The 112,981-nt window shown below is 70.2% G+C and carries 111 protein-coding genes and 1 riboswitch (2 of these 112 running past the window's edge); of the genes, 52 read left to right on the plus strand and 59 right to left on the minus strand.

The genetic code is table 11. From position 1 onward, the window contains the following. The 3 genes in view from QSK25_RS24015 to QSK25_RS24025 are tightly spaced (at most 38 nt apart) and all read left to right on the plus strand, a layout consistent with a single transcriptional unit that may run on beyond the window. Nucleotides 1-301: the end of a nucleoside/nucleotide kinase family protein gene (locus QSK25_RS24015; protein WP_285641436.1), read on the plus strand. Its footprint begins 329 nt before the window's first position; 301 of the gene's 630 nt are visible here — the last part of the coding sequence; its start codon lies beyond the left edge, outside the window; it ends in the stop codon at nt 299-301. 38 nt (nt 302-339) lie between these two features. Continuing rightward, a complete protein-coding gene (locus tag QSK25_RS24020; RefSeq protein ID WP_285641437.1) occupies nt 340-1,044 on the plus strand; it encodes a hypothetical protein in 705 nt (234 codons plus the stop codon). Nucleotides 1,045-1,057: 13 nt separating this feature from the next. Further along, nucleotides 1,058-2,581, plus strand: a complete 1,524-nt coding sequence (locus QSK25_RS24025; protein WP_285641439.1) for a tetratricopeptide repeat protein — start codon at nt 1,058-1,060, stop codon at nt 2,579-2,581. Here the strand turns inward: QSK25_RS24025 and QSK25_RS24030 are convergent. The 3 genes from QSK25_RS24030 to QSK25_RS24040 all read right to left on the minus strand — a co-directional run bounded on the left by QSK25_RS24030 (nt 2,563) and on the right by QSK25_RS24040 (nt 6,719). Beyond that, nucleotides 2,563-3,525, minus strand: coding sequence for a zinc metalloprotease (locus QSK25_RS24030; RefSeq protein ID WP_285641441.1), 963 nt, complete (start codon nt 3,523-3,525; stop codon nt 2,563-2,565). The two genes, QSK25_RS24025 and QSK25_RS24030, sit on opposite strands and share 19 nt — an antisense overlap. 101 nt (nt 3,526-3,626) lie before the next feature. After that, nucleotides 3,627-4,730, minus strand: a complete 1,104-nt coding sequence (locus QSK25_RS24035; RefSeq protein ID WP_285641443.1) for a winged helix DNA-binding domain-containing protein — start codon at nt 4,728-4,730, stop codon at nt 3,627-3,629. Between the two features lie 15 nt (nt 4,731-4,745). Continuing rightward, the gene (locus QSK25_RS24040; protein WP_285641445.1) at nt 4,746-6,719 is read right to left on the minus strand and encodes an MMPL family transporter; all 1,974 of its coding nucleotides are present in this window, start codon (nt 6,717-6,719) and stop codon (nt 4,746-4,748) included. Between the two features lie 55 nt (nt 6,720-6,774). Here QSK25_RS24040 and QSK25_RS24045 point away from each other — a divergent pair, with 55 nt between their 5' ends. After that, a complete protein-coding gene (locus tag QSK25_RS24045) occupies nt 6,775-7,218 on the plus strand; it encodes a MarR family winged helix-turn-helix transcriptional regulator (protein WP_352236282.1) in 444 nt (147 codons plus the stop codon). Here QSK25_RS24045 and QSK25_RS24050 read toward each other — a convergent pair. Continuing rightward, nucleotides 7,211-7,789 carry a maleylpyruvate isomerase family mycothiol-dependent enzyme gene (locus QSK25_RS24050; protein ID WP_285641446.1) on the minus strand — a complete coding sequence of 193 codons (579 nt, stop codon included), beginning with the start codon at nt 7,787-7,789 and terminating at the stop codon, nt 7,211-7,213. The genes QSK25_RS24045 and QSK25_RS24050 overlap by 8 nt on opposite strands. Before the next feature lie 79 nt (nt 7,790-7,868). Here QSK25_RS24050 and QSK25_RS24055 point away from each other — a divergent pair, with 79 nt between their 5' ends. The 5 genes from QSK25_RS24055 to QSK25_RS24075 all read left to right on the plus strand — a co-directional run bounded on the left by QSK25_RS24055 (nt 7,869) and on the right by QSK25_RS24075 (nt 11,296). Then, nucleotides 7,869-8,324, plus strand: coding sequence for a peroxiredoxin (locus QSK25_RS24055; protein WP_285641448.1), 456 nt, complete (start codon nt 7,869-7,871; stop codon nt 8,322-8,324). 88 nt (nt 8,325-8,412) lie between these two features. Then, nucleotides 8,413-8,907 carry a methyltransferase family protein gene (locus QSK25_RS24060; RefSeq protein ID WP_285641449.1) on the plus strand — a complete coding sequence of 165 codons (495 nt, stop codon included), beginning with the start codon at nt 8,413-8,415 and terminating at the stop codon, nt 8,905-8,907. 81 nt (nt 8,908-8,988) lie between these two features. After that, nucleotides 8,989-9,891, plus strand: coding sequence for an RNA polymerase subunit sigma-70 (locus QSK25_RS24065; RefSeq protein WP_285641451.1), 903 nt, complete (start codon nt 8,989-8,991; stop codon nt 9,889-9,891). Beyond that, the gene (locus QSK25_RS24070) at nt 9,888-10,475 is read left to right on the plus strand and encodes a GNAT family N-acetyltransferase (protein ID WP_285641453.1); all 588 of its coding nucleotides are present in this window, start codon (nt 9,888-9,890) and stop codon (nt 10,473-10,475) included. Before QSK25_RS24065 ends, QSK25_RS24070 begins: the two co-directional genes overlap by 4 nt. Next, nucleotides 10,457-11,296 (plus strand): alpha/beta fold hydrolase, encoded by an 840-nt coding sequence (locus tag QSK25_RS24075; protein WP_285641455.1) that lies wholly within the window; start codon nt 10,457-10,459, stop codon nt 11,294-11,296. The genes QSK25_RS24070 and QSK25_RS24075 overlap by 19 nt, the downstream gene beginning before the upstream one ends. A 606-nt stretch (nt 11,297-11,902) precedes the next feature. Here QSK25_RS24075 and QSK25_RS24080 read toward each other — a convergent pair. The 5 genes from QSK25_RS24080 to QSK25_RS24100 all read right to left on the minus strand — a co-directional run bounded on the left by QSK25_RS24080 (nt 11,903) and on the right by QSK25_RS24100 (nt 17,197). Further along, the gene (locus QSK25_RS24080; protein WP_285641457.1) at nt 11,903-12,550 is read right to left on the minus strand and encodes a response regulator; all 648 of its coding nucleotides are present in this window, start codon (nt 12,548-12,550) and stop codon (nt 11,903-11,905) included. Continuing rightward, nucleotides 12,547-13,812 (minus strand): sensor histidine kinase, encoded by a 1,266-nt coding sequence (locus QSK25_RS24085; protein WP_285641459.1) that lies wholly within the window; start codon nt 13,810-13,812, stop codon nt 12,547-12,549. The genes QSK25_RS24080 and QSK25_RS24085 overlap by 4 nt, the downstream gene beginning before the upstream one ends. Nucleotides 13,813-13,975: 163 nt before the next feature. Continuing rightward, a complete protein-coding gene (locus QSK25_RS24090) occupies nt 13,976-14,398 on the minus strand; it encodes a VOC family protein (RefSeq protein WP_285641461.1) in 423 nt (140 codons plus the stop codon). A 9-nt stretch (nt 14,399-14,407) separates the two neighbouring features. Then, nucleotides 14,408-14,842 (minus strand): helix-turn-helix transcriptional regulator, encoded by a 435-nt coding sequence (locus tag QSK25_RS24095; protein ID WP_285641462.1) that lies wholly within the window; start codon nt 14,840-14,842, stop codon nt 14,408-14,410. 39 nt (nt 14,843-14,881) lie between these two features. Beyond that, the gene (locus tag QSK25_RS24100; RefSeq protein WP_502881896.1) at nt 14,882-17,197 is read right to left on the minus strand and encodes a glycosyl hydrolase family 18 protein; all 2,316 of its coding nucleotides are present in this window, start codon (nt 17,195-17,197) and stop codon (nt 14,882-14,884) included. A gap of 253 nt (nt 17,198-17,450) precedes the next feature. On the opposite strand from QSK25_RS24100, the gene QSK25_RS24105 reads away from it, so the two are divergent. Then, on the plus strand, nt 17,451-17,897 hold the full coding sequence (locus tag QSK25_RS24105; RefSeq protein ID WP_285641464.1) for a hypothetical protein: 447 nt from the start codon (nt 17,451-17,453) through the stop codon (nt 17,895-17,897). A 7-nt stretch (nt 17,898-17,904) separates the two neighbouring features. Here QSK25_RS24105 and QSK25_RS24110 read toward each other — a convergent pair whose 3' ends face one another. Next, nucleotides 17,905-18,360, minus strand: coding sequence for a DUF4396 domain-containing protein (locus QSK25_RS24110; RefSeq protein ID WP_285641465.1), 456 nt, complete (start codon nt 18,358-18,360; stop codon nt 17,905-17,907). A gap of 85 nt (nt 18,361-18,445) precedes the next feature. On the opposite strand from QSK25_RS24110, the gene QSK25_RS24115 reads away from it, so the two are divergent. Both QSK25_RS24115 and QSK25_RS24120 read left to right on the plus strand, forming a co-directional pair. Further along, nucleotides 18,446-18,787, plus strand: coding sequence for a hypothetical protein (locus QSK25_RS24115; protein WP_285641466.1), 342 nt, complete (start codon nt 18,446-18,448; stop codon nt 18,785-18,787). A gap of 54 nt (nt 18,788-18,841) precedes the next feature. After that, nucleotides 18,842-19,372 (plus strand): DUF305 domain-containing protein, encoded by a 531-nt coding sequence (locus QSK25_RS24120; RefSeq protein ID WP_502881894.1) that lies wholly within the window; start codon nt 18,842-18,844, stop codon nt 19,370-19,372. Here QSK25_RS24120 and QSK25_RS24125 read toward each other — a convergent pair whose 3' ends face one another. The 4 genes from QSK25_RS24125 to QSK25_RS24140 are packed head-to-tail and all read right to left on the minus strand — an operon-like array spanning nt 19,373 to nt 21,496. After that, nucleotides 19,373-20,368, minus strand: coding sequence for a YdcF family protein (locus QSK25_RS24125; RefSeq protein WP_285641467.1), 996 nt, complete (start codon nt 20,366-20,368; stop codon nt 19,373-19,375). 22 nt (nt 20,369-20,390) lie between these two features. Then, nucleotides 20,391-20,567 carry a hypothetical protein gene (locus tag QSK25_RS24130; protein WP_285641468.1) on the minus strand — a complete coding sequence of 59 codons (177 nt, stop codon included), beginning with the start codon at nt 20,565-20,567 and terminating at the stop codon, nt 20,391-20,393. Between the two features lie 16 nt (nt 20,568-20,583). Next, the gene (locus QSK25_RS24135) at nt 20,584-20,736 is read right to left on the minus strand and encodes a hypothetical protein (RefSeq protein WP_285641469.1); all 153 of its coding nucleotides are present in this window, start codon (nt 20,734-20,736) and stop codon (nt 20,584-20,586) included. Between the two features lie 37 nt (nt 20,737-20,773). Further along, nucleotides 20,774-21,496 (minus strand): phosphotransferase, encoded by a 723-nt coding sequence (locus QSK25_RS24140; RefSeq protein WP_285641470.1) that lies wholly within the window; start codon nt 21,494-21,496, stop codon nt 20,774-20,776. Between the two features lie 601 nt (nt 21,497-22,097). On the opposite strand from QSK25_RS24140, the gene QSK25_RS24145 reads away from it, so the two are divergent. Both QSK25_RS24145 and QSK25_RS24150 read left to right on the plus strand, forming a co-directional pair. After that, nucleotides 22,098-22,859, plus strand: coding sequence for an IclR family transcriptional regulator (locus QSK25_RS24145; protein WP_285641472.1), 762 nt, complete (start codon nt 22,098-22,100; stop codon nt 22,857-22,859). A gap of 29 nt (nt 22,860-22,888) precedes the next feature. Beyond that, nucleotides 22,889-24,334 carry an aldehyde dehydrogenase family protein gene (locus QSK25_RS24150; RefSeq protein ID WP_285641473.1) on the plus strand — a complete coding sequence of 482 codons (1,446 nt, stop codon included), beginning with the start codon at nt 22,889-22,891 and terminating at the stop codon, nt 24,332-24,334. Nucleotides 24,335-24,373: 39 nt separating this feature from the next. Here the strand turns inward: QSK25_RS24150 and QSK25_RS24155 are convergent, their stop codons facing one another. From QSK25_RS24155 to QSK25_RS24165, 3 genes are read right to left on the minus strand one after another with little or no spacing between them, the layout of a single operon-like run. Beyond that, nucleotides 24,374-25,009: a response regulator gene (locus tag QSK25_RS24155; RefSeq protein ID WP_285641474.1), complete on the minus strand. Its 636-nt coding sequence runs from the start codon at nt 25,007-25,009 to the stop codon at nt 24,374-24,376. Beyond that, entirely contained in the window at nt 25,006-25,869 is an 864-nt protein-coding gene (locus QSK25_RS24160) for a sensor histidine kinase (RefSeq protein ID WP_285641475.1), read from the minus strand. Before QSK25_RS24160 ends, QSK25_RS24155 begins: the two co-directional genes overlap by 4 nt. Further along, complete coding sequence (locus tag QSK25_RS24165; protein WP_285641476.1) at nt 25,866-27,074, minus strand: serine hydrolase domain-containing protein; 1,209 nt, start codon at nt 27,072-27,074, stop codon at nt 25,866-25,868. The genes QSK25_RS24160 and QSK25_RS24165 overlap by 4 nt, the downstream gene beginning before the upstream one ends. An 87-nt stretch (nt 27,075-27,161) precedes the next feature. Here QSK25_RS24165 and QSK25_RS24170 point away from each other — a divergent pair, with 87 nt between their 5' ends. Next, complete coding sequence (locus QSK25_RS24170) at nt 27,162-27,641, plus strand: ferredoxin family protein (protein WP_285641477.1); 480 nt, start codon at nt 27,162-27,164, stop codon at nt 27,639-27,641. Between the two features lie 51 nt (nt 27,642-27,692). Here the strand turns inward: QSK25_RS24170 and QSK25_RS24175 are convergent, their stop codons facing one another. The 4 genes from QSK25_RS24175 to QSK25_RS24190 all read right to left on the minus strand — a co-directional run bounded on the left by QSK25_RS24175 (nt 27,693) and on the right by QSK25_RS24190 (nt 31,665). Next, nucleotides 27,693-29,243: an MDR family MFS transporter gene (locus tag QSK25_RS24175; protein ID WP_285641479.1), complete on the minus strand. Its 1,551-nt coding sequence runs from the start codon at nt 29,241-29,243 to the stop codon at nt 27,693-27,695. Between the two features lie 12 nt (nt 29,244-29,255). Further along, nucleotides 29,256-29,864 carry a TetR/AcrR family transcriptional regulator gene (locus tag QSK25_RS24180; protein ID WP_285641481.1) on the minus strand — a complete coding sequence of 203 codons (609 nt, stop codon included), beginning with the start codon at nt 29,862-29,864 and terminating at the stop codon, nt 29,256-29,258. Between the two features lie 73 nt (nt 29,865-29,937). After that, nucleotides 29,938-30,642, minus strand: a complete 705-nt coding sequence (locus QSK25_RS24185) for a DUF427 domain-containing protein (protein WP_285641483.1) — start codon at nt 30,640-30,642, stop codon at nt 29,938-29,940. Nucleotides 30,643-30,681: 39 nt separating this feature from the next. Further along, nucleotides 30,682-31,665: a ribose-phosphate diphosphokinase gene (locus tag QSK25_RS24190; RefSeq protein ID WP_285641881.1), complete on the minus strand. Its 984-nt coding sequence runs from the start codon at nt 31,663-31,665 to the stop codon at nt 30,682-30,684. A gap of 270 nt (nt 31,666-31,935) precedes the next feature. Between QSK25_RS24190 and QSK25_RS24195 the strand changes: the two genes are divergently transcribed. Both QSK25_RS24195 and QSK25_RS24200 read left to right on the plus strand, forming a co-directional pair. Further along, on the plus strand, nt 31,936-32,070 hold the full coding sequence (locus tag QSK25_RS24195) for a hypothetical protein (protein WP_285641485.1): 135 nt from the start codon (nt 31,936-31,938) through the stop codon (nt 32,068-32,070). Nucleotides 32,071-32,164: 94 nt separating this feature from the next. Continuing rightward, a complete protein-coding gene (locus QSK25_RS24200; protein ID WP_285641486.1) occupies nt 32,165-33,652 on the plus strand; it encodes an alpha/beta hydrolase in 1,488 nt (495 codons plus the stop codon). 105 nt (nt 33,653-33,757) lie between these two features. Here the strand turns inward: QSK25_RS24200 and QSK25_RS24205 are convergent, their stop codons facing one another. Next, entirely contained in the window at nt 33,758-36,532 is a 2,775-nt protein-coding gene (locus QSK25_RS24205; RefSeq protein ID WP_285641487.1) for an AAA domain-containing protein, read from the minus strand. A gap of 40 nt (nt 36,533-36,572) precedes the next feature. On the opposite strand from QSK25_RS24205, the gene QSK25_RS24210 reads away from it, so the two are divergent. Further along, nucleotides 36,573-37,400, plus strand: coding sequence for a phosphotransferase (locus tag QSK25_RS24210; protein WP_285641488.1), 828 nt, complete (start codon nt 36,573-36,575; stop codon nt 37,398-37,400). A gap of 158 nt (nt 37,401-37,558) precedes the next feature. Here the strand turns inward: QSK25_RS24210 and QSK25_RS24215 are convergent, their stop codons facing one another. From QSK25_RS24215 to QSK25_RS24225, 3 genes are all read right to left on the minus strand, one after another. After that, nucleotides 37,559-39,397, minus strand: a complete 1,839-nt coding sequence (locus QSK25_RS24215; RefSeq protein ID WP_285641489.1) for a S8 family peptidase — start codon at nt 39,395-39,397, stop codon at nt 37,559-37,561. Nucleotides 39,398-39,561: 164 nt separating this feature from the next. Further along, nucleotides 39,562-40,503 carry a sigma-70 family RNA polymerase sigma factor gene (locus QSK25_RS24220; protein WP_285641490.1) on the minus strand — a complete coding sequence of 314 codons (942 nt, stop codon included), beginning with the start codon at nt 40,501-40,503 and terminating at the stop codon, nt 39,562-39,564. A 203-nt stretch (nt 40,504-40,706) separates the two neighbouring features. Further along, nucleotides 40,707-42,002 carry a hemolysin family protein gene (locus QSK25_RS24225; RefSeq protein WP_285641491.1) on the minus strand — a complete coding sequence of 432 codons (1,296 nt, stop codon included), beginning with the start codon at nt 42,000-42,002 and terminating at the stop codon, nt 40,707-40,709. Between the two features lie 92 nt (nt 42,003-42,094). Between QSK25_RS24225 and QSK25_RS24230 the strand changes: the two genes are divergently transcribed. The 4 genes from QSK25_RS24230 (at nt 42,095) to QSK25_RS24245 (ending at nt 44,987) form a co-directional block, all read left to right on the plus strand. Further along, nucleotides 42,095-42,499 carry an ATP-binding protein gene (locus QSK25_RS24230; protein ID WP_285641492.1) on the plus strand — a complete coding sequence of 135 codons (405 nt, stop codon included), beginning with the start codon at nt 42,095-42,097 and terminating at the stop codon, nt 42,497-42,499. A gap of 70 nt (nt 42,500-42,569) precedes the next feature. Next, on the plus strand, nt 42,570-43,313 hold the full coding sequence (locus tag QSK25_RS24235) for a hypothetical protein (RefSeq protein ID WP_285641493.1): 744 nt from the start codon (nt 42,570-42,572) through the stop codon (nt 43,311-43,313). 10 nt (nt 43,314-43,323) lie between these two features. Then, entirely contained in the window at nt 43,324-44,385 is a 1,062-nt protein-coding gene (locus QSK25_RS24240) for a sensor histidine kinase (RefSeq protein WP_285641494.1), read from the plus strand. Beyond that, nucleotides 44,382-44,987: a response regulator transcription factor gene (locus QSK25_RS24245; protein WP_285641495.1), complete on the plus strand. Its 606-nt coding sequence runs from the start codon at nt 44,382-44,384 to the stop codon at nt 44,985-44,987. Before QSK25_RS24240 ends, QSK25_RS24245 begins: the two co-directional genes overlap by 4 nt. 172 nt (nt 44,988-45,159) lie before the next feature. On the opposite strand, the gene QSK25_RS24250 is transcribed toward QSK25_RS24245, so the two are convergent. Then, nucleotides 45,160-45,801 (minus strand): GntR family transcriptional regulator, encoded by a 642-nt coding sequence (locus QSK25_RS24250; protein WP_285641496.1) that lies wholly within the window; start codon nt 45,799-45,801, stop codon nt 45,160-45,162. A gap of 71 nt (nt 45,802-45,872) precedes the next feature. Here QSK25_RS24250 and QSK25_RS24255 point away from each other — a divergent pair, with 71 nt between their 5' ends. Next, entirely contained in the window at nt 45,873-46,289 is a 417-nt protein-coding gene (locus QSK25_RS24255) for a VOC family protein (RefSeq protein WP_285641497.1), read from the plus strand. 151 nt (nt 46,290-46,440) lie between these two features. Further along, complete coding sequence (locus QSK25_RS24260; protein WP_285641498.1) at nt 46,441-47,682, plus strand: cytochrome P450; 1,242 nt, start codon at nt 46,441-46,443, stop codon at nt 47,680-47,682. Here QSK25_RS24260 and QSK25_RS24265 read toward each other — a convergent pair. Beyond that, nucleotides 47,672-48,262, minus strand: a complete 591-nt coding sequence (locus QSK25_RS24265) for a TetR family transcriptional regulator (protein WP_285641499.1) — start codon at nt 48,260-48,262, stop codon at nt 47,672-47,674. The genes QSK25_RS24260 and QSK25_RS24265 overlap by 11 nt on opposite strands. Before the next feature lie 106 nt (nt 48,263-48,368). On the opposite strand from QSK25_RS24265, the gene QSK25_RS24270 reads away from it, so the two are divergent. From QSK25_RS24270 to QSK25_RS24300, 7 genes are all read left to right on the plus strand, one after another. Next, entirely contained in the window at nt 48,369-51,467 is a 3,099-nt protein-coding gene (locus QSK25_RS24270) for a S8 family peptidase (protein ID WP_285641500.1), read from the plus strand. A 113-nt stretch (nt 51,468-51,580) separates the two neighbouring features. Continuing rightward, nucleotides 51,581-52,882, plus strand: a complete 1,302-nt coding sequence (locus QSK25_RS24275; protein ID WP_285641501.1) for an alpha/beta hydrolase family protein — start codon at nt 51,581-51,583, stop codon at nt 52,880-52,882. 365 nt (nt 52,883-53,247) lie between these two features. After that, nucleotides 53,248-57,009, plus strand: coding sequence for a discoidin domain-containing protein (locus tag QSK25_RS24280; protein ID WP_285641502.1), 3,762 nt, complete (start codon nt 53,248-53,250; stop codon nt 57,007-57,009). Between the two features lie 116 nt (nt 57,010-57,125). Next, nucleotides 57,126-60,365 (plus strand): CARDB domain-containing protein, encoded by a 3,240-nt coding sequence (locus QSK25_RS24285; RefSeq protein ID WP_285641503.1) that lies wholly within the window; start codon nt 57,126-57,128, stop codon nt 60,363-60,365. Between the two features lie 67 nt (nt 60,366-60,432). Beyond that, nucleotides 60,433-61,284 carry a universal stress protein gene (locus QSK25_RS24290; protein WP_285641504.1) on the plus strand — a complete coding sequence of 284 codons (852 nt, stop codon included), beginning with the start codon at nt 60,433-60,435 and terminating at the stop codon, nt 61,282-61,284. Nucleotides 61,285-61,290: 6 nt separating this feature from the next. Continuing rightward, nucleotides 61,291-61,719, plus strand: coding sequence for a hypothetical protein (locus QSK25_RS24295; RefSeq protein WP_285641505.1), 429 nt, complete (start codon nt 61,291-61,293; stop codon nt 61,717-61,719). 51 nt (nt 61,720-61,770) lie between these two features. Beyond that, on the plus strand, nt 61,771-61,983 hold the full coding sequence (locus QSK25_RS24300; protein ID WP_285641506.1) for a hypothetical protein: 213 nt from the start codon (nt 61,771-61,773) through the stop codon (nt 61,981-61,983). Here the strand turns inward: QSK25_RS24300 and QSK25_RS24305 are convergent. The 3 genes from QSK25_RS24305 to QSK25_RS24315 form a co-directional block, all read right to left on the minus strand. Continuing rightward, nucleotides 61,973-62,908: an alpha/beta hydrolase gene (locus QSK25_RS24305; protein WP_285641507.1), complete on the minus strand. Its 936-nt coding sequence runs from the start codon at nt 62,906-62,908 to the stop codon at nt 61,973-61,975. The two genes, QSK25_RS24300 and QSK25_RS24305, sit on opposite strands and share 11 nt — an antisense overlap. A gap of 140 nt (nt 62,909-63,048) precedes the next feature. Continuing rightward, nucleotides 63,049-65,049, minus strand: coding sequence for a neutral/alkaline ceramidase (locus tag QSK25_RS24310; RefSeq protein WP_285641508.1), 2,001 nt, complete (start codon nt 65,047-65,049; stop codon nt 63,049-63,051). Between the two features lie 25 nt (nt 65,050-65,074). Then, complete coding sequence (locus tag QSK25_RS24315) at nt 65,075-65,935, minus strand: EamA family transporter (RefSeq protein ID WP_285641509.1); 861 nt, start codon at nt 65,933-65,935, stop codon at nt 65,075-65,077. Between the two features lie 91 nt (nt 65,936-66,026). Here QSK25_RS24315 and QSK25_RS24320 point away from each other — a divergent pair, with 91 nt between their 5' ends. Together QSK25_RS24320 and QSK25_RS24325 are read left to right on the plus strand one after the other, a co-directional pair. Next, nucleotides 66,027-66,875, plus strand: a complete 849-nt coding sequence (locus QSK25_RS24320) for a LysR family transcriptional regulator (protein ID WP_285641510.1) — start codon at nt 66,027-66,029, stop codon at nt 66,873-66,875. 80 nt (nt 66,876-66,955) lie between these two features. Next, nucleotides 66,956-68,557 carry a long-chain fatty acid--CoA ligase gene (locus QSK25_RS24325; protein WP_285641511.1) on the plus strand — a complete coding sequence of 534 codons (1,602 nt, stop codon included), beginning with the start codon at nt 66,956-66,958 and terminating at the stop codon, nt 68,555-68,557. On the opposite strand, the gene QSK25_RS24330 is transcribed toward QSK25_RS24325, so the two are convergent. Beyond that, nucleotides 68,540-70,204 (minus strand): helix-turn-helix domain-containing protein, encoded by a 1,665-nt coding sequence (locus QSK25_RS24330; RefSeq protein ID WP_285641512.1) that lies wholly within the window; start codon nt 70,202-70,204, stop codon nt 68,540-68,542. The two genes, QSK25_RS24325 and QSK25_RS24330, sit on opposite strands and share 18 nt — an antisense overlap. Before the next feature lie 144 nt (nt 70,205-70,348). Between QSK25_RS24330 and QSK25_RS24335 the strand changes: the two genes are divergently transcribed. Both QSK25_RS24335 and QSK25_RS24340 read left to right on the plus strand, forming a co-directional pair. After that, complete coding sequence (locus QSK25_RS24335; RefSeq protein WP_285641513.1) at nt 70,349-71,704, plus strand: MFS transporter; 1,356 nt, start codon at nt 70,349-70,351, stop codon at nt 71,702-71,704. Nucleotides 71,705-71,717: 13 nt separating this feature from the next. Beyond that, nucleotides 71,718-73,304, plus strand: coding sequence for a tannase/feruloyl esterase family alpha/beta hydrolase (locus QSK25_RS24340; RefSeq protein WP_285641514.1), 1,587 nt, complete (start codon nt 71,718-71,720; stop codon nt 73,302-73,304). Here the strand turns inward: QSK25_RS24340 and QSK25_RS24345 are convergent. Then, a complete protein-coding gene (locus tag QSK25_RS24345) occupies nt 73,291-74,181 on the minus strand; it encodes a LysR family transcriptional regulator (RefSeq protein ID WP_285641515.1) in 891 nt (296 codons plus the stop codon). The two genes, QSK25_RS24340 and QSK25_RS24345, sit on opposite strands and share 14 nt — an antisense overlap. 82 nt (nt 74,182-74,263) lie before the next feature. On the opposite strand from QSK25_RS24345, the gene QSK25_RS24350 reads away from it, so the two are divergent. Further along, nucleotides 74,264-75,484: an MFS transporter gene (locus QSK25_RS24350; RefSeq protein WP_285641516.1), complete on the plus strand. Its 1,221-nt coding sequence runs from the start codon at nt 74,264-74,266 to the stop codon at nt 75,482-75,484. Here QSK25_RS24350 and QSK25_RS24355 read toward each other — a convergent pair. Beyond that, entirely contained in the window at nt 75,465-76,253 is a 789-nt protein-coding gene (locus QSK25_RS24355) for a hypothetical protein (RefSeq protein ID WP_285641517.1), read from the minus strand. The two genes, QSK25_RS24350 and QSK25_RS24355, sit on opposite strands and share 20 nt — an antisense overlap. Then, a complete protein-coding gene (locus tag QSK25_RS24360) occupies nt 76,246-76,899 on the minus strand; it encodes a hypothetical protein (protein WP_285641518.1) in 654 nt (217 codons plus the stop codon). Before QSK25_RS24360 ends, QSK25_RS24355 begins: the two co-directional genes overlap by 8 nt. Before the next feature lie 54 nt (nt 76,900-76,953). On the opposite strand from QSK25_RS24360, the gene QSK25_RS24365 reads away from it, so the two are divergent. Next, a complete protein-coding gene (locus QSK25_RS24365) occupies nt 76,954-77,418 on the plus strand; it encodes a hypothetical protein (protein WP_285641519.1) in 465 nt (154 codons plus the stop codon). A gap of 46 nt (nt 77,419-77,464) precedes the next feature. Here QSK25_RS24365 and argG read toward each other — a convergent pair whose 3' ends face one another. Together argG and QSK25_RS24375 are read right to left on the minus strand one after the other, a co-directional pair. Further along, nucleotides 77,465-78,910, minus strand: coding sequence for an argininosuccinate synthase (gene argG, locus QSK25_RS24370; protein ID WP_285641521.1), 1,446 nt, complete (start codon nt 78,908-78,910; stop codon nt 77,465-77,467). A gap of 91 nt (nt 78,911-79,001) precedes the next feature. Continuing rightward, a complete protein-coding gene (locus QSK25_RS24375; protein ID WP_285641523.1) occupies nt 79,002-79,481 on the minus strand; it encodes a hypothetical protein in 480 nt (159 codons plus the stop codon). 76 nt (nt 79,482-79,557) lie between these two features. On the opposite strand from QSK25_RS24375, the gene QSK25_RS24380 reads away from it, so the two are divergent. Beyond that, nucleotides 79,558-80,379, plus strand: coding sequence for a siderophore-interacting protein (locus QSK25_RS24380; RefSeq protein ID WP_285641525.1), 822 nt, complete (start codon nt 79,558-79,560; stop codon nt 80,377-80,379). Here QSK25_RS24380 and QSK25_RS24385 read toward each other — a convergent pair. From QSK25_RS24385 to QSK25_RS24395, 3 genes are read right to left on the minus strand one after another with little or no spacing between them, the layout of a single operon-like run. Then, entirely contained in the window at nt 80,365-82,317 is a 1,953-nt protein-coding gene (locus QSK25_RS24385) for a hypothetical protein (protein WP_285641527.1), read from the minus strand. The two genes, QSK25_RS24380 and QSK25_RS24385, sit on opposite strands and share 15 nt — an antisense overlap. Then, on the minus strand, nt 82,314-83,393 hold the full coding sequence (locus tag QSK25_RS24390) for a 5'-methylthioadenosine/S-adenosylhomocysteine nucleosidase family protein (protein ID WP_285641528.1): 1,080 nt from the start codon (nt 83,391-83,393) through the stop codon (nt 82,314-82,316). Before QSK25_RS24390 ends, QSK25_RS24385 begins: the two co-directional genes overlap by 4 nt. A 9-nt stretch (nt 83,394-83,402) precedes the next feature. Further along, nucleotides 83,403-84,101 (minus strand): NUDIX hydrolase, encoded by a 699-nt coding sequence (locus QSK25_RS24395; protein ID WP_285641529.1) that lies wholly within the window; start codon nt 84,099-84,101, stop codon nt 83,403-83,405. Between the two features lie 153 nt (nt 84,102-84,254). On the opposite strand from QSK25_RS24395, the gene QSK25_RS24400 reads away from it, so the two are divergent. Genes QSK25_RS24400 through QSK25_RS24410 form a run of 3 tightly spaced genes read left to right on the plus strand, consistent with a single transcriptional unit; the run spans nt 84,255 to nt 86,626 of the window. After that, the gene (locus tag QSK25_RS24400) at nt 84,255-84,722 is read left to right on the plus strand and encodes a hypothetical protein (protein WP_285641530.1); all 468 of its coding nucleotides are present in this window, start codon (nt 84,255-84,257) and stop codon (nt 84,720-84,722) included. A gap of 2 nt (nt 84,723-84,724) precedes the next feature. Continuing rightward, nucleotides 84,725-85,744, plus strand: a complete 1,020-nt coding sequence (locus tag QSK25_RS24405) for a hypothetical protein (RefSeq protein WP_285641531.1) — start codon at nt 84,725-84,727, stop codon at nt 85,742-85,744. A 33-nt stretch (nt 85,745-85,777) separates the two neighbouring features. Further along, nucleotides 85,778-86,626, plus strand: coding sequence for a pentapeptide repeat-containing protein (locus QSK25_RS24410; protein WP_285641532.1), 849 nt, complete (start codon nt 85,778-85,780; stop codon nt 86,624-86,626). A gap of 1 nt (nt 86,627) precedes the next feature. Here the strand turns inward: QSK25_RS24410 and QSK25_RS24415 are convergent, their stop codons facing one another. From QSK25_RS24415 to QSK25_RS24435, 5 genes are read right to left on the minus strand one after another with little or no spacing between them, the layout of a single operon-like run. After that, a complete protein-coding gene (locus QSK25_RS24415) occupies nt 86,628-87,224 on the minus strand; it encodes a GNAT family N-acetyltransferase (RefSeq protein ID WP_285641533.1) in 597 nt (198 codons plus the stop codon). Beyond that, nucleotides 87,212-88,777: an amidohydrolase gene (locus tag QSK25_RS24420; RefSeq protein ID WP_285641535.1), complete on the minus strand. Its 1,566-nt coding sequence runs from the start codon at nt 88,775-88,777 to the stop codon at nt 87,212-87,214. The genes QSK25_RS24415 and QSK25_RS24420 overlap by 13 nt, the downstream gene beginning before the upstream one ends. Continuing rightward, nucleotides 88,774-89,163 (minus strand): acyl-CoA thioesterase, encoded by a 390-nt coding sequence (locus tag QSK25_RS24425; RefSeq protein ID WP_285641537.1) that lies wholly within the window; start codon nt 89,161-89,163, stop codon nt 88,774-88,776. Before QSK25_RS24425 ends, QSK25_RS24420 begins: the two co-directional genes overlap by 4 nt. Further along, nucleotides 89,160-90,536 carry an AMP-binding protein gene (locus tag QSK25_RS24430; RefSeq protein WP_285641539.1) on the minus strand — a complete coding sequence of 459 codons (1,377 nt, stop codon included), beginning with the start codon at nt 90,534-90,536 and terminating at the stop codon, nt 89,160-89,162. The genes QSK25_RS24425 and QSK25_RS24430 overlap by 4 nt, the downstream gene beginning before the upstream one ends. Then, nucleotides 90,529-91,266, minus strand: a complete 738-nt coding sequence (locus tag QSK25_RS24435) for an enoyl-CoA hydratase/isomerase family protein (protein ID WP_285641541.1) — start codon at nt 91,264-91,266, stop codon at nt 90,529-90,531. The genes QSK25_RS24430 and QSK25_RS24435 overlap by 8 nt, the downstream gene beginning before the upstream one ends. 77 nt (nt 91,267-91,343) lie before the next feature. Between QSK25_RS24435 and QSK25_RS24440 the strand changes: the two genes are divergently transcribed. The 3 genes from QSK25_RS24440 to QSK25_RS24450 all read left to right on the plus strand — a co-directional run bounded on the left by QSK25_RS24440 (nt 91,344) and on the right by QSK25_RS24450 (nt 95,367). Continuing rightward, entirely contained in the window at nt 91,344-91,913 is a 570-nt protein-coding gene (locus QSK25_RS24440; RefSeq protein WP_285641543.1) for a TetR/AcrR family transcriptional regulator, read from the plus strand. Continuing rightward, a riboswitch (cobalamin riboswitch) is annotated at nt 91,912-92,120 on the plus strand. It overlaps the preceding gene by 2 nt. Nucleotides 92,121-92,231: 111 nt before the next feature. Then, a complete protein-coding gene (gene metE / locus QSK25_RS24445) occupies nt 92,232-94,457 on the plus strand; it encodes a 5-methyltetrahydropteroyltriglutamate--homocysteine S-methyltransferase (RefSeq protein ID WP_285641545.1) in 2,226 nt (741 codons plus the stop codon). Nucleotides 94,458-94,617: 160 nt separating this feature from the next. Beyond that, entirely contained in the window at nt 94,618-95,367 is a 750-nt protein-coding gene (locus QSK25_RS24450; protein WP_285641547.1) for an NPP1 family protein, read from the plus strand. Nucleotides 95,368-95,382: 15 nt separating this feature from the next. On the opposite strand, the gene QSK25_RS24455 is transcribed toward QSK25_RS24450, so the two are convergent. After that, nucleotides 95,383-96,054 carry a TetR/AcrR family transcriptional regulator gene (locus tag QSK25_RS24455; RefSeq protein ID WP_285641549.1) on the minus strand — a complete coding sequence of 224 codons (672 nt, stop codon included), beginning with the start codon at nt 96,052-96,054 and terminating at the stop codon, nt 95,383-95,385. A 93-nt stretch (nt 96,055-96,147) separates the two neighbouring features. Between QSK25_RS24455 and QSK25_RS24460 the strand changes: the two genes are divergently transcribed. Next, nucleotides 96,148-96,873 (plus strand): SDR family oxidoreductase, encoded by a 726-nt coding sequence (locus QSK25_RS24460; RefSeq protein ID WP_285641551.1) that lies wholly within the window; start codon nt 96,148-96,150, stop codon nt 96,871-96,873. Beyond that, a complete protein-coding gene (locus tag QSK25_RS24465) occupies nt 96,873-97,745 on the plus strand; it encodes an SDR family oxidoreductase (RefSeq protein WP_285641553.1) in 873 nt (290 codons plus the stop codon). The genes QSK25_RS24460 and QSK25_RS24465 overlap by 1 nt, the downstream gene beginning before the upstream one ends. Here QSK25_RS24465 and QSK25_RS24470 read toward each other — a convergent pair. Genes QSK25_RS24470 through QSK25_RS24490 form a run of 5 tightly spaced genes read right to left on the minus strand, consistent with a single transcriptional unit; the run spans nt 97,742 to nt 101,044 of the window. Further along, the gene (locus QSK25_RS24470; protein ID WP_285641556.1) at nt 97,742-98,461 is read right to left on the minus strand and encodes a polysaccharide deacetylase family protein; all 720 of its coding nucleotides are present in this window, start codon (nt 98,459-98,461) and stop codon (nt 97,742-97,744) included. The two genes, QSK25_RS24465 and QSK25_RS24470, sit on opposite strands and share 4 nt — an antisense overlap. Continuing rightward, on the minus strand, nt 98,458-98,907 hold the full coding sequence (locus tag QSK25_RS24475; protein ID WP_285641558.1) for an MOSC domain-containing protein: 450 nt from the start codon (nt 98,905-98,907) through the stop codon (nt 98,458-98,460). The genes QSK25_RS24470 and QSK25_RS24475 overlap by 4 nt, the downstream gene beginning before the upstream one ends. A gap of 26 nt (nt 98,908-98,933) precedes the next feature. After that, entirely contained in the window at nt 98,934-99,431 is a 498-nt protein-coding gene (gene msrA, locus QSK25_RS24480) for a peptide-methionine (S)-S-oxide reductase MsrA (protein WP_285641559.1), read from the minus strand. Between the two features lie 25 nt (nt 99,432-99,456). Next, nucleotides 99,457-100,596 (minus strand): AI-2E family transporter, encoded by a 1,140-nt coding sequence (locus tag QSK25_RS24485; protein ID WP_285641561.1) that lies wholly within the window; start codon nt 100,594-100,596, stop codon nt 99,457-99,459. A 52-nt stretch (nt 100,597-100,648) separates the two neighbouring features. Beyond that, complete coding sequence (locus QSK25_RS24490; RefSeq protein WP_285641563.1) at nt 100,649-101,044, minus strand: nuclear transport factor 2 family protein; 396 nt, start codon at nt 101,042-101,044, stop codon at nt 100,649-100,651. Nucleotides 101,045-101,129: 85 nt separating this feature from the next. Between QSK25_RS24490 and QSK25_RS24495 the strand changes: the two genes are divergently transcribed. Continuing rightward, on the plus strand, nt 101,130-101,498 hold the full coding sequence (locus tag QSK25_RS24495; RefSeq protein ID WP_285641564.1) for a winged helix-turn-helix transcriptional regulator: 369 nt from the start codon (nt 101,130-101,132) through the stop codon (nt 101,496-101,498). Between the two features lie 175 nt (nt 101,499-101,673). Here QSK25_RS24495 and QSK25_RS24500 read toward each other — a convergent pair whose 3' ends face one another. Together QSK25_RS24500 and QSK25_RS24505 are read right to left on the minus strand one after the other, a co-directional pair. Then, nucleotides 101,674-102,852, minus strand: a complete 1,179-nt coding sequence (locus QSK25_RS24500) for an FAD-dependent oxidoreductase (RefSeq protein WP_285641566.1) — start codon at nt 102,850-102,852, stop codon at nt 101,674-101,676. A 15-nt stretch (nt 102,853-102,867) separates the two neighbouring features. Beyond that, nucleotides 102,868-103,635 carry a DUF4142 domain-containing protein gene (locus QSK25_RS24505; protein WP_285641568.1) on the minus strand — a complete coding sequence of 256 codons (768 nt, stop codon included), beginning with the start codon at nt 103,633-103,635 and terminating at the stop codon, nt 102,868-102,870. 95 nt (nt 103,636-103,730) lie between these two features. Here QSK25_RS24505 and QSK25_RS24510 point away from each other — a divergent pair, with 95 nt between their 5' ends. Next, on the plus strand, nt 103,731-104,219 hold the full coding sequence (locus QSK25_RS24510) for a MarR family winged helix-turn-helix transcriptional regulator (protein ID WP_285641570.1): 489 nt from the start codon (nt 103,731-103,733) through the stop codon (nt 104,217-104,219). Here the strand turns inward: QSK25_RS24510 and QSK25_RS24515 are convergent. The 4 genes from QSK25_RS24515 to QSK25_RS24530 form a co-directional block, all read right to left on the minus strand. Beyond that, complete coding sequence (locus QSK25_RS24515) at nt 104,166-104,723, minus strand: TetR/AcrR family transcriptional regulator (RefSeq protein WP_285641572.1); 558 nt, start codon at nt 104,721-104,723, stop codon at nt 104,166-104,168. The genes QSK25_RS24510 and QSK25_RS24515 overlap by 54 nt on opposite strands. Nucleotides 104,724-104,823: 100 nt before the next feature. Next, nucleotides 104,824-105,858, minus strand: a complete 1,035-nt coding sequence (locus QSK25_RS24520; RefSeq protein WP_285641573.1) for a CU044_5270 family protein — start codon at nt 105,856-105,858, stop codon at nt 104,824-104,826. After that, nucleotides 105,851-106,420 (minus strand): RNA polymerase sigma factor, encoded by a 570-nt coding sequence (locus tag QSK25_RS24525; RefSeq protein WP_285641574.1) that lies wholly within the window; start codon nt 106,418-106,420, stop codon nt 105,851-105,853. Before QSK25_RS24525 ends, QSK25_RS24520 begins: the two co-directional genes overlap by 8 nt. A gap of 88 nt (nt 106,421-106,508) precedes the next feature. Then, nucleotides 106,509-107,075 carry a GNAT family N-acetyltransferase gene (locus QSK25_RS24530; RefSeq protein ID WP_285641576.1) on the minus strand — a complete coding sequence of 189 codons (567 nt, stop codon included), beginning with the start codon at nt 107,073-107,075 and terminating at the stop codon, nt 106,509-106,511. Nucleotides 107,076-107,133: 58 nt separating this feature from the next. Between QSK25_RS24530 and lexA the strand changes: the two genes are divergently transcribed. Continuing rightward, nucleotides 107,134-107,793 carry a transcriptional repressor LexA gene (lexA, locus tag QSK25_RS24535; RefSeq protein ID WP_285641578.1) on the plus strand — a complete coding sequence of 220 codons (660 nt, stop codon included), beginning with the start codon at nt 107,134-107,136 and terminating at the stop codon, nt 107,791-107,793. Here lexA and QSK25_RS24540 read toward each other — a convergent pair. Continuing rightward, entirely contained in the window at nt 107,773-108,576 is an 804-nt protein-coding gene (locus tag QSK25_RS24540) for a serine hydrolase (protein WP_285641580.1), read from the minus strand. The genes lexA and QSK25_RS24540 overlap by 21 nt on opposite strands. Before the next feature lie 134 nt (nt 108,577-108,710). Between QSK25_RS24540 and QSK25_RS24545 the strand changes: the two genes are divergently transcribed. Both QSK25_RS24545 and QSK25_RS24550 read left to right on the plus strand, forming a co-directional pair. Continuing rightward, complete coding sequence (locus tag QSK25_RS24545; RefSeq protein ID WP_285641582.1) at nt 108,711-109,388, plus strand: response regulator transcription factor; 678 nt, start codon at nt 108,711-108,713, stop codon at nt 109,386-109,388. Beyond that, nucleotides 109,385-110,914 carry a sensor histidine kinase gene (locus QSK25_RS24550; RefSeq protein ID WP_285641583.1) on the plus strand — a complete coding sequence of 510 codons (1,530 nt, stop codon included), beginning with the start codon at nt 109,385-109,387 and terminating at the stop codon, nt 110,912-110,914. The genes QSK25_RS24545 and QSK25_RS24550 overlap by 4 nt, the downstream gene beginning before the upstream one ends. On the opposite strand, the gene QSK25_RS24555 is transcribed toward QSK25_RS24550, so the two are convergent. Then, nucleotides 110,891-111,784 (minus strand): LysR family transcriptional regulator, encoded by an 894-nt coding sequence (locus tag QSK25_RS24555; RefSeq protein WP_285641584.1) that lies wholly within the window; start codon nt 111,782-111,784, stop codon nt 110,891-110,893. The genes QSK25_RS24550 and QSK25_RS24555 overlap by 24 nt on opposite strands. Nucleotides 111,785-111,840: 56 nt before the next feature. Here QSK25_RS24555 and QSK25_RS24560 point away from each other — a divergent pair, with 56 nt between their 5' ends. Then, nucleotides 111,841-112,497: a type 1 glutamine amidotransferase domain-containing protein gene (locus QSK25_RS24560; protein ID WP_285641586.1), complete on the plus strand. Its 657-nt coding sequence runs from the start codon at nt 111,841-111,843 to the stop codon at nt 112,495-112,497. A gap of 63 nt (nt 112,498-112,560) precedes the next feature. Here QSK25_RS24560 and QSK25_RS24565 read toward each other — a convergent pair whose 3' ends face one another. Then, nucleotides 112,561-112,981, minus strand: partial view of a DUF6297 family protein gene (locus tag QSK25_RS24565; protein WP_285641588.1) — the 3' end only. It continues 971 nt past the right edge of the window; only the last 421 of its 1,392 coding nucleotides appear in the window; its start codon lies beyond the right edge, outside the window — the gene reads right to left on this strand; its stop codon occupies nt 112,561-112,563.

Raw genomic sequence — 112,981 nt, forward strand, 5'->3', positions numbered from 1 at the left:
AGAGGCACCGGACGCGCTCCTGCTGGTGGACGGGATCTTCCTGCACCGCGACGAGGTCGTGCACCACTGGGACTACTCGATCTTCCTGGACGTGGAGTTCGCCGTGTCCGTGGGGCGGATGGCCGGGCGCGACGGGAGCCCTCCCGATCCGGACGACCCGCGCAACCGCCGGTACGTCGAGGGGCAGCGCCTCTACTTCGCCACGTGCGAACCGCGGAAGCGGGCGAGCCTCGTGCTCGACCACAACACCCCCAAAACGTTACCTAGCGTGATAACGCCAGGTCGACTCGCGACGACGTAAGAGCCACAGCGTCCGAACGGCGTAACGAGGAGGCCGTCATGGCGACCACGTTCTGGGCTTGGATCGTCTCCGCTCTCGTCATCGTGCTGCTCGCGGTGGTGGTCCCCAGCCGTCTCGGCACGCAGAACGTGCTGCGGGACGCGCGCGGCCGCTACAGCCTGTCGCGCGTGCAGGTGATGGTGTGGACGGTCGTGCTGCTCTCGCTGATCAGCGGCATGGCGTACGGCAGGTTCGCGGCGGGGCAGGTCGACGTCGCCGGGTTCGTGATCCCGCAGCAGGCCCTGTGGCTGCTCGGCGTCTCGCTCGGGTCCGGCGTGGTGGCCGCCGCGATCAAGGTCGCGAAGAGCACGAGCAGGCCCGACTCGGTGGCCGCCTACCCGCTCGGCCAGGAGACCGGCCGGTTCTGGGAGATGCTGACCGTCGAGGAGGGCGCGTCGGCGGGCAGGTCCGTCGACCTCACCAAGTTCCAGAACTTCGTGATCACCGTGCTGCTGGTGCTGCTCTACGTCGCGCAGGCGGTCTCGGCGTTCAAGGCCGTGGACGACCCCGCCGGCATCGCGGGGATGCCGGTGTTCTCCGACGCGTTGCTGGTGCTGCTCGCGGTGAGCCACGCCGGGTACCTGCTGGGCAAGATCCCGTCACCCGCGGGCACCCCGGAGGGCGGCACGATGAGCGCGCGGCTCGCCGCCGTCGCATCGGAAACCGATGTGGCGAAGGCGATCCCGGAGGCGCGACCCGCGTGATATCAACTCGCGGGTGATCAATCCCGTGACGCGCGGCGAGACGTGGCACCGGCCCGCCAGGACCGGCTACCCGGACCCGGTGAAGATGCTGGGGTACGTGTGGCCGGTCGTGGAGGACCTGCGCGCCACTCCCCGTGCGGAGTGGCCCTCGCCGGACGCCCTGGCGGAGGCCCTTGCCGAGCAGGCCGAGTACTTCGAAGAGGCGGGCTGGGACGACTTCGCGTTGCGCACCCACCTCGAGGTGCTGGAGTTCCGCCGCGAGTCCGGGGACGCCGGGAAGCTGCGCGAGGTGCTGACCCCGTTGCGCGCCAACCTGATGCGGCAGCAGCGCTACGAGGAGGCGTTGCCGGTCGCGGTCGAGGAGCTGGAGGTCGCCTGGCAGGTGGCGGTGCCGGGTGACTACAGCACCGAACGCGCGAACGTGGCCCGCTACTGGGTGACCGACCTGCTGGGCAAGCTCGGCCGGCACGAGGAGGCAGCGCGCAACGCCGCGGCGGCCATCGAGGAACTGCGCGACCAGGGCCCGATCGAGCACGCCTCCCCGCCCGGTTACCGGCTCGCGCACGCCCACAGCGAGCACGCGGACCGGCTGGAGGTGCTCGGCGAGTTCGAGCGGGCGGCGGACGCGCGCGCCGAGTCGGTGACGATCTGGCGGCTGCACGCGGCCGACTCACCGCTGAACTGCTACCTGGAGCTGGAGGAGCTGAGCCGTCTCCAGCTGCGCCTCGGGAGGTTCGAGGAGTCGCGTGCGACCGCCGTGGAGTCGGTGGAGGTCCTGCGCCGGGGGGCGGAGGGCGACGACTGGCACCTGAAGACCCTGCACGCCGGCGCGGTGCACAACCACGGCAACCGCCTGCACGCCTTGGGGTTGGACGAGGAGGCGGTCGCGGCGGCCCAGGACGCGGTCACCTGCTACCGCACGCTCGCCGCGCAGGCCGAACGCCGGGCGGTGGCGATGAAGATGGAACTGCACGTGTCGCTCGCGCTCGTCAGCCTCGGCAGCCGCCTGCACGACGTCCGCCGGCTGGACGAGGCACTCGCCGCCAGCGACGAGGCCCTGGAGATCGCCTCGCGCTACGACGACCGCGAACTCGGTCGCAAGGAACTCGCGCGGGCGTGGCACAACAGAGCGAGTCTCCTGCTCAGCTTCGGGTCCTGGCCGGACGCCGTGGAGGCGGCCGCGAAGGGCGTAGAGCTGTACCAGCGGACCGAGGACAAAGCCATGGCGCGCAACACCTTCGCGCTGGCGTCGGCCCGGTGCGGCGCGCTCGACGAGGCGTTGGAGGCGTCGCTGAGCTCGGTCGCGGACTACCGGGAGTGGGCCGCGCGCGACCCGTACACGTACACCCGGCTGCTCGCCGACGCGCTGACCGACCACGCGATCATCCGGTCGCTGCGGTCCGAGCGCGCCGAAGCCGAGGGGGCGATCGGCGAATCCCTGGTGCTGCACCAGGAACTCGCCGCCGCCCACCCCGGCCGTTGTCAGCGGGAACTGGACCGTGCCCGCTCAGTCGCGGATCACTTGCCGGCGCGGTAGGCCGTCCAGGCGCTCTGCATCCGGGTGTTCTGGCCCGGCGTGAACTGGTTGTAGCAATCGTCGTACGAGTAGTCCATGTAGTTGTGGATCGGGTCGAGACCCGTGCGCGAGCACGAGTCGCGGCCCTCCGGGCAGCCCGAGGTGGAGCTGGTCTGCGCCGGGGTGTCGGCGACCTCGTCGTTGGTCGCGGTGCAGCCGCCCTGGAAGGTGTGCCAGAGGCCCATCCAGTGGCCGACCTCGTGCGTGACCGTCTTGCCGAGGTTGAAGTTCACCTCGGAGCCGCCGGGGACGGTGGCGTAGTCGACGACGACGCCGTCCATCTTCGGGTCGCCCCTGTACCAGGACGGGAAGGTGGCGAAGCCGAAGCCGTCGATGTCGGTGAACCAGACGTTGAGCGTCGCGGCCGTGCCGACGCGGGTCTGGGTCTTCATCTGGCGCTCGGTGCCGGCGTTGTCCGCGCCGCCGTTGAACCAGGTGTTGTTGGTGTAGCGCTTGGTCTGCTGGGTCACGAACGTGAAGCCGGTCTTCGCCGCGACGCTCGACTCGGCGCCCGCGAACCCGTCGTTCAGGACCTTGAGCTGCTTCGCGATGGTGGCGTCGGAGATCGCGCCCTTGCCCGCCGTCGTGGTGACGACGTGCCAGACGACGTTGATCGTGCCGCCCGCGGCCAGTGCGGCGACACCGCCGCGCTGGTTGGCCTCCACGACCTTCGCGCGCAGGTCGGCGTTCATCTGCGCGGCCTGGGCGTCGGAGATCTCGTTGCGGTCGTGGCCCGAGCTGCCGGGCCTGCCGCGCGCCGCCGAGTGCTCGTCGGCGTGGGTGTCGGCGCATTCGACGGAGCCGACGGCGGTCGCGGCGGGCGAACCGCCGAGCAGGGTGATCGCGCCGGCCGCGAGCAGACCGGCGGCGAACGCCGGCAGCACGCGCTTTCTCTTGAGAGACATTGGACTTTCCTCCATGCAGGGTGGAGGAATAGTGACTCACGCATGGGTCCTTTGTGGATCTTGACGTTTTCACACAGTACGAACGGCGTGGGCCGGAAGGTTCACACCGTACGAACGGCGTGGGCCGGAAGGCCGCTCCACCACCGGGAATAACGCCGGTACACCTGCGGCTCGCGCTCGCCGAGCAGCTTGCGCAACGCCTCCGCTTCTCGAGCGATTCCGGCCCACTGTTCCTCGTCCAGGGCGTGGAACGCCGTCACCTCGACGTCTCCGGCCTCGGTCGGGCGCCACACCCCGGCCACGTACCCGTCGACGAGAAGTGTCGGCAGCGTGTCGCCGTTGTTGCGGATGACCAACTTGCGGTATTCGTCCGGGATGATCCGGCTCCGGTCCGCGTAGGCGAGCAACGTGCTGTCCCACATGGCCATCAGCCGGGGCGGCGCGGGCGTGTCCTCGTCCGGAACCGTCCGGTTCGGAACGTCGTAGTGGTCGCCGACCTGGACGAGGTCCAGCAGCCGCAGGGCTTCCCGGACCGTCGTGCGCGGCAGCATGCTGAACTGGTTCATGTCGAGCACGGTCGCCGGGCCGAACCCGGTGAGGTAGCGCCGCAGCATCTCGGCGACGGCCGCCATCCGTTCGCGGGGTTCGGTGGTCACGGACCGGTAGGCGGGTCGCAGCCCGAACGCCCACGGCCCGCCCGTCGGCGCGTGCACGAGCCCGCCGTAGGTCCGCAGCGCCCACCAGACGCCGGGCTCGCCGACGTCACCGACGTGAGAGTGCAGGAGCGCCTCGATCTCGGCCTTCTGTCGTGGCGTCGAGGCGAACTCCAGCAGGTGCTCCAGCACCGCGTCGGCCTGCTCGACCGTGACGTTCATGGCCTTGAACCGCTTGTCGTACAGCCGCGACGCCCGCAGCGCGGGCAGCATCGCGTGGTGGAACGCCTCGTGGTCCGCGGCCGTGACGGCGTGCAGGGTGATCCGCATCAGCGACGCCTTGCGGACCGCCCCGGTCGCGAACGCCTCGTCGAGGCCGGCCGGGTCGAAGTCCTCGACCCGGTTCCACAGCGCGAGGTACGGCGAGGCGGGTTCCTGCGCCTGGATCGCGACGATCCGGTCCACGGCCGTCAGCACGTCCACTGGTTCCCTCTCCAGCAGCATCTGCCGGTCGAGCGTGGCGCGGTTGAGCTGACGGGCCGTGTAGGTCATGACCGGAATCCTCACTCACCGCAGCTTCGACGGCCACCAGATTCGGCCACCGATGTCCACCGACAGCGCGGGCACGAGCAACGACCGCACCAGCAACGTGTCGAGCAGCACGCCGAACGCCACGATGAACGCGATCTGGGTGAGGAACAGGATCGGCAGCACCGCGAGCGCCGCGAACGTCGCCGCCAGCACCACACCCGCCGACGTGATCACGCCACCGGTGAGGCTGAGCCCGCGCAACGTCCCCTCGACCGTGCCGAGTTCCCGGGTCTCCTCGCGGACGCGGGTCATCAGGAAGATGTTGTAGTCGATGCCCAGCGCCACCAGGAACACGAACCCGAACAACGGCACCACGGGATCGGCGCCCGGGAAGTCGAACACGTGGTTGAACACCAGCGCGGACACGCCCATCGTGGCGGCGAACGACAGCACGACGGTCGCGATCAGCAGCAACGGCGCCAGCAACGACCGCAGCAGCAGCGCGAGGATCAGGAAGATCACGACCAGCACGATCGGGATGATCAGCATCCGGTCGTGCTCGGACGTCGTCCTGGTGTCGAGCAACGTCGCCGTCGGCCCGCCGACCTTGGCGTCGAGCGGGTGCACGGCGTCCCGGATCCGGTGCACCGTCTCGACAGCGGCGTCGGAGTCGGGTGCGTCCTGCAGCGTGGCCTCGATGCGCACGAGCCCGTCGGTGGTCCCGGACGGCCGCACGTCGGCGACACCGTCCACTTTGGCCTTGGTGACGACGTCGGAGGCGTTGCCCTCGTTCGCGATGATCACGGTCGGCGATCCGGTGCCGCCGGGGAAGTGCCGCGACAGGAGTTCCTGCCCCGCCACGGACTCGACCTCGGTGAGGAACACGTCGGACTGCGCCGTGCCGGACGCCTTGAGCTGCGGCAGGAAGGCGGCCCCCACGAGCAGCACGATGGTCGTGACGATCCAGATCGCGCGCGGCCTGGTGTGCACGAACTTCGCGACCCGGCCCCACAACCCGCTCGTCTCGGGGTGCGCGGAGCCGAACTTCGGCGCGAACGGCCAGAACGCAGCACGTCCGAGCAGCGCGAGCACCGCCGGCAGAAAGGTCATGGTGGTCAGCAGCGCCGCGCCGATGCCGATGGCCGCGACGGGCCCGAGACCCTTGTTGGAGTCGAGGTCGCTGAACAACAGGCACAGCACACCGAGGATGACCGTGCCGGCCGAGGCCGCGATGGGTTCGATCGTGCCGCGCCAGGCCGTGCGGATGGACGCGAACTTGTCCTGGGTGTCCCGCAGTTCCTCGCGGAACCTCGACACGAGCAGCAACGCGTAGTCCGTGGCGGCGCCGAACACGAGGATCGACAGGATGCCCTGGCTCTGCCCGTTCAACGCGAGGATGTCGTTGTCCGCCAGGAAGTAGACGACGAAACTGGCGAGTCCGAGCGCGAACACCGCCGACACCAGCACCACGACCGGCAGCAGCGGACTGCGGTAGACCACCAGCAGGATCAACGCCACAACGGCGCCCGCGACGACCAGCAGCAGCCCGTCGATCCCGCCGAACGCCTCCACGAGGTCCGCGACCTGCGCCGCCGGGCCCGTGACCAGCACCGTCAGCCCCTGCGGCGCCCCGCGCGTCCCGTCGCGCAGCTGGAACACCGAGTCCTTGACGTCCTTGGCCGGGTCCAGCAGCAGCACGACCTGCGCGGCGTCGTTGCCCTGCGGCGAGGGGATGACCGGCGAGGCCTGGAACCCCTTCGTCTGCTCGGCGAGGTACTTCCGGTCGTCGTCGGTCAGTCCCCCTGCCCGTTCGGCCACGACGATCGCCGGGATGGCGTTCTCCCGCTGGAACTTCTTCTGCAGCTCGGCGACCTGGGTGGACTCGGCGGAGTTCGGCAGGAACGCGCTGCTGTCGTTCTCCGCCACCTCCGACAGCTTGCCCGCGTACGGCCCGGTGAAGCCGCCGAGGGCCAGCCAGACGACGAGCAGTAGCCCGGCGAGGACTCGCATCAGTTAATCCTTCGATCGTCGAACGTTTCGATGGTCGAAACAGTAAGCTGTGATCGTGAACGATGCAACCGACTACGACCTGAGCATGATGCTGCGCGAACTGGTGATGGAGTCGAACCGGTTCCTGGAGATCTTCAGCGCGGCCCACGAGTTGCATCCCACCGACATGACAGCGCTGAACCTCATCATGACCGCACCCATGACTCCCGGCACGCTGGCCAAGGCGCTGAACATGAGCGCCTCGGCCACCACGTCCGTGCTCGACCGCCTCGAACGGGCGGGTCACGTGGTCCGCGAGCGCGCGCCGGACGACCGTCGCCGCGTCGAGCTGCGCGTGCTCACCGCGGCGACGGAACTGGCCGCGACCTTCTTCGCTCCCCTGGCCCGCGGGTACGCCGCCGCCTGGGGCTCGATGACCGCCGAGGAACGGGCCGTCGTCGCCCGCTTCCTGGCGGCCACCATCGAGGCGACCTCGCAGGTGCGTGCCTCGGTCAGTTGAGTTTCCGCCCGCAGATCAGCAGCAACAGCTCCTGCGCGGGCGCCTTGACGATGTCCGGGCCGTCACCGAACGCCCAGTCCAGGTCGGTCGCCTCCAGCCGCTTGCCGTCGAGGTCGGCGCCGAAGTACTCGACGTTGGCGGGCTTCATGGCGTCGAGCACGATCCGGAGCCGGTCGTGCGGCACCACCCGGCCGAGGCCCAGTGCGACCGTGATGTCGAGGCCGTGGATGACGTCGTGGCTGAGCGCGCCCGCCGGACCACCTCCGGGTGGCGTCCACGGGTGGTCGGCGTTGTTCCTCAGCAGGTCCAGCAGTTCGCTCGCCGGGCGCAGGGCGTCGGCGCGGGCCATGCGGTCGGAGGCGTGGTTGAAGCGACCGGCCGACTTGACCACCTCCCACAGCACCCGCCTGCCCGACGAGTGGAACGGCAGCGTCGTGTGCGCGACGACGTGCTTCACCGTCCAGCCCGCGCACAGGCTCGGTGCCCGCCACTGCTCCTCGGTGAGCCCTGCGAACAGTTCTGCCTGGTCACGACGTTCCGCGGCGATCGCGGCACGGATTTCTTCGGTCATGCCCGTACGTACGGATCGGACGACGGGAACTCATCGGTCCGCCACCAATCCGCGCGGTCGCGAGCTCCGAACCGCCTTCATGAAACGAGGAGACACCGCCCCGGACTTCACGCTGCCCGACCACCACGGCGACCCCCGCACGCTGTCCGAGTTCCTGGCGACCGGCCCGGTGGTGCTGTTCTTCTACCCGATGGCCTCCTCCGGCGGCTGCACCCAGGAGAGCTGCCACTTCCGCGACCTCGCGGAGGAGTTCGCCGAGGTCGGCGCGCACCGGATCGGCATCAGCCCGGACTCGGTCGGCAAGCAGCGGGCGTTCGCCACCGCCAACGGCTTCGACTACCCGCTGCTGTCCGACGTGGACGGTGCCGTGGCGAAGCAGTTCGACGTCTGGCGCCGCTTCAGCCCGTTGCACGCGAAGCGGCGCACGTTCGTCATCGACACCGACCGCCGGATCCTCGACGTGGTCACGGGCGAACTGAAGTTCGACGTCCACGCCGACCAGGCGCTCACCGTGCTGCGGCAGCGCGCAGCGTAGCCCGTCCGTTCGGCCGTCCAGGTGAGAGTCGCGCCGGAACCACCGCCAGGCCTACCGGCGGTGGTGTCCGCGGGGTAAGCCATGCGGCATGCAGACCAAGAAGGCGGCATTGGGCTCGGTGGCGTTCTTCGTGATCGCCCCGGGCGGTGTGGCCGGGCTCGTCCCCTGGCTGCTCACGCGCTGGCGGTTCGAGCCGTTCTGGCCCCCGTTGCGCGTGGCCGGCGCGGTGCTGCTGGTGGCGGCGCTCGGCGTGCTGGTCTCGGCGTTCGCCCGGTTCGTGTCCGAGGGCTTCGGCACGCCCGCGCCGGTCGCCCCGCCGGACCGGCTGGTGGTCGGCGGCCTCTACCGGTACGTGCGCAACCCCATGTACCTGGCGGTGCTGTCGCTGATCCTGGGGCAGGCCCTGCTGTTCGGCCAGTGGGTTCTGCTGCCCTACGCGGCGGTGGTGGCCCTCGCGTTCGCCTCGATGGTCCGCTGGCACGAGGAACCCGTGCTGCTGCGGGACTTCGGCACCCAGTACGAACGTTATCGGGCCGCCGTCCCCGGCTGGTGGCCGCGGCTGCGCCCGTGGTCCGCCGGTTGAGCCTCGCGCGTGACGAGGCCGCGGCGCGCCCCTTCGAGATCGCCACGGCCCTGGGCGGCGTCGCCGCGTAGGGTCGAGCGGGTGATCGAGACGCTGGAGCCGTTCCGGGTCGAACTGACCGGCTACTGCTACCGCGTGCTCGGCTCCGGTTCCGAGGCCGAGGACGCCGTGCAGGAGACGTTCGTGCGCGCGTGGAAGGCGTACGACACCTACGACTCCACGCGCGCGTCGCTGCGCACGTGGCTGTACCGGATCGCCACGAACATCTGCGTCGACATGCAGCGCAGTGCTCAGCGGCGGGCCCTGGCGGTCGACCTGGGACCGTCCGGGGGTGCACTCGGCGCTCCGCTGCTGGAGAACGTGTTCGTGCAGCCCGTGCCCGACGCGCTGGTGCTGCCGGAGGACCAGGTGATCCGGCGGGAGACCGTGCGGCTCGCATTCGTGGCGGCGTTGCAGCACCTGCCGCCGCGGCAGCGCGTGGTGCTGATCCTGCGGGACGTGCTGGCGTGGCAGGCGGCCGAGGTGGCCGAGTTGCTGGAGATCTCGGTGGCGGCGGCGAACAGCGCGTTGCAACGGGCGCGGGCGACGCTGCGGGTCGTGGACGCGGGCGACGCGTTCGATCCGGTCGACCCGGCGCAGCGGTCGCTGCTCAGCCGGTACTGCGAGGCGTTCGCGCGGCACGACGTGGCGACGCTGGTGTCGTTGCTGCACGAGGACGCGACGATGTCGATGCCGCCGTTCAGCTGGTGGCTGCGCGGGCGTGAGCCGATCGCCCTCGCGCTGAGCGACCCCGAGGCCTCGTGCGCCGGTGCGTGGCTGGAACCGGTGCGGGCCAACGGTTCGCCCGCCTACTGGCAGTGGAGGCCCGGTCTCGACCGGCCGTTCGGGCTGGTGTTCCTCGACGTGCGGGACGGGCTGGTCGCGGGCATCACGACGTTCCTGGACGTGGCCGAACTGCTGCCGTTGTTCGGGGAGGACTCATGATCCGGATCGTGCCGTCGGACGAGGTGCCGTGGGAGGACGTCGAGGCGATCTTCGACGGGTCCGAGCCGCGCAAGTGCCGCTGCCAGCGGTACAAGGTCGAGGGCTGGATCTGGCGCGACTCGACGGCGGACGAGCGTTACGGGGCGCACTGCTCGCAGGCCGCGCTGGGCAGCGGCCTGGTGGCCTATGTGGACGATCAGCCCGCCGGGTGGGTGGCGGTCGAGCCGCGGACGTCGTACCCGAAGCTGCTCGGCATGCCCGTTCCGTGGAAGGGCCGGCCGGAGGAGGACAGGGACGACCCGGACGTGTGGGCCGTGACGTGCTTCGTGGTGCGCAAGGGTTTCCGCCGGCAGGGCCTCACCTACGAACTGGCGGCGGCCACCGTCGCGCATGCGCGTTCGCACGGTGCGCGCGCTGTCGAGGCGTATCCGATGGTGGCCGATCCCGCTCGCTCGGTGACGTGGGGCGAACTGCACGTCGGCGCCCGGCAGGTGTTCGAGGAGGCCGGGTTCGTGCAGGTCACGCACCCGACGAAGCGGCGGTTCGTGATGAGGGTGGACTTCCGGTGTTCTCCGAGATCGTGATCCCGACGGCGCGGCTCGACGTACCGGCGCTGGTCGCGGGTGACGGCCCGGTCGTCGTGTGCTGGCACGGGTTTCCGGACCACCCGGCGTCGTTCGAGCCGCTCGCGCGGCGCCTGGTGGCCGCCGGGCGCCGGGTCGTGGCGCCGTTCCTGCGCGGGCACCACCCGTCGACCGTCTCGTCGTTGCCGTTCGGGGACGGACTCACCCTGGCCGCGGACGCCGCCGCGCTGAACGAGGCGCTCGGCGGCCCGGTCGACGTGATCGGGCACGACATCGGGGCCGGGGTGGCCGGGCGGCTCGCGGCGCTGCGGCCCGACCTGGTCCGGCGGGTGGTCACGATGTCGGTGCCGCCGCCCGCCGCGTTGCACCGGATCTTCGACGACCCCGCGCAGCAGCAACGGTTCTTCTACCTGTTCCTGTTCCAGGTGCCCGGCGTCGGCGAGGCGCTGCTGAACGACACGTTGATCGACTACCTGTGGCGCACCTGGTCGCCCGGCCTCACCGTGCCCCCGTACGTCCGTTCGCTGTACGCGGACCCGGCGATCAGGGCCAACTCGCTGAAGCTCTACCGCGCCAACTTCGACCGCTCACTGCACGATCCCTCGCTGGCCGACCTCGCCGCGGTGTCGGAGCAACCGGCTCCGGTGCCGCTGCTGGTGCTGGGCGGCGCGGACGACGGCTGCGTCACCCCCGGCAACTACGCCGACGCCGCCACGGCGCTCGCCCCGGGTTCGCGGGTCGAGATCGTGGCGGGCGGCCACTTCCTCCAGCTGGACAGTCCCGACGAGGTCGCGGCGCTGGCGCTGGACTGGTTCCGCTGACTTCCGGACGCGCCCCCACGGCTTGAACACCGACAGGAAGTAGGCGAAGAGCAGCAGGGTCGGGGCGACCACCACCGGGTGCAGGATGCCGCTCGGGACCACCGCCGCCGGATCGCCGGCGAGCAGGCGTTCGCCGATGCGCGCGGCCTCCGCGACACCCGGCCGGAGCGCGAAGGCGATCAGCGACGACATGCCGACGTTCAGCACCAGCTTGATCGCGACCCACCAGTACCGGACCAGCCCGTACTTGCTGCCCACGCCGAGCACCACACCGGACAGCATGCACACCACGCTCGCACCGAACATCGGCCAGATCGCGAACAGGTCGACCGCCCCGATCGCCACGCCCGCCGTGGCCTTGTCCGCCGTGGACAGTGCGACCACGACCAGGATGCCGAGCGCGAGATCGATGCCGAGCCACGCCGCCGCGGACAGGACGTGCACGAGCAGCACGGCCTTGCGCGCGCGACCGCTGAGCTTGCGGGTGGTGGTTGCCATCGCGATGCACTCTCCTTTTCCCGTGGTGTCGCGTCTCACTCTCGTCACCACGAGGGCGTGCATCGTCCGCCCACGTTCTGATCTCGCGTACGTCAGATTGCGTACGCCCTAGCCACCCGGCGTGACGATCCCTCTCTCGTAGGCGAACACCACGGCGTGCGTGCGGTCGCGCAGGTTGAGCTTCGTCAGCACCCGCGACACGTGCGTCTTCACCGTCGTCTCCCCCAGGAACAGGGTCGCCGCGATCTCCGCGTTAGACGCCCCCTTGGCTAGTTCCACCAGCACCTCGAACTCACGGTCGGTCAGCTCCGGTGGGCGCGTGCGTTCGCGTGCGGCCGTGCTGAAGCGGGCGATCACACGGCGTGTGACCTCGGGCGAGAGCAACGCGTCGCCGCGCGCCACGACCCGTACGGACTCCACGAGGTCTTCCGGTGAGGCGTTCTTGAGCAGGAACCCGCTGGCCCCCGCCTGCAACGCCTCGAACAGGTAGTCCTCGCGGTCGAACGTGGTCAGGATGACGACTCGGGTGCCGTGCCCAGCGGACAGGATCCGGCGGGTGGCTTCCAGGCCGTCCATGCGGGGCATCTGGACGTCCATCAGCACGACATCGGGCCGCAGTTCGGCGACCAGGTCGACGGCTTCACCGCCGTCACCCGCCTCGCCGACCACCTCGATGCCGGGTTCGGTGCCGAGGATGACGCGGAATCCGGCGCGGACCAGGTCCTGGTCGTCGGCCAGCACTACTCGCAGGCTCACGCCTTCTCCTCCAACGCGGTCGGCAGTGACGCACGGACCAGATAGCCCGTTTCACGCCGTGGGCCTGCTTCCAGCGAACCGCCGTGCACGGCGAGACGTTCGCGCATGCCGACGAGTCCGAAACCGGGACTTGTGGACGTGGCGCGGCCACGGCCGTCGTCGGTGATTTCCAGCTCCAGTGCGCTTTCCAGGAAACGCATCCGCACGTCCACGTGGCGTGCGTCAGCATGTTTCACCACGTTCGTGAGTGCTTCCTGCACGACACGATAGGCCGACAACGCGACGCCGGACGGCACCTCGCGCGCGTCGCCGTACACGTTGTGCGAGACCTCCAGTCCTGCGGCGCGGGCGTTGTCGAGCAGTTCGGGCAGGTCGTCGAGGCCGGGGGCGGACTTGAGGTCGGTGTCGGCGTCGGCGCGCAGGACGCCGAGCAGGCCCCGCAGTTCGCTGATGGCGGTGCGGGCCGTCTGTTCGACGGTCTGCAGGGCGTCGCGGGCCAGGGCCGGGTCGGAGTCCAGCACTCGGCGGGCGGCGCCTGCCTGGATGCCCATGACGGAGACGTGGTGCGCGACGACGTCGTGCAGGTCGCGGGCGATGCGCATGCGTTCGGCGGCGATGGCGCCACGGGTGTTCTGCTCCTGCGAGAGGCGCAGCTCCTCGGCCTGGAACTCCAGTTGTGCGCGACGGCGGGCCCCGGACCACGCCATCTCACCCACCACATAGGCGAACAGGAAGAAGAAGACGTTGAACTCGAGTCCATAAACGACGGACGCCAGCACCGGGTCCATCGGACCGGCGGCGTCCTCGAAGTCGCCCTTGGGGCCGAGCAGCGCGCGCACGAGGTTGAAGCCGAGCCACAGGAACATCGCGACGATCACGCCGATGCGCGACCACCGCGCCCGCAGGCGGTCCTGCCCCCAGGCGCCGACGGTGAAGATCGCGCAGAAGAGGATCGCGGACGGCACCAGGTTGTCGCCGACGCGGTTGGACTGCGCGGCGATGAACAACACCGACACGGCGAGCATCACGGTCATCGGGTACCGGCGGCGCACGACCAGCGGCAGGGCCAGCGCGATCACCCAGAGGAGCTGGACGAGCAGGCTCGGCGGGTTGCGGTAGGTGAACGCGCCCATGCTGTTGACCAGCACGGTGACCTCGATGGCGCACAGCAGCACGATGACGGCGATGCCGATGTCGCGCTGCCGCTGCCCGGGCGTCGGGCCGGGCCTGCGCCATTCGTCCCACACGGGTTCTTCCTGCACCGGATCAAGGTACCCGGGCAGCGGTTTCCATCTGTGGTCGAAGGTGTTCGCGAGCGACGGGGGACGGCCGTCCGCGACCGAGTCGCACCTGGTGCCGCTCAAGGGCACCCCAGCACGGTGACCGCCGGTGCACGGGCCTCACGCCGAGGCCCGTGCCGCCAGGTCAGAGCTGGTTGATGCGGACCAGGTTGCCCGCCGGGTCGCGGAACGAGCAGTCGCGCACACCCCAGGGCTGGTCCTCCGGCTCCTGCAGGACCTCGCCGAACCCCGTCGACTCGACCCACGCGCGGGCCTGGTCGAACGTGCCCTGCAGGTCCTTCGACGCCAGCGACAACGCCGTGTAGACGCCCTTCGCCATGAGAACGGCGATCGTGCGGCGTTCCTCGTCGCTCACGCCGGGGTCGGCGGCGGGCGGGTGCAGGACGATGCCCGTCTCCGGCTGGCCGGGCGGACCGACGGTGATCCAGCGCATGGTGCCCTGGCCGACGTCCTGGCGGACCTCGAAGCCGAGCGCGTCGCGGAAGAAGCCCAGGGACTTCTCGGGGTCGTCTGCGGGGAGGAAGGCCGCGGCGATGATGACTGACATGCGGCCAACCTAATCGGACGGACCGGCCGCCGCTTCTCGATTCCTGATCGGCCGCATCACGGCCTTGGCCAGGCAGTTCGGGATGCCCTGACCGTCCTCGGCGGCCGTCTTCCGGTACTGGCTCGGCGACATGCCGACCAGTTCCGAGAAGCGGGTGCTGAACGTGCCGAGCGAGGTGCAGCCGACCTCGAAGCAGACGTCGGTGACCGACATGTCGCCCCGGCGCAGCAACGTCATGGCCCGTTCGATCCGGCGGGTCATCAGGTAGCTGTACGGCGACTCGCCGAACGCCGCGCGGAAGGCGCGGGAGAGGTGGCCCGCCGACAGGTGCACGCCGCGAGCGAGCGCCGCCACGTCCAACGGCTGGCGGTACTCGCGGTCGATCCGGTCGCGGACCTTGCGGAGCAGGAGCAGTTCCTGCAGGCGCGGGTCTGGGGCGGTCACGTGGACAGCCTAAGACCCGCGCCCGGTCGGAGCTACGAACTAGCAGGCACCCTGGTCACGCCAGACGCCCCACTCGCCGGTGGTGCCGGGCTCCTCGCCCGTCGTCCACCACTGGGCCCGCCACTTGCGACCCTTGTGCGACACCTCGTTACCGCCCACGTAGACCTTGCCGCGGTCCCACGCCGGCAACGCACACGTCTGAGGCGTGGTCGTCGTCGTAGTGGTGGTCGTGGTGGTGGTCGGCGTGGTCGTCGTGGTCGAGGTCGTCGTGGAGGTGGTGGTGGACGTCGAGGTCGGCGTCGTGCCGCCACCGATGCGCGGGAAGTCGGCGCTGATCGCGTACGACTGACCGCCGAAGGTGAAGACGAAGTTCGACGGCGAGGCGATCGGCAGCTGGTAGCTGACGGTCACCTCGATCGAGGCACCCGGCGCGAGGGACTGCCACGACGGGAGCGTGAGCTCCACCTTCTGGAAGTCGCCCTTCAGGCCGCCGACGTTCGGTCCGCTGTGCCCCTTCGACACGACCTTCAGGCCGAAGCCGGACTGGTCGGCCATGCTGCCGGGAGCGCTGGTGCCGTAGTCGAACGCGATCTTCGTGCCACCGGGGACGGTGACGTTCGACCGGTTCGTGAACTTGATCTTCGGGGTGATCGGGTAGTTGTTGTCGCCCAGCGCGAAGCCGTACACGTCGACGTCCACGGCCAGCACCTGCGTCTGCTGCGTCGACGCCTTCAGGTTGCCGTAGGGCGCGGCGCCGTTCAGACCGGTGTTGATGGTCGACAGCAGCGTGTCACCCATGAACCACTCGTTCTTGGCGGAGTTGAACCCGTAGTCGCCCGCGAGCTCCCAGATCATGATGCCGCCGAGGCCCTTGTCCTTGACGTACTTGGCCTTCTCCGCGATCGACTGCTCGGTCTCGGTGGAGAGGAACACCTTCTTGTCGTTGTTCCACAGCCACGGCGACTTCAGCGTCGAGTCGTAGTACGGCGTGTACGTGCCGGTGAGGCGGTCGGTCGGGTCGTTGACCGGGTCCAGGCCGTACTGCGAGAGGTACGACGGGGTGATCTTGGCTTCCAGGTTCTTGGCGTGCCACAGCGGGTTCGCACCCGACGGCACCTCGGCGCTGCCGGCCGTGACGTCGTGCCAGACGTTGTCGATGCCGACCGCGCCGTTGCCGCACGGCGTGGTCGAGCCGACCGACGAACCCGTGCCGGGCGGGCACTGCGACTGGTTCGGCAGCGGGGCCTTGCCCCACAGGCCGTTCGTGCCGCCGGTGACGCCCTGCCAGCCGCGCGAGTAGAACGGCACGCCGATGTTGATGCGTCCGGCCTGCATCGCGCCGCGGAAGTAGTGGTACGCCCAGTCGGTGTTCAGGTAGCCCATGCCCTCGTACTGCCCGGCGCCGTACACGCCACCGGCCGCGAGCTCAGCGTCCTTGCCGTCGTCGTAGAGCGCCGCGTTCGGGCCCACGAACTGGTTCCACGACCCGTGCAGGTCGTAGCTCATGACGTTGAGGTAGTCGAGGTAGCGGGTGACCTGGTAGGCCTCCTGGCCGCGCAGCAGCCAGCCCGAGGCGGGCACGGCGGCCGTGAGCAGGTAGTGCTTGCCGTCGGCGGCACCGGCGCGGTCGAGCTTCTCGCGCAGCGTCTTCATGATCTTCTCGTAGCCGGCCCACAGCGTGCCGCGGTTGGCGTTGGAGATCCAGAAGTCGTCCGGGTTGCCGGCGTGGTTGTTCGACGTCGCGTACTCGTAGTCGATGTCAGCGCCGTTGAAGCCGTAGGTGCGCAGGAACGTGACGACGGAGTCGGCGAACGTGTCGATCGCGGCCTGGTTCTGGCCGAGCTTGTAGAAGCCGCCCGACGCGTTGCGCGTGCCGTCGGCGTTGAAGAAGCCACCGGTCTCCGCCCAGCCGCCGACCGAGATCAGCGTCTTGACGTTCGGGTTGGCCTTCTTGAACTTGGTGAGCTGGTTGAAGTGCCCCTTGTAGGGCAGCGACGGGTCCATCTCGGACCCGGCCACACCCGGCCACTCCATGCCGATGGACGGGTTGTTCGCGTCGTTGGCGCCCACGGAGATCTTGTTCTGGGCGTCGATGTGCGCGAACGCGTAGTTCAGGTGCGTGACCTTGTTCCAGGGGATGTCCTTGGCGAGGTATCCCGGCTGACCGTTCTTGCCGGTCCGCCAACTGGTGAAGTACCCGATGACGCGTCTGGACTTGTCGCCCATCTTCTCGCGTCCGGCGGTGTCGTAGGCCGTGCAGTACGGCACGTCGACACCCGCGGTCTTGTAGAGCCCGTCCGGCCGGCAGTCCTCATGGGCCGCGGCTGCGGTCGGAGCGTTGGTCACGGCTATCACGGTCCCGGCTAGCAGGGCTAGCACCGGGACCACTCTGGCGAGCAGTCGCAAGGGAAGGACCTCCTGGCTAGGGCGGCGGCCACTGCCGGGAACGGTAAAATGGTCCAGACCTTTAGGTCAACAGTTGATCACCAGACAACGTTGACCCGTTATGCGAACTTCATCCGGTCCGCAACCGGTTCCGCGGGCGCCTACCAGCGATATTCGCTATCACTGACACTTCTTGTCAGTGATGGCCCCTAGCGTCGGGGTCATGAGTGCGAGCGACTTCGACTTCCTGCACGGGCGGTGGCGCGTGGCCAACCGCAAGGTCGCCGACATCGCCGGGCGCGGCTCGGACTGGGTCGAGTTCGAGGCGACGGCCGAGGCCAGACCCCTGCTCGGCGGCGCGGCGATCATCGACAGCTTCTTCGCCGACGACTGGGAGGGCATGACCCTGCGCCAGTACGACCCGGCGGACGACGTGTGGCGCATCTGGTGGGCCTCCACCCGTGCGCCGGGACACCTCGACCCGCCACTGGAAGGCCGGTTCACCGACGGGCACGGCGTCTTCTTCGGCGACGACGTCGTCGGCGGGCACGAGGTGAAGGTCCGGTTCGACTGGACGACCGGCGCCGAGCCCGTCTGGCGGCAGCGGTTCTCCTACAACGGGGGCGCGACCTGGGACGAGAACTGGGTCATGACCTTCAGTCGCGCCTAGGCCCACGTCAGTGGTGGTGCTGGTGAACGACCGCGTGGCCCTTGCCGCGCGCGATCATCCACCGGTTCACCGGCACCGTCACGACGAACGCCACGGCCAGCGAGAACGCCAGCGCCGCCCAGAACACCCAGTTGCCGAGACCGGCGTCCATCGCGCCGGGCACCAGCAGCATCACGCCGTTGTCGACGACCTCCATGACCGCGATCGACACGGTGTCCGCCGCGAGCGCGACACCGAGGGCAGCCCTGAACGCGAGGCCGGAGCGCAGCACCGGGCGGATCGTCAGCGAGTAGCCGAAGACGAACGCGAGCACCACCGCCAGCACGATCGTGGCGAGGTTGCCCCAGCCCAGCGCCGTGCCGATGACCATGCCGAGCACCTCGCCGATCGCACAGCCGGTGAGGCAGTGCAGCGTCGCCGAGATCGCCTGCCTGGTCAGGCTCGCCGGAGCGTGGTGGTCCATGTCGCGCCTCCTCTTCCCGAAGTCGAGCCGAACCATACCCCTAGGGGGTATCCGTATCAAGACATACCCCCGTAGGGTGTGTCACATGACGACGCGCCGGCTCACCCAGTGGGTGTTGCTGGGCGCGCTCGTCCTCGCCGTCGTCGGTATGCACCATGTCGCAGCAGCGGAAACTCCGCACGCCGACCACACGATGTCCCACCAGCAGGAACCGGACCAGCAGGAACAGCCCCACGAGCACGACCTGCTGCACCTGTGCCTCGCGGTCCTCGTGGCGGCCGCGGTCGTGCTGCTCGGCTGGTTCCTCATCAGGACGGCGCTCCCCCGGCTCGCCGCGCCGTGCACCGAGGCGCCGCTGAGCACGCCTCAACGTCCACCGCCGGGCGGAAGACAGCTCCTCACGACTCTCTGCGTGCTGCGGAACTGAGTTCGCCTCAGTCCACTCAGCACTGTCCACAAGAGCAGAGAGAAGAACAACCCAGTGAAGAAGTCCCTCATCGGGGCTGTCGTCGGCATGCTCGTGCTAGCTGCCTGCGGTGGTCCCGCGAACGAAGCCGCCCCGGCCGGGAACAACGACGCGGACGTCACGTTCGCACAGGGCATGGTCCCGCACCACGAGCAGGCGTTGGAGATGGCGAAGCTCGTGCCGTCCCGCAGCGGTGACGAGAAGGTCCGCGACCTGGCCCAGCGCATCGAGAAGGCGCAGGGTCCCGAGATCACCCAGCTGAACGGGTGGTTGAAGGAGTGGGGCGCCGAGAGCGGCAAGAGCCACGAAGGTCACGACATGACCGGGATGATGTCCGGTGACGACATGGCGAAGCTGGAGAAGGCCAGCGGCGCCGAGTTCGACCGGATGTGGCTCGAGATGATGATCGAGCACCACGAAGGCGCGGTCGAGATGGCGAGGAAGGAACTCGCCGACGGCAAGGACGAGAACGCCAAGAAGCTCGCCCAGGCCGTCATCGACGGTCAGGAGAAGGAGATCTCGGAAATGAAGGAACTCCTGAAGTAGCTAGCTGATCTGGGTCAGCGCGAGCCCGCCCGCCATCAGCACGGCGCACGCCAGGCCGTGCACGACGGGATTGCGCACCAGCAGCGCCACGAACTCCCGCAGGAACGCGCTCGGCACGAAGTACCAGGCCGTGGGAGCGCCGATGACCTGCAGCCGCAGGCCCTGGTTGCGGGAGAGCACGGCGGTGCGGAACACGTGGTAGTTGTTCGTGACCGCGACGACCCGGCCGTGGAGACCCCGCTCGGCGAGCAACGCCTTGCTGTAGCGGAGGTTCTCCTCGGTCGTGGTCGCCTGGTCCTCCATCACCACGTCGGCGTCGGGCACGTCGCGTTCGAGCAGGTACTGCCGCATCGCGAACGCCTCGGACACCTGCTCGTCCGCGCCCTGCCCGCCCGTCACGACGATGACCGGCTCGCGGCCCGCCTCGCGTTCGCGCCAGTACAGGCGGATCGCGCGGTCGAGCCGGTTCGCGAGCAGCTTGGGCACGCGGTCGCCGATCAGGCCGGCGCCGAGCACCACGATGCCGTCGAACCCGTGGCGGCGGCCGGTGCGGCCGTAGACCACCGAGTACAGCAGCAGGCTCACGAACAGGAACGCGATGTAGGCCGACACCAGGAACAACCCGATCGCGGAGCCGCGGATCCAGTCGTTGGGCTGGAGGATCCCCCAGGCGAAGTAGACCATCTCGCCGAGCAGGGCGAGGCCCGCGAGCAACGACAGCAGGTTGCCCAGCGACCGGCCCTCGCGGCGCAGCATCACGACGCCGTTGGCCAGCAACGCGAGCGGCAGCAGGAGCAACCCGAGCAAGGCGAGCATGAACGCGAGCAGCAGCGGAAGGCTCACCACCGGGTTGTCGCGTCCCGCCTCGGCGAGCGACAGCATCAGCATCACCAGCGAGACGCCGAGCCAGACGGCGTTGCTCAGCCTCCGTCGGTCACGGACCACCCCGACGACGAAGAACGTGGCGGGGATGAGGAACAGCAGGCCGGCGAGCACCGGCACAGCGTAGTACCGATGATCACCCGGTGCTGTCGGTCTGCTCCGGTTTCGGTGCGGGCTTCGGCCGCGGCCGCAGCGTCACGGCGCCGCTCGTGAGGTCGAGCGGACCGGCCTCCTCGTAGTCCTCGCCGGTGCCCGCGTCCGTCGCCTCGCGCCGGACCTTGGGGCCCGGGAACAACTCACCCAACTGTCCCATGGCCCCGACACTACCCTCAGAACAACGCGATGAGCAGCACGATCACGGCGATCGCGATCGCGACGAGGATCCACTTCGAACCGGCGGGCCTGCGGTAGTGGCTGCGGACCGTGGTGGAACCGAACCAGCTGTAGGGGCGGCTGCGGCGGTGCTGGCGAACCCAGGGCATCTCGTCCTCCTCGAGGAAATGTCTTGTCCGCCTCCGGTTACCCGTGTTTCAACCGGTCGAGTACTCCAGCCAGACCAATTTCGGTGACTTCCGGGTCGCCGATGTCGTTGCCGTGCAGGACTTCGTGCCACGGCCCCAGCCGGTGCCAGATCAACGCCCGCTCCCGCAGCGCGGGGGTGACGCCGTAAGCCTCAGCGAGCGCGCCGGCGAACTCCGGCGGGGTCGAGTGCAGCGCCCACGCGAGGTCGATGGCCGCGTCGCCGACGTGCAGGTCGCCGAAGTCGATCACGCCGGTCAGCACGCCGTCGCGGCCCAGCACGTGTTCGGGGCCGAGGTCGCCGTGCACGAGCGTGTCGGCGGGCAGGCCGTCGAGCTTCGCCAGCAACTCCTCGCCGCCGGGCACCCGGACCTCGGCCCGGAACCGGTCGACGGGCAACGTCATCGGGCCGACACCCCGCACGGCCGCCTCACCGACGGGCGCGGCGTGCAGCGCGCGCAGGAACTCCCCCAGCTGCCGGCCCTGGAAGGCGTTGAGCGCCACCACTTCCGTGCCCGGCACCAGCTCGTGCCGCACGACGACGGGGTCCTCGGACACGACCTCCGGCACCGGCACGGGCAGCGGCAGCAACGGCGCGAGCCAGGGCATCACCACGGTCTCGCGCAGCAGCTGCGGGCCGATCTCCGCACGACGCGGCCGGCGCTGCACCCACCCGTCGACGAGGACCGCCGTGCTGTCCCAGCCCTCACCCAGATACGTCACGCGCCCAGTGTTACCCGCAACTCCCGCGCGTCGGCAGCGACTTTCCCCTGACCGCGCTCCTCGGCGGCGGCCGGCGCCTCGCGTGCCGTGTGGACGGACCCGGTCAGCTGGGCGCACACGAGCAGCGCGCGGAGGGAGGTCCATGAGGTTGTCGGTCTCGTGGATCGTGCCGAGCACCTCGCCGACGAGCTCGACGGACGCGGTGGCGCGGGCGAGCAGGGTCGACGCGGTGATCACGCCCGGTCCGTAGCCGAATCTCGCGACCCAGTTCGACGGCCTCCTCCGCGGGCCGGCGGGCTGCCCAGGAGTCCTGTCCGACCCGATGACGAAGGCCCCCAACCCGCATAGTTGAGCGAGCCAGACTCAACTTTTAAAGCGCACGCGGGGACCTTTCGTTTGAGTGGAGCGAACGCGAGGCCCCGCGTGCCGAAAGCAGCAGCGCGCGGGGAGCGTTCGCGGGCACGTCCGGGAACCAGGACCGAGCCGGCCGGCAACGGGGCTTCCGGCCAGGCGCTCAGGACGCCGGCCCGCGCCTGACGGCGGACGGGATTCCCGGACACGATCTGGGCCCGTCCCGGAGAGACCGGGCAGAATCAACCGGATGTCCGCCACGGTGTCCTCGAAGCTGCTGTCGCTGCTCGGCACGTTCGACAGCAGGCACCGCCGCCAGACGCTGAGCGGCATCGCCCGGCGGTGCGGCCTGCCGATCAGCACCACGCACCGGCTGCTGGCCGAGCTCACCGAGTGGGGCGCGGTGCGGCGGCTCGACTCCGGCGAGTACGTGATCGGGAGGCGGATCTGGCGGCTCGGCCTGCTCGCCGCGGGCGAGGTGGACCTGAGCCGGGTCGCGGAGCCGTTCCTGCACGACATCCACGCCGCCACTCGCGCGGTGGTGCACCTGGCCGTGCGCGAAGGGACGGAGGTGCTGTACCTCGACCGCGTGTCGGGGCACGCGTCGGTACCGATCGTGAGCAGCACCGGCAGCCGGTTGCCGTTGCACTCCACCGGCGTCGGGAAGGTGTTGCTCGCGCACGCCCCGGCGGAGGTGCAGGAGGAGGTGCTCGCGCACGGCCTGACGCGCATCACGGCGTTCACGGTCACCGAGCCGGGACGCATGCGCGCGCAGCTGCACCGGATCCGCCGCGACGGGTACGCGCAGACGTTCGAGGAGATGACGCTCGGGGCGTGCAGCGTGGCGGTGCCGGTCGAGGTCGAGGGGCACGTCGTGGCGGCGCTCGGGATCGTGGTGCCGGACCTGCGCAACGTCCGCGCCCGGCTGGTCGCGGCACTGCAGGTGGCGTCGCGCGGCATCGCCCGGATGCTGGAGCCCAGTTTCCATCCACCGGAAGCCGGGGTTGGCTGAGCAGCCCCGGGCCCGCTTGAATCCGTGCCGTGGCAAGCGAAACTCGTGAGCTCTTCATCGGCGGCGACAGCGTTCCGGCGCTGGACGGCCGCACCACCGACGACCTCAACCCCTTCACCGGCGAGGTCCACGCCGTCGTCGCCGCGGGCGGCCCCGCCGACGTCACGCGGGCCGTCGACGCGGCTCAGGCGGCTTTCGACGGCTGGGCCGCGACCCCGCCGTCGGTGAAACGCGGCATCCTGCTGCGCGCCGCCGACGGGCTGGAGGCGCGGACGGCCGAGGTCGTCGCGCTCATGGCCGCCGAGGTCGGTGGTGTCGGCGGCTGGGCCGGGTTCAACGTGATGCTCGCGGCCAGCGTGCTGCGCGAGGCGGCCGCCGCCGTCACCCAGCCGATCGGCGAGGTGCTCACGACCGAGGTGCCGGGCCAGCTGTCGCTGGCGGTCCGGGAACCGCTCGGGGTCGTGGCGGCGTTCGCGCCGTGGAACGCGCCGGTCATCCTCAGCACCCGTGCCGTGGCCGCGCCTCTCGCCGCCGGCAACACCGTGGTCCTGAAGCCCAGCGAGGACGCGCCGATCGCGGCCGGGCTGCTGATCGCGGACGTCCTGCACGAGGCCGGCCTGCCCGCCGGGGTGCTCAACGTCGTGACCAACGCGCCGGCCGACGCCGCCGCGGTGGCCGAGGCGCTGATCACCGACCCGCGGGTGCGGGCGGTCAACTTCACCGGATCCACCGAGGTCGGGCGGATCGTCGGAACCCTGGCGGCGCAGCACCTCAAGCCCGCCGTGCTGGAGCTCGGCGGCAAGAACTCGTTGCTGGTGCTGGACGACGCCGACCTCGACCACGCGGTGGACGCGGCGACGTTCGGCTCGTTCCACAACGCCGGGCAGATCTGCATGTCGACCGACCGCATCCTGGTGCACCGCTCCGTGGCCGAGGAGTTCACCGCGAAGCTCGCGGCCAAGGTGTCCTCGCTGCCGCACGGCGATCCGGCCGACCCCGGCACCGTGATCGGCCCGGTGATCACCCCGCGGGCGGCGGCGCGGGTCGCCGCGCTGGTGGACGAGGCCGTGTCCGAGGGCGCTCGCGTGCGGGCCGGGGGCGACGGCGGCGCGACCGTGCTGGACGAGGTCACGCCTTCGATGCGGGTGTTCCGCGACGAGATCTTCGGACCGGCCGTGGTGGTCGTTCCCGTGGCCGACGACGACGAGGCCGTGGCGATCGCCAACGACACCGAGCACGGGCTGACCGCCGGGATCCTGACCGAGGACGCACGACGCGGACTCGGTCTCGCGCAACGGATCCGGACCGGCATCGTGCACGTCGGCAACCAGACGGTGGACGACGAGCCGCAGGCGCCGTTCGGTGGCGTGAAGGCCAGTGGGTACGGCAGGTTCGGCGGGCGCTGGGGGCTGGAGGCGTTCTCGGCGACCCGGTGGGTGACCGTGGCGAGCGAGCACGGCCACTTCCCGTTCTAGCGGCTCAGCGGGAGCGTTGTGGGCGGCCGCTGCTCCCGCTCACCCCGTCAGTCCCGCCTCGTGAGCCACGATGGCCGCCTGGACCCGGTTCTCCGCGCCCAGGCGGCCCAGGATGGCGCTCACGTGCCCCTTCACCGTGCCCTCGACGAGGTCGAGGCGCCGGGCGATCTGCGCGTTCGACAGGCCCTGGCCGAGGAGCTCGAGCACGTCGCGTTCCCGTGCGGTCAACCCGTCGACCTGGGTGCGCGCGCGGCTGGTCCGGCCGCCCCGGAAGCTGGTGATCATCCGGGCCGCCACCTTCGGCGCGAGGTAGGCGCCGCCGGACGCGAGCGCGTGCACGCCCGCGATCAACTCGCGCGGGTCGCCCGACTTGAGCAGGAACCCCTTCGCGCCGCCGTCGAGTGCGCGTTCCAGGTAGCCGTCGTCGTTGAACGTCGTCAGGATCGCCACCGCGAAGCCGAGCCTCGCGAGTTCCGCGGCGGCGTCCAGGCCGTCGAGGCGGGGCATCCGGACGTCGAGCAAAGTCACGTCGGGACGGTGCTTGAGAGCCTTGGCCACGGCGTCGCGGCCGTCCTCCGCCTCGGCGACGACCTCGATGGCGGGGTCGGCGCCGAGGATGGCGCGCACGCCCGCGCGCACCATCGCCTCGTCGTCCGCGAGCAGCACCCGGATCATCGCGACCCCGCGTGCGGCACCGTCGCCACCAGCTCGAACCTGCCGTCGCGCCGGCCGGCCCGCAGCGTCCCGCCCGCGATCCGCACCCGTTCGCCCAGCGCCACGAGGCCGAGTCTGCTGCCCGGTCCCCTGCGCCCGCCCGCGTCGTTGCTCATCTCGACGACCGTACTGCCGTCGGCCGACGTCACCCTGATCCGGACCCCGGACCGCGGCGCGTGCTTGGCCGCGTTCGTCAGTCCTTCCTGGACGATCCGATGCACGGTGCGCTCCACTGTCGAGGGCAGGTCGCCGTCGGCGGTGAACTCGACGCTCAGGCCCGCCTCCCTCGCCCGCTCGACCAGGTCGCGCAGGCTCGTGAGCGCGGCCGGTTCGCCGTCGCGCAACAGGAACACCAGTTCCGCCAACCGTTCCGTGGCTTGGGACGCCGTCTCGCGCAGCTGGGCAGCCGCCCGCTGGTGCTCGGGCGGCACCGTCATCTCCAGCGCGCCCGCCTGCAACGCGAGCAGGCTGAGCTCGTGGCCGAGCGAGTCGTGCGCCTCGTGCGCGATGCGGGTGCGTTCGCGCAGGTGAGCGGCCTCGACCTCGGCCCTGGCGAGCGCGGCCTGCTGGTACCCGGTCCGCCCGAGGAACCACGGCACCGCCACCGTCACCCCCACCAGCACGACCCCGGTCACCCCGCCTGCCGCGCCACCCACGAACACCAGGGCCGGCCAGCGGGACGCGGTGCGGCGCCCGAGCAGGAACGAGATCCCGAACAACGGCAACCACACCGCCGCCGTCCACGGCGGCACACCGCTGTCCATCGCGAACGAGGTCGCGACCGCCGCCGCCACGCACCCGGCGAGCGCCGCCGTCCTCACCGCCTCCACCGCACCACCGCCACGCTCAGGTTCATCACGCTCGACACGCCCAACCACACCACAAGAGGCAGCGAGTAGTGCATCAGTTGGCCGAACGTGATGTCGCGCCCGCCGTACAGCACGCCGATGGTCGTCGTCATCGTGGCCAGTGCCGCGAGCGGCACGAACCTCAGCACCTGCCACGCCTGGTGGAACCTGCGCGGCCGCCGCAACGCCCGCACGCCGAGTCCGATCGACAGGAGCGTGAGCCCCGCCGGCACGAGGTCGATCAGCAGCCGGTACGACTCGGGCTCCGGCGGCGTCCGGCCCGCGACGACGTCCGCGATCCCGTTCTCCAGCAGGGAGGTGCCGTCGTTGCCGAGCGTCAGCCCGCTGTTGGACAGCACCGCGATGCCGTACCCGTCCTTCGTGAGCAGCTGCCCCGCCGTGCCGGTGAACCAGATCCCGTTGTGCCGCAACCGTCCCTGGTCGTCAGCCACCCAGCCCATGCCCTCCTGCGGCTTGAGCCCGGGTTGCGCGGCCAGCCACTTCGCCATGTCGTCGCCCGTGGTGATCACACCGTCCGAACCCGCGACGAACCGGTCGGGTTCGGTGAGCGGGACGTCGAACCCGTAGGCGTACCCGAACCCCTTGGGGTAGTCCGGCGGCAGATCGCGCGGCGTCACGTCGATCGCGGTGGTGTCGCGCATGCCGAGCGGTTCGAAGACGTGTTTCTCCAGGTATGCGTTGAAGTTCTCGCCCGACGCTTCCTCGACCACGCGCGCCAGCAGGTGGTAGTTCGTGTTGGTGTAGCGGAACTGGCCGTCCGGCACGGTGGTGCGAAGTACTTCTTTCGCCCGTGTCACGGCCTCTTGCGGACTGTTCGGCTGCGGGAGGCTCTTCTCCTGCAACGTCCTGTCGCTGAGGCCGGACTTGTGGTTGAGCAGGTTCCGCGTCGTGACCTTCGAGCCGAACACCTGCCGGTCCAGGTCGAGCTTGCCCGCGTCGGCGAGTTGCCGGACCGCCAGCGCGGTGAAGGACTTGCTGACGGACGCGATCGCCATCTTGGTCCTGCCCGTGATCGGCGCGCCGGTCGAGTCGTGGCCGAAGCCCTGCACGGAGACGACCTGGTCGTCCTTGGTGATGGCGACGGCCATTCCCGGTATCGAGGCCTCGCCCATGTACGTGGTCACCAGCAGCGTGAGCGCTGCACCCCAGGAGATCATGCAGATGACCGTAGGAAGGTCGTGGCCGCGAAACCCGACCCGAAGGACGGGGCCGACCCCTGACCAAAGTCAGGGATCATGGGTGGCGTGACCGACGAGAAGTGGGTGGCGAAGCACTGGCTGAACGTGCCGGGCCCGTTCTACACCGGGCTGACCGACAACTGCTGGACCGGACGGCTGGTGGCACCCCGGCACGTCCTGTACGGCGGCGAGCACCGCAACGAGTTCGTCTACCGCCAGCCCAAGACCCCGGACGAGGTCGAGAACGTCTGGCGGGCCGCCGACGACGACCCGTTGGACGGTTACGCGGACGACGGCGACGAGCGGTGGACGCCGGAAGCCGTCCGCGCCTGGTGGCACGACCGCGACAAGGTCGTCGAGCACGTCACCGAGCTGATCGCGGAGTGGTCGACGCAGTCACACCCCGAGCGGGTCGACGCCGCGCAGGGCGGCCGTGACTTCCTCGCCTACCTCGCGGGCGACCTCGAAGCCGACCTCCGCGCGTACGTCTTCCGCCTCGACCACGGCCGTGACCCCGCGCCGGGCGACGTGCTCCCGGCCCTCTGAACGCGCCGATGCCCCCGGCCACACCGGCCGGGGGCATCGCACAACGGAACCTCAGTGGCCCGCGGCCATCTCCGCCGCCAGCCGGTCGTCCCCGCTCGTCTCCTTGAGCGGCTTCTCCTTGATGAACACCACCGCGAGCAGCGCGAGCACCGCGAACGGCGCGCCCACCAGGAAGATCTCCGCGGTCGCCGTCGCGTAGATGTCGGCGATCACGGCCCGGACCTCGGGCGGCAGCACCGACAGGTCCGGCACCTGGTGCCCGGCCGAGCCACCGCCCATGTCACCGAACTTCTCGGCGGCCAGCGACGAGACCTTGTTGGCCAGCACCGCGCCCAGCGCCGAGACGCCGATCGCGCCACCCAGCGAACGGAAGAACGTCAACGTCGACGTGGTCGCACCGAGATCGCGGGCCGGCACGTCGTTCTGCGCCGCCAGGACGAGGTTCTGCATCAGCAGACCGACGCCGACGCCGAGCACGAACATGTGCACGGACACCATGAACACGGTGGTCTGGGCGGTGATCGTGGACAGCAGCAGCATGCCGCCGACCATGATGACGCCGCCGGAGACCAGGAACGCCTTCCACTTGCCGAACTTCGTGATCAGCTGACCGGCCACGGTGGACGAGATCAGCAGACCGAAGATCAGCGGCAGGCCCAGCAGACCGGCCTGGGTCGGCGTCTTGCCCAGCGAGAGCTGGAAGTACTGCGACAGGAACACCGTGCCACCGAACATCGCCACACCCACCAGGGCGCTGGCGATCGTGGTCAGCGACACCGTGCGGTTGCGGAAGATCGACAGCGGCACGATCGGGTCGTGGGCGGTGGCCTCGACGCGGACGGCGGCCACCAGCAGCAGCACGCCCAGCGACACGAGACCCGCGGTCCAGCCCGAGGCCCACTCGAACTTCTGGCCCGCCAGCGACGACCAGATCAGCAGCGTGGAGACACCGGACACGATCAGGAACGCGCCCAGGTAGTCGATCTTCGTGTCCTCCTTGCGCACCACCGGGAGGTTCAGGGTGCGCTGGAGGATGAAGATCGCGGCCAGGGTGAACGGGATGCCGATGAAGAAGCACCAGCGCCAGCCGAGCCACGAGGTGTCGACCAGGACACCGCCGATCAGCGGGCCCGCGACCGTGCCGACGCCGAAGACGGCGCCGAACAGGCCCGAGTACTTGCCCAGCTCGCGCGGCGGGATCATGGCGGCCATCACGATCGTCGCGAGGGCCGTGACGCCGCCGGCGCCCAGGCCCTGCACGACGCGGCTGACGATGAGCATCTCGATGTTCTGCGAGAAGCCCGCGATCAGCGAGCCGACGACGAACAGGCTGAGCGACGCCTGGATCAGCAGCTTGCGGCTGTACAGGTCGGCGAGCTTGCCCCACAACGGCACGGTGGCGGTCATCGCGAGCAGCTCGGTCGTGACGATCCACGCGAACACCGACTGCGAGCCCTGCAGCTCGGCGACGATGCGCGGCAGCGCGTTCGACACGACGGTGCCCGCGAGGATGGCGACGAACATGCCCATCATCAGGCCCCACATGGCCTGGACGACATCGCGTTTGCTGTGAACCGGTGTCACTTCTGCTTCGGTGCTCATGATCCCCCTTCTTCAACGACGTGGTGCGTGAGCCAGTCCGGTGCCGAACGCGTCGAACGCCTCCGCGACGAGAACCCCCAGCGAGAGGCTGTCGTCGTCGGCCCAGCGCGTCACCGCGCAGCGGAACGCGGCGCTGCCGGCGGCGACGACCAGCCGCGGGTACAGGTCGGACTCGGCGAGTCCGGCCCTGGCCGCCACGGCGTTCGCGAGCAGCTGCTCGGACTCGGCGCTGCTGGCGAACGCGCGGACCAGCAGGTCCGGCCGCTGCATCAGGACTTCCTTGCGCAGCAGCCACAGGTCGCGTGCGTTGTTCAGCTCCTCGGTGATCTCGGCGAGCACCGACGACCGGTACGCCTCGAACGGCGGGACCTCGTCCGCGGCCGACGTGATGCGCTCGGCCATCCGCGGGCCCGCCTCGGGGTCCGCGCCGATGAGCGCCTCGTCCTTGCTCGCGAAGTAGTTGAAGAACGTCCGCACCGACACGTCGGCCTCGGCGGCGATCTCCTCCACGGTGACGTGGTCGTAGCCCCTCTCGGCGGCGAGACGCACGGTCGCTCGCTCGAGCGCGGCACGCGTCCGTCGCTTCTTGCGGTCGCGCAGGCTCTCCCCCGGCTGGTTCACGGAGGCAACGATACGGACCTTTTTGCAGTCACTGCAAGTTTGCAGTGTGTGAACTGAGACTCGCTGTCCGTAGCTATGACCAGGGCGTATCGGGCTTCGCCTGGAGCTCGCCGTCGAGGAAGAGGTCGACCTTCTCGCTGAAGAAGCAGGCCATGCCGGCGACTTTCTGACTCTCCGGCAGCGGCGACCGGTAGATCCACACCAGGTCGTCGTGCACGACCCCGCCGACCTCGACGGACCAGTAGCCGGCGGTGCCCTTGTACGGGCACCGCGTCTGCGTCGCGGAAGGCCTCAGCAGATCGAACCGGACGTCGCTCAACGGCAGGTAGTAGCGCGGTGGAAGGCTCGTCTCGAACAGGATCCGCGGTTGCGAGGAGGCCGCCAGCGTCACCCCGTCCAACGCCACCCGCACGTGCCGTGAGCTGGCCAGGACGTCGACGCGCTTGTACGGGTCGCGCGGGTGGACGTAGATCGGCTCGTCCTCCTCGAGCCACTCGTCCATCGCCGCGAAGTCGAACCGGACCAGGTCGCGCAGGTCGTCGGAGTCCGAGAACGTCTTCGCGGCTCCCGCGGCCGTTCCACCCCGCGTGACGACGTCGTGGACGCCGGGCTCCACCGTCGGCTTCAGCTCCGCGCGCACGGACGCCAGTGGCACGTAGTACTGCGGGTAGTGCGGGACCTCCCACACCAGGCGCGGCTCGGTCGTGTCCGCGACCAGCTCGCCGCCGAAGTACGCGCGGACCCGTTTCGCCGAAAGCTCCACCCTCAAGTCGCCCATGTCACATACGAACACGAGACCGGTGCGAGTGCTTCCCGATCAGGCGTTGCCGTCGAAGAGGCTCGTCACCGAGCCGTCCTCGAACACCTCCTGGATCGCCCGCGCGAGCAACGGCGCGATGCTCAGCACCGTGAGCCCCGGGAAGCGCTTCTCGGCCGGGATCGGCAACGTGTCGGTGAGGATCACCTCGCGTGCCTTGCTCGCGATCAGCCGCTCGTAGGCGTCGCCGGACAGCAGGCCGTGCGTGGCCACGAGGATCACGTCCTTGGCGCCCTGCTCGAGCAGCTGGCGCGCGGCCGACGTGCTCGTCATCGCCGTGTCGATCATGTCGTCGACCACGACGCACGTGCGGCCCTCGACGTCGCCGACCACGCGGTTGGCCATGACCTCGTTGGGGCGCAACGGGTCGCGAGTCTTGTGGATGAACGCGATCGGGCAGCCGCCGAGCAGGTCGGCCCACTTCTCGGCGAGCCGGGTGCGGCCGGCGTCCGGGGAGACGATCGTGAGGTCCTCGTCCCGGTAGCGGTTGCCGACGTGGTCGCACAGCAGCCACATCGCGTGCAGGTGGTCGACCGGGCCGTCGAAGAAACCCTGCGCCTGGGCGGTGTGCAGGTCGACCGTCACGATCCGGTCCGCGCCCGCCGTCTTGAACATGTCCGCGACCAGCCGCGCCGACACCGGTTCACGTCCGGCGTACTTGCGGTCCTGCCGAGCGTAGGGGTACGACGGCACCACGGCCGTGATGCGCTTGGCCGAGGCGCGCTTGAGCGCGTCGACCATCAGCAGCTGTTCCATCAACCAGTCGTTGATCGGCGCGCTGTGGCTCTGCATGACGAACGCGTCCGCGCCGCGCACCGACTCCTCGAACCGGACGAAGATCTCGCCGTTCGCGAAGTCGTAGGCGGCCTGCGGGGTGATCGACACGCCCAGGTCCGCGGCCACCGCCTCGGCGAGTTCCGGGTGGGCTCTGCCGGTGAGGAGGATGAGCTGTCGCTTGGCCACTCCCGGCTTGCCGCTGACCATCTCCACGCTCCACGCTCGTCCGAACCCGCCCCCGATCGTTCAGCATCTCGTCGCCGTCCCGCAATCCACGCGTCCGACCGCTGAGATTCCACGTCGCTGAGCAATTCGAGTTAACCCGATCGAGGGCACCCACAGGGGTTCTAATACCAGGGAAGGACCTGCACGCTCGGTATAGATCGGGCGAATCGTATTCACCTCTTGGGGTAGAGCCAGTGTGATTTCTTGATCAGCGTCCTTGAAGGGTCAATGACCCTCCCTACGCTCCCCTCCATGCCAGAAAACCAGGACACACCTGGAACAACGACGCAAGCGCCGCCGACGAGCCCGATCGTGATGAGCACGCCCATCCACGACCAGCTCGCCGACAGCCTCGGAGTGCGCCAGAAGCACCGGCGGCCGGACTGACCACCCGGGACCCGGTCGCGACTTTCGGCGGTCGACGCGGCAGGCGGTGAGCCGATAGGAAGATCCCCTCCGCGGACGAGAGGGGAGCTTGTCGATGCGTTTCACCGTGCTGGCCGCCGCGGCCGCGCTCATGATCACCGGCACGCCTGCCGTGCAGGCGTCGGGCGACGTGGCCGTACCGCGCATCAACTGGGCCTCGTGCGGCCCGGAGAACCCCGGTTTCGAGTGCGCCTCCGTGAAGGTGCCGCTCGATCACGACGAACCGCGTGGCGCGACGACGACGGTCGCGTTGGCGCGCAAACCGGCCACGGACAAGGCGCGCCGGATCGGGTCGCTGCTCCTGAACCCCGGTGGACCCGGCGGTTCCGGGGTGAACTTCGCGCTCGGCGCGGGCGACAGGCTGTCGGCGAACCTGCAGGGCCGCTTCGACATCGTCGGGTTCGACCCGCGCGGCGTCGGGAAGTCGGACCCGCTGCACTGCTTCGCGAGCGAGGCCGACCTGGACGAGTTCTTCGAAGGCGTCCCCGGCTTCCCTTACCGGGCCGCGCAGGAACGGCCGTTCTACGACCGCTACCGCTCGCTCGGCCCCGAGTGCCGCGACGACCAGCGCATCGCGAAGCACATGAGCACCGCGGACGTGGCCCGCGATCTCGACCTGCTGCGCCGCGCGGTCGGTGACCGCAAGCTCAACTACCTGGGCTTCTCCTACGGCTCGTTCCTCGGCGCGACCTACGCGAACCTCTTCCCGGACAACATCCGCGCGCTCGTGGTCGACGGCGTGCTGAACCCCGAGCTGTGGTCGAGCGGCCGCCAGATCGAGTCGGACCGCATCGCCACCAAGGAGGAGTTCCGCGAGTTCCTGCGCACCTGCGACGAGGCGCGGTGCGTCTTCGGGCCGAAGTCCGAACAGCGCTGGGACGCGTTGCTGAAGTCGGTGCGCGCCAAGCCGATCCAGCTCGGTGACGAGCTCTACACCTACGACGCCGTGATCGGTGCCGCGGTCGGCGCGATGTACTCGCCGTCCGACTGGCCCGACGCCGCCGCGTTGTTCGACCAACTGTCGGACGCGGCGGGCTCGCTCTCCGCTGCGGCGGAGGCGGACTACCCGAACGGTTTCGACTCCTACAACGGCAACGCGTGCGCGGACATCGAGTTCCCGCGCGCGTTCGAGTCGTACCAGACCGTTTCCCGTTACGCGGCAAGGGGTTCCGAGTTCGGCCCGTACTGGTGGTGGGGCAACGCCGCGTGCGCGAACTGGCCCGTCAACGAGGACCGCTACGCCGGGCCGTGGCGGACCCGCACCAACGCACCGGTTCTCGTGGTGGGCAACCACTTCGACGGCGTGACGGACTTCCGGGGCGCGCAGGCCGTGAACCGGCAGATCGCCGGCAGCCGGTTGCTCGCGTACGCAGGATGGGGACACACGGCGTACGGCGTGAGCCAGTGCGCCACGGACCACACCAACGCCTACCTGCTGGAGGGCAAGCTGCCCGCCGTGGGGACGGTGTGCCCGGCGAACCCGAACCCGTTCCTGCCGTCCGTGGCGGCGGCGGAGCCGTTGTTCAAGCCGACCCGGAGGTAGACGGCAGCGACTCAACCGCTGCGCGGGCCGGCCCTGGAGGTGGACGGCGGGCCGGGTCACGCCGGAGCCGACCCAGAGGTGGGCGGTAGGCCGGGTCACGCCGGGTCAGCCCCGGCGTTCCGCCCCGCTCGCCAGTTCCTGAGCCAGTTCGACGGCGGCCCGAGCGGGGTCGTCGCCGAACCTGCTCCCGAACGCGTCGTGCACCCGCCACCCCGCGTGGCCGAGCGCACGCCAGCGCGCGAGGTGCGCCTGCACCCCGGCCGGGTGCGGGCGCGTCTCCACGGCGACGGCGTCCTCCTTCTCCCCCACCACGAGGTCGACCCGCCACCGCCCCACCGGGTAGCCCGTGCGCACGGTCAGGCCCGCCGTCCGCAGTTCCCGCGCCAGGCTCGCCGTCCAGGCGTCCCCCGGCTCCTCACCGGCGGTCTCGGTCGGCGCGACGTCGGCGTGCCGCAGGTACTCGCCGACCAGGCCGGGCGGCTCGGCCACCGATGTGATCACGTGCACCTGGCGGCGGGCCCTGGTCGTGAGCACGGCGAGCAGGTTGCGGTCGTTCACGAACCGCCACGCGCCCGGCTTGGCATCGGCGGCGAGGCTGATCACGACCTCGTCGAACTCGCTGCCCTGCACCCCGTGCACGGTGCCCGCGCGGACGCCGCCGGTGGTGATCTCGTCCAGCGAGAGCTCGCTGAGCAGAGCTTCTTCCACGGCGTCGGCCTGGGCGCGGAACGGGGTGACGACGCCGATCGACCGCACGCCCGCGGCGATCCGCTTGCGGACGTGGGCGAGCACCGCCTCCACCTCGGCCTGGTTGGCCCCCTTGGTGGTGCGCTCGCCGGGGACGCGTTCGGTGTCGATGCAGTCGACGTCCGCGATCGACGGGTGCGTGGTCAGCAGCGCGATCCGGCCGTCGTAGAACCGGGTCGCGGCGAACCCGATCAGGTGTGGCGCGCAGCGGTGGTGCTCGTCGAGCCAGTGCACGCCCGCCGTGGCCGCGCCCGCGTCGAACAGGCTCACCTTCGGCACGTCCAGGCGGTCGCGCAGGGCCTGCGTGCCCTCGGCGTCGACGGCGGCCTGCACGGCCTGGTCGCTGACGAACGACACGTGCCGCAGCTGGCGGGGGTCACCGCCGATGACCGCAGACCGCCCGCGCAGCAACGTCGGCGCGGCGAGCGGCTGGTCGACGTGGCTCGCCTCGTCGATGATCACCAGGTCGAACATGCCGGGTACGGGCGGCAGGATGTCCTCGACGTCGGCCAGCGTGCCGACCCACAACGGCAGTGCCGCCGCCAGGTCCGCGCTGTCGATCTCGGCGAGTCCGCGCCTGCGGGCGGCCCGGCCGGAGCGCAACGCCTTCGCGAGCGCCGCCACCGCCCGCCGTGCGCCCGCTCCCCTGCGGCTGACCGAGAACTCCTTGAGCCACGCGGCCGTCGCGGCCCTGCTCTGCGCGTCGCTCTCCGCCAGCAACGGCCGTAGCTCGCCGAACGTCGTGCCGACGGTCGCTACGCGGACGGCGGCCGCGCTCTGCTCCGCCGCCTCCACCGCCGCCACGAGGTCCGCGGTGGACACCTCGCCCGCGCCGGTGAGCTTGCGGGCCCTGCCCACCGCCCAGCTCGTCCGGAGTCCACTGAGGAATCCGGTGCGCGGCGTCAGAAGCCCGTGCAGTTGAACGAAGTCGACGTCCGCTTCGAACGCCCGGGGTGCCACGGTCCGGTGGCCCGGCATCAACGCCTGGTGCCTGCGCGCTTCGGCGGCCAGCCGCTCGTCGGTGAGCGTGGCGTCGGCCGTGCGTTCGATGCGGGCGACGGCGGCCGCCGCTCTGGCGCGCCGCTGGTCGAGGTCGGCGAGCTTGCCGGGATCGCTCGTGGCGGTCAGCCCGTCGCTGAGCTCGCGGGCCATCTCCTGCCGCAGTTCGGAGTCGCCGAACAGCACCGGCACCGGCCCGCCCGCCCTCCGCAGGGCCGCGCCGAGCACGTCGGCGGCGTTGCGGGTGCGGCTCGCCAGCAGCACGGACTTCCCGGCCGCCACGGCGTCGAGCGCCAGCGCGGCGAGCGTGTGCGTCTTGCCCGCGCCGGGAGGACCGCCCACGACCGTGATCCGCGCCCGCCGCGAGTGCTCGACGGCGCGCAGCTGGCTGTGGCTGAGCGGCAACGCCGAACTGATCGGCTCGTCGTGCTCGTCCGGTTCGCTGACGGCCCCGTACAGCGCCGCGAACGCCGTGCCGTCGAGGCCCTTCTTGCCCGACCAGTCGAACAACGCCGTGCCGTGCTCGGTCTTCACGACGGGCTCACCGGCGTGCAGCCCCGCGCCGATGGCGACCTTGAGCTCGCTGCCGGAGATCAACGCCTTGGGGTCGTCGTGCACGATCGGCACGTCCCCGAACCCGGCCAGCTCGAGCGTCCTGGTGATCCACTGCTCGGTCGGCGCGAGCGCAGCCTCCCGTTCGGCCGCCTGCCCCCAGTCGTCGATCAGCGGGAACACCCCGGCGTCACCGGCGACGTGGAAGGCGTAGCCGAGCCCGAGCCCGTGGTGCAGCCGCACCGGCCGCGACACCAGCGGCAGGCACACGCGCCGCCGTTGCCCGCCGATCTGCGCGGGCCCGGCGAGGAACGCCCAGCCCAGCCGCAGCAGCCGGTCCTCCTGGTGCAACGCGTCGTACGCGGCCAGGTGCGCGACCTCGGCCCTGGCCTGCTTCGGCGCGGTCCACGACACCGGCGTCCAGTGCGGCCCCTCCTGCACCAGCGTGATCGCCCGCCACGACGGCTCGTGGTCGCCGAGCCACAGCAGCCCCGCCGTCTTGCTGAGGTCGAGCTGGAGCTTCTGCGGCTGCTCGGCCGCGCTCAGGCGGGCGAGGGTGCGCAGGACGGCCGAGGGGTTCACGCGCGACATCGTGCCATCCGGGCCGGTAGCTTCGTCGGCCGTGGAGGACGTTCCCGCCGGACTGGCCGACGAGGAACTGCGCGCCGGGCTCGCGCGGTTCGGCGTCACCGGCACGCCCGTGCACGCCCCGCTCGGCTTCGGCGACCACCACTGGACGGTGGGCGACCACTTCACGTCCGTCGCCGATCTGACGACCAAGTCCCTGGCCGGTCTGCGGCAGGCGATGGAGACGGCCGCGAGTCTGCGCCACCTGCCGTTCGTCGTGGCACCGCTGCGCGCCGGCGACGGTTCCGCGGTGGTGCTGCTCAACGACCGGTACGCGTTGAGCGTTTTCCCTTTCGTGCGAGGAGAAGCCGGAACGTTCGGCGATCCTCTCCCGGACGGGATCGACGAGCTGCTGGCCGCCCTGCACGCCACCGAGCCACCACCGCACACCCCGGTCGCCGCCCTCGACCTGCCGGGACGGGCCGCGCTGGCGGCGTTGCTCGACGACCCCGGCGAGTGGTTCTCCGCTGCGGCAAGGGAAGTCTTCGTCGCGCACGCCGGCAGGATCAGGGCCGCGCTGACCGAACTGGACCGGCTCGCCACCGCACTGCCGGACGCACGCGTGCTCACCCACGGCGAACCGCACGCGGGCAACGTGATCAGCACCCCGGACGGCCTCGTGCTGGTCGACTGGGACACGGTCGGCCTCGCCCCGCCGGAACGCGACCTGTGGCTCGCGGGCGGCCAGAGCTCGTTCTACGCCTTGCGCTGGAGACTCGACGACATCGCCCAGTTCAGCGAGAAGCTCCGCGCCCCGCACGAACGGTCGCGGGACGCGGAGCTCTCGTTGCACTACCTCACCACGACACTGGAAGCCCTCTAGGCGTCCGGCCAGAAGCCCTGTCGCCAGCCGCTCGCTCCTGGTCCCCGCGAACGCTCCCCCGCACGCGCTGCGCGTGCACTCCCATAGTTGAGTCTGACTCACTCAACTATGGGGTTCGGGCTTGGGCATCGGGTCGGACAGGACTTCCGGGAAGCCCTTTAGAGCGACAGGGTCCAGGTGTCGATGGTGCCGACGTCGGCCGTGGCCGCGTCACGGACCCGGAGGGTCCAGGTGCCGTTGCGGGTCTCCGACGACAGGTTGACCGTGTAGGTCTGGTCGATGTTGTCGGCGCTGCCGCCCGAGCGGTTGTGCAGGTTGTAGGCGGAACCGTCCGGCGCCACCAGGTCCACCACGAGGTCGCCCTTGTAGGTGTGCTTGATGTGCACCTCGACCGTGCTGCTCGCCGACGCGGTGCCGGTGCAGCCGCTGAACACCACCGTGGACGTCACGGTCGCGTTGTCGCGGATCGCGACGTCGGTGCCGTTGGTCTGCGGGGCGCAGGTCGAGGAGCCGACCGTCCACGTGAACGACGTGCTGCCCGAACCACCGGCGGACGCGGTGGCGGTGGCCGTCACGGTGTACGTGCCCGCGACGGTCGCCGTGCCGGAGATGACGCCGGTCGAGGAGTTGATCGCCAGGCCGGTCGGCAGACCGGTAGCCGACCACGTGTACGGCGCGGTGCCGCCGGACGCCGACAGCGTCAGGTTCGCCGTGCCGTTCAGGGCCGTCGTCTGGTTGCCCGGGTTGGTGACCGAGACACCCGGAACGCCGCCGGCGTTGGTGCGCAGCAACAGGTTCGCCGAGTTGGCACCGGGGTTGGTGACCTTGTTCGGGGTGGCCTGGGCGAGGATCGCCGCGTGCACCTCGGCCGGGGTCTTCGCCGGGTTCGCGGCGAGGTACAGCGCCGCCGCGCCCGCGACGTGCGGGGACGCCATGGACGTGCCGCTCATCGTGGCCGTGCCGGTGTTGTTGCTGTACGACGCGGAGACGATGTTCTCACCGGGTGCGAACAGGTCGCTGCAGGTGCCGTAGGACGAGAACGACGCGCGGGCGTCGGTGCGGCCCGTCGCCATGACGTTGATCGTCTCGGTGACGCGCTGCGGCGAGTACTTGCAGCTGTCGTCGTTGAAGTTGCCCGCCGCGACGACGTACGTGACGCCGGTGCGGATCGACGCGCGGACGGCGTCGTCGAGCACGCGGCTCGGCTCGTTCGCGGTGCCGGTGTAGAGGCTCATGTTCGCGACGGCCGGCAGGACGGCGTTCGCGGTGACCCAGTCGACGCCCGCCGCCTCGGTGGCGACGGAGCCGCCGCCCTGGCAGTTGAGCACGCGGACGGCCTTGAGCTTGATCTTCTTCGCCACGCCGTACGACGAGCCGCCGATGGTGCCGGCGACGTGCGTGCCGTGGCCCTGGCAGTCCTTGCCCTGCTGGCCGTCGTTGAACGCGTCGAACCCGAACGTCGCGCGGTTGAGGAGGGGGTTGGTCGGGGAGGGGTCGAAGTCGTTGTGCAAGTAGTTGATGCCGGTGTCGATCACGTACGCCGTCACGTTCGCGGCGTCCGGGCCGTAGCTGTACTTCTGGTCGAGCGGCAGGTCCGCCTGGTCGACGCGGTCGAGACCCCACGACGGCGGGTTGAGCTGCTCACCCAGGACCTGCACGGTCCGGTCCTGCTCCACGTAGGCCACGGCCGGGTCGGCGGCGAGGCGCTTGGCCTGCTGCTTCGACAACGTGGCCGAGAAGCCCTTGAACGCGGCCTTGTACGTGAAGCCGAGCTTCGCGCCGTACTTGGTCGCGAGGTCACCGGCACGACCGGCGACCTGGGACTGGGTCAGGTCGTTCTTCAGCACCACGATGTAGTTGTCGGGAACCGCGTTGGGCGCGCTCTCGGCAACGATCGGGCCCTCGGGCTGTGCGGCCACAGCCTGGGGAAGCGCGAGCACGGTGCTGGCGACGGCGACCGCCGCCACCCCGAGCGTGCGCAGGGTGCGTTGTCTCATCACTGCTCCTCTATCGCAGGGAACCGCGTGCGACCGCGGGCCGGCCCTCGACGGCCCTACTGCGTTGCGGTCACACGCGGTTGCGAAACAGCGTTAGTCCGTTATCGGACGTGATGAGTCTTTAGTTGCGACAAGGAGCAGGACAAGCGACTTTCGTACGGTTGTCAGCCGGCGAGCGCGAAAAGATCGTCCCGGTCGCCCGACTGCTTGAGCTGGGCGAGGGACTGCTTCTCGAGCTGGCGGATCCGCTCGCGGGTGAGACCGAGCTCCTCCGCGACCTCCTGCAGGGTGCGGGCACGCCCGTCCTCCAGGCCGTAGCGCAGGCGCATGATGCGGCCCTGCCGTTCGGGCAGGACGTCCAACAGGGACCTGACGCCCTCGGTGAACTCCTGCTGCTCCAGCAGATCGGGCGCCGACACGCCGTCGGTGTCCTGGATCAGGTCGCCCAGGACCGAGTCGCCCTCGTCGCCGACCGGCGTCTCCAGCGAGACGCACGTGCGGGCGGCGTCGCGCAGGTCCTGCACGCGCTGCGGCGAACACTTGGCCTCGGCGGCGATCTCCTCGACCGTCGCGTCACGCCCGAGAGCCGCCGACAACTTCTGCCCGATCTTCTTCAGCTTGTTGACCTCTTCGACCACGTGCACCGGCAGGCGGACCGTCCGGGTCTGCTCGGCCAGGCCGCGTTCGATCGCCTGGCGGATCCACCACATGGCGTAGGTCGAGAACTTGTAGCCCTTGGCGTAGTCGAACTTCTCGACCGCGCGGATCAGGCCGAGGTTCCCCTCCTGCACCACGTCGCCGAACGGCAGGCCGCGGAACGAGTGCTTCTTCGCGACCGACACGACCAGGCGCAGGTTCGCGCGGATCATGTGGTCCTTGGCGCGCTCGCCCTCGGCGACGATCCGGCGCAGCAGGCGCGGCTCGCGCGTGCCGATCTCACCGGTCTGCAGGAGGTGTGCCGCGTAGACACCCACCTCGATGCGGCGCGACAGGTCGACCTCTTCCGCGGCGGTGAGCAGCGGGGTGCGGCCCACGTCGCGCAGGTACTGGCCGACCGAGTCCCCGTCCTGCTGTCCGGACGCGCGGTTCTTCAGATCTGCGGGCATGACAAATCCCCCTTGTCCGTTGGCAGGAGTGACAGCCGGCGCGAGTTCGCGCCGATCATCCGGTTGCCCCTTCGGGGCAACCGCCGCAGGCGGTTCGGCGCGAAGCGGGAGCCGGATGATCGGCTCCCAGGAGAACTCGCCGCCGCCTGCGGAGCAGCGGCCCTATACACCGCTGCACTGGTGTAACGGTTCAGAGGTCCACTTCATTCCGCGGTTTCGGCTGTGACATCAGCCTCACCCGTCCGCGTTCGCTTGAGCCTCACCAACGTGATGGCGTGGTGTTCGACCGCGCGGACCTCGATCTTCCAGTCCGAGACCTCCACGACGTCACCGGGTTCTTCCGGGATGCGGCCGAGGATCAGCAGCACCAGCCCGGCGATCGTGGCGTACTGGCCTTGAGGGGCGTCCCTGAGCTCGACGCCGACGTCGACCAGGTCGTGGACCGGGAACGTGCCGGGCAGCTCGATCGAGCCGTCGGCTTCGGCCTTGACCGCGACGACGTCGGAGTCGGTCTCGTCGTAGATCTCACCGACGATCTCCTCCAGCAGGTCCTCGAGCGTCACGATGCCGTCCACCGCACCGTGTTCGTCCACCACCAGCGCAAGCTGCTCGTGCTCGGCCTTCATGCGCCGCAACGCGTCCGTGACGCGCACCGAGTCCGGCAGCACCATCGGCGGGCGGGCCACCTCGGTGAGCACCGCGTCGTCGTCGAGCAGGTCACGCAGGTGCACCACGCCCAGCACGTCGTCCAGGTGACCGTCCCTGGTCACCGGCGCCCGTGAATGTCCGGACTTCGCAAGGACTTCCCGCGCGGCGGCGGTGCCCAAACCTGCTTCGATGATCGTCACCTGCCTGCGCGGCACGAGGACCTCGCGCAGCCGGCGTTCGTGGATCTCCAGCGCGCCGGTCATGATCGTGCGTTGTTCCTGGTTCAGATGTTGTTGCACCTCAACGAGATCACGCAGTTCCTCCGGTGACATCTGCTCGTCGTCGGCGTTCGGGTCGCCGCCGAACACGCGCACCACGACGTCGGTCGACTTCGAGAGGAGCCACACGGCTGGGCGGGAGATCGTCGAGAGGAAGTCGAGCGTGCTGGCGACGATCTTGGCCCACCGCACCGCGTACTGCATCGCGAGGCGTTTGGGCGCGAGTTCGCCGAAGACGAGCGTCACGAACGTCAGGACCACCGTCACGAGGGCGATCGCGACGCCGTTCGCGGCGCCTCCGAGGAAGCTCAGCAGGGGCACGATCGGGGCCGCGAGCGACACCGCCGCGGTCGCCGACGCGAGGAACCCGGACAGCGTGATGCCGATCTGGATCGTCGCGAAGTACCTGTTCGGATCACGGGCGAGCCGGACCAGCCTGCGGTGTCCTTCGCGTTCCAGCGACCTGAGCTGACCTTCGCGCAGGGACACGAACGCCATCTCGCTGCCGGCGAACGCCGCGTTGAGCAACACCAGTACCGCGACCAAGGCGAGGTTGAAGCCATAACCATCCACGCGTTTGGGTTAGCACGCACGGTGGTATTTCGCACCCTGACGGCCATCTTGAGCAGCCAGGAAGGCCAGGGCCCGAACGAGGTGGGATGGAGATGGACACCCCCGAAGTGCTGAGCACTTCAGCGAGGACCGTGCACACCCTGCCGGAGGACGAGCCCGATCTCGCCGCGATGCGCGTGTGGATCGGGACCCTGCTGAGGGATCTGTCGGAGGACGTTCGGCTTGACGTCCTCCTCGTGTGCACCGAACTCGCCAGCAACGCGTACGAACACGCGGAGGGACCGCGTGCCGTGCGAGTGCAGCGACACACCGATTTCGTCCGGGTGGAGGTCGACGACCACACACCGGCCGACCTGCCGCAGTTGGGGAAGTCACGGCTCGGTGACTCCCGCGGACGTGGCCTGACGCTGATCGCCAAGCTCTCCCGGTGCTGGGGCACCCGCGAGTTCACCGGCGGGAAGACGATCTGGGCCGAGATCGACGCACAGCCCGTCTGAGCGTTTCGCCCAGACAACTCATGACACCGCGCGGATGGGTGTTGCACCGGGGTCGTCCGACTCTCGATGCATGACAACTTCCGTGATGCCGGCGCTGCGGTCGCCGGTCGTGCGCCACGGCGCCGAGATGCTCGTGGCGATGCTCGTGGGGATGGCCCTGCTCGGGCCCCTGTGGACGCCGGAGGGCGTCGAACTGGCAGCCCTGTGGATGGCGACGTCGATGTCCGTGCCGATGGCGTTGTGGATGCGCTACCGCGGGCACGGCCGGATCGTCGAGATGTGCGCCGCGATGGTCGTGCCGTACGTCGTGCTGCTGGTGCCGTACTGGGCCGGCCTCGTCTCGGCCGATGTCGTGGAGCTGGGCGGACACGTGCTGATGCTGCCCACGATGGCGTTCGTGCTGGTCAGGTACCCGCACGCGCACACCGAGCCGAGCACGAACCCGGTGCTGCGGTTCCTCGGCGACCGGTGGCCGTCGGTGCTCGCGCTGGCGGTCACGATCGACTTCTGGGCCGCGCCCGTGGTGCCCCCGGTGTGGACGCTGCTGCTGTGCCAGGTGGCCTACCTGTTCTGGGCGCGGAGGGCACCTGCGGTCCAGCTCGTGGTGTTCGGGCTCTACGTGCTGCTGGGCGCGGCGGTGCTGGTGGTGTCGCCGTACTTCGGCGTGCTGCTGATCGCGCTCGGATGGGCCGCACACGCGGTGTGGGATCTGGTGCACCACGTGCGCGACGCCGTCGTGCCGCGCTGGTGGGCGGAGGGCTGCGGCGTGTTCGACCTGGTCATCGCGGTCACGATCCTGATGGTGTGGTTCTAGGCTGATGGCGATGAACGACCTTCCGCACACCGCGCTGCGCGGCGCCCTGCACCTGCTCTGGGTGAGTTCGCTGGTCGTGCCGCTGGTGTCGGTGTTGCGCGAGCCGTCCGCGCTGCGGTGGCTCGGGGTGCTGGGCCTGCTGGTGGTGGCCGTGGCGTTCGCGGTGACGTTGCGGGGCGGGCCGCTGTGGGCGCTGGTGGCCGCGGTGGCCCTGTCGATCCCGCTGGTGGCGCCCGTCGGACCGGACGAGCTGTCGACGTGGGCGTGGATCGGTGGCGCGGCGGCGGGCTTCGCCCCGTTGCTGCTCACCGGTCCGTGGCGGTGGCTCGCGGCCATCGGCGGTGTGGTGCTGTCGGGCCTGGTCGGGTTCTTCGTGACCCGCGACCACACGACGTACCAGATGATCGCGGCGTCGGTCGGCGCGACGATCATCGCGATGGCCGGGCTGCCGATGTGGTTCGCCGGGCTCCTCGGCCAGGCGCGGGCGGGACGCGACGCGTTGGCCGAGCTGGCGGTGAGCGAGGAACGGCTGCGGTTCGCCCGCGATGTCCACGACCTGCTCGGGCACCGGCTGACCGTGATCGCCCTGAAGGCGGAGCTGGCCGGGCGGCTGGCCCCTTCGGACCCCGAACGCTCCTCCGCGGAGGCGTTCGAGGCGCAGCGGCTGGCATCGTCGGCGTTGGAAGAGGTGCGTGACGCCGTGCACGGCTATCGCGCCGTGGACCTGGCCGACCAGCTCGAGGCCGTGCGGAACGTCCTGCGGGAAGCCGGGATCCGGTGCACGGTCACGTCGGTGGAGGTCGAGGGCGAACGCGCCACCCAGCTCGCGCTGGCGTTGCGCGAGGCCTGCACCAACGTGCTGCGCCACAGCCACGCGACGTGGTGCATGATCGACGTCGCCGCGGCCGGTCCGGAGGTGCGGATGACCGTGACGAACGACGGCGCCGAGAAGGACTTCGCCGAGGGCAACGGCATCCGCGGTGTGCGGGACCGGCTCGCGGGCGTCGGCGGTCAGGTGACGGTGGAGAAGTCGGGGGACGTGTTCACTTTGCAGGCAGTGGTGCCCACGTGATCAGAGTGCTGCTGGCCGACGACGAGGAGCTGATCCGCGACGCCCTCGCGGCCCTCCTGGACCTCGAACCGGACCTGGAGGTGGTGGCGCGCGCCGGCGACGGCCGCGCCGCCGTGGAGGCGGCCCGCGCCCACCGCCCCGACGTGGCCGTGGTGGACCTGCAGATGCCCTCGCTCGACGGCCTGGAGGTCACCGAGGAACTGGCGCGCGTGCTGCCGGCGTGCGCCGTGGTGATCCTGACCGGCCGCGGCCGCCCGCCCCACCTGCAACAGGCCCTGCACGCGGGTGCCAGGGGCTTCCTGCCCAAGGGCTCGCCGGGCGGCACGCTCGCCGACGTGATCCGCCGGGTCCACGCCGGTGGCCGCTGGGTGGACCCGGCCCTGGCCGCCGACGCCCTCGCCGCACCGCCGTGCCCGCTGACGCAGCGGGAGCTGGAGGTGTTGCGGCTCAGCGAGTTCGGCACGCCGGTGGCAGAGATCGCGTCCCGGACGTCGCTGTCGCCGGGGACCGTGCGCAACCACCTGTCGGCGGCGGTGGCGAAGCTCGGGGTGGCGCACCGGTCGGAGGCGTTCGCGGTGGCGCAGGAGCACGGCTGGCTCTGAGCAGGTGGCCGGAAATCTCGTCCGCCCGTCGCGACCCCAGTTCACGTTTTCTGCTGCACGCGGGGCGCTTTCGTTCGCTGTGACCGCACGAAAGCGCCCCGCGTGCAGTTCGGCAACGCAAGGCGGGCTCGCGACGGTGGTGCTGCCGCGGACAGGACTTCCGACCTGGTGCTCAGTTGTTCGCGGTGAGCACGTCGAAGGCGTGCTTGCGGTGTTCGGCGAAGAGCTTCAGGGCGCCCTCCACGTTGCCGAGCCGCAACGCCGCCACCAGGTCGCGGTGCTCGTCGCGGATCTGCTGGAGGTACCCGTCGGAGCTGAGCGCCACGCGGGTGAGCAGGAACAGGTGCACCTGTGACCGGATGGCGTCCCAGGCCTGCGCGAGCCGCGCGTGGTCGGCGGCGGCGTACACGGCGTCGTGGAACGCGATGTCACACCGCACCATCTCGTGCGGCGTGTCCGCGCGTTCCATCTTCTCGGCGGCCAGCGCGATCTCGTCCAGCGACGCGTCGACGGCCACGACCCGTTCGACCGCGAGCACCTCCAGGGCGCCCCGCAGGCTGTCCAGTTCGGCCACGTCCTTCGCCGACAGCACGGCCACCGTCGAGCCCTTGTGCCACTCGGTGCGCACGAGCCCCTCGCGTTCGAGCTCCTTCAGCGCGTCCCGCACGGGCCCGCGGCTCACTTCGAGCACCTCGGCCAGCTCCACCTCGCGCAGCGCGGTGCCCGGCGGGTAGGCGCCCTCGAAGATCGCCTCGCGGATCACGTCCGCGACCTCGGTACCCAGACCCCGTCGTCGCGCCGGACCCAATGCCATGTAGTGATGTTAACAAGACGACATTCATGCATGCTTGTTTTGGTCACTTGTCGCAATGTTAACATTCCTACATGCCTAACGTCCCACGCTTCCACCTCGCCATGCCCGTCGACGACCTCGCCGCCGCGCGCGCCTTCTACGGCGGCACGCTGGGCCTCGAACAGGGCCGCAGCTCCGACACGTGGATCGACTGGAACCTGCACGGCCATCAGTTCGTCACGCACCTGGCGCCGAGGACCGAGCGGGTCAGCAACCCGGTCGACGGTCACGACGTGCCGGTCCCCCACTTCGGCCTCGTGCTCACGGTCGACGCGTTCCAGGAGCTCGCCGGCAAGCTCCGCGCCGCGGACACGAAGTTCGTCATCGAGCCGTACGTGCGCTTCAAGGGCGAGCCCGGCGAACAGTGGACGATGTTCCTGCTCGACCCGGCCGGCAACGCCCTGGAGTTCAAGGCGTTCGCGGACGACGCGCAGGTCTTCGCGGTCTGAAGGACCACCGAACGGGCGGCACCTCCAGCCGGGTGCCGCCCGTTTGCGCTTAAAGGACAGGCAAAATTCTTGCACGTTGCGCAAGTTTCGGTAACTTGGAGGTGACGCCGAGCCACGACCCGGTCACGCCGGGTCAGACAAGGGGAATCCCATGACCACGGCCGAGCGGCAGCGCAAAGCGCAGGAGCTCTTCCGCCCGCAGCTGCCCGAGGAACTCGTCAACCGGGGCGGCTGCCCGTTCGACCCGAGCCGCGGGCTGACCGAGTTGAGCGAGCGCGGGCGGATCCACCGGATCGAGCACAACGGCGACGACGTCTGGCTCGTCACCGGGCACGACGAGGCGCGGGCGGTGCTGGCGGCGCCGCAGATGAGCTCGGACCGGATCAACAGCCCGCGCGCCAAGGCGATGCTCTCGCCGGAGTTGCACGCCGAGTTGTTCCCGCCGGAGCGACGGGCCGGGTCGTTCATCTTCATGGACGCGCCGGAGCACACCCGCTTCCGGCGGCTGCTCACCGGGCAGTTCACCGTGCGCAGGATGCGAGACCTCACGCCGCGCATCCACGAGATCGTCACCGCGCAGCTCGACGCGATGATCGAGAAGGGCGCGCCGGCGGACCTGGTGCACGACTTCGCGTTGCCGGTGCCGTCGCTGGTGATCTGCGAGCTGCTGGGGGTCGACTACGGCGACCGCGACGAGTTCCAGAAGCGCACGGCCAAGCTGCTCAGTCTCAACACGACGGTGGACGAGCAGATCAGGAACACCACCGAGATGCGCGTCTTCATGAAGGGCCTGGTGCTAGGCAAGCGGGCCAATCCCGGAGACGACCTGCTGTCCGGGCTCGTGAAGGACACCGACCTCACCGACGACGAGCTGACGGGCATCGCGAACCTGCTGCTGATCGCCGGGCACGAGACGACGGCGAACATGCTGGCGCTCGGCACGTTCGCGTTGCTGGAGCACCCCGACCAGTGGGCGAAGCTGCGCGACAACCCCGAGCTGGTCGACAACGCGGTCGAGGAGTTGCTGCGCTACCTGTCGATCATCAGCTCCGGCGTCTCGCGGCACGCCAAGGAGGACGTCGTGATCGGCGGCGTCACCATCAGGGCCGGGGACACCGTCGTCGTGTCGGTGCCCGCGGTCAACCGGGACGACAGCCAGTACGACGACCCGCACGCGTTGCTGGTCGACCGGCCGCGCGGGCACCACGTGGCGTTCGGGCACGGCATCCACCAGTGCCTCGGACAGCAGCTCGCGCGGGTCGAGATGGTGGTCGGCTTCACGGAGCTGCTCAAGCGCCTGCCCGCGTTGAAGCTCGCCGTGCCCGCCGACGAGGTGCCGCTGCGGACCGACATGTCGATCTACGGCGTGCACTCGCTCCCGGTCACCTGGTGAACCCGGCGCCGAGCTGGTCGATCATCCGGCCGACCAGCTCGGCCGCCGGGAAGCGCTCGGCGGCCTGGGGCGTGTCGAGCCACCACTGCACGACCGCGCGCATCGACGCGAGGATCGTCGAGGCCGTCACCGCCGGATACGGATCCACCAGGGGGTCCACGCCGCAGCGCACCGCGATGGCCGCCGCCAGCGCCTGTTCGCGGGCGGAGTAGGCGGCGAACACGTGCGGCAGCAGCGCGGGGTGCCTGCGCAGTTCGCGCAGCTGGCGGAGCCGTTCGAGGTCGACGTGGCGCGGATAGATCGAGTTCACGGCCTCGCGCAACGCCACCAGCACCGGTTCGTCGGCCGGGCGCGCGGCGAACTCCTCCACGAACGCGAGCGCGGTGGCCGTGTCACCGGCGACGACCGCTTCCTCCTTGGAGGAGAAGTAGTTGAAGAACGTCCGCAACGAGACACCGGCCGCCCGCGCGATCTGATCCACCGTCACCCGGTCGAAGCCGTGCTCCACGCACAGACTCCAGGCGGCGTCGCCCAGGGCTTCCCTGGTCGCCGCCTTCTTGCGTTCACGCAGGCCCGTCACGGCAAAAAGAGTAAAGCGTACCGGAAATTGGTGTAGACCTTGTCTGGGATGTGAGCGCCTCACTACGGTCCGTGAGACCGCTCCCACAGACATCACGGAGGACCGGGTGCGCCCACTCGGAGTCGTCGTACTGGCCGGGGCCCTGCTGACCGCGGGCCACGCCCACGCCTCACCCCCACCTGCGGAAACGTCGCCCGCGCCCACCCGCGCGGTCACGTTGATCACCGGTGATCAAGTCCTGACCGGACAAAGAGCGATCAAACCGGCACCAGGCCGTGAACGCGTCCTGTTCTCCTCCTACCGGGTGGGCGGGCACGAGTACGTGGTGCCGCACGACGCCATCCCGATGATCGCGGACGGCCGCCTCGACGAACGCCTCTTCGACGTCACCGAACTGGCCACTTACGACGGTGCCCTCCCGGTCATCGTGACCTACCCGCGCGGCACCCTGACCGCGCAGGCGCAGCCCGGCCTCCAGTTGCGCAGCATCAACGGCGTGGCGTTCGACGCCGTCAAGACCCCGCTCGCGGGCGGCCAGTCGCTGACGGCCTCGGGTGCGGAGAAGATCTGGCTCGACGCGAAGCGCCGGGCGAACCTCGACCGCAGCGTCGCGCAGATCAACGCGCCCGCCGCGTACACCGCGGGCCTGACGGGCAAGGGCGTCAAGGTCGCCGTGCTCGACACCGGCGTCGACAACACCCACCCGGACCTCGCCGACCGCGAGATCGGCGAGCGCAACTTCTCGTCCTCCGCGGACAACGTCGACCGCTACGGCCACGGCACGCACGTGGCGTCGATCGTCGCGGGCACCGGCGCGAAGAGCGGCGGCAAGTACCACGGCGTCGCGCCCGACGCGCAGATCCTCGACGTGAAGGTGCTGGGGGACAACGGTTCCGGCAACGACAGCGGGATCATCGCCGGCATGGAGTGGGCGGTCGAGCAGGGTGCCCAGATCATCAACATGAGCCTCGGCGGCTACGACACCCCCGAGGTCGACCCCCTCGAAGAGGCCGTCAACCGCCTCACCGCCGAGAAGGGCGCGCTGTTCGTCGTGGCGGCGGGCAACCTCGGCCCGGCCGCCCGCACGATCGGCTCGCCCGGCAGCGCCGTCTCCGCGCTGACCGTCGGCGCCGTCGACCGCGACGACAGGATCGCGGAGTTCTCGGCGCGCGGCCCGTCGCAGTCCAGGACGCTCAAGCCCGACCTGACCGCCCCCGGCGTCGGCATCGTCGCCGCGCTGCACGCCGCGGGCAGGATCGGCTCGCCCGTCGTCGACGGCTACACCGGCCTCGACGGCACGTCGATGGCGACCCCGCACGTCGCGGGCGCCGCGGCGCTGCTGAGCCAGCAGCACCCCGGCCTCACCGGCGCGGAACTCAAGGCCAAGCTCACCGGCACGGCGACGCCGACGTCCGGGCCCACGCCGTTCGAGCAGGGCACCGGCCGGGTGGACGTGGCGAAACTGATCAAGCAGAACGTCACCTCGTCCCCGACCAGCGTCGACTTCGGCGCGCACCAGTGGCCGCACACCGGTGAGGCCGCGCTGACCCGCGAGATCACCTATTCCAACGCGGGCTCCGAGGCCGTGACGCTCGACCTGTCGGCGGACACGAACGGCTCGTTGTTCAGCGTCTCGCCCGCACAGCTCACGGTTCCGGCCGGCGGCACGGCGAAGGCCACCGTCACCGCGGACATCGCGAAGCAGCCCGCGGGTGGCGTGTTCGGCGGCGCGGTCGTCGCGAGCGGCCTGCGCACCGCCGTCGTCGCGGACCTCGAGGTCGAGAGCTACGACGTCGAGGTCGTCGGCGTCGAACGGACCGGCGCCACCACGACGTCGACGTTCGCCAGCATGATCAACGTCGACACCGGCGCCCGCGTGTGGCCGAACTCCGCCACGGGCGTCGCCCGCGTGGCCAAGGGCCGCTACATCCTGACGGGCAGCGTGATGTCGTCGTCCGGCGCGTACACACACGACGTCGTCAACTACCCGAACCTGACCGTCACCGGCGCCACGACGATCGAACTCGACGCCCGCAAGGCCAAGCCGGTCAAGGTGACCCTGCCGGTGACCGCGCAACTGTCGTTGCTGCAGACCGGTTTCGAACGCGTCGTCAACGGAACCAGTTACACGATCGGCAACTTCTCGGTCGGCGGCTTCATCGACCACCTCGGCGTGGCGAGCATCGGCCCCGATTCGAAGGAGGTCACCGGCAAGATCGCGACCTTCTGGACCGCGGGCTCCGACTTCTACGGACTGGCCTGGTACAGCAAGGGTTCCGCGCCGACCGGCCTGACCAGGACGGTAGCGCGCAAGGACCTCGCGTCCGTCCGCGTCGACATGCCGGCGCTGAAGCCGGGCCAGACCGCCTCCATCGGCCACACCTCGTCGCCCGAGGGCCGTGCCGACTGGACGTACGGCTCGCTGGACAACTTCGTCCCCGGCCCGCGCACCGAGTACTACGGCGGCGACGGCGGCGACTGGTCCCGCCGCTTCAACCTGTTCGACGAGACCGGCAACCTCGGCTCGCTGAGCACGCCGCTGCGCCACTACAAGCCGGGCCGTTCCTACGTGGAACCGTTCAACCGCGCGGTGTTCGGCCCGGCCCTGCCCGAGACGCGCGACATCCCGCACTCGTTCCGCACGGGTGACTTCGTCCGCATCACCGTCCCGCTCCACGGCGACAACGCGGGCAACGAGGGCTACTCCCCCGTCACCGCGGCCAGGACCGTCCTCTACCGCGACGACACCAAGGTCCTCGACTCGGACCAGCCTGGCTGGGGCCTGGCCGACGTCCAGCCGGGCGCCGCGAACTACCGCCTCGAAGCGTCCGCGACGCGCCCCGGACCCTTGAGCTCGACGGTGTCCGGCGTGTGGACGTTCCGCAGCGACACGACGGCGAAGCAGACCGCCCTGCCGCTGTCCGTCATCCGCTTCACCCCGCAACTGGACGACGAGGGCTACGGCCGCGCCGGCCAGATGCTCGCCGTGCCGCTGTCCACCCAGTCCCAGGTGGACTCGGTCCGCGTGACGTCCGTCGAGGTCTCCTACGACGGCGGCACGACGTGGAAGCGCACGCAGATCACCGGCAACCGCGTGCTGCTCGCCCACCCGAAGGACGCCAAGTCGGTCTCCCTGCGCGCCAGGGCGTCCGGCCACGGCCAGACCGTGGAGCAGACGATCATCAGCGCGTACCTGCTCCGCTGAGCAAGGCGCCCGCGCGCTCCCGAGCCCACGAGGCGGAGGAGCGCGCGGGCCTCTTCGGCGCGTGCTCGCCCGCACGACCTGTGGTCAGCTGGAGAGCGAGCGAAGGAGTGAGCGTGCGCGAGCTGACCGACGAGATCGTCGTCTCCCACCGCCCCCAGCCGCCCCGCCCGGCGCCCGCCGGGGTGCGCGTCCCCGGTCGCCACGTCGCCGAGACCGCGCGGCACCCGGACGGCCGCCTCGCCGTGATCACCTGGTCGGCGCCGGAGATCGACCCCGGTCTGCTGCACCCAGCGCTGCACGTCGTCTCTCCCGACGGCACGATCACCGACCTCGGCCCGACCCCGGCGGACGCCGGTGCACCGGTGTGGTGGGGCGACGAGGTGTGTTACCTGGCGCTGACACCACCGCTCCTGCAGGCCGGCAACGCCGTGTTCGACCAGCGTCACCGCAACCTCACCGAGGGCGTGCTCGCGTGCCCGGTGGACCTCGTGCAGGACGACGGGAACGCTCCGGTCGTGGTGGTGGCGGCCGGGCTGGACACGGAGTTCCACCGGCTGGGGTCCGATGCCCTCGCGCACGCCGGGTCGTGCCTGCCGCCGGACCGCGACGGGCTGCTCGGGCTCGTCCGCGGTTCCCACCTGCCGCCCGCGTACCGCGACCTCGACGGCATCGGCTGGGGGACGCAGGAACGCCTGAGCTACCGGGCCCGTGACGGGCTCATCCTCGCCGGGCTGCTCGTCCTGCCCCTGGGCCGGACGCGGGAGGACGGGCCGTTCCCGCTCGTCACGATCGTGCACGGCGGGCCGTACGACCGGTTCGCCGACAGCCTGCAGCTGCACTGGGTGCCGTCGGCGCAGTGGTTCGCGCACCAGGGCATCGCGACGTTCCTGCCCAACCCGCGCGGCGGCCTGGGGCACGGGCACGAGTTCGCCGCGCGGGTCGGCGGCAGGGTCGGGCTGGAGGAGTGGCACGACATCGAGGACGGCCTCGACCTGCTCGTCGCGCACGGGGTCGCGCACCCGGACAGGCTCGGCATCGCGGGCTGGAGCCACGGCGGGTTCATGGCCGCCTGGGCCACCACCAGGACCGGCAGGTTCCGGGCCGCGCTGGTCGGTGCGGGGATCTCGGACTGGCCGCGGCAGGTCCAGCACGGCGAGTGGGGCGCCTTCGAGGCCGCGCTCGCCGACACCCCAGAGCTCAGCCCGATCACGTACGCCCACGAGATCACCACGCCGATGTTGATCGTGCACGGCGCCGAGGACACCAACGTCCCGGTGGAGCAAGCCGAGCTGTTGCACGCGGCGGTCCGGCACTCCGAACTGGTCGTGTACCCCGGCGAGGGGCACTCGCTGCGGCAGCGTGAGCACAGGCTGGATCTGCTGAACCGAGCCAGAAGGTTGTTCGCGAAGCTCTGAAATTTGCGCAAGCCTTACGCAACGTCAGCAAGTGCAGAGCAAGCCGACGCAAGCGCAAGTATCGAGATCCCATCAATTTTCCGGGCAGGTTCGGGCCCGAACCGCCCCCGAACCCGTCTGTCCAGCCGCTGGTGATCGCCCTTGCGCACGCTGGGACACTGTTCGGACACGGGAATGAACCTGGGTCTTTCCTGTTCAGAGCGCTCTGTCGCAAATTTGCGCAATCACGTCGAGATATTGCGGTAATCTGCTGGTCACTTCTACGGTGAGGCGCGCCACACCCCCTCGCGTCCCCACCGAGAAGGGCCAAGCACGCCATGTCACTGACGACACGCGCTCGCTCCCTGCTAGCCCCGGCAACCGCATTGATCACCGCAGCGGCGACCCTGACCTTCGTCCCTGCCGCCCAGGCCGCGCCGGTCAGCCTCGACCTCGCCAAGCAGACCCGCATCAGCGAAGTCACCCTGACCAGCGCCGAGAACAGCACCGAGACGTTCGCCGTGCAGACGAGCCTCGACGGCAGAGGCTGGTCGACGCTGGTCGCGGAACGACCACACACGTTCCAGCACGGCAAGGTCACCTTCAAGGTCGACCCGACGCTGGTCAAGCACGTCCGCGCCACCAGGACCACGGCCAAGCTCGCCGTCCGGGAAGCGGACGCGAGCGCGAAACTCCAGGCGTCGTACACGGCCAGCAGCACCAACCAGAACTACGGGCCGGGCAACGCGGGCGACGGCAACCAGTCGACCTACTGGGAGAGCGCGAACAACGCCTTCCCGCAGTGGCTGCAGGCCGATCTCGGCGCGGCGGTCAAGGCGGACCGGGTCGTGCTGAAGCTGCCGACCGGCGGGTGGGGCGCGCGCACCCAGACCCTCGCGGTGCAGGGCAGCACGGACGGCACCAACTTCACCGATCTCGCCCCCAGCAGGGGTTACGAGTTCAACCCGACCTCCAACAGCACCGTGACCATCGACTTCACCGCCGCCACCACGCGCTACGTCCGGCTGCGGATCACCGCGAACACCGGCTGGCCCGCCGGCCAGATCAGCGAGTTCGAGGTGCAGGGCCCGACCGGTGGTGACACCCAGGCACCTTCGGCACCGGGCAACCTCGCCTTCACCCAGCCTCAGTCCGGGCAGATCCGGCTGACCTGGAACGCCAGCACGGACAACGTCGGCGTCACCGGCTACGACGTCTACGCCAACGGCACGCTGCGCACGAGCGTCACCGGCACGACGTTCACCGACAGCCAGCCCGACGGCCTGCGGGTGAGCTACCACGTGATCGCCAAGGACGCGGCCGGCAACCAGTCCCCCGCCAGCAACACCGTCACGCGCGAGGGCGCCACCGGCACGAACCTGGCGCAGGGCAAGCCCGTCACGGCGAACAACAACGTGCACGACTTCGTCGCCGCCAACGCCAACGACGGCAACGTGCAGACCTACTGGGAGTCCAACGGCCTCCCGGGCACGCTGACCGTCCAGCTGGGGTCGAACGCGGACGTCAGCTCCGTCGCGCTGAAGCTCAACCCCGACACCGCGTGGGGTGCCCGCACGCAGAACATCGAGGTCCTCGGCCGCGAACAGAACGCGACGAGCTTCACCAGCCTCGCCCCCGGCCGCGACTACCGCTTCGACCCCGCGACCGGCAACAGCGTCACCATCAACACCTCGGGACGCGTCGCCGACCTCCAGGTGCGCGGCACGTCCAACACCGGTGCTCCCGGCACGCAGGTGGCGGAGATCCAGGTGTTCGGCACCCCTGCCCCGAACCCCGACCTCACCGTCACCGCCACGTCGTTCACGCCGGCCGCGCCCGTCGAGACCGACCAGATCACCTTGAACGCCACCGTCCGCAACGCGGGCACGGCGGCGAGCACCACGACGGACGTGACGTTCTTCCTCGGCACCACCGCGGTCGGAACGGCCACCGTCGGCGCGCTCGCCGCCGGTGCGCAGGCGAACGTCAGCACGACGATCTCCGCGCGCCCGGAAGGGTCCTACGAGTACACCGCGAAGGTCGACGAGACCAAGAAGGTCGCGGAGCAGAACGAGACCAACAACGCCCGCATCCACCCGTCCCCGCTCGTGGTCACCCCGGTCCCGAGCTCGGACCTGGTCGCTGTGCCGACCTGGTCGCCCAGCAACCCCGCCAACGGCCAGACCACGACGTTCAGCGTCGCGATCAAGAACCAGGGCTCGATCAACAGCGCGTCCGGCGCCCACGGCATCACGGTCACGATCCTGAACAGCAGCGGCCAGACCGTCCGCACCCTGACCGGCAGCCACACCGGCGTGATCAACGCGGGCGCCACCACGGCGGCGGTCAACGTCGGCACGTGGCCCGCCGCGGACGGCCGCTACACGGTCCGCACCGCCATCGCCAACGACGGCAACGAGATCCCGGCCAAGCAGCCCAACAACACCAGTGAGCAGGCGCTGTTCATCGGCCGCGGCGCGAGCGTTCCGTGGCAGCACGTCGAGGCCGAGGACGCGACCATCGGCGGTGGCGCGCAGGTGCTGAGTCCGAACAGGACGATCGGCGACCTCGCCGGTGAGGCGTCCGGCCGCCGCGCCGTCACGCTGAACGGCACCGGCCAGTCGGTCGAGTTCACCACCGGCGCCCCGACCAACACCCTCGTCACCCGCTTCTCCATCCCGGACAGCTCCGGTGGCGGCGGCATCACCAGCACCCTCAACGTCTACGTCAACGGCCAGTTCCACAAGGCCATCGACCTGACGTCGAAGTACATGTGGCTCTACGGCAACGAGGCGTCCCCGGGCAACTCTCCGGGAGCGGGCGGGCCGCGCCACATCTACGACGAGGCGAACGTGATGCTCAACTCGACGTTCCCGGCGGGCACGAAGATCAAGCTGCAGAAGGACGCGGCCAACACCACGAACTACGCGATCGACTTCGTGAACTTCGAACAGGTGCAGGCCGCCGGAAACCCCGACGCGGCGCGCTACGCCGTGCCCGCCGGGTTCACCCACCAGGACGTGCAGAACGCGCTCGACCGCGTCCGCATGGACACCACGGGCAACCTGATCGGCGTCTACCTGCCTGCGGGCACCTACCCGACGCAGCAGAAGTTCAACGTCTACGGCAAGGCCGTCCGCGTGATCGGTGCCGGTCCCTGGTTCACCCGGTTCCAGGCCCCGCTCACCCAGGAGAACACCGACCTCGGCTTCTCCGCCCAGTCGTCCGCGAGCGGCTCGACCTTCAGCGGGTTCGCCGTGTTCGGCAACTACACGCAGCGCAACGACGGTCCCGGCAAGGTGTTCGACTTCGCCGGCGTCCAGAACATGACCATCGAGAACATCTGGGTCGAGCACATGATGTGCCTGTTCTGGGGCAACAACGTCGACAACAACGTCATCAAGGACAGCCGCATCCGCAACATGTACGCGGACGGCCTGAACATGACGAACGGCTCGGCGGGCAACCGGATCGCGAACATCGAGGCCCGTTCGACCGGTGACGACGCGTTCGCGTTGTTCGCCGCCACCGACAACGGCGGCAGCGGCCAGCAGAACAACGTCTTCGAGAACCTGAGCGTCACGACCCCGTGGCGCGCGGCCGGTCTCGCGGTGTACGGCGGCAAGAACAACATCTTCCGCAACATCTACATCGCGGACACGCTCACCTACTCCGCGGTGACGATCAGCTCGCTCGACTTCGGTTACCCGATGGAGGACTTCGGGCCGGAGCCGACGACGTTCAGCGGCCTCACCCTGGTGCGCTCCGGCGGCCACTTCTGGGGCCAGCAAACGTTTGGCGCGATCTGGATGTTCTCCGCTTCCAAGAAGTACACCGGAATCCGGGTGAGCGACGTCGAGATCATCGATCCGACGTACAGCGGAATCATGTTCCAGACCAAGTACAACGGTGCCGCCGAGAACGTCTTCCAGGACACGGTGCTGTCCAACGTGAGCATCTCGGGTGCGCGCAAGTCCGGTGACGCGTTCGACGCCAAGTCCGGATTCGGGTTGTGGGCCAACGAGATGCCGGAGCCCGGTCAGGGTCCCGCCGTCGGCGAGGTCACGTTCAACGGCCTGAGGTTCGCCAACAACTTCCAGGACATCAAGAACACCACGACCACCTTCAAGATCAACATCAACAACTGATCCCCTGCCACGAAGGACAATTCAAAATGAGAAACACGCTACTGAAGCGTGCGGTGAGTGCTGCCGTCGTCAGCGCCCTCGCACTGTTCGGATTGACACCCGCGGCAGGTGCGGCGGTGGTCCGGCTGTCCGCGAACCTGACCGCGTCGAGCAGCAACGGCCCGTACGGCGCCGGGAACGCCGGTGACGGCAACCAGGGCAGCTACTGGGAGAGCACGAACGGCGTGTTCCCCCAGTGGCTCCAGGCCGACCTCGGGTCGTCCAAGAGCGTCAGCAAGGTGGTGCTGCGCCTGCCCGCCGGGTGGGAACAGCGCTCGCAAACGCTTGCCGTACAAGGGAGTGCGAACGGCTCGCAGTTCAGCGACATCGTCGGATCGGGCGCGCGGGTCTTCTCCCCCGGCTCGAACAACACGGTGACGCTGGACTTCGCCGCCACCAGCGCCCGGTACGTGCGCGTCACGATCACCGCGAACACCGGCTGGTCCGCGGGCCAGCTCAGCGAGTTCGAGGTGCACGGCGAGTCCGGACCGGTCGACCCGCCGCCCGCCGGGGACAACCTCGCCCAGGGCAAGCCGGTCGAGGAATCCGGGCACGTGCACGACTTCGTGGCCGCCAACGCGGTCGACGGCAACACGGGCACGTACTGGGAGTCCAATGGTCTCCCCGGTCACCTGACCGCGAAGCTGGGCTCGAACGCCGACATCACCTCGGTCGTCGTGAAGCTCAACCCCGACAACGCGTGGGGTGCGCGGACGCAGAACTTCGAGGTGCTGGGCAAGGAAGCAAGCGCTTCCGCGTTCGCGACCCTCAAGGCGCGCGCCGACTACCGGTTCGACCCGGCGACCGGCAACACCGTCACCATCCCGGTGAGCGGGCGGGCCTCCGACGTGCGCCTGCACTTCTACTCCAACACCGGCGCGCCCGGCGGCCAGGTCGCCGAGTTCCAGGTGTTCGGCGCGTCCGCACCGGCTCCCGACCTGACCGTCACGAACCTGACGTGGACGCCGGCCAGCCCCTCCGAGGCCGACGCGATCAGGCTCACCGCCACCGTGCGCAACGGCGGCACCGTGGCATCCGGCGCCACCACGCTGAACGCCACGCTCGGCGGCACCGTCGTGGGCAACGCCGCGGTCGGTGCGCTCGCCCCTGGAGCCACGGCCACCGTCACCGTCGACGCGGGCCGTCGGGGTGCCGGGTCCTACGCGGCCGCGGCCACGGTGGACCCGGCCAACCAGGTGGCGGAGACCAACGAGGGCAACAACACCTTCACCTCCGGCTCTCCCCTGGTCGTCGGCCAGGCGCCCGGACCGGACCTGCAGGTCCTCGGCGTCACGCCGAACCCGTCGTCCCCGGCGGCGGGCCAGGCCGTGACGTTCGCGGTGCAGGTCAACAACCGCGGCACGTCGGCGGCGGGCGCCTCGGTCACCCGCGTGACCGTCGGCGGCAGCACGTTGAACGCCAACACCTCCGCCATCAACGCCGGGCAGACCGTCACGGTCAACGTCGGTTCCTGGACCGCCACCAACGGCGGCGCCACGGCCACCGCGACCGCCGACGCGACGAACGTCGTGGCGGAGACCAACGAGACCAACAACACCGCCACCCAGTCCATCGTGGTCGGACGTGGCGCGTCGGTGCCGTTCACGAGCTACGAGGCCGAAGCGGGCCGTTACACCGGCACGCTGTTGCAGGCTGACGCGAAGCGCACGTTCGGGCACACCAACTTCGGGTCCGAGTCCTCGGGCCGCAAGTCGGTGCGACTCGACGCGCAGGGCCAGTTCGTGGAGATCACCTCGACGGTCAGCACCAACTCGATCGTCGTGCGCAACTCGATCCCGGACGCCGCCGCCGGTGGTGGCCAGGAGGCGACGATCAGCCTCTACGCGAACGACCAGTTCGTGCAGAAGCTGACGTTCTCGTCGCGGCACAGCTGGCTCTACGGCACGACCGACGACCCCGAGGGCCTCACGAACCGTCCGGGTGGCGACGCCCGCAGGCTGTTCGACGAGACCTCGCAACTGCTGGCCTCGAGCTACCCGGCGGGCACGAAGTTCAAGCTCCAGCGCGATTCCGGTGACAACGCCCAGTTCTACGTCATCGACCTGATCGACCTGGAGCAGGTCGCGCCGGCCGCGGCGAAGCCGTCCGAGTGCGTGTCGATCACGCAGTACGGTGCCACCGCGAACGACCAGACGGACGACACCGACGCGTTGCAGCGCGCCGTGACGGCCGACCAGAACGGGGAGATCCCCTGCGTCTGGATCCCGGAGGGCAGGTTCCGCCAGGAGAAGAAGATCCTCACGGTGTTCAACAGCGGTGGCGACAACCAGGTCGGCATCCGCAACGTCACGATCCGCGGCGCCGGCATGTGGCACTCGCAGCTGTTCTCGCTGATCCAGCCGCAGGACGCGGACACGATCAACCACCCGCACGAGGGCAACTTCGGGTTCGACATCGACGACAACACCCAGATCTCCGACATCGCGATCTTCGGTTCCGGCCGGATCCGCGGCGGTGACGGCGGTGCCGAGGGCGGCGTCGGCCTCAACGGGCGGTTCGGCAAGAACACCAAGGTCACCAACGTGTGGATCGAGCACGCCAACGTCGGTGTCTGGGTCGGCCGCGACTACACCAACCTGCCGGACCGCTGGAACCCCGGCGACGGCCTGCAGTTCAGCGGCATGCGGATCCGCGACACCTACGCCGACGGCATCAACTTCACCAACGGCACCCGCAACTCCACGGTCTTCAACTCGTCGTTCCGCACCACGGGCGACGACGCGCTGGCCGTGTGGGCGTCGAAGTACGTGAAGGACCAGAACGTCGACGTCGGCAGCGGCAACGCGTTCCTCAACAACACGATCGCCCTGCCCTGGCGCGCCAACGGCATCGCGATCTACGGCGGCTCGAACAACCGCGCGGAGAACAACGTCATCTCCGACACCGCCAACTACCCGGGCATCATGCTGGCGACCGACCACGACCCGCTGCCGTTCGGCGGGACCACGACGCTCGCCAACAACGCCCTGTACCGCACCGGCGGCGCGTTCTGGGGGGAGGCGCAGGAGTTCGGCGCCATCACGCTGTTCTCGCAGAACCTGCCGATCCCCGGCGTCGTCATCCGCGACACCGAGATCCTGGACTCCACCTACGACGGGATCCAGTTCAAGGGCGGCGGTTCCGGCATGCCGGACGTGGCGATCACGAACGTCCGCATCGACGGGTCGAACAACGGTTCGGGCATCCTCGCGATGGCCCAGGCCCGTGGTTCGGCGCGGCTGACGAACGTCACGATCACCAACTCGCGGGACGGCGACATCACGATCGAACCCGGTTCGCAGTTCGTCATCAACTAGCGGCCCGGCTCGTAGATCACATTTAGAACCACCTCCGATCGGGTACTTCCCGGTCGGAGGTGGTCTTATGTCCACGGTCGTGGTCGGCTTCGACGGTTCCGGCCTGGCGCGCCGGGCCGTGCTGTTCGGTGCCGAGGAAGCTTCCCGCCGCGGTGCGGCCCTGCGGGTCGTGCACGCCGTGCGCGCCCCGTTGCCGGAACCCGTGTTCACGCCGATGTCCGTCCCGGTGCCGGAGTTCGTCACCGAGGAGACGATGTCGCGAGCGGCCGAGGACCACCTCGCCGAGCTGGCGACCGAGCTCAAGGCCCAGTGGCCCGATCTCGAGGTCACGACCCACGTCCGCATCGGCCGCCCGGTCGACGTCCTCGCCGCCGAACCGGGCGACCTGCTCGTGCTCGGCTCGTCCGGGCGCACCGGCATCGCCGAGATGTTCCTGGGCTCCACCGCGGTCGAGCTGGTGGCCTCCGGTGGCCGTCCGGTGATCGTCACCCGGTCCGGGCCGGTGGACGGGCGTGTGGTCGTCGGTGTCGACGGTTCCGAGACCTCCACGGACGCGATCGCGTTCGCCTTCGAGCACGCCGCGCGGCACGGCCGTGAGCTGCTGGCCATCCACGCGTGGAACGACGTGGGCTGGGCAGAGCTGCCCGAGCAGGACTTCGACCACGTCCGCGCGGACCTCGCCAAGCTCCTGGAAGAACAGCTCGCACCACACGTCGCGCAGTGGCCCGATGTGCACGTCGCGTCGGAGGTGGCGTTCGACGCACCGGCGCGCGCGTTGCTCCAAGCGGCCGATGGTGCCGCGTTGATCGCCGTGGGAAGTCACGGCCGTGGTGCCGTCACGCGTGCAATCCTGGGTTCAGTGAGCCACGCTGTGCTCCACCACGCGCCGTGCCCGGTCGCCGTGGTTCATCGGAGGTGACGTCGGATGCGCGGGTCAGCTGCCGTGCTGCTGTGTGTGGTCCTGGCTTCGTGCGGTGCTGCGCAGACGCCGGCGGGTTCCGGCCCGTCGAGCAGCCAACCGTCCAGCACGTCCTCTGAGGCACCGGCCACGACCACACCGAGCATCCCGCCGCCGTTGCCGCCCTCGTCGGCACCGCTGCCGCCCACGCTGCCCACGCCCACACGGGCGCTCGACCCGGACGTGAAGACGGTGCGCGGCACGATCTCCGCCGGGGTCGAGGCGGGGTGCACGCTGCTGACCGCGCCGGGTGAGCAGTACCTGCTGCTCGGCGCCGATCCGGCGATCGCGGTGGCCGGGGCGGTGGTCGAGGTGAGCGGCAAGCCCGATCCCGGGGCGATGACGACCTGCCAGCAGGGCACGCCGTTCCACGTCACGAGCACGCGCCGCGGCTGATCGCCCGTTCGGCTCCAGACCGGGTGGGGTCCGGTGGCGGACGATGGGCCGGTGGAACGTCCCGAGCCCGAGCCCGTCGCGAACGTCGTCAACGGCGACGTCCACGGCCTCGTCGTCCAGGTCGGCAGAGGCACCCCCGACCCCGGTCAGCCGCCCGTGCGCACGAACAGCGTGAGGCCCACGACCAGGATCCTGGTCGTGGGCCTCACGCTGTTCGTCGCGGTCGTGGTGGCGCTGGCGCTCGTCCCCGGCCTCAGCCCCTGAGAGCGGTGCGCAGGAACGCGGTCGCCTGGCTGATCGCGGCCTCGGCGGCGTGCGTGCCGCGCAGCGCGTTCAGCATCACGAAGTCGTGGATGGCGCCCGCGTACCGCACGGCCGTCACCGGCACACCGGCCGCGCGCAGCTTGTCGGCGTAGGCCTCGCCCTCGTCGCGCAGCACGTCGGCCTCCGCGGTGATCACGAGTGCCTGCGGCAGCCCGGCCAGCTGCTCGAGGGTGGCGCGCAACGGCGAGGCGGTGATCTCGGCGCGCTCGGCCTCGCTCGTCGTGTACTGGTCCCAGAACCACTGCATGCCGTCGCGGCGCAGGAAGTAGCCCTCGGCGAACTGCAGGTACGAGTCGGTGTCGAAGGAGGCATCGGTCACCGGGTAGAAGAGGACCTGGGCCTTGAGATCGATGTCGCCGCGTTCCTTGGCCTGCAACGTCAACGCCGCCGCCATGTTGCCGCCGACCGAGTCACCGGCGACCGCGACCCGCGTGACGTCGAGACCGTGCGCGGCGCCCGACGACTGGATCCACCGGGCGGTGGCGTAGTTCTGGTCGATGGCGACCGGGTAGCGGGCCTCGGGCGAGAGCGAGTAGTCGGGGAAGACGACGGCGGCACCGGCGCCCGCGGCGAGTTCGCGGACGAGGCGGTCGTGGGTGTGGGCGTTGCCGAAGACCCAGCCCGCACCGTGGATGTAGAGGACGACCGGGAGCGGGCCCTCGACGCCGACGGGCTTGACCACGCGGACCTTGAAGCCGTCGAGCTCGACCCACTCCTCGTCGACCGCGGGCTTCTCGACCTCGCCGGACTGCACCTCGTCGACGGCCTTGCGGCCCTCCTCGGGGGCGATCTGGAACAGGAACGGCGGCTGGTCGGTGGCGGCGGCGAACTCGGCGGCGGCGGGTTCGAGGACGGGGCGCTTCATGGCTTCCTCCTGGCGTTCCTGGGGTGGTGCCATAAAGCTAGTACGCGATTAAATCGCGCACAACGTAATCACTGCCTCACCGGTGGCGGGAATAGGAACGGCCCCTCGCCCGGGGGACGAGGGGCCGCGAGACGCCGAACTCAGCCGACGGTGAAGCCCGCGGTGGCGCCGGTGAACGGGCTGATCTTGCCGGTCCAGCCCGACTTCTCGTCGCCGTGGTGCACGATCCGGTACGTGCCGGCCGGGGTGTCCGCCGGGATCTGCCAGGTGATCGTGGCGTTGGAGAAGGAGATGCCCACGCGCGCCCACTGGTAGCGCGTCGACCAGTCGCCGTCGTCGGCCACTCGCACCCAGGAGCCGTTCACCTGCCGCTGCACCTCCAGGAAGGTGTGGTTGCGGTGCAGGTTGTTCTTCGGGTGTCCGGTGACGAACACGGCCGTGACGGTCTCACCGCGCGCATACGACGCCTTGGGAGCGCTCAGAACATCGCCGTACTTCTTGTCCATCGGCTTGTCGTCGAGCACGACACCGGTCTGCAGGTTGATCTCGGTGAACGGCGGCTTGCCGGGCATCGGACCGGGAGCCAGGGTCGAACCGGACTTCATCGACGCGGCCAGCTTGCCGAACTCCTGCTGGTAGGCCGGGGTGGTGTTGCGGCCGAACAGGGTGGAGCCGCCCTCGTACTGCTGCGAGTCGTACTCCTCCGGCGTGGTGACGTACTGGCTGTAGTCGTTGGCGTAGCCCTGGATCAGGACGTTCTGCAGCGGCACGCCGAGCTCGGAGGCGACGGACTTGCGGATGCGCAGGCCCGCGGTGATCGTGACCTCACCGGGAACGGCGACCAGCACCAGCTGGCCGATGCGGACGAGCTGCAGCGGCACGATGTTCGGGGTCGCGCCGATCAGACCCGTCGGCACCAGGGAGGCCTTCGGGAACTGGCAGTCGCGCAGCCACTGCGGGACCTCCATCTGCAACGGCTCGAAGAGCTTCTTCCACGGCGACTGCATGCCCTCGGCGAAGCCGGGGATCGCCGGGCCGTCCTCGATGCTGCCCGCGATGGTCGACGCGCCGACGACACCGGAGCACGTCGTGCCCGCCTTGCCGTCGGAGGTGAAACGACCGTCGACCTGCACGGCGGACATGTCCACGAACCGCATGCGCGCGTCGACACCGCCGGAGACCGGTGCCAGGGAACCGTTGTAGATCTCCTGCGCCTTGCGGTTCTGGCGCTCGCCGATGATGCGGGCGTTCTCCCACTCGTTCTCGGTGGGGCCGGAGCCGGGCTTCAGGTTGAGGTTCGGCGACATGTCGCCCGCGTTGGTGTTCGGGAACGCCGCCACGAAGCCCGCGGTGTTGTCCAGGTACCGGACGCCCTCGTCGTCGTGCTCCCACTGGTAGGACGCGTAGCCCTTGTTGTCGGGGCTGATCAGGGTGTTGGCGTTGGTGACCGACGTGTTGTGCGTGGCGAACCAGCTGATCGCGCCGACGTTCGTGCTGCCCTGCCGGAACTTCAGCACGGTCATCTGCGGGTCGATGCCGTTCGGGAACGCGCCCTTGTCGGGGTTGCGGTCGAACGCCACGCGTGAGCGGTTGACCGAGGCGTTGGTGAGCTCGCCGACGCCGAGGCTGATCGAACCCGGCTTCACGTCCTCGTGGGCCTCGACGACGGACTCGGTGATGCCGTCGACCACGGCGGCCAGCGCCTGCGGCTGGAGGCCGAGGATCGACAGGTTGTAGGCGATGTTGTGCGACTGGCCGCCGGGACCGCTGTGCGTGTGCGTGGCGGACAGCAGCAGGTTCTCGCGCGTGTAGGTCGTGCCGTACTTGGCCTGGAGCTTCGCCAGCACGCCTTCCTGGACCGCGCGGAAGATCATCGCGAGGTCGGCGTTGACGTACGCGACGCGCTTGTTCGTGGCCCGGTCGACCACGACGTAGGCCCGCGACCGCAGCCGCTGGTGGATGCCCGACGTCTTCTGGTCGAACTTCGAGTAGCCCATCATGCCGTTCTCGGCGGCCGGGCCGGTGACGTCCGAGATGCCCCGGCCGACGAGGTAGGGCTCGGGTTCCGCCCACGCGAACGGACCGCTGACCAGCGCCGCACCGACGAGTGCGGCGACCACCGTCAAGACTTTCGTCCGCATGAGCACCCCGCTAAGTGAATTGGATTCACATTTCGGGGTGCACGTTAGGTGATCTGGACCACTGACTGCAAGTCACGGCCAGTGCATTGGCGGTGACCACCAGCAAGATTCCAGCCCAATGGTGGAGTGCGAGGGTCTCCCCCAGCAACAGGAGCCCGGCCAGCGCGGCGAGCACCGGGTGCACGCTGCACACCAGCCCGAACAGGCGCGCGGGCACCTTGCGCAACGCGATCACGTCGGCCGCGTAGGGCACGACGCTGCAGAACACCCCGGCCGCCACCGCGTACAGCACGGCCATGCCGTTGAACTGCCCGTTCACCACGAGGAACACCGCGACCGGCACGTAGAGCAACGCGGACACGCTCGTCGCCGCGGCCGGTGCCTGCAGGCCCGGCAACCGCTGCCCGACGAGGCGGTTGAGCAGGATGTACGCGGCCCAGCTCGCCGCCGCCAGCAGCCCGGCGCCGATGCCGAGCCAGTCGCTGGACGGCCCCGGCAGCACCAGCACGTACACGCCGACGGCCGCGATCACCACGAACAGGAAGTCGAGGCGGGTCCGGGAGCCGGCCAGCGCCACGCCCAGCGGCCCGAGCACCTCCAGCGTCACCGCGAGCCCGAGCCCGATGCGGTCGACGGCGGTGTACAGGCTCAGGTTCATCGTCGCGAACACCAGGCCGAGCGAGAGCGTCGGCCACCACTGCGCCCAGGTGAACCTCCGCGGGTCCGGGCGAGCGACCGGCAGCAACACCGCCGCCGCCACGAACTGGCGCACGGCCACGACCCCGGCCGGTCCGATCGAGGCGAACGCGTGCGCGCCGACCGCCGCACCCAGCTGGCTGCTCGCGGCGCTGGCGGTGATCGTGGCGAATCCACCGAGGCTCTTCATGTCCTCCAGCCTGAGCGCGCCCGGGAGATACCGGAAATGCACACCTCGCCTGAGCCATACGTCCGGCGTATAGATCGGTTACGCTCTGCGCATGGATCTGCGCCACCTGAAGGCGTTCGTCGCCGTGGTGGACTCCGGGACGTTCACCGACGCCGCCACCGCCCTGGGCCTCACCCAGGCGTCCGTCTCGCGCTCGGTCGCGGCCCTGGAGGCCACGCTCGGCACCCGTCTCCTGCAACGGTCGCCCCGGCACGTCTCGCTCACCACGACCGGCGCCCAGGTGCTGGAGGGCGCCCGGCGGGTGCTGGACGAGGTCGCGCACCTGCACCGGATCGCCGCGCAGACGCTCACCGAGCTGCGCATCGGTTACGCGTGGTCAGCCCTGGGCAAGCACACCCGGCGCGTGCAGAAGGCGTGGGCGCAGAAGCACCCCGGCATGCCGCTGGTGTTCGGCCAGTCCAACTCGCTCACGGCCGGGCTCGCCGAGGGCACCGCCGACGTCGCGGTCGTGCGCAGGGCGCTGGACGACCCGAGGTTCGAGACGGCCCTGCTCGGCACCGAACGCCGCTACGGCGTAGTAGCGACGGACAACCCGTTGGCGCGCAAGCGTTCGCTCAAGCTCGCCGACCTCGCCAGGTACGGCATCGCGGTGGACGACCGCACCGGCACGACCACCCTGGACCTCTGGCAACCCGGCAAGGCGCCCGCCGTCGTGCGCAACACCCACAGCGTCGACGAGTGGCTCACGCTGATCGCCGCGGGACAGGCCGTCGGCATGACCTCGGAGGCCACCGCGAGCCTCAACCCGCGCCCCGGCGTCGCCTACCGGGCCGTGGTGGACGCGCCGCCGATCCCGGTGTGGCTCGCGTGGTGGAAGGACCAGCCGCCGCAGCACCTGACCGACCTGATCACGATCGCGTGCGACGCCTATCGGGTGTGAGAAAACGCCGCCACAGCACGGGGATGAGTGGACGTTTCCTCCCTCTCGCGCGCTGATCAGGTCACTTAGGGTCACTTCCCATGGACGGGCTGATGCAACCCCGGCCGCTCACCATCGCGCACATCCTGGAGCGGGCCGAGCGCCTCTACGCGCACAAGCAGATCGTGTCCGGCGAGGAGCGGGTCACCTACGCCGAGGTGGCCGGGCAGGTCCGGCGCCTCGCCACCGCGCTCGACGCCCTGGACGTGCCGGCCGGTGCCCGCGTGGCCACCTTCGCGACCAACACCCGGCGGCACCTGGAGCTCTACCTCGCGGTGCCGGTCACCAAGCGGGTGCTGCACTCCCTCAACATCCGGCTCTCCGCCGAGCACCTCGAGTACATCGTCAACCACGCTCAAGACGACGTCGTGTTCGTCGACCGCGCGCTGCTCCCCCGGATCTGGCCCAGCGCACCGAACATGCCGTCGGTGCGGCACTGGGTCGTGCTGCCCGACGACAGCGGCGAGACCATTCCCGACGACCCGCGCGTCCTGCTCTACGACGACCTCGTGGCCGCCTCGGACCCGTTCCCCGGCTCGTTCGAGGACACGTTCACGCTCGCGGACGAGAACCTCGCCTCCGGCCTCTGCTACACCTCCGGCACGACCGGGCCGCCGAAGGGCGTGCTCTACAGCCACCGTTCGACGGTCCTGCACTGCCTCGGCACGCTCGCGGCCGGGTTCATCGGCCTGTGCGAGAGCGACGTCGTGATGCCGATCGTGCCGATGTTCCACGCCAACGCGTGGGGACTGCCCTACGGCGCCATGATGACCGGCGCCGCGCTCGTGCTGCCCGGCCCGTCGAACGAACCGGAACACCTGCTGTCGTTGATGGAGTCCGAACGCGTCACCGTCGCCGGTGCCGTGCCGACGGTCTGGACGAGCCTCGCCCCCGGCCTGCGGTCCCGCGACCTGAGCGCGACGCGGTTCCTGCTGGGCGGCGGCTCCGCGATCGCCCCGGCGCTGTCGGAGACCTACCGCGCCACCGTCGGCGTGCCCATCACGCACTCCTGGGGCATGACCGAGATCAGTCCGGTCGGGACGATCGGCGGCACCCGGACCCAGCACGACACCCTCCCCGAGGACGAGCAGGTGGCGGTGCGAGCCGCCCAGGGCCAGCCGCTGCCGCTGGTGAACCTGCGGATCGCCGACGTCGAGACGGGCGCGGAACTGCCGCGCGACGGCAAGGCGATCGGCGAACTCCAGGTGGCGGGCCCGTGGGTCGCGGGCGGCTACTTCCTCGTGGACGCGGCCGACCGGTTCACCGAGGACGGCTGGCTGCGGACCGGCGACCTCGCCACCATCGACGCCCACGGCTACGTCAGGCTGGTCGACCGGATGAAGGACCTGATCAAGTCCGGTGGCGAGTGGATCTCCTCGGTCGAGTTGGAGAGCGCGATCGCCTCGCACACCGACGTCGTCGAGGTCGCCGTCGTCGCCCGGCCCGACCCGCGCTGGGTCGAACGCCCGGTCGCCTACGTCGTGCTGCGCGACGGCAGCGCCACCACCGGCGAGGACCTGTTGCGGCACATCACCCCGCTGGTCGCGAAGTGGTGGCTGCCCGACGAGGTGTTCTTCCGGGCGGCGCTGCCGAAGACGGGCACCGGCAAGCTGTCCAAGAGCGCCCTACGGGAGTCCGCCTGACGACCGCAGCCTGTGCAACTCCAGGCCGAGGCGCAGTTCCAGTTCGTTCTCGGTGCGCCAGTCGGCACCGAGGACGTCGCCCACGCGATCGAGCCGTTTGAGCAACGTGTTGACGTGCACGTGCAACGCGCGCGCTGTCGCCGCCACGTTCGCGCGGTGGTCGTAGTAGGTGGTGAGCGTGCCGACGAGGTCGGTGCCGCGGCGCTCGTCGTGGTCCGCCAGCGGCCCGACCGAGGTGGCCAGGAAGCGGTCGAGGTCGTGCACCCGTTCGACGTCGAACACCAAGGCGTACAAGGCGTAACGGCCGGTCGTGGCGCCTCGGTCGGTGTGCCCGAGCGCGCGCATGACCGCGCCGCACCGCCCGGCCAGCGAGAACGCGCGCGCCCAGTCGTGTGCCAGAGCCCGTTCGCCCACCACGACGACGGGGCCACCGCAGACACGACGCAGACGGCGGTGGACCTCCTCGACGGTGCGGTCGTCGTCGGTGCTGGGCACGATCATCGTGGCCCTGCCGAGGTGTTCGCCGGCGAGCCCGGACCGTTCCCGCGCGATGTCGTGCAGGTGGCGCACGAGGTCGGCGGGCGCCTCCGCCTCGGCGACCACGACCAGGGCGAGCCGGTCGGCGTCGATGTGCCGGGCGTGGGCGCGGGAGCGCTGGGAGGCGCTGATGCCGGGGCTGCCGACCATCAGCTCGGTCAGCAGCTCCCCGCTCAGCCGTTCGCTGGCGTCGGCGACCGCGCGTTCCTTCAGGATCAGCAACCCGAGGATGTGCGTGGCCCGTTCGAGGGTGCGCAGGTCCATCTCGTCGGAGACGCCGTGCCCCGGCGCGGCCTTCCGGCTCCACGACAACGCGCCGAGGTGGCTGTCGCCCGCCCGGATCGGCGCCACGCTGTGCGCGATCCCGTCGGTGACCGACGTGGTGACCCGGCCGGACCGGTGCCCGGCGGCGTCGGCCCGGTCGAGCACGACCACGCTGCCGCCGAGCTGCCCGGCGAGGTGCTGGGCGACGTCGTCCGGGGTGCCTCCTTCGAGCACCACGCCCGTCAGCGTCTCGTGGATCGCCTGCGCGCGTTCGACGGAGGCCACGTGCTCTTCGAGGCCCCGCAAGGCGATCCGGCTCTCCTCGTAGAGGCGGGCGTTGTCGAGCGCCACCGCCGCGTGGTCGGCGAACGCGCTGAGCAACGCGATCTCCCCCGCGTGGAACGACCGCTCGGAGCGGTACGCGGCGAACAGCGCGCCCACCACCTCGTCGCGGATCACCAGCGGCACGCCGAGGAGCGCCACGAGGTCCTCGGTGCCGACCAGCCGGTCGAAGCCCGCGTCGTGGTCGATGTGGGTCGAGGCGGCGTAGTTGCGCACCCACTGCGGACGGCGGGTGGCCAGCACCTTGCCGCCGAGACCCACCCCGGCCGGGATGGTCGCGCTCAGGAACGCCGCGGAGATCGTCCCCTCGGCCGCCTTCGCCGACAGCCTGCCGTCCGCGACCAGCGAGAGGTACGTGAAGTCCGTGCCCATCAGGTCGTGGGCGTGCCGGACGATCGACTGCAGCACGGCGTCGAGTTCGCCGAGAGCGGTCAGCGACTTCGCCGTCGCGTACAACGACGCGAGTTCCCGCTGGCGGCGCACGAGTTCGTCCGTTTCGGTCACCGCCTCATTCTCACCCAGAAATCGGTGGAGGAAAGGTCCACCAGATCCGGGGCTGCGGTGTGTGATCCGGACCTCGGCTCGCCGGGCCCGCCGCCCTAGCGTTGGCCGTCATCACCTGCCGGTTCACCGACGAAGGCGGCATGTATGACGACCCCTGTGGCCCAGCCGGAACAGACCCGGCGGCGCGGCTTCCGCAAGCTCCTCACCGCAGGCCTGATCGGCAGTTCGATCGAGTGGTACGACTTCTTCCTCTACGGCACCGCGGCCGCGCTGGTGTTCCCCAAGGTGTTCTTCCCGCAGTCCTCGGCGCTCACCGGCACGCTGCTCGCGTTCAGCACGTTCTGGGCGGGGTTCGTGGCGCGGCCGGTCGGCGGGGTGCTCGCCGGGCACTTCGGCGACAAGTACGGGCGCAAGCCGGTCGTCGTCACGTGCCTCGCGCTGATGGGCGCCGCGACGTTCCTGATCGGCTGCCTGCCCAGCGCGTCGTCTGTGGGGGCGCTGGCGCCGATCCTGCTGGTGACGCTGCGGTTCCTGCAGGGGCTCGCGGCGGGCGGCCAGTGGGGCGGGATCATGCTGCTGCTCACCGAGTCCGCGAGCCCGAAGCGGCGCGGGTTCGCCGGGACGTTCGGGCAGACCAGCGTCCCGGTCGCGGTGATCGTCTCGAACCTGATCTTCGTGGCGGCCAGCGGGCTGATGCCGAACGACGCGTTCCTCAGCTGGGGCTGGCGGATCCCGTTCCTGCTCAGCATCGTGATGTTCGCGGTCGTGCTGTACGTGCAGTCCAAAGTGGAGGACACCCCGGAGTTCCGCGCGCTGCAGAACGAGGTGGCGCGGCCGGAACGCGCGGTGGTGCGGGCCCCGCTCGCCCAGGTGATCCGCTCCCGGTGGGGCACGATCCTGCTCGCCTGCGGGATCCTGTCCGCGACCAACAGCCTGTTCTACGTCAGCATCGCCGGCCTGCTGAACTACGGCACCACGTCGTTGAAGCTCGACCGCAACGGACTGCTCACGGTGGTGCTGCTGAGTTCCGTGGCGATGCTCGCCGTGCTGCCCTGGTCCGGGCACGTGTCGGACCGGATCGGACGACGACCGTTGATCCTCATCGGCGGGCTGGGCGTCGCGTTGTGGGGCTTCCCGTACTTCGGGCTGGTCAACACCGCCTCGCTGCCGCTGATCTTCGTCGCCGTGGTGGTCGGGTTCATCTTCCAGAGCCTCACCTACGGCCCGATCGCGAGCTTCCTCGGCGAGCTGTTCGCGCCCAACGTCCGGTACTCCGGCGCCTCGCTGTCCTACCAGCTGTCCGCGATCGTCATCAGCGGTGGCACGCCGTTCCTGATGACGGCGCTGATCGCGGAGACCGGCAGCACCCTGCCCGTGGCCGCCTACATCACCCTGATGGGGCTGATCACGTTCGCCTGCGCGTGGTTCCTGCCCGAGACGAACCCGGCCGAGGTCCGCGAGGACCCGCAGGCCGTTCCCGGCACGCACCTCTACCGCTGAAAGGACTCCGGTGGTGAAGACCCCCGTCGTGCTGGTCGCCGCGCTTCTGCTGCTCGGCGGAACCCCCGCTCTCGCAACACCTTCCGCGTCGTGCTCCTCGCTGGCCGGGGTGGTGATCCCGGCCTCGGTCATCGGCCTGCCGACGAACGGCGGCCGGGTCACCGCGGCCGCCGTGACGTCGAGTGTCGTGAGTGGACGGACGATCACGTACTGCCAGGTGGACGCCGACCTGCGTCCGGTGGACCCGTCGGCGCCCGCGATCAAGATGCGGGTGGCGTTGCCGGAGGGGTGGAACCGCAGGGCGTTGATGTTCGGTGGCGGCGGGTACAACGGCACGATCCCCGCGCTGACGGGCACCGTGCCGTTCGCCGCCGGGGACGCTCCCCTCGCCCGCCGGTACGTGACGTTCGCCAGCGACTCCGGTCACCAGCAGGGCGCGGGCACGGTGCCGTCGCTGGACGGCTCGTTCGGGGTGAACGACGAGGCGTTGCGGAACTTCGCCGCCGGGGACGCGTTGAAGAAGACCTACGACGCGAGCATGTTCCTCGTGCTGCGGGCTTACGGACGGGGTCCGGCGCAGACGTTCTTCGCCGGCGGCTCGACGGGTGGCCGGGAGGCGCTCGTCGTCGCCCAGCGGTGGCCGGACGCGTTCGACGGCGTGATCTCCGGCTACCCGGCGTGGAACAACCTCGCCGAGGCGCTGTACCTGGGACACCTGACGCAGGTGCTGGCGCAGCCCGGCGCGTTCCCCGGCCCGGCGGAGCAGACGTTGTTGTACGACAGCGTGATCCGCGCGTGCGATGGCGCGGACGGGGTGCGCGACGGCGTCGTCTCGAACCCCGGCTGCCGGTTCGACCCGCGCACGGTGCGGTGCCCGCAGGCCGCCGGGTGCCTGTCGGACGCGCAGATCGAGGCGGTGACGGCCATGTCCACGCCGCTGCGCTGGCCGTACCGGGTCGCGAGCGGCGAGACGCACTACCCCGGCTTCCCGTTCCTGTCCGGCGCGGACATGCGGACGCCGTTCCTCGGGTTCGGCACGACCGCCCCGGCGAACCCGATGCCCACCACCAGCGGCTACGGCATGCAGTACTGGGACCAGTGGGTGAAGCACTTCCTCACCCGCGACCCCGGATTCAGCGCCCTCGACCTCGACCCGCGCCGGCCGGGGAAGTGGCTGGCGAGGATCAGCGAGCTGTCGTTGGTGCAGGACCGCAACAACACCGACCTGAGGCCGTTCGCGCGGTCCGGCGGCAAGCTGATCCTGCTGCACGGCAACGCGGACGAGCTCGTCTCGCACCGCTCGACCAACGACTACTACGAACGCGTGCGCGACCGGCTCGGGCCCAGGGCGACGGACGAGTTCCTGCGCTACTACCTCGTGCCCGGCGCCAACCACGCGAACTTCGGCACCCCGGCGTTCGCCGCGGGCTGGGACTCCCTCACCGCGCTCGAGCAGTGGGTCTCCAGTGGACGGTCACCGCGGCACCCCGTGGTCACCGACCTGACGCACGACCGGACCAGGCCGCTGTGCGAGTACCCGGCCTGGCCCCGGTACCGGTCGGGCGATCCGAACAGCGCGGCGAGCTTCACCTGCGCGTGAAGAACTCGTGCACGATCGCGATCAACGCCCTGGTCGCGGCGCTGGGCCTGCGCCCGGCGGGCCACGCGAGCCCGAGCGGCCAGTCGAGGTCCGCGCCCGTCACCGTCAGCGTCTTGACGCCGGGCGCGGCCCCGATGACGTAGTTCGGCAGCAGCACGACGCCCAGGCCGTGCCGCACGAAGTCGACGCCCGTGTAGATGTCCGACATCTCCACGGTCACGCGACGCGGCACGGCGTTCGCGGCGAACGCCCGGTCAGTCACCATGCGGTTGCCGTAGCCCAGCGGCGAGTCGATGAAGTCGAGGCCCGCCAGGTCACCGATCGGCACCTCGTCCCGCGCGGCCAGCGGGTGGTCCTGCGGCACGACCAGGTCCATCCGCGACCGCGTGAGGTGGTCGAGCACGATGCCGTCCGGTGTCTCGCCGGGCAGCGACACGAACGACAGGTCGAGCCTGCGGTCCAGCAGCTGTTCGACGAGCCCGAGCGACCCCGACGTGGAGGCGTTCGTGCGGACCAGCACGGCGGGGTGACGCCGGTGGAACTCGCCGAGCAGCTCGGGCAGGTTGATCAGCGTCACCGACGTCAGCGTGCCGAGCCGGACCGTGCCGGTGAGCCCGCCCTGCGCCTGCGCGACCGCGTCCCTGGCCTCACCGACGGCGTCCAGCACGGCCTGGGCCTTCGGCAGCAGCGCCTCCCCCGCGTCGGTGAGCAGGACGCGCTTGGAGTTGCGGTCGAGCAGGGACGCGCCGAGCTCGCGTTCGAGGGTCTTGATCGCGGCCGAGACCGCGGACTGCACGACGTGCACGCGGGCGGCGCCGCGGGTGAAGCTCGCCTCCTCGGCGACCGCGACGAAGTACTCGAGCTGACGGAGGTCCACACCAGCGAGTATCTCAGACGGTGATGATCGCCAGCTCGAACTTTCGTTGGACGTGATGCTTGCAGGTCCGCACAGTGGTGGCATGTCTCTGGTCCTCGATTCACCCCCGGTCGCCGCCCAGCCGGTGGAGAGCAAGCCCCACGGCCGCGGGTTCTGGGCCGTGGCCCTCACGTTCCTGGTCGCGAGCGCCTACTCGACCGTTCCCGCTCCGCTGTTCCCGCTCTACGTGGCCCGCGAGGGCTTCACGACGTTCGACATCACCGTGGTGTTCGCCGCCTTCGCGGTCGGCGTGGTGATCAGCCTGCTGCTGGCGGGCCACGTCTCGGACTGGCTGGGCCGCAAGGCGGTCCTGATCCCGGCGCTGACGCTGGAGATCGTGTCCGCGCTGCTGTTCCTGACGAGCACCTCGCTGCCGGTGCTGGTCGTGGCGAGGGTGGTCAACGGCCTGGGCATCGGCATGATCGTCGCCACCTCCACCGCGTACCTCCACGACCTGCACACCCGGCACCGCCCCGGTGCGACGCCGCGCCGGTTCGAGATCGTGTCGACGGCCGCGAACATCGGCGGTCTGGGCGTCGGAGCCCTGATCGCGGGCGTGCTGGCGCAGTACGTGCCATCGCCTTTGAGCACCCCGTACGTCGTGCTGGCCGTGCTGCTGGTGGTGTCCATCGCCGCTGTCGCGCTGACGCCGGAGACCGTCGAACGCCGCCGGGTCCCGTACCGGCCGCAGCGGATCAGCGCGGACCACGGTGACCGACGGGGTTATGTGGCCGCCGGCGCGGGCGCGTTCGCCGCGTTCTCGGTGTTCGGCGTGTTCACGTCGGTGGCGCCGGGGTTCGTGGCGGGCGAACTGCACCACCCGTCCCGGCTGCTGGCCGGGCTCGTGGTGTTCCTCGTGTTCGGCGGCGCCGCCGTGGCGCAGACGCTGACCGGCGGCTTGCCGGCGGGCGTGCGCCGGGTGCTGGGGCTCGGCGGCCAGGCCCTGGGGCTGCTGCTGGTCGTCGCCGGGATGCACGCGACGAGCTTCCCGTTGTTCCTCGCCGGTGGCGCGGTCTCCGGCATCGGGGCGGGCGTGCAGTTCAAGTCGTCGATCGGCGCGGTCGCCGCGATGGCCGCTCCGGCGCGGCGCGGTGAGGCGTTGGCGACGTTGTTCTTCATCGCCTACCTCGGGCTGAGCGTGCCGTCGCTGTCGATCGGCCTCGCGACCCGCTCCCTCCCGCCGGTCACCGTGATGACGTGGTTCGCCGGTGTGGTGCTGGTGATGCTGGCCGGGGTGGCGGCGCTCAGTCGACCTCGACCGTGAACGGGTGACGGGGGTCGTTCGAGCACAGGAAGACGTTGAGGGAGCCGTGGTCGCCGAACAACCACCCGGCCTTCTCGCCGGGCTTGCGCTCACTGCTCGACAACGCCAGTCCCTGCGGCACCGGCGCACCGCACTCGGAGCACCGCCCTTCCGGCCTTTCCGTGTGGTACCAGGCCGTCCAGCCGCCGATCTTGGACCCTCTCGCGAGGTCGGGCCACTCGTCGTGGTCGTCGTGGTCGTCGGGGTCCTGCAGGAACGAGAAGGTGGCGACCATCTCCTCGGGCAGTTCGTCGGGAGCGGGGTACTCGGTGGTCCGCTCCGGCTCGAACACCATCGGCCGGGGAAAGAACTCCGGTTCCCGCAGCGCGGGTGCGGGAACGTCGGTGAGCACCGCGCCGACACTCCCGGAAGCGCGCCAGTGCAGCCTCACCCCGGGTCCACCGTTCGCGCGGTGGTAGAGCGGGCAGAACAGCACCTGCAGCAGGTCGGTGCCGTCCGGGAACGGCAGTTCCGGGAAGTCGCGCCGGTAGAACTGGGCAGCGGCGAAGTGCGGCACGCGGTCGTTCTCGCAGTCCTGGACCTGCACGTATCCCGAATGCCCGCTCTCGCACCACGGCCACGGCTCGTCGGCGGGCCACAACAGCGGGCCGCCGAGGTGGCTGTCCGCGGCGGTCGGCGCGCCCGGCACCGGGTTGAGGACCACGACCGGGCGCTCCCACGCCTCGATGCCCGGGATGGGTCTGCCCCGGTCCGCGGGCGCCTCAGTCAACGTAGACCGCGATCGGGTGCCTGACGTCCTTCTCGCAGGTGAAGACGTTGAGGTTGCCCGCGTCGCCGAACTCCCACTCGACGTCCTCACCGGACGGTTCGTGCGTCGCGAGCGACAGGGTCTGGACCTGGGCGGTGCCGCACTCGGCACAGGCGAACTCGACGGGCCCGCTCCACGCCGTCCAGCCGCCGATCTTGGTGCCGCCGGAGACCTTGTCCTCGTGCTCGCCGAACCGGATGGGCTCGAGCGCGTTGACCGTCGGCACGTACAGCTCTTCCTGCTCGGACGGCTCGGGCTCCTCCTCGATCAGCTCGAAGACCGTCGTGGAGTCGCGCCACACCAGCCGGACGTCCGGGCCGTAGCTGCCGCTCGGCAGGACGTGGTGCAGCGTGCAGAGGAAGACCTGGAGCAGGTCGGTGCCCTCGGGGAACGGCAGCTCCGGGTAGTCGCGGCGGTAGAGCTGCAGTGCGCCGACGAACGGCTCGGCGCCGCTGTCCTGGTCGTGGGCCGCGCCGTCGCAGTGCGGCCACGGGTCGTCGATCGGCCACAGCATCGGTCCGCCGATGTGGCTGTCGGCGTCCGTCGGGTCGCCCGCCAGGGGGTTGAGCAGCACCGCGGGCCTGACCCGCTCAGCGTCGATCGACACAAGCCGTGAGGCTAGCGGGGTAACGATGTCCTGCTTCGCACCGACCCCGGTGGCATGAGGTTCTTGATCGCGCTGCTCGCCGTCCTCGCCGCCGGGTGCAGCACCGAGGTCACCGGCTCCGGTTCGGGGTCCACGACGCAGACGACGACCACCACCACCACCACCACGGAACAGGCTCCGGTCACCACCACCGAAGCGGCGGAGAAGACCGCTTTGGACGGTGTGTCGCCGGACGAGTACGAAAGCCTGCCGTCGCAGCACTGCGACGAACCGTTCGTGGGCGCGCTGGGCAAACCGATGCTGGCGGTCGTGATGGAGACCCCGTCAGGGCGCCTGAACTGCGACCGGGCCGGTGCCGTGCTGTTCGACTACTACGCCGAGCGGCCGGACCCCAAGACGGGACTGCCGCCGCTCAAGATCGGGACGATGTCCTGCAACCAGGTCCCCGAGGGGATCATGCCGCAGGTCGTGTGCGCGGACGCGGACGACGTCATCTACTCGATGTGGCCCCAGACGTGAGAAAACGGGGGTGGAGCACTCAGCTCCACCCCCGTTCCCGTTGGGACTAGTCCGTGCCGAACTCCATCGCGGCCGCGTCGAGCAGCTCGTCGGCCTCCGACACCTCACCGCGCGAGGCGATCGCCTCGGCGCCGCCGTCCGGCACCTCGCCGATCAGCTGCGTCGGCTCGGGCTGGGCGGAGATGAGTGCCGACTGGCGGGTGCCGACCATGCCGAGGCCCGCGAAGAGCTCCAGCTTGGCGCGGGAGTCCGCGATGTCGAGGTTGCGCATGGTCAGCTGGCCGATGCGGTCGACCGGGCCGAACGCCGAGTCCTCGGTGCGTTCCATCGACAGCTTGTCCGGGTGGTAGCTGAACGCCGGGCCGGACGTGTCGAGGATCGAGTAGTCGTCGCCCCGGCGCAGCCGCAGCGTGACCTCGCCGGTGACCGCGGCGCCGACCCAGCGCTGCAGCGACTCGCGCAGCATCAGCGACTGCGGGTCGAGCCAGCGGCCCTCGTACAGCAGCCGGCCGAGCTTGCGGCCCTCGTTGTGGTAGGCCGCGACGGTGTCCTCGTTGTGGATCGCGTTCACGAGGCGGTCGTAGGCGATGTAGAGCAACGCCATGCCGGGCGCCTCGTAGATGCCGCGGCTCTTGGCCTCGATGATGCGGTTCTCGATCTGATCGGACATGCCGAGACCGTGGCGACCGCCGATGGCGTTCGCCTCCAGCACCAGGTCGACGGAGTCGTGGAACTCCTTGCCGTTGATCGTGACCGGACGGCCCTGGTCGAAGCCGACGGTGACGTCCTCGGTCGCGATCTCGACCGACGGGTCCCAGAACTTGACGCCCATGATCGGCTCGACGATCTCGATGCCCTCGTTGAGCAGTTCGAGCGACTTGGCCTCGTGGGTGGCGCCCCAGATGTTCGCGTCGGTCGAGTACGCCTTCTCCACCGACGAGCGGTAGGGCAGGTCACGCTCGAGCAGCCACTCGGACATCTCCTTGCGGCCGCCGAGCTCGCTCACGAACGCCGCGTCGAGCCACGGCTTGTAGATCCGCAGCGACGGGTTGGCGAGCAGGCCGTAGCGGTAGAACCGCTCGATGTCGTTGCCCTTGTAGGTGGAGCCGTCGCCCCAGATCTGCACGTCGTCGTCGAGCATGGCGCGCACGAGCATGGTGCCCGTGACGGCCCGCCCGAGCGGGGTGGTGTTGAAGTACGCGCGGCCGCCGGAACGGATGTGGAACGCGCCGCAGGCCAGCGCCGCGAGACCCTCCTCGACCAGCGCGGAACGGCAGTCGACCAGTCGCGCGATCTCGGCACCGTACGTGCCGGCGCGGCCGGGGACGGTGTCGATCTCGGGCTCGTCGTACTGGCCGATGTCCGCGGTGTACGTGCAGGGCACAGCGCCCTTCTCACGCATCCACGCGACCGCGACGGAGGTGTCGAGACCACCGGAGAAGGCGATGCCGACGCGTTCGCCGGCCGGAAGTGAAGTGAGCACCTTGGACACGTAGAGAATTATGCACGAAGATGTATGCCCATGCACGCCTGGGTTCGTGTTAGCTACAACTCATAGGTGTTTCCCCAGTTCGCAGGGGCAATCAGGCCGGGTCGAGCTCGTCCGCCTTCGCCCGCATGTACTCGATGTCGCCCCCGCCGTCCGACGAGCGCATGGCCGTGAGGGCGGCGTACAGGTGCGCGCCCGCATACGGGTCCTGCTCCTTGCGTTCATAGACCTCGGTGAGCGTGGGGTCGTACATGGCGTGCGTCATCGCCGCGAGGAGTGCGCGCGCCCGGACCGCGACCCCCTTGGGCGCGGCGGCGTCGAGGATCGGCGTGACCTTCGCCCACACCTCGTCCGGCGCGCCCGGCGGGTGCAGCTGGTTGAGCGCGAGCAGGCCGTTCTCGAGCGCTCCCATCACGAGCCGGACCTCAGCCTCGTCCTGCGGCAACGCGCGCGCGACGGCGTCGGCGTCCCGGTCGTGGTAGGCGATGGCGAGCCGGAGACCGGCGGCCTGGCTGCGGTTCTTGCTCTCGGGCTCTTCGAACCACCACTGCTGTTGCGCGGTCCTGGGGAACATGTCCGCAGTGTGCGCCATCGATGACGATCTCGCCCGAGGGTTTAGGTAAGCCTAACCAAAGGTGTACGTTGCCCCCATGCCGCGCTACTCCGCCTTCGAGAGGTTCACCCTCAAGGCCGCCACCAAGGCCGCCGAGATGGTGATGGCCCCCGCGAACCGCCGCGAGGTCTTCGACCAGTTCGTCATGACCGTCACCCGGGTCACCGAACTCAGCGACCACATGCGGCGGATCACGTTCCACGCCCCGGAGTTCTCCTCGTTCGCGGTGACCGGCCCCGACGAGTACTTCGGCCTGCTGATGGCGACCGCCCGCGACCTCGTCATGCCGCCCGACGACCGCATCAACGTCCGCACCTCCCTGCGCGCCATGCCGGAGGAGACGCGCCCGGACCTGCGCTGGTACACGATCCGCGCACACCGGCCCGAGGTGGCGGAGATCGACGTCGACTTCGTGGTGCACGGCGACGCCGGACCGGGCACCCGCTGGGCCCGCCGCGCGATCGCCGGCGACCGGGCCGGGTTCCGCGCGGGCGGCTCCGCCTACCGCCCACCCGCCGAGGGCGCCGTGCTGCTCGCGGCGGACGAGACGGCGTTGCCCGCCCTCGCCGCGATCCTGGAAGTGGAAACGCGGCCGCTGCACGTGTTCGCCGAGGTGCCGGACGAGTCCTACCGGGTCGACCTCGACGCGGAGTGGGTGTTCCGCGGCGACGGCGAACCGGGTTCCGCCGTGCTGAAGGCGATCCGGAACAAGGCGCTGTCCACCGTGGAGTACGCGTGGGCGTGCGGGGAGTCGGCGCTCGCGACCGGGGTGCGGCGGCACCTCGTGAAGGACCGCGGGGTGGACCGGAAGGCGATCATGTTCAGCGGCTACTGGAAGGTCGGCTCAGCGCGCGTCTGAATCGGCCGTCCTGATCCAGTTCTTCCCTTCCGCCGCAATGCCTTCGAGGATGTGGAGGGTGTGCGCGAACCCGGCGGAGTCGATGCTCGTCTCCGCCGGCTTCTCCGCGGTCTCGTCGTCCTCGGCGGCTTCCTCTCCGCGCAGATCCGCGTCGACGACCTTGATGTTGCGCGAAGGACCGTTGAACAACGTCAGTTCCAGCTTGCAGCCGAGAACGGAGGACTGCACCACGTGCACCGACGACACCGCGTCGAACCGGAAGTTCGTCCGCTCCTGACCACCGAGTTCAGCGTGCTCGAAGTCGAGCTCGGTGGCCACCTCGCGCACCCCGTCGTGGGTGATGAGGAACAGCCGGACGTCGTACTTCGAGTAGCGCCAGGGCCCGTACCGCACGCGCGCTCGTTTGTAGCTCCTCGCGGGTGACGACAGGAACGCGTGCGTGATGATGTCGCGCCACGCCAGTCCGTAGTGGCGCAAAGCCTTTTCCAGCAACACGGTTCGGTCGTAGGTCAGCCAGCTCTCCATCTCGCTCTCGGAGGGGCGGGTCGACTCGACCTTGTACTTCCACGCGTCGTACGCCGCCCGCCGCGCGCCCAGCCGTCGCTCGTGCTCCTCACCGTCCTCAACGGCCCTGCGCGTCTCGCTGAACGTCCAGTACCAGCTCACCGCCGCCATCCGCCCGGCTGGAGCCGCGATCAGGATCGCGAGCGCGGCGAACCACGGTTCCGCTGTCACCGCGGTGAACCCGAGCCAGGCGACCGCCGCGCCGCCGAGCAGGAATCCGGTTGTGCACCAGGCTTTCGTCGCCGCCCGCACCCGGTAGGTGGCGCGGTGCTCGAACAGCGTTCCCTTGACGTACCGGGTGCGGACGTCCGAGGCGAGGTGCCGGACCAGCCACTTCACTTTCTCGGCCGAGACCCGTTCCTCGCGGTAGATCTCCACGACCTCGTCCCGCAACGTCTTGCTGATGCCGGCCGTGATCGCGCGCCACTGCTCGCGCGAGACGCCGTCGGGCAGGTACTTGGCGAAGTAGTGCGCGAAGTCGCTGCTGACCTTGCGCGCGAACCCGGCGTCGCCGGACTGCTCGCTCCCGCGGCCGATGAAGTCGCGTTCTTTGGCAGCGAGGCGTTCCGACCGGTAGCGCCACTCCATCCAGTTGCTGATGCCGACGTACGCGCCAACAGCGGCTACCGCGCAAGCGACCACCATCAGCGGTGCGTGCCGTACGGCGACCCATCCGAGATAGCCGAGCGCCGTGACCGTCAGGACCGTCCAGGCCCACGACCGCAAATGGTCGCCCGGCGCGGTCCGATCCTCGACCGGTGGCCGTGCGCGGGCGCCGGCCGGTGAGGGTTCGAAGTAGGCCCACACCCGTTCCAGCCGATCCCCGGAGCACCTCAGCCGTTCGGCCATGTCCCTGGTCTCGGTCCAGAGAGACTCCTTGCCAGCCCCCGTGATCACCAGGTCCAGGTGCCTCAGGATCTTGTCGCGCTGGCGGTTCGGCAGCTCCCGCAACTGCTTGAGCGCGACCGAGCAGTCGCCGTCCCGCAGATCTTCGAGCAACGAGAACACCGCGGCGAGCGCCTGCTTCCACAGGTCGTCGCCGTACCTGTCCAAGTTGCGGGAAGCCAGCTCCAGCTGGTCCTGCTCCTGGGCGGTGAGGTCGCGCAACGACCGTTTGCTGAACATCGCCAGCAACCAGTGGAACCGCACCTCTGCGGTCTCGTACCCGTGCGCGATCGCCTCCCCGATCAGCAGACGGGCGCTGGCCGGCACACCGTCGTCCAGGAACCGGACCCCGACGCGGTACTTCTGGTCCGGTGCCGTGTCGGAGTAGGTCACGTAGACGGTGGAGTCGTGGACGACCTCGGCCTGGATGCCGACTGGCCCGTGCGCGACGTTTTCGACCTTCGGAGCCTCGCGCTCGTCGTCGCTCACGATCCCACCGCCGCCGCGATCAGGGCTGCGATCTTCACAACGAGCTCGGGCAGGTCGGCGACCAGGCCGCGCAACCGCTTGAGCGGCAGGACGGCCTCTCGTGAACCGGCCGCGGCGTCGGCGAGGTCGAGTTCGGCCGTGGCCGCCTCGTAGGTCGGCCGGTTGAGACTGCCCGAAGCGTGCTCGCGGGCGAGCAGGGCACGTAGTTCGGAGACGAGGGGCACGGGTGCTGCGGTGCCGAGAGACATCGTCACGGTGCTCCCCGTGACGGTCGAGCCCTGGATGCCGACGGACCCGTGGGCCACGTTCGAGACGCTCGGTGCTGCCGACCGGTCCTTCACGATGCGCTCCTTCTGCTGGGCAACGAGGTGCTGGGCCAACTGCACGGCGAACGTGGCCGCGTTCGCCGCCGCCACGGGTTGCCAAACTCGGTCTTCCTCGGTGGCCTTGCTGCCGTCCGCGCGGTCGCTGATGCCGCGGATGATCGCGACCGGCGACCCGCTCAGGTGCCCGGCCTGCGCCACGCCCGCCGCTTCCATCTCTATGGCGATCGCGTCGTTGTAGTGCTCCCGAATCCACCGCGCTTCCCGCGAAATCCGGGAGTTCTGCACCACTTCGCCCGCCGCCACGGCCCCGAAGTGCACCTTGGGACTGTCACCCCACCGGTCACCCCGGGCGAGGTGTGCGGCCAGCTGCGCGATCTCGTGCGAGATCTCCCATACCCTCGGTCGGGCCTTCAGCCCATCGTCCTCACTGGTCCCGCCGTGGTACGCGTAGACATGGGTGGCCACGACGACGTCCCCGAGGGGCGTCCCCCAAAGCGCACCGGCCACGCCGACGAACATCACCGCCACCGGCGCGAACTGCTGCACGGCCCGTTCCACCAGCGTCGCGGCCGGACTGTTCCCCTTGCCGCACAACGCGAGCGCGACCCGGCAGTCAGTCCCCTCGATCTTCCCGACCTCGAAGCGCGTGCCCCGTTCGTGCACCTCCACCCCGACGTCCACGAGCTTGCGCCGCACCGCTTCGTACTCGAGGTTGAAGGCGGTGAGCATCACCACCAGGTTCTCCGTCACGTCTCCCCCTCAGCCCGGCCTCACGATCGGCGGGTGCAGCGAAGCCCGCGCACCAGCCCTGAACAGGCGCGCGGGTCGCCCCCGCGTCGCCTTGTGCCCGTCCGGCACGATGAACCCGTCGACCCCCTGCACCTTCCGGTAGAAGTTCCGCGGGTCGACCTCCACTCCCCACACGGCCTCGTACACCTGCTGCAGCTCCGAGATCGTGAAGGTCTCGCCGCAGAACGCCGTGGCCAGCGCCGTGTGCTCCAACTTCGCCCGAGCCCGCTCGACGCCGTCCGCCAGGATCCGCAGGTGGTCGAACGCCAACCGCACTTCTCCGGACAGCACCGCCCCGACCGGCTGCCACCGAGCCCCGGCCGCGTCCGACCCGGCCTCGGGTTCGGGCAACCCCGGCGCGATCGCCAGATGGGCGACTGACACCACGCGCCCACGCGGATCCCGGCTGGGATCGCCGTACGCCCCCAGCTGCTCGAGGTGCAGCACCGCGCCGGCCAGGTTCGCTTCTTCGTCGAGCTCCCGGTGCGCGGCGGCCAGCAGGTCCTCGCCGTCGTGCTCCAGGAAACCGCCCGGCAAGGCCATTTCCCCTTGGTACGGCTCAACTCCGCGCTCCACGAGCAGGACGTTCAACTCCCCCGCGCGCAGGGTGAGGATCACGAGGTCGACCGTGACCAGGAGGGTCGGCGGCGACCAGGACGTCTCGGACATGGCTCTGAACCTAGCCTTATTGTCAGTCCGACAGAAAGGCGCCGATCGGGTGACCGTTTGACCTCGAATGCCATGGGTTGTCGCGCAATCCGGTGACAGGGGCCGTCTGCGGCCCTAGCCTTGTCTGACTCGAACGCAGGGGGTGAGCTGCCTGTGAGGTTGACCCGGCTGCTCATCACCGCTCTCCTGGTTCACGTCCCCGGCTGGAGAGCGGCGGGCTACAACATGCAACCGGGAGCCTGGTGGCCTTGTCTGAGATGTGGCAACGAGATCGAGGGCTGGACTTCGCGTAGCGCCTGTTGCCCCGACGACGGCTGGTTTCTCATAGGCCCCTGCAAGCAGCGCGGGTGCAAGAAACTCGCGCTCCGGTACGCCACAGGCGACTGGGAGTGGGAATGCGAGTACGGCCACTACTTCATCGGTCCGAGTTGCCCAGACTGCGAGTACTGGGCTGCAGAGCAGAAAGGGATCGAGCTCGTGTGCGGCGGTCCGCAACCACACAGCTTCTACCTCTCCAAAAAGCCGTACTGCACCGACTGCCGTTCAGGCTACGTCCGGTTCTCCGATCTCAGCCCCGAAGCAATCTGTGAGGCGTGCGGAAGACCTCAACCGAGGAGGTGACGATGGCCGCGAGCGTGGTTGGCACGATCACCTCCGGAGCGGGCAAGGTGGGCCGCTACTTCACCGTGGTCAGCGCGTTGCCTGCGGCTCTGCTCACGACCTACGCCTGCGTGATCGTCCAGGCCGGCTGGTCAGAGCACGTGCGCTGGTCAGCGATCGGCGACATGCCCTGGTACGGCGTACTGCTCGCCGGCCTCTTCGCGCTGGCTCTCGCGCTCGCGTTGAACCCGTTGCAATTCCCTCTGATCCAGCTCTTCGAGGGGTACTGGGGCACTTCGGCTCTGGGCATCGCACTGGCGACTCTGCGAACGGCGCACCATCGACGACGACTCTTCGCGTTGAAGCAATCGAAACAGGAGGCCAACAGCCGGCTCGAGGCTTCGGGCCGTCACATGCTGGAGCGCAGGACAGCCGGTTCGCACTTGATCCGTGCGGCGATTGTCGCGAACGAGACGAGCAGAGAAGCTTCGTCGTATCCGGAGGCACGCGACATCCTCCCCACTCGGCTCGGCAACGTGCTGCGCCGCTACGAGCGGCTGGCTGGCAGGTCGTACCTGATCGATCCTCTCGCCGCCGTCCCCCGGCTCGCGATGGTGGGCAGCGAGCAGGAGGTCGCCTACGTGCAGAACCAGCGCGTCCAACTCGAACTCGCGCTCCGCACGTCGTTGATGGCATTCCTCGGGACAGCGGTCACGCTGGTGGTCATGAGCAGGCACGGCTTCTGGCTGCTGCTGGCGCTCGTGCCCTACTCCGTCGCCTACCTCGCTTATCGCGGGGCCGTTGCGCTGGCCCACGAGTACGGCACGAGTCTGGCCGTTCTCGTCGACCTGAGCCGGTTCGAACTCTATCGGCGGATGGGCTTGAAACAGCCCGGGTCAACCGAAGAGGAGAGGCAGATGAACGCGACACTGATGAAGATCTTCGAGTTCTCCGCCGACGCGTCGCTCCGTTACGAGGACCCGCCGGTCACACTCGACCAAGCTCTGTTCAACTTCTCCCCCGCGCCGAAGGAAGAGGAGTGACCGTTCGGCCCACGGGCCTGACACGATGCCTCCGTGGCCTCCAACGACGACCCCGCCCAGTACGCCGGTACACCTCCCGATGCCGCGCGTCCGACCGAGGTCCGGCAACGACAGCGACCCCCTGCTCCCGCACCCGTCGCAGAAGCCCCGACGAAGCCGGAGAAGAAGGTGTCCGGACTCGAACGCTGGATGTGGGCGTGGCCGATTCTCGTCATCACCTCGATGGCGTTCTTCAGCCAGCTCGCCGGAGTGCTCGGGATGGTGACCGCCGGTGTGATCGTCATCGCCGGGCTGGCCCTGTTCACCAGTGCCCGCAACGACGGCGTGCCGCAGCAGTGGTTGCTGCCGTTGGCTCTGGTGGCGTGCGTCCTGGTCGGCGCCGCGGTGATCGCGGGTCAGTTCGGGCTGCTGAGCGACAAACCCGCCGGCGCGCTGTCCAGCACGCGGGCACGCGACCTGCCGTCCGCGGAGAGCCTCCGGACCTCGCCCGCACCGGGCGCATCGCTCGTGGGCATCGATCTGCACGAGCAGAACCTGCGGGGTGCCCGACTTCACGGAGCGAGTGCGGCCGGCGCCTCGTTCGAGAAGGCGGTGCTGGAGGACGCGAAACTCGCGGGAGCCGACCTCAGGGGAGCCAACCTGCAAGGTGCTCGGCTGAGCGGCGCGGACCTGCGCGGTGTCGACTTCACCGGCGCGGACCTGCGGAACGCCGTCCTCACCAACACCTGTCTGCGCGGCGCGAACTTCACCGGCGCCGCGATGAACGGCCTCGACGCGTCTGGCGCCGCCGTCGAGGACGTGGTCGTGCCCACCGGTGGGATCGGCACGGCGAAGGTGTGGCCCACCTCTGCCTCGGTCGTGCCGACCGCCTGCCCTTCCTGAGTCAGCTGACCCCGCTGAGCCTGAGCGTCCGTGCCACCACCGGGTCCGAAGGTGCCACCCCGTAGCGGTGTTCGTAGACCGCGACCACGATGCGTTCGAGGTCGTCGGCCGCCGCCGGGGTCTGCTCGACGTAGTCGGCGGCCATCAGCAACATCGGGTAGCCGGCGCTGCCCTGGGGCGGCAGGTAGCCGTTGACCGGCAGCAGCACGGCGCCGAGGCGGCGGTAGAACTCGATGCGGCGGCGCCGGATCCGTTCCTCGGTCTGGTCGATGCCGTGCTGGGCCGGGTCTTCGACGTCGTAGACGATGCGGGTGTGGCCGGCGTCGGTCATGGCGGTGCGCAGGTGGGTCCAGAGGTGTTCGCCGAGGCCTTTGCCCTTCTCCCCCACGGTGAAGTAGCGCAGGTAGACCCAGCCGGTGTCGCCCAGCACCCGCAGGACGGCCAGCCCCAGCGGCTTGCCGTCCACCAGCACCAGGGCGGTGTCGGCCAGGAGGTCGTCGAACGACGCGCGCAGGTGCGGTGCGAAGCCGTCGTGGTAGATCTGTTCCACGGCCGCCAGTTCGGCCGGTGTCAGGGTCGACGCGGCTACGAGCTCCATCGGAACTGTCCCCCCACCATCGTGCGCAGCACTCGGATGTCCTTGATGCGGTCCGTCGTCACCGGGTTGCCGGAGAGGACGACCAGGTCGGCCAGTTTGCCCACCGACAGCGTTCCTTTCAGGTGCTCCTGCTTCGAGGCGTAGGCGGAGCCGTGGGTGAAGGCGCGCAACGCTTCCAGGCCCGTGACGGCCTCGGCCGCGGTGAACTCGGCGCCGGAGGACGTCCGCCGGTTGACCATGTCGTGCATGCCCAGCAACGGGGCTCCGGCGACGACCGGGCGGTCCGAGCTGCCGGGGACCGTGAGTCCGGCGTCCAGCAGTGAGCGTTGGCGGTAGGCCCACGCCGAACGCTCCGGGCCCAGCGCGCGCAGCATGCCGTCGCCGATCTCGTTGACGAAACGGCCTTGGGGCACGGGGATCACGCCCAGCCGCGCGGCTCGGGTGACCTGGTCGGGGCGGGAGACGCCGAAGTGTTCGACGCGGTGGCGGGGGTCGGGGCGCGGGAACCGGCGCTGGGCTTCCTCGTAGGCGTCCAGGACCAGGTCGACGGCGGCGTCGCCGATGGCGTGGGTGGCCACGCGCCAGCCCGCGCGGTGGGCGGCGATGATCTGCTGCCGCAACGACTCCGGGTCGCCCTGGAGGTAGCCGTGGTTGCCCGGGGTGTCGGCGAAGTCGTGGCACATCGCGGCGGTGTGGCCGATCAGGGAGCCGTCGGAGAAGATCTTGGTGGGGCCGATGCGCAGCCAGTCGTCGCCGAAGCCGGTGCGCAGGCCCAGGTCCAGGCCGAGGCCCAGTTCGACCACCTCGTGCAACGCGTCGGCGGCGACCATGAGCTCGACCCGGACGTGCAGGCGGCCCTGCTCACGGGCGCGGTGGTACGCCTCCAGTTCCACCGGGGACTTGCCGATCCAGCCGCCGCCGATGCCCGCCTCGACGCAGCTCGTGATGCCCTCGCCCAGGTACACGCGGCCCGCTCGGTCGATCGCGTCGACCAGCGTGTCGACGGGGTACGGCAGTACCAGCGGGGTGACGAGCTGCTGGGCCTGCTCCTGCAACAACCCGGTGGGCCTGCCCTGCACGTCGGTCACCACCAGGCCGCCGGAGACCTCGACCGCGGAGTCCGCCAGCCCCAACGCTTCCAGGACCGGCGTGTTGACCACGCACATGTGGCCGGACGTGTGCTTGATCCACACCTTGCGGCCGCGCGCCACGCGGTCGAGGCCGTCGCGGGTGGGGTGGCCGCCGCACTTGTTCTGGTCGTAGCCGAAGCCGACGACCCACTCGCCGTCCGGCGCGGCCTCCACCGCCGCGTACAGGTCTCCCAGACCGGTGACCCGGCAGTCCACTTCGGACAGTGTCAGGCCGAACCACGCCATGTGATTGTGGGCGTCGTGGAAGCCCGGGGTGACGACCGCGCCGCCGAGGTCGATCACCTCACGGGCCGGGACCTCCTCCAACGCCACGATCCGGTCGCCCAGCACGGCCACCGCGGAGGCGGGCGAGTCCAGGGTGACGAACTCGGCGTTGGTGAGCAGCAGGTCTGCCTTGATCATGAGAGCCCTTCGAAGGCCATGCGGTACCAGTCGCTCCAGGGCGCGGGACGGCCGTCGGCGCCCAGCTTGACGATCACCCGGTAGCCCAAGGCGTACCGGCCGCAGCGGAAGCCGTAACGGGCACTGGTGGTGCCGATGCGGTCGGCGGTGATCTCCACCGGTAACACGCCAGGCGCGGTGAAGGCCGCGGTGAACTCGATGTGCAGTTCCTTCACCACGTAGTTCAGGTCCGGGTCGCGGTCGGCGTAGGTGGACCAGCCGAACCCCATCGACTCGAACAGAGCCGACTGGGCGCGTTCGACGTGCAGGGCGAAGCGCGAGTTGTGCAGCGTGCCGTTGAGGTCCAGCTCGTCGAAGTAGACAGGGCTCTCGAAGTGGAAGCTCACCGCAGCTGCTCCTTGGCGACGCGCTCGGAAGGGGTGCGCGGTAGGTCCTCGCGGAACTCCCAGAAACGCGGAACCTTGAACGACGCCAGCCTTTCCGCGCAGTACTCGGCCAGTTCCCGATCGGTGATCTCCCCGACCACGAACGCTTTCACCTCCTCACCGCGGATCTCGTCCGGCACGCCGATCACGGCAGCGAGGCGCACCGCGGGGTGCGCCATCAGCACCTCCTCGACCTCGTGCGCCGCCACGTTCTCGCCGCCGCGCCGGATCATGTCCTTGCTGCGCCCCAGGTGGTAGACGCGGCCGTCCTCCATCCGGGCGAGGTCGCCGGTGCGGAACCAGCCGTCGTGGAACGGCGAGGGCAGGCCGAGGTAGCCGTCCATCATCCCCGGGCCGCGCAACCACAGTTCGCCGTCGACGACCTTGGCCTCGCGGTGCGGTGCGGGCAGTCCGAGGCAGCCGGTGCCGACGAACCTGTCGTGGTCCGAAGCCGTGATCCGCAGGTCGGCACCGGTCTCGGTCATGCCGAACGCCTCGAACCAGCCGACACCCCAGCGTTCCTCCAACTGAGCGTGCAAGGTGGGCGGAATCGCGGAGGCCTGCACCACCCGCACGGAATGCTCGCGGTCCAACGGATCCGCGGGCATGCGCAACAGCAACGTCGGCATCGCGCCGAGGCAGTAGAAGTAGGTGACGCGGTGCTCACGCACCTTCGCCCAGAACGACGACGGGTGGAAGCCGTCCAGCACCACGAGATGCGCGCCCGCCAGCATGGCGGCCACCACGTTCCATTGTGGATCGATGTAGTGGAACGGTTGCGCCGTGAGCATCACATCATCGAACGTCAGGTGCGGGAAGTGTTCGACCAGGCTGCCGCCGAGCGTCATCCAGTAGGAATGCGACAGCACGCAGGCTTTCGGCTTCCCGGTGGTGCCCGAGGTGAACTGGAGGCTGACCGGCGCGGACACCGGCCCCTGCACGAACCCCGCGACGGGCTCCAGTTCCTCGACGTGGTGCACCACCTGGGCGGCGAGCAACGGCCGGAACTCCTCCGTGCTCACCACCGCCACCACCTCAGCGGTCCGCAACACGTGCCCCGCGTCGGCCGAGCGGTACTTGACGTTCAGCGGCACGGCCGTGGCCCCGAGCTTGACCAGCGCGAACCAGACCAGCGGGAACTCCGGCACGGTGCGGAGCATGATCGCGACCCGGTCCCCCGCGCGGATGCCCCTGTCCCGCAACGCCTGCGCGTACCCGTCGGACAGCCGGTCGATCTCCGCGAACGTGAACGAGCCGCCCGGGTCGAACGTCCACGCGACCTTGCCCGGCCACCTCGTCACGGCCGTGCGCAGCGCCGACAGGAGGTCAGCCACGGCCGAACTCCTCGCGCGGCGCCTCGTTCTCCCCGGACAGGCTGGTCAGGATCGCGTGATCGACCTCGGTCGCCAGCGCGGTCTCCAGTGAGGCGTCCGCACCGAGGTCCAGCACGCGCTTGGCCAGCGACACGGCGACCGGCGGCCGCGAAGCCAGCTCACGGGCCAACTCCAGCGCCGTCTTCTCGTGGTCGGACGTCACCCGGTTGATCAGCCCCCACGAGTGGGCGCGCGCGGCCGGAACCCGTTCGCCCAGCAGCAGGAGCTCCTTGGCGCGCGGCAGCCCGACCATCCTGGGCAGCAGCGCGGAGATCCCCCCGGTCACGCTCAACCCCACACCGACCTCGGGGAACCCGAACTGCGCGTCCTCGTGCGCGACCACCAGGTCGCAGCCCAGCGCGAACTCGCAGCCGGCCCCGAGCGCGTAGCCGTGCACCGCCGCGATCACCACGCCCGGGAAGTCCCGCACGGCCCGCGTCACGTCCTGGATGCGCTCCAGCCGCGCCCGCGTCTCCAGCACGCTCTCGACCGGCAGCGGTTCCTTGAGGTCGTGCCCGGCGCAGAACGCCCGCCCGCGCCCCGCCAGCACGACGGCACGGGCCTCCGAGCCGGCCCGCGCGAACGCCGCCAGCAGGTCGTCCACCAGGGCCGGGACCACGGCGTTCAGCCGTTCCGGACGGTTCAGGTGCAGCACGGCCACACCCTTGTGGCACGCGTAGTCGACGGTCATCGCTCCCCTTCGATCGATCGATCGATCGGGCCCCAAGCTAGAGTGACCGCGAACAGCCGGTCAAGAGGAGGCAACCGATGACGACGGAGGAACGGGTCCGCGAGGCCGCCGTGCGGTTGTTCGCCGAACGCGGCTTCCACGGCACCGGCATCCGCGACCTCGCGCAGGCCGCCGGGCTCTCGTCCGCGACGCTCTACCACTACATGGGCACCAAGGAAGACCTGCTGGTCGGCATCATGCGCACCAGCCTCACCGAGCTGATCACGGCGGCCGAAGCGATCGCCGGGAGCACACCGGACGAGACGGACCGGCTCGTCTCGCTGGTGGAGATGCACGTCCGCGCGCACGCCGGGAAACCGCGCGAGACCGCGGTCGTGGACGGCGAGATGCGGGCGTTGACGGGTGAGCGGCGCGCGGAGGTCGTGGCGTTGCGCGACCGCTACGAGCAGATCTGGCAGGACGCGATCGCCGACGGCGTGAATGCCGGGAAACTCCACGTCGCCGAGCCGAGCGTCGCACGGCTCGCGTTGCTGGAGATGTGCAGCGGGGTGTCGCGGTGGTACTCGCCGGACGGGCCGCTGGGGTTGAGGGATCTCACCATCCAGTACGGGGCGATGGCGCTGGGCATGCTGGGCGCGGCCCGCTAGTCTCGATCACGCCAGCGGTTCACCCGGGCTCGTTCCGGGTGGAGCAAAAGGGAACCCGGTGCGAATCCGGGACTGCCCCGCAGCGGTGAGTGGGAACGAAAGCCGTCAGGAAAGCACTGGGTCTCCACGAGACCTGGGAAGCGACGGCCGGTAGGCGAACGCACGGCGCCCACGAGTCCGAAGACCTGCCGCAGGTGCGCGCACCACCCGGTGCGCGCTGCTCCGGAGCCTCTCGGGCGGGCTGACGGGCAGGCTTCGTGCTGCCTCGCGCTCTCCCGTGAGTTCCGGTGCTCCCGCACGCTCGCGAGGAGAGAGCCTGTGACCATCGGCAGCACCGTGTTCGGTTACCCCCGGATCGGCCCGAAGCGTGAACTCAAGCGCGCCGTCGAGCAGTACTGGGCGGGCAGCATCGACGAAGCCGCCCTCCAGCGGACCGCACGCGAACTCCGCGCCGGCACCTGGGCCGAACTGTCCGAACTGGACTCCATCCCGTCGAACACCTTCTCGTTCTACGACCAGGTGCTCGACACCACCCAGCTGTTCGGCGCGATCCCCCCGCGCTTCCGCGACCTGGGACTGTCCGAACTGGACACCTACTTCGCGGCGGCCAGGGGCCGCGACGGCGCCGCGGCCCTCGAACTGACCAAGTGGTTCGACACCAACTACCACTACCTGGTCCCGGAACTGGGACCGGACACCGAGTTCCGGCTGGCGGGCGACAAGCCGCTCGCCGAGTACCGCGAGGCGCGCGACCTCGGCGTCACCACCAGGCCGGTGCTGCTCGGCCCGGTCACCTACCTGCTGCTGGCCAAGGGCACGGTCCCCGGCTTCGAACCGATCGCGTTGCTGGACCGCCTGGTGGAGGCCTACGTCGAACTGCTCGGCAGGCTGCGCGTCGAGGGCGTCGAGTGGGTGCAACTCGACGAACCGGCGTTCGCCGCCGACCGCTCCCCCGCCGAACTGGACGCCCTGCGCCGCGCCTACCGGACGCTGGGCGGCCTGCCCGGACGGCCGGAGCTGCTGGTCACCGGCTACTACGGCGACCTCGGCGAGGCGTTCGGGATCCTGGCGGAGTCGCAGGTCGAGGCGATCGGCGTCGACCTCGTCAGCGCGCCGGACGCCCCGGTCACGATCCCCGCGATGCGCGACAAGGTCCTCGTCGCCGGACTGGTCGACGGCCGCAACGTCTGGCGCACCGACCTGCACGCCGCACTCGCGAAAGCCGCCTCACTGCTGGGTTCCGCCCGGGAGGTCGTCGTCTCGTCGTCCTCCACGCTGCTGCACGTGCCGTACGACCTGGACGCCGAGTCGCTTTCCCCGGACGTCCGGGCACGGCTGGCGTTCGCGCGGCAGAAGGTCCGCGAGATCGTGGTGCTGGGCAACGCATTGCGCGACGGCGCCGACGGAGCGTGGGCCGACGAGGCGAAGCACGACCCGCCGCGCCCGCGCCGGGACGACCACGTCCGGGCGCGCATCGAGGCGCTCGGGCCCGAGCACCGCACTCGCGCGCCGTACGAGGAACGCGCTGCCGCCCAACAGGAACACCTCGGCCTGCCGCCGCTCGCGACCACGACGATCGGGTCGTTCCCGCAAACGGGCGACATCCGCAGGGCCCGCGCCGCCGTCCGCAGGGCCGAGATCACCGAGGACGAGTACGGGCGGCAGATGCGGGACGAGATCGCGCGCGTGATCGACCTGCAGGAGGACATCGGCCTGGACGTGCTGGTGCACGGCGAGCCCGAGCGCAACGACATGGTCCAGTACTTCGCCGAGCACCTGGAAGGCTTCGCCGGCACGGAGTTCGGCTGGGTGCAGTCCTACGGGTCGCGGTGCGTGCGGCCGCCGATCATCCACGGCGACGTCTCCCGCCCGGCACCGATGACGGTCGCGTGGAGCGCCTATGCGCAGTCGCTCACGGCCAAGCCGGTCAAGGGCATGCTGACCGGCCCGGTCACGATCCTCGCGTGGTCGTTCGTGCGCGACGACCAGCCGCTCGCCGACACCGCCGCCCAGGTGGCGCTGGCGCTGCGGGACGAGATCCGCGACCTGGAGGCCGCCGGGATCCGGATCGTCCAGGTCGACGAACCGGCGTTGCGGGAGCTGCTCCCGTTGCGGGAGAAGGACCAGGCGAGCTACCTGGAGTGGTCGGTCGGCGCGTTCCGGCTCGCCACCTCCGGCGCGGCGACGGGCACGCAGGTCCACACGCACCTGTGCTACTCGGAGTTCGGCGAGGTGATCGGCGCGATCTCCGACCTCGACGCCGACGTCACGACGATCGAGGCGGCCCGGTCCAAGATGGAGATCCTGGAGGGGCTGGACTTCCCGCGCGGCATCGGTCCCGGCGTCTACGACATCCACTCGCCGCTGGTGCCGGCCGAGGACGACGTCGTCGCGCTGATCACCGAGGCGGTGCGGGCGGTGCCAGGTGAACGTTTGTGGATCAACCCCGACTGCGGCTTGAAGACGCGCGGTTACGCCGAAGTGGAGCCCGCGTTGCGCAACCTGGTCGCGGCGGCCCACCGGGTGCGCGCCGACCTGCGGTAACGAGGCGAGCAGCCCTGGGACGTGATCGATTCCGTCCCAGGGCTGTGAATTTCCCGGTACGGCAAAGATTTGGCGAAGCACCTAGACGTGAAGGTGGTTCATATACCACCGTCTGCCTCGCAAGCCTCTCTAGCTCCCCCTGCACCCCCGGAGGCCTCTGTTGAGGAAGAAGCTCCTGTCCGCGTTCGCCGGTGCCCTGCTGCTCACCGCACTGGTCCCGGGCGTCGCGTTCGCCGCCCCGCCCCAGGCCATCCCCGCCAACTACGAGGAGGCCGACGGCAAGTGGCAGCCGGCGTTCGACTACGACGGCGACGGCTGCTACCCCACGCCGGCGATCTCACCCAACGGTGACATCGCGCCCGGCCTGAAGAACTCGGGCCAGCTCTACGGCGACTGCCACGACAAGGCAGACCTGGACAACACCAACTCGTACAGCCGTTCCAAGTGCAACAACGGCTGGTGCGCCTACCTGTACGACCTGTACTTCGAGAAGGACCAGGCCGTTCCGTTCCTGGACTGCTGCGGCCACCGCCACGACATCGAGCACGTGGTCGTGTGGGCGCAGAACGACGTGGCGCAGTACGTGGCGACGTCGGAGCACGGCAAGTACAAGGTGCACCCGCGCGCGAACGTGCAGTGGGAAGGCACCCACCCGAAGATCATCTACCACAAGGACGGCGCCAGCACGCACTGCTTCCGGCTCGCGAACTACAACGAGCAGGCGGAGAACCACTACGGGGTCTACCAGTACCCCGACCTGGTCAGCTGGGACCGCTTCCCGGCCGGGGTGCGCGACAAGCTCGTGAACGCGAACTTCGGCAGCGCGTCCCTGGCGATCAAGGACAGCGCGTTCAACCACAACCTGAGCATCTCGAAGCCGGCGGGCATCCCGTTCGACCCGAACGCGTGACCTCGGCCGCCTGACCTACTTCGCGACCCGGTCGAGCCACTCGGCCAGGAGGACCCGCTCCGCCGGCGACAGCATCAGGGGCGGGTCCTCCTGCATCGCCGTCCGCAACGCGATCGCCCGGCTCGGGATGTCCGTCGACTCCTCGGGCGCGGCGTCCGTCGTGATCGCCGCGATGACCTTCTCCTGCGTGAACGGGATCAGGCTCAGGTCGCGCTCGTCCTCCGGCGTCGCGATCAGCGCCAGCACGACGCCCATGCCGGCCGCGTGCACGAACTGCGCCGCCTGCTCGACGGGGACCGCCAACCGGCCCGCCGACGCGATGCGGCTGATGATCTCGCGCAGCATCGCGTCCGCCTCCAGCCGCGCCGCGCGCTTGCGCGGCTCGCCGTACATCAGCAGGTAGAACGCCGGCATCGCGAGACCGAAGCCGATGTGCAGTTCCATGCCCCGCTTCAGGTCGCCCACCGGGTCGTCGGTGGCCCCCATCGCGTGCTTCGACGCCAGGTAGTCGGCGAACCCGTACCCCGCCACCGCGTCGAGCAGCCCGTCCTTGTCACCGAACAGCCGGTACAGCGTGGGCGCCTGCACACCCGCCGCGGCCGCGACGGCGCGCGTGGAGACCGCTTCCTTGCCACCTTCGATCAGCAGGTCGGCCGCGGCCTTCACCAGACGCTCCCTCGTGTCCATTTATCGACGATAACACATCAGCGGTAGCACTGATACGATATCAGTGCTACCGTCTGTTCCATAACACCGGAAACACCAGCTAGGAGCTTCGACATGACTCGCGTTGCGATCGTCACCGGCGGTTCCAGGGGCATCGGACGGGCAGCCGCCGAACGTCTCGCCGCCGACGGACAGGCCGTCGTCATCGTCTACGCCGGCAACAAGACCGCCGCCGACGAGGTCGTCGCCGGCATCGAGGCCAGAGGTGGCCAGGCCATCGCCCAGCAGGGTGACGTCGGCGACGAGGACGCCGTGGCCGCCGCGTTCCAGCTGGCCGAGGACACCTACGGCGGCGTGGACGTCGTCGTGAACTCGGCGGGCATCATGCCGCTGGGCACCGTCGCGGACATGGACCTCGACACGTTCGACAAGATCATGCGCACCAACGCCCGCGGCACGTTCGTCATCGGTCAGCAGGCCGCTCGCAGGCTGCGCAACGGTGGCGCGATCATCACCATCTCGTCCTCGGTCGTGGGCCTGCGCTTCCCGCAGTACGGCGCCTATGCGATGTCGAAGGGCGGCGTCGAGGCCCTCACCCTGATCCTCGCCCGCGAACTGCGCGGCCGCGACATCACCGTGAACACGGTCGCCCCCGGCCCCACGGCCACCGACCTGTTCCTGGACGGCAAGGACCAGGCCACGATCGACACCCTCGCGAAGCAGCCGCCGCTCGAGCGCCTCGGCCAGGGCGAGGACATCGCCGAGGTCATCTCCTTCCTCGCCGGCCCGGCCCGCTGGGTCAACGGCCAGACCATCCGTGCGAACGGAGGCATCATCTGATGGGCAAGGTCATCGTCGTCACGGGAGCGTCCAGCGGCTTCGGCGCGCTGGCGGTCCGCAGGCTGGCCCTGGCGGGCCACACCGTCTACGCGGGCATGCGGGACACCGAGGGCCGCAACGCCCGGGCGGTCACCGACCTCAAGGCGTTCGGCGCGGACACCGGGGCCGACGTGCACGCCGTGGAACTCGACGTCCAGTCCCAGGGGTCCGCCGACGCCGCGATCGGCACGATCGTCCTGGCACAGGGCAGGATCGACGTGGTGGTCCACAACGCGGGCCACATGGTCACCGGACCGGCCGAGGCCTTCACCCCGGAGCAGTACGCGGACCTCTACGACGTCAACGTCCTGGGCACCCAACGCGTGAACCGCGCGGCCCTGCCCCACCTGCGCGGCCGGCACTCGGGCCACGTCGTCTGGGTCGGCTCCAGCTCGACGCGCGGCGGCACCCCGCCCTACCTGGCCCCGTACTTCGCCGCCAAGGCGGCCATGGACGCGGTGGCCGTCTCCTACCGGGCCGAGTTGCTGAGGTTCGGCATCGAGACCACCATCGTCGTCCCGGGCGCCTTCACCCACGGCACCAACCACTTCGCCCACAGCGGCACCCCGGCGGACACCTCGAGGGCCGCCGAGTACGAGGAGTTCTACCCCGGCCTGATGGACCAACTGGGAGGCCGCCTGGCAGAACTGGAGCCGTCGTGGGCGGACGTGGGCGCGGTGGCCGACGCGATCGTGGACGTGGTCGACGCGGAGAAGCCCCCGTTCCGGGTGCACGTGGACCCCTCCGAGGACGGCGCGGAAGTGGTGAACGCGGTGGCCGACCGGGTCCGCGGCGAGTTCCTGCGCCGAGTCGGACTGGCCGACCTGGTCTAACGCCCGGCGAGGAGCGCGGACACCGTCAGGAACCGGTACCCGCGCTCCTTGAGTCCGACGATGATCGGCTTGAGCGCCTGACGCGTCTGGTCCCGCGACCCGTACATGGGGTGCAGCAGGATGATCGAACCTGGAGTGGTCTCCTCGAGCGTCTGCTGGGAGATCTCCTGCGCGGTGGGCGAACCCGCGGAATCCGGTTCCACGTCCCACATGACCGTGGTCCGGTCGTGCCGCTCCAGGTACCGGGGCAGCGCGAACAGCTTCTTGCCGTTGGGAGGCCGGAAGTTGACGGTCCCCTGGTACCCGGTCTTGCGGATCTCCGCGTCCGTGTCCTCGATCTCCTTCGCCACGGTGGCGGAGCTGACGCCGATCATCCGCTGGTGGTTGAAGGTGTGGTTGCCGATCTCGTGCCCCGCCTCGGCGATCTTCTTCCCCAGCTCGGGGTGCGCGGCCAGGTCGCGGCCCATCAGGAAGAACGTCGCCGGAACGCCTTCGGCCTCCAGCAGGTCCAGCACCTGCCGGGTGCCGGCGGGGTCGGGGCCGTCGTCGAAGGTGAGGGCCACGACCCTGTCGTCGGTCTCGACCCGGTCGACCAGTGTGCCGAAGAACTGGTACGTGCGGGAACTGGCGATGTTCCGCAGAGAGCCCGCGACGACCAGCAGCGAGGCGAGGCTCACCGCGACGACGATCGTCGACTTGCGGCGCAACCACTTCATGCGCTCACCACGACCAGGATGGATTTCCCGGTGCGCAGCACCCCGTCGTCCAACGGCACGCACCGAACCCCTCCACGCCCCCGCAACCCCTTGAAGGCCCCGGGAGCGATCACCTGGTCCATCCACGCACAGGGGTGAGCCGGCCGCCCGACCTCGAACCGAACCGGCCCGTCCCCGGAATCGAGGCTGAACACGGTCCCCCGGGCCAGCGAATCCACGTCGAACCCGCGCACGACGACGTTCCGCCGAGCCACCAGGGGATCCACTCCCCAGGGTTCCAGCGATTCGGCCGAGAGGAACGTGACCGCCGCGTTCCGGTGGGCGGCCTGGTTGAAGTACCGGTCCCCCACGATCCCCAGCCGAGCCCGGACCTCGGCGCACGACCGGGAGACAGGCCCGGGATCGGCTCGAGGGCCGTCCAGCGGACGACCCTCGAACGCGTGCACGGCGGAAACGTGCAACCCGACGATCTCTACCTCTCGCCGAGCTGCCACTCCGGCCTCACGTAATGGCAGGTGTACCCGTTGGGGTACCGCTCCAGGTAGTCCTGGTGCTCCAGCTCGGCCTCCCAGAACGCCGACTCCTGCACGACCTCGGTGACGACCTTGCCGGGCCACTTCCCGGAGGCGTCGACGGCCGCGATCGTCTCCTCGGCCACCTTCTTCTGCGCGTCGTCCACGTAGAAGATCGCCGACCGGTAGCTGGCACCGATGTCGTTGCCCTGCCGGTTGCGGGTCGACGGGTCGTGGATCTGGAAGAAGAACCCCAGGATCTGCCCGTAGCTGAGCTGGGCCGGGTCGAACACGATCTCGATCGCCTCGGCGTGGTTGCCGTGGTTGCGGTAGGTCGCGTTCGGCGTGCCGGGGTCGCCGGTGTACCCGACGCGGGTGGAGACGACGCCGGGGTGGCGGCGGAACAGGTCCTGCATGCCCCAGAAACAACCGCCCGCGAGAACTGCCTTCTCCGTCACTGTGTCACTCCCTCTTCTCAGGTCTTCACTCAGGAGAACGTTCGGTCTCCCCCGGTTCATCCCCGTCAGGTTGTGACGTAACCATTACGGACCGGGCTTCGATCACTTCACCCAGGTAGCGCATGACGACGGCCACGGCCGCGGCCACCGGAACCGAGAAGAACGCCCCCGCGATGCCGTACAGGGAGGTACCCGCGGTCACGACCAGCAACACCACGGCCGCGTGCAGGCGCAGGCTGCGGGACTGCAGGATCGGCTGCAGCACGTTGCCCTCGACCTGCTGCACCACGATGACGATCACCAGCATGATGATGGCCGTGGTCAGGCCGTTGCTCACCAACGCCACCAGCACCGCCAGCGCCCCCGCGATGAACGCGCCGATGATCGGGATGAAGCCGCCGAGGAACGTCAGCGCGGCCAGCGGGATCGCCAGCGGCACGCCCAGGATCACCAGCCCGAGGCCGATGAACACCGCGTCGATCAGCGACACGATCGCCTGGCTGCGGATGAAGCTGCCGAGCGTGACCCAGATCCGCTCCAGCACGGTGGTGACGTGGCCGCCGGCGCGCTCGCCGATCACCGAACGCACCCACGGGGTGAAGCGCACGCCGTCCTTGACGAAGAAGAACGCCAGCAGCAGCGCGACCAGGCCGGTCACGACGCCGGACGTCACCGCGCCCGCGCCGGTCAGCAACCCGCCCGCGATGGAGCCGATGCTCGACTTGATCTGGTCGACGCCCTGCGAGAGGAGCCGGTCGAGGTCGCTGCCCTTCAGGTTGAACGGCGGCCCGGACGCCCAGTCCTGCAACTGCTGCACGGCCTTCTGCGCACTCTGCGCGATCTCCGGCACACCGGAGGCGATCGACGACGAGATCGCCGCGATCACACCGCCCAGCACGCCGAGGCCGACGACCAGCACGATCGTGGCGGCCAGCGCCGAGTTGAGGCCCTTCGACATCATCCACCGCGCCGGGGGCCACAGCACGGTGGTGATCAGCAGGCCGAGCAGCACGGGCATGACGACCACCCACAGCTTCCCGACCAGCCAGAAGACCATCCAGAAGCCGAGCGCGGCCAGCGCCGCGCGCAGACTCCACCGCGCGAGCCAGCTCACGCCGTGCCCGATGGCCTCACCCTTGTCCGCCCACCTGCGATCCCGTTCCACGACGCACAGTGTGTCGTGATCTAGCCCGTTCGGGTGGCGGGACGCGCCGAATTCATCCCCGGCCCCAGAACGCGTCCTCCTCGGCGGGGTCGGCGGTGTACAGCCACACCTCGACGACCGCGCCGTCTACGACGCGCATCACGTCGACGCCGACGCCGTCCATCTCGGCGCCGGAGCGCTTGGCCGTCCAGTGCACGGGCGCGGCCACGATGTCACCGTTGAGCATCAACGGGGCGTTGCGCTTCAACGAGAAGGTGCCCTCGGACACCTCCATCATCCCGGCGATCATGGCGCCGACGGCCTCGCTGCCGCGGTGGACGCCGGAGAACCGGTTGTCGCCGGGCTGGTGCCACACGACGTCGTCCGCGAACTGGGCGGCAACGGTGGCGAAGTCACCCGACTCCAGCGCCTCGAAGTAGGTGGTGACGACGGCAAGCGGGGTGGTCATGGGGTTTCTCCAATTCGTTGGGGTTGCCCTATGCTCACCAAAAGTAACCAATTACCTCAACGTAACTAATGGACGGAAGTGCGCCATGTCACAGACGATGCCGGACTTCAGCGTGCTCGCGTCCACGTGCCCGTCCCGCACGAGTCTGGCGCGCATCGCGAACAAGTGGACGGCGATGGTCGTCTCGGTGCTGGGCGGCGGCCGCACCCGGTTCGGCGACCTCAAGGTCCAGCTCGACGGCATCAGCGGCAAGGTGCTCACCGAGACGTTGCGGGACCTCGAACGGGACGGCCTCATCACCCGGCACGTGCACGCCGAGGTGCCGCCGCGGGTCGAGTACGAGCTGACCGCGCTCGGGCGCACGCTCTACGACCCGCTGTTCGCGCTGTGCCGCTGGGCCGAGGAGCACATCGCCGAGGTGCTCACCCACCGCGAGGCCTACGACGCCCGGTGACCCGGAGGGCCGCATGTCCTTGCCCACCGACGAAACCGCGCTCACCACGAAGTCCGGCATCTCGCTGGTCCACGGCCAGGAGCCGGCCAGCGGGCCGCGTGGTTCGCGGTGAGCGACGTCGGCCCGGTGATCGCCGCGTTCCCCCACCTGGGCGACGACGACCTGCGCGCGGTGCTCAGGCGGCCGTGCCCGCGGGTGCTGGAGGTGTGAGCACGCCGTCGACGTCCGGCGCGACCGAGCCGCGGATCAGGTTCCGCGCGACCGGCAGCCCGGAGAGCCGGAACGCCAGGTCCCGCACCGAGATCCGCCACGCCGACGCCGGCGCCATCCAGCCGATGAACCGCCGCCCGAACTCCTGGGTGCGCGCCACCGCGGGCTTCAGCCGCGCCTGGTACCGGTCGAACGCCCCGTCGAACCCGGCCGCGAGCTCCTCCGCCAGCACGTGCGCGCCGGTCATCGCGAGCGACGCGCCGTGCCCGGCGAACAACGACACGGCACCGGCCGCGTCCCCGACGAGCACGACCTTGCCGCGGTGCCACACCGGCACGTCCACTTGGGACACCTCGTCGAGGTACACGTCGTCCGGCACCACGGAGAGCAGCTGCGGCGCGACCCACCCGAGGTCGCCGAACCGCGCCCGCAACTCCGCCGCCGGATCGGCGGGGACGGCGGGCGACTCCGCCCGGTAGAGCATCAGCGCGGCCATCGACCCGTCCCGCACGGCGTAGCAGCCGATCATCCGGTGCGGCACGGTCAGCATCTGGTAGCGGTACCCGATCCGCGTGCTCAGCTCCTCGTCCCGCAGCGAGAACGCCGCCACGTGGTGCCCGAGGTACCGCACGAACTCCTCACCGGGCCCGAACACCAGCTCGCGCACCCGCGAGTGCACCCCGTCCGCCCCCACCACGAGGTCGAACTCGCCGACGGACCCGTCGGCGAACGCCACCCGGCCGTCGTCGATCGCGGACACCGTGGTGCCGTACCGGATCGGCGACCGCACGTCGTCGCGGACCACCTCGGCCAGGTCGCCGCGCAGCAGGCTGATCACCCCGTCCGCCACGGCCTCGTAGGCCGCCGTCGAGATCTCGCCGCGCTTGCGCCCGCGCGAGTCCACGCTGGTCACCGACGAGATCGGCGCCCGCCGCCGTTCCAAGGCCGGCAGCAGGCCCATCCGCCGCGCCACCTCGTGCCCCGGCCCGAAGAAATCGATCATGAAGCCGCCCGCGCGGAACGACGGCGCCCGCTCCACCACGAGGACGTCCCAGCCCGCGCGCTCCAGCCACCAGGCGGAGGTGAGCCCGGCGATCCCCGCTCCGACGATCAACGCACGCTGTTGGGCGTTCGACTTAGGCATACGCCCAATCTAGCATCACGGATGCATCCTGCGACTGCTCCGCCCGCTCGTCCAGAACCAGAGACCGGCCACGACCAGCGCCAGCACGCCCAGCCCGATCGCGCCGTCCGGGATGCCCTGCTCCTGCGACTGCGCCTGCTGGTACTGCGAGTTCGGCTGCGGCAACGGTGGAATCGACGGCGTGGGCGCGGCCGAGGACGGCTGCGCGACGAGTGCGAGCGGGATCGCGTCGGTGTCGGCGAAGTCGACCATCCCGGTGGCTTCGAGCACCGTCATGTGGTCGAGCACGGTGTCCATGCAGACCTTGGCGTAGTCGCGGATCGCGGTGTTGCGGGTGCCGGTGCGCACGGTGGCGAGGAACTTGTAGACCACGCCGTGCGCCGCCCGCAGCCGGTTCGCGAACACCCGGTCGAACTCCTGGCTCTTCGCGGGCGCCGCCTGCATCTCGCCCAGCCAGCCCTGCTGCGCCTCGTTGGGCTGCGTCGGCAACTGCACGCCGAACGTGCGGGAGAGTTCCAAGGTCCGGCGGTCCAGGTCGGCGTGCCCGTCGATGAGGTGCCGCCCGGCCTCCCGCACCTTGGGGTTCGCGGACTTCTCGAGTCCCATCCGCCCGGCGGGCCCCTCCCACAGCCCCGCCAGGGCCACCTTCTGGAGCAGGTCGCGCCCGGCCGGCCCCATCGGCCCGAACGAGGTCTGCACGTAGTCGGGTCCGAGATCGGGCTGCGCGAGAGCGGGCTGCGCGCCCAGCAGCAACGTCAGCACGGCGACGAGGAGTATGCGCATGCCGGGGGGTACGGACGGACCCCGCGAGCCCGACCGTTGCACAGTGCAATGTTTATCTTTTCGTTATCAACGGCGAGCCCTGTAGAACTGGGCGGGTGAGCGATGTCGACGACCTGACCGACGCGGTCCTCACCGCGTCCCGCCTGCTCGTGGCCGTCTCGGCGCGCTCGCTCGCCGCGGTCGAGGAGACGCTCACGCTGCCGCAGTTCCGGATGGTCGTCCTGCTCGACTCGCGCGGCCCGATGAGCCTCACCGCGCTCGCCGACCTCCTGCAGGTCAACCCGTCCACGGCCAAGCGCATGATCGACCGGCTGGTCACGTCCGGCATGGTCGAGCGCGAACCGAACCCCGCGACGAAACGCGAGGTCGTGGTCGTGGCGAGCGCCGAGGGCAGCCGGGTGGTGCGCCAGGTGATGGCCCGTCGCCGGGCCGAGATCAGCACGATCGTCGCCCGCATGCCGGAGCACCTGCGGCACGGCCTGGTGCAGGCGCTGACCGCGTTCGCTGAGGCCGGGGGCGAACCGCGCTGGTCAGCCGCCGACGAGACGTCGCAGCGGCCCCGCGACCACGCCGAAGTCGACTGACGGGTCCAGCGCGCGGTGCAGCACCAGCCCGTCGATGGCCGCGCCGATCAGCAACGCGACCGCGTCGGCGTCCGGCACCCCGGCGGCCCGCAGCCAGTCGGCGATCCGCGCCCGGAAGTCCACGACCAGCGCCGACAGGCCGTCCCGCAGCGATGGCAGCCGGTGCGCCGCGAGGAACGCCTCCGCGAGCAGCAACGACTCCGGGTCGGTGCCGGTGAAGCGGGCCAGGTCCGCGAAGATCCGCTCGACGCCCTCGGCCGGTGCGACGGCGCGCACCGCGTCCGCCGACTCGGCCAGGATTCGGGTCGCGAACTGCAGCGCGGCCGTCGAGAGCAGGTCGGACACCGACGAGAAGTGGTAGTGCACGAGCGCCGGGTTGACGCCCGCCCGTTCGGCGACCAGCCGAGTCGTCACCGCGCCCCAGCCGACCTCGCCCACGAGCTGGGCCGCGGCGTCGATCAGTTGTTCACGGGTGCGGCGGCCTCGGTCGGCTGAGTTGGGCACCTGGTCAAACTACTGGTGCGACTCGGGAGTCGCCCGTCCCCCCGAGGACGCGCGACTCCCGAGTCGGCTGTTCCTCCCGCGCCCCGAACGCGGGTGGAAGTTACTTCCCGCCCTGCGAGTCCACGATCTTCGTCGTCACCGACGAGGACTGGCGGACGGTGCCCTTGTCGAGGCCGCCCTGGTCGTCGGGCAGGTCCTCGGCGATGGTGTCGCGGCCACCGATGTAGTCACCGTTCTCCGGGTCGATGATGATCTCGGTGAACTCGGACAGGAACTGGACGCCGAGCGCGACGCCCTGCTTGCCGTCGAGGTTCGCCCGCTGCTCGGTCACGACCAGGCCGGGCAGCAACGCCAGCGCACGGAAGATGTTCGCGCGTACCTCGGCCGGGAACTCGCCGGACTGCAACGCCTCACGCGCCTGCTGCAACGCCCACCCCTCCGGGCCCCCGCCGGCCTTCAACCTCTCCAGCAGTTCCTTCGGGTCCTTCGGCAACGAGGCGACGAACTCCGGCGTGGGGTTGTGGAAGTCGCCGACCGTGCACCGGTCCGGCTGCCCCTCCGCCATGTAGGAGTACTTGCCGCACGCGCCGCGGAACTCCTGGCCGTTCTTGAACGCCGAGCCCGACTCCGGCTGACCGGTGCCCTCGTGGCCGGGCACCCACTTCGACGGCTGGACGGTCGCCCGGAACAGCCACTCGTCGCGCCGGTCCGCAGGGATCCACTCCTCGTTGGTCATGTCCGTGGACGACGCCTTCGCGCCCTCCGCCGAGGTGATGCCTTCGTAGCGGGTGCGGACGTAGCGGAACTGGCCGGGCGCGAGCGGCTGGTCGACGACGCGGGCGGCGAGGTCGGCGGCCTTGGTCAGCTCCTCGGCGGCGGTCGCGGAGTTGCCGCCGGTGCCGGTGAGGTCGACGGTCGAGGCGGCGAGGCCCGTGCCGGTCAGCACGGTGACGGCGGCCGCGGCGGCGAGCCAGCGCACCTTGTTCTTCCTCTTGGGCGGTGCGACGGCGCGGGTCTTGAGCGCGGCGGCGAGTTCGGCCTTGCCGGCGGCGACGTCGAACCGGACGGGCTCGTCACCGGCCTTCGCAAGGGTGGCGTCGAGCACGCGGTCGAGGGTCTCTGGCTGGTCAGACATGGCTGTCCTCGGTGAAGTCGTGGGCGGTCGCGGCGAGACGGGTGCGCAGCCGGGCGCGGCCGCGGTGCAGACGGGTCCGCACGGTGGCCATCGGGACGTCGAGCGCCACGGCGATCTCGGCGGGCGTGAAGTCCGCCCACGCGTGCAGCAGCAGCACCTCCCGTTCCTCGATCCGCAGCTCGGCGAGCCACGCGGTGAGCGGTCCGGCGAGGACGTCGGCGTCCGCGGCGGCGCTCACCCGGTCACCGATGTCGGCCACGTCGGTGCGGGCCGCGTGTTCCTTGCTCCACGCCCGCAGCTTGCGTTCCTCGGCGCGGACGTGACCACGCAACAGGTTCGTCGCCACGCCGTAGAGCCAGGCCCGCACCGCGTCCGCGTCGTAGGCCTGCCCGGCGCGCTGGTCCCACAGCACCAGGAACGCCTCGGAGACCACGTCCTGCGCGGTGTCGGGACCGACCCGCCTGGCCACGTAGCGGTGCAGCCGCTCGGCCGTCGTTTCGTACAGCTCCAGCAGCGCGGCCTCGTCCAGCACGGCCGGCGCCACCTCTGGTGTCAGCGCCACGGGCGCCTCGGTTCGCACAGACCTACCTGGACGCAGGCCCCCGGAGCGTTCCCGCCGTGTGCCCACCGCCACATCGTGGGCCCGCCGGTCAGATCTCGCGCGGGAACGGGTGCCGGTCCGCGAACTCCGCGGCCAGCATCCCGAACATCACCATGTCGTGGTGGCGCCCGGCGAAGAACTCGTGGTCGCGCAGCCTGCCCTCCTCGGTGAAGCCGAGCTTGCGGTGCAACGCGATCGAGGCGTCGTTGAACGCCCAGACGCCCGACTCGCACTTGTGGAACCTGCGTTCCCCGAACATGTAGCCGAGCAGCAGCCGCACGGCCTCCGTGCCGTAGCCGCGGCCCTGGTGCTGGTTCCCGATCGTGATCCCGTACTGGAACCGGCCCGCGTGGTAGTCGGCCATGCCGGTCGAGATCAGCCCGATCGGCGCCCGGTCGGCCAGCGACTCGATGGTGAGCATCATCTTGTCGTTCTCGGAATCCTTCAGCGCCAGCTGCTGCGCCCATTCCCGTTGTCCCGCGGCGGATCGCGGCGGGAGGATCCGCCCGGCCCTGCGCGCGTCGTGCGTGTTGGCGTCGTAGGCGTGCAACGGCTCCCAGTCCTCCGGCTCGACGCCGCGCAGCCGGACGAGTTCTCCTACCCAGAGAGAGGTCATGGGCTTGATCGAACGACCACCCGATCGTGTCTGGCAACCCGATTACTACTATCGCCGGATGACCGCCTACGACGATCTCGAACTCGACACGACGGTGCTGCCGGAACGCCAGCAGATGATCCTCGTCGCCATCCGCGACTGGGTCGTCGAGCACGGCTACTCCCCCAGCACCCGTGAGATCGGCGAGGCCGTCGGGCTCAAGTCGTCGTCCAGCGTGTCGAAGCACCTGTCGGCGTTGGAGGACAAGGGCTTCCTCAAGCGCGGCGGGTCGGTGACGCGGCCGATGGACGTGCGGGTGTTCCTCAGCGGCACCCCGGTCGTGCCCGGCATGCCGTCCGGAGACTCGATCTCGGTGCCGGTCGTCGGTGACATCGCCGCCGGTGCGCCGATCTCGGCCATCGAGCACGTGGACGAGGTGCTGAACCTGCCGCGCGGGCTGGTCGGGCGCGGCAGCAACGTGTTCGCGCTGCGCGTGCGCGGTGACTCGATGATCGACGCCGCGATCTGCGACGGCGACACGGTCGTGGTGCGGCAGACGCACGAGGCGTACAACGGCCAGATCGTCGCCGCCATGATCGAGGAGGAGGCGACGGTGAAGGTGTACCAGCGCCGGGGCGGCCACGTGTACCTGGAGCCGCGCAACGAGGCGTACCCGGTGATCGACGGCGACAAGGCCGTGATCCTCGGCATCGTCGTCTCAGTTCTCCGGAGCGTCTGAGAAGAGCTGCTGGGCGACGGTCGTGCAGACCTGGGCGCCCGCCAGGTGGTCGGTGCTGCGCACCCGCGTCAGCACCGCGAGCGACCAGCCGTCCCACAGCGCGAGGCACGTGACGGTCCACGTGTCGTCGTGCCGGGTCCAGCCGTTCTTGATCGCGAGCGGCTTGCCCTGCAACGCCGGTGCCTGCGCGATGCCGAACCGGCCGTCCGGGGAGACGTCACGCATCATCGTGAGCAGCTTCTCCCTCCACTCCGGACTGATACCGGGGCCGATCTCCAGGCACTGCCCGAGTCTCGCCGCGTCGTTCGCCGAGACCTTGGTCTTGGACCACCAGTGCGGCGTGATGGTGGTCTCCAGCAGACCGCAGGTGCTGATCATGCGCTGCACCGAGGCGTCGCCGCCGAGGTTGAGGTAGAAGCGCTGCGCGATCCTGTCGTCGCTCTCCCGGATCATCTTCGCCATCGCGGTGGTGTCCGCGTCGGACACCACCGAACCCTTCGCCGCGATCAGGTCGAGCGCCAGCCAGGCCTTGATCATCGACTCGGTGAACGTGCGGATGTCCTGGCCGCCGACGAGCACGATCCCGTTGCCCCGCAACGCCCACGTGTACTCACCGGCGAACTGGACGGACACGTGGCCGGGGTCGGGCCGCCACTTCTCCTCGACCACCTCGGACGGTGCGGCGACCGGTCCCGCGGCCGGTACCGGAACGGATTCGGCCTCCTGGGGTGCGGGTGCCTGGCAGGCGGCGAGCAGGAGCACGAGTGGGATCCAGCGCTTCATGGCCGCCGATGCAAGGCCGACCGCGGTGAAGGAACGACGAAGAGCCGGTCAGGCCGCCGTTCGAACGAACGAATTCACGACGCCCGGACCGCGCCTTCATCGTTCCTTCACGACCGTCACGCAGTATGGAACGCGTGAGCGCGCGCATCCTCGTCGCCGAGGACGATCCGAAGCAGTCGCACCTGATCAGGGCCTATCTGGAGCACGAGGGCCACAGCGTGCTGGTGGCGCGCGACGGCAGGGCGGCGCTCGACCTCGCGCGGTCGCGCACGCCGGACCTGGTGGTGCTCGACGTGATGATGCCCGAGGTCGACGGCCTGGACGTGTGCCGGGTGCTGCGCGCGGAGTCGCAGGTCCCGATCCTGATGCTGACCGCCCGCTCGACCGAGGCGGACCTGCTGCTGGGGCTCGACCTCGGCGCCGACGACTACGTGGTGAAGCCCTACAGCCCCCGCGAGCTGGTCGCGCGGGTGCGGGCGTTGCTGCGGCGCTCGGGCGCACCGGAGGTGAGCGGGCCGATCCGCGCGCTCGACGTGGAGATCGACCCCGACCGGTTCGAGGTGCGGATCGGCGGTGAGCTGGTGGCGTTGACCGCGAAGGAGTTCGAACTGCTGCGGGTGCTGGCGTCCGCACCCGGCCGGGCGTTCTCGCGCGGGCAGCTGCTGCAGGAGACGTTCGGGTTCGACCACAACGTGCAGGAGCGGACGGTGGACGCGCACGTGATGAACCTGCGGCGCAAGATCGAACCCGACCCGGCGGCACCGCGGTACGTGCTGACCGTGCCCGGTCGCGGCTACAAGTTCGCCGGATGAGCCGGTTCGCGCTCAAGATCGCCGCCCTCGTCGTCGTCACGGTCGTGGCGGCGGTGGCGGCGACGGCCTGGCTGACGTTGCGCGAGACGACGCGGCAGGTCGAGAAGTCCGTCGAGGTGGCGTGGCAGGAACTCGAGGAGGTCGCGCAGGAGGTCAGGCTGCAGGGTCTCCTGACGGGGTCGTGGGACGGCATCGACGCGCTGCTGCCCCCGCTGGCCCAGCGGCTGGGGCAACGGGTGCGGGTCGTGCTGACGGACGGATCGGTGCTCGCCGACACCCAGCCCGGTACGTCGCCCCGGCAGTCGGTCGCGGTGCAGACGCGGCCGGACTACGTCTTCTCCACCGAGATCGGCGCGCTCATCGCGATCGCCACCTACGAGGCCGGCCTGGAACGCGGCCGGTGCCTGCGGAAGGTGGGCAGCCGCGTCCGCGTCGAACAAGGCTCGAACAACGTGCCGGCCTTCGTCACGGACGACCCGGTGCCGGCGGTGTGCGTCCCGGCGGCCAAGGGCTTCACGCCCTCCAGCAACGAGTTCGTGTGCGGGAACGACAAGGGGTGCGTGATGCGCACCTATGGCGCCAGGTTCGCGGAACTCATGCCGCCGCCGGTGCTGGTGCAGGCCGGTGCGGTCGACCAGCCGCAGCAGGCGAAGGTGGCGCTGCTGCCGATCCTGCTCAGCGCCGGGCTCGTGGCGTTGCTCGCGCTCGTGGTGTCGTTGCTGATCAGCCGCGGCGCGTTGCGACCGATCAGCGCGCTGGCGGCGTCGGCACGGCGGTTCGGGGCCGGTGACCTCTCCGGGCGGGTGCCGGAGAAGGGCGACCTGGCGGAGCTGACCCGCGCGTTCAACGCGATGGCGGAGTCGTTGCAGCGCAGCCGGGAGCAGCAGCACAACATGATCGCCGACATCGCGCACGAGCTGCGCACGCCGCTCGCGAACATCCGCGGGTACATCGAGGGGGTGCGCGACGGGGTGCTGCCCGCCGACGACGAGCTGTACCGCTCGTTGTACGAGGAAGCCCTGTTGCAGCAACGACTCATCGACGACCTGCAGGACCTCGCGCTGGCGGAGTCGGGCTCGCTCGTCTACCACATGTCCACTGTGGACCTGGCAGACCTGCTGTCGACCTACCGCGCGGCCGGGGTGGTCGTCGACGCGCCGGAACCCGTCGTCGTGCACGCGGACCACGACCGGCTCCGGCAGGTCGTGGGCAACCTCGTCACCAACGCGCAGCGGGCGGGCGCGTTCTCGGTGACGTTGCGCTGCCGGGCGGAGGGGCCGTGGGCGGTGGTGGAGGTGGCCGACAACGGGTGGGGCATCGCCGCCGGGCACCTGCCGCACGTGTTCGACCGGTTCTGGCGCGCCGACAACGCCCGCGGCCGCGAGACCGGCGGGCGCGGGCTGGGGCTCGCGATCGCGCGGGAGATCATCACCGCGCACCGGGGGTCGATCTCGGTGGCGAGCGCGGTCGGGGTGGGCACCACGTTCACCGTGCGGCTGCCCCTACAGGGCGCCCCAGTCGCGTGACCTGAGGTGCTCGACGACGGCGTCGGTTTCGGCGGTCGTCGCGCCCTGGGTGACGACGTAGAGGGTGTTGAGCGGCGGGACCTCCGGGTGGTGCAGCTGTTCCACCGACCCGGCCGCGATCGCCGGGTCGGCCAGGTAGCGCGGCAGGGCCGAGACGCCGGCGCCCGCGACGACGGCCGCGAGGACCGCGCGCAGGTCGGGGACGGTGACGGCGACGGTGTTGCGCGGGCGTTCGCCGAACTCGCTGCGCCAGTAGCGGCGCAGGATCGGCAGGGTCGCGTCGTAGGCGACGAGCGGCAGGTGTTCGAGGGCGCGTCGCGGGTCTTCGCGCAGGAGTCGCCGGTCGACCGTCCTGGCCAGCAGGGGTGGGCCGACCAGCACGAACTCCTCGTCGGTGAACGGGGTGGCGGTGAACCCGGCCTGCGGTCGGATCGAGGACAGCACGACGTCGAGCCGTCCGGCTCTCAGTGCTGCGAGCAGGTCTTCGGCGAGGCCGAACGCGACCTCGAACCGAAGTCCCCTGCGGGTGAGCGGGGCGAGCGCGGGCAGGCCCCGGACCGTCATGAACTCGGCCGCTCCCCCGATCCTGACCGTGCCGTCGAGGGCCGCGTCGGGGTCGAGCGCGGTGCGGAGCTGGTCCAGGTGCTGACCGATCCTGCGGGCCAGGTCGTCGGCACGGGGTGTGGGGGTGACCCCACGGCTCCCCCTGGTGAACAGCGTGGTGCCGAGCCGGCCCTCCAGCTTGGCGAGCTGGCCGCTGACCGCGGGCTGGGTGAGGCCACGCCTGGTGGCCGCGCTGGTGAGCGAGCCGCCCCGGTAGATCTCCAGGAACGTCTCCAGCAGGTCCAGGTCCGTCAAGCGCTGAGCCATAAGGCAGCTTATAGCTCAATCTGCTCGTTCTGCTGATTTGTGATGTCCTGGGTGACATGAAGAAGCTGCTCATGGTCGTGTCCGCCGCCGACTCGCTGACGTTGGCGGACGGCACGAGCCACCCCACCGGGTTCTGGGCCGAGGAGGTCGTGGAGTCCGTCCGCGTGCTGCGCGAGGCCGGCGTGTCGGTGACCGTCGCGACGCCGGGCGGTGTCGCGCCCACGGTCGACAAGGCGAGTCTCGACGGCACGTTCGACGAAGCCGTCGCGTCGCTGGAGGATCTGCGCGCTCCCGCCGTGCTGGCCGATGTCCGTTCGGCCGATTTCGACGCGATCTACCTGCCGGGCGGGCACGGTCCGATGGCGGACCTGGCGTCCGACGCGGCGCTGGGCGCGTTGCTCGCGGAGTTCCACGACGGCGGCAAGCTGGTCGCGGCGCTGTGCCACGGACCGGCCGGGCTGCTGAGCGCGGTCCGCGCGGACGGCACGTTCGTGTTCGCCGGCAAGGAGATGGCGGTGTTCTCCGACGAGGAGGAACGCCAGGGCGGCCTGGCGGTCCCCTACTCGGTCGCCGGTCGGCTGGCCTCGCTCGGCGCGCGGATCTCGTCCGGTGAGCCGTGGTCGAGCACGGTGGTCGTGGACGGCGGGCTCGTGACGGGCCAGAACCCGCAGTCCACCGTGGCCACCGCCGCCCGCGTCGCCTCGCTCCTCTAGGCCCGAGCGGCCTCGACCTTCACCCGCACCACCTGGTGGTCCCGCGCGAACACCGTGCTCATCTCATACGAGCACTTGCACCACTGCCAGCACCGCCAGCAGCGCGGGACCCCGACTCAACTGCACGATGAGCCCCAGCGGCGTGGGACCGAACAGCCCGAAATCGACGATCGCGGCACCGTAGTCCACCGGCGGCCGGGTGGCGATCCGATACACGACGGCCAACGCGCCCACCGCCGAGATCACCCCGTTCAGCGGCGACACGTGCGGCGTGAACGCCGTGGTGGCCGCACACCAGACGACGGCGCCGACCGCCGGAACCACCAGGTGCGCCAACCGAAGCTGCCGATCGGGCACCCCGAGCGCCCGCCGCAGTGCCCGCGACCGGCACACGGCCTTGAGCCCGGCCGCCAACCGATCGGTGGCGAAGAACGCGGCGACGACCTGCACGGCGGCAACCGCGTTCTCCTCGCCGCCCAGCGCC

Source organism: Lentzea sp. NBRC 102530, from assembly GCF_030269365.1.
Classification (GTDB): Bacteria; Actinomycetota; Actinomycetes; order Mycobacteriales; family Pseudonocardiaceae; genus Lentzea.

Excerpts from the sequence above, each read along its gene's own strand:
- QSK25_RS24020 (WP_285641437.1), top strand. The coding sequence starts at position 340 with ATGGCGACCACGTTCTGGGCTTGGATCGTCTCCGCTCTCGTCATCGTG.
- QSK25_RS24030 (WP_285641441.1), bottom strand. The coding sequence starts at position 3,525 with ATGTCTCTCAAGAGAAAGCGCGTGCTGCCGGCGTTCGCCGCCGGTCTG.
- QSK25_RS24035 (WP_285641443.1), bottom strand. The coding sequence starts at position 4,730 with ATGACCTACACGGCCCGTCAGCTCAACCGCGCCACGCTCGACCGGCAG.
- QSK25_RS24040 (WP_285641445.1), bottom strand. The coding sequence starts at position 6,719 with ATGCGAGTCCTCGCCGGGCTACTGCTCGTCGTCTGGCTGGCCCTCGGC.
- QSK25_RS24050 (WP_285641446.1), bottom strand. The coding sequence starts at position 7,789 with ATGACCGAAGAAATCCGTGCCGCGATCGCCGCGGAACGTCGTGACCAG.
- QSK25_RS24055 (WP_285641448.1), top strand. The coding sequence starts at position 7,869 with ATGAAACGAGGAGACACCGCCCCGGACTTCACGCTGCCCGACCACCAC.
- QSK25_RS24060 (WP_285641449.1), top strand. The coding sequence starts at position 8,413 with ATGCAGACCAAGAAGGCGGCATTGGGCTCGGTGGCGTTCTTCGTGATC.
- QSK25_RS24070 (WP_285641453.1), top strand. The coding sequence starts at position 9,888 with ATGATCCGGATCGTGCCGTCGGACGAGGTGCCGTGGGAGGACGTCGAG.
- QSK25_RS24090 (WP_285641461.1), bottom strand. The coding sequence starts at position 14,398 with ATGTCAGTCATCATCGCCGCGGCCTTCCTCCCCGCAGACGACCCCGAG.
- QSK25_RS24105 (WP_285641464.1), top strand. The coding sequence starts at position 17,451 with ATGAGTGCGAGCGACTTCGACTTCCTGCACGGGCGGTGGCGCGTGGCC.
- QSK25_RS24110 (WP_285641465.1), bottom strand. The coding sequence starts at position 18,360 with ATGGACCACCACGCTCCGGCGAGCCTGACCAGGCAGGCGATCTCGGCG.
- QSK25_RS24115 (WP_285641466.1), top strand. The coding sequence starts at position 18,446 with ATGACGACGCGCCGGCTCACCCAGTGGGTGTTGCTGGGCGCGCTCGTC.
- QSK25_RS24130 (WP_285641468.1), bottom strand. The coding sequence starts at position 20,567 with ATGGGACAGTTGGGTGAGTTGTTCCCGGGCCCCAAGGTCCGGCGCGAG.
- QSK25_RS24135 (WP_285641469.1), bottom strand. The coding sequence starts at position 20,736 with ATGCCCTGGGTTCGCCAGCACCGCCGCAGCCGCCCCTACAGCTGGTTC.
- QSK25_RS24145 (WP_285641472.1), top strand. The coding sequence starts at position 22,098 with ATGTCCGCCACGGTGTCCTCGAAGCTGCTGTCGCTGCTCGGCACGTTC.
- QSK25_RS24155 (WP_285641474.1), bottom strand. The coding sequence starts at position 25,009 with ATGATCCGGGTGCTGCTCGCGGACGACGAGGCGATGGTGCGCGCGGGC.
- QSK25_RS24165 (WP_285641476.1), bottom strand. The coding sequence starts at position 27,074 with ATGATCTCCTGGGGTGCAGCGCTCACGCTGCTGGTGACCACGTACATG.
- QSK25_RS24175 (WP_285641479.1), bottom strand. The coding sequence starts at position 29,243 with ATGAGCACCGAAGCAGAAGTGACACCGGTTCACAGCAAACGCGATGTC.
- QSK25_RS24185 (WP_285641483.1), bottom strand. The coding sequence starts at position 30,642 with ATGGGCGACTTGAGGGTGGAGCTTTCGGCGAAACGGGTCCGCGCGTAC.
- QSK25_RS24190 (WP_285641881.1), bottom strand. The coding sequence starts at position 31,665 with ATGGTCAGCGGCAAGCCGGGAGTGGCCAAGCGACAGCTCATCCTCCTC.
- QSK25_RS24195 (WP_285641485.1), top strand. The coding sequence starts at position 31,936 with ATGCCAGAAAACCAGGACACACCTGGAACAACGACGCAAGCGCCGCCG.
- QSK25_RS24200 (WP_285641486.1), top strand. The coding sequence starts at position 32,165 with ATGCGTTTCACCGTGCTGGCCGCCGCGGCCGCGCTCATGATCACCGGC.
- QSK25_RS24215 (WP_285641489.1), bottom strand. The coding sequence starts at position 39,397 with ATGAGACAACGCACCCTGCGCACGCTCGGGGTGGCGGCGGTCGCCGTC.
- QSK25_RS24220 (WP_285641490.1), bottom strand. The coding sequence starts at position 40,503 with ATGCCCGCAGATCTGAAGAACCGCGCGTCCGGACAGCAGGACGGGGAC.
- QSK25_RS24230 (WP_285641492.1), top strand. The coding sequence starts at position 42,095 with ATGGACACCCCCGAAGTGCTGAGCACTTCAGCGAGGACCGTGCACACC.
- QSK25_RS24235 (WP_285641493.1), top strand. The coding sequence starts at position 42,570 with ATGACAACTTCCGTGATGCCGGCGCTGCGGTCGCCGGTCGTGCGCCAC.
- QSK25_RS24240 (WP_285641494.1), top strand. The coding sequence starts at position 43,324 with ATGAACGACCTTCCGCACACCGCGCTGCGCGGCGCCCTGCACCTGCTC.
- QSK25_RS24250 (WP_285641496.1), bottom strand. The coding sequence starts at position 45,801 with ATGGCATTGGGTCCGGCGCGACGACGGGGTCTGGGTACCGAGGTCGCG.
- QSK25_RS24255 (WP_285641497.1), top strand. The coding sequence starts at position 45,873 with ATGCCTAACGTCCCACGCTTCCACCTCGCCATGCCCGTCGACGACCTC.
- QSK25_RS24260 (WP_285641498.1), top strand. The coding sequence starts at position 46,441 with ATGACCACGGCCGAGCGGCAGCGCAAAGCGCAGGAGCTCTTCCGCCCG.
- QSK25_RS24290 (WP_285641504.1), top strand. The coding sequence starts at position 60,433 with ATGTCCACGGTCGTGGTCGGCTTCGACGGTTCCGGCCTGGCGCGCCGG.
- QSK25_RS24295 (WP_285641505.1), top strand. The coding sequence starts at position 61,291 with ATGCGCGGGTCAGCTGCCGTGCTGCTGTGTGTGGTCCTGGCTTCGTGC.
- QSK25_RS24305 (WP_285641507.1), bottom strand. The coding sequence starts at position 62,908 with ATGAAGCGCCCCGTCCTCGAACCCGCCGCCGCCGAGTTCGCCGCCGCC.
- QSK25_RS24310 (WP_285641508.1), bottom strand. The coding sequence starts at position 65,049 with ATGCGGACGAAAGTCTTGACGGTGGTCGCCGCACTCGTCGGTGCGGCG.
- QSK25_RS24315 (WP_285641509.1), bottom strand. The coding sequence starts at position 65,935 with ATGAAGAGCCTCGGTGGATTCGCCACGATCACCGCCAGCGCCGCGAGC.
- QSK25_RS24320 (WP_285641510.1), top strand. The coding sequence starts at position 66,027 with ATGGATCTGCGCCACCTGAAGGCGTTCGTCGCCGTGGTGGACTCCGGG.
- QSK25_RS24325 (WP_285641511.1), top strand. The coding sequence starts at position 66,956 with ATGGACGGGCTGATGCAACCCCGGCCGCTCACCATCGCGCACATCCTG.
- QSK25_RS24335 (WP_285641513.1), top strand. The coding sequence starts at position 70,349 with ATGACGACCCCTGTGGCCCAGCCGGAACAGACCCGGCGGCGCGGCTTC.
- QSK25_RS24350 (WP_285641516.1), top strand. The coding sequence starts at position 74,264 with ATGTCTCTGGTCCTCGATTCACCCCCGGTCGCCGCCCAGCCGGTGGAG.
- QSK25_RS24365 (WP_285641519.1), top strand. The coding sequence starts at position 76,954 with ATGAGGTTCTTGATCGCGCTGCTCGCCGTCCTCGCCGCCGGGTGCAGC.
- QSK25_RS24375 (WP_285641523.1), bottom strand. The coding sequence starts at position 79,481 with ATGTTCCCCAGGACCGCGCAACAGCAGTGGTGGTTCGAAGAGCCCGAG.
- QSK25_RS24380 (WP_285641525.1), top strand. The coding sequence starts at position 79,558 with ATGCCGCGCTACTCCGCCTTCGAGAGGTTCACCCTCAAGGCCGCCACC.
- QSK25_RS24395 (WP_285641529.1), bottom strand. The coding sequence starts at position 84,101 with ATGTCCGAGACGTCCTGGTCGCCGCCGACCCTCCTGGTCACGGTCGAC.
- QSK25_RS24405 (WP_285641531.1), top strand. The coding sequence starts at position 84,725 with ATGGCCGCGAGCGTGGTTGGCACGATCACCTCCGGAGCGGGCAAGGTG.
- QSK25_RS24415 (WP_285641533.1), bottom strand. The coding sequence starts at position 87,224 with ATGGAGCTCGTAGCCGCGTCGACCCTGACACCGGCCGAACTGGCGGCC.
- QSK25_RS24420 (WP_285641535.1), bottom strand. The coding sequence starts at position 88,777 with ATGATCAAGGCAGACCTGCTGCTCACCAACGCCGAGTTCGTCACCCTG.
- QSK25_RS24435 (WP_285641541.1), bottom strand. The coding sequence starts at position 91,266 with ATGACCGTCGACTACGCGTGCCACAAGGGTGTGGCCGTGCTGCACCTG.
- QSK25_RS24440 (WP_285641543.1), top strand. The coding sequence starts at position 91,344 with ATGACGACGGAGGAACGGGTCCGCGAGGCCGCCGTGCGGTTGTTCGCC.
- QSK25_RS24455 (WP_285641549.1), bottom strand. The coding sequence starts at position 96,054 with ATGGACACGAGGGAGCGTCTGGTGAAGGCCGCGGCCGACCTGCTGATC.
- QSK25_RS24460 (WP_285641551.1), top strand. The coding sequence starts at position 96,148 with ATGACTCGCGTTGCGATCGTCACCGGCGGTTCCAGGGGCATCGGACGG.
- QSK25_RS24465 (WP_285641553.1), top strand. The coding sequence starts at position 96,873 with ATGGGCAAGGTCATCGTCGTCACGGGAGCGTCCAGCGGCTTCGGCGCG.
- QSK25_RS24470 (WP_285641556.1), bottom strand. The coding sequence starts at position 98,461 with ATGAAGTGGTTGCGCCGCAAGTCGACGATCGTCGTCGCGGTGAGCCTC.
- QSK25_RS24490 (WP_285641563.1), bottom strand. The coding sequence starts at position 101,044 with ATGACCACCCCGCTTGCCGTCGTCACCACCTACTTCGAGGCGCTGGAG.
- QSK25_RS24495 (WP_285641564.1), top strand. The coding sequence starts at position 101,130 with ATGTCACAGACGATGCCGGACTTCAGCGTGCTCGCGTCCACGTGCCCG.
- QSK25_RS24500 (WP_285641566.1), bottom strand. The coding sequence starts at position 102,852 with ATGCCTAAGTCGAACGCCCAACAGCGTGCGTTGATCGTCGGAGCGGGG.
- QSK25_RS24505 (WP_285641568.1), bottom strand. The coding sequence starts at position 103,635 with ATGCGCATACTCCTCGTCGCCGTGCTGACGTTGCTGCTGGGCGCGCAG.
- QSK25_RS24520 (WP_285641573.1), bottom strand. The coding sequence starts at position 105,858 with ATGTCTGACCAGCCAGAGACCCTCGACCGCGTGCTCGACGCCACCCTT.
- QSK25_RS24530 (WP_285641576.1), bottom strand. The coding sequence starts at position 107,075 with ATGACCTCTCTCTGGGTAGGAGAACTCGTCCGGCTGCGCGGCGTCGAG.
- lexA (WP_285641578.1), top strand. The coding sequence starts at position 107,134 with ATGACCGCCTACGACGATCTCGAACTCGACACGACGGTGCTGCCGGAA.
- QSK25_RS24540 (WP_285641580.1), bottom strand. The coding sequence starts at position 108,576 with ATGAAGCGCTGGATCCCACTCGTGCTCCTGCTCGCCGCCTGCCAGGCA.
- QSK25_RS24550 (WP_285641583.1), top strand. The coding sequence starts at position 109,385 with ATGAGCCGGTTCGCGCTCAAGATCGCCGCCCTCGTCGTCGTCACGGTC.
- QSK25_RS24555 (WP_285641584.1), bottom strand. The coding sequence starts at position 111,784 with ATGGCTCAGCGCTTGACGGACCTGGACCTGCTGGAGACGTTCCTGGAG.
- QSK25_RS24560 (WP_285641586.1), top strand. The coding sequence starts at position 111,841 with ATGAAGAAGCTGCTCATGGTCGTGTCCGCCGCCGACTCGCTGACGTTG.